The organism is Shewanella oncorhynchi (assembly GCF_030848765.1).
In the GTDB taxonomy this organism is placed as follows: domain Bacteria; phylum Pseudomonadota; class Gammaproteobacteria; order Enterobacterales; family Shewanellaceae; genus Shewanella; species Shewanella oncorhynchi.
This window is the reverse complement of sequence record NZ_CP132914.1, coordinates 2,422,197-2,537,539: the sequence shown is the minus strand read 5'-3', so window position 1 is coordinate 2,537,539 and position 115,343 is coordinate 2,422,197. Positions and strand designations below refer to the sequence as shown.

The 115,343-nt window shown below is 44.7% G+C and carries 92 protein-coding genes and 1 pseudogene (2 of these 93 cut by a window edge); 26 read left to right on the top strand and 67 right to left on the bottom strand.

Features of this window, described 5'->3' with window-relative positions; all coding sequences use genetic code 11:
• A protein-coding gene (locus RA178_RS11430) for a hypothetical protein (protein WP_263172126.1) crosses the window boundary here: on the top strand, nt 1-869 show its 3' portion. The gene continues 67 nt to the left of window position 1, outside the view; only the last 869 of its 936 coding nucleotides appear in the window; its start codon lies beyond the left edge, outside the window; the stop codon is at nt 867-869.
• A gap of 160 nt (nt 870-1,029) precedes the next feature.
• Here the strand turns inward: RA178_RS11430 and RA178_RS11425 are convergent, their stop codons facing one another.
• The 8 genes from RA178_RS11425 to RA178_RS11390 all read right to left on the bottom strand — a co-directional run bounded on the left by RA178_RS11425 (nt 1,030) and on the right by RA178_RS11390 (nt 9,723).
• Nucleotides 1,030-1,827: a CLCA_X family protein gene (locus RA178_RS11425; RefSeq protein WP_263172125.1), complete on the bottom strand. Its 798-nt coding sequence runs from the start codon at nt 1,825-1,827 to the stop codon at nt 1,030-1,032.
• A gap of 174 nt (nt 1,828-2,001) precedes the next feature.
• Nucleotides 2,002-3,036, bottom strand: a complete 1,035-nt coding sequence (locus tag RA178_RS11420) for a GGDEF domain-containing protein (protein WP_263172123.1) — start codon at nt 3,034-3,036, stop codon at nt 2,002-2,004.
• A gap of 187 nt (nt 3,037-3,223) precedes the next feature.
• On the bottom strand, nt 3,224-5,128 hold the full coding sequence (locus tag RA178_RS11415; RefSeq protein ID WP_306681970.1) for a hybrid sensor histidine kinase/response regulator: 1,905 nt from the start codon (nt 5,126-5,128) through the stop codon (nt 3,224-3,226).
• A complete protein-coding gene (locus tag RA178_RS11410; protein ID WP_219250804.1) occupies nt 5,118-5,417 on the bottom strand; it encodes a hypothetical protein in 300 nt (99 codons plus the stop codon). The genes RA178_RS11415 and RA178_RS11410 overlap by 11 nt, the downstream gene beginning before the upstream one ends.
• 3 nt (nt 5,418-5,420) lie before the next feature.
• A complete protein-coding gene (locus tag RA178_RS11405) occupies nt 5,421-6,614 on the bottom strand; it encodes an EAL domain-containing response regulator (RefSeq protein ID WP_173496905.1) in 1,194 nt (397 codons plus the stop codon).
• A complete protein-coding gene (locus RA178_RS11400; protein WP_105253121.1) occupies nt 6,611-7,579 on the bottom strand; it encodes a helix-turn-helix transcriptional regulator in 969 nt (322 codons plus the stop codon). The genes RA178_RS11405 and RA178_RS11400 overlap by 4 nt, the downstream gene beginning before the upstream one ends.
• 706 nt (nt 7,580-8,285) lie before the next feature.
• Nucleotides 8,286-8,483 carry a hypothetical protein gene (locus tag RA178_RS11395; RefSeq protein ID WP_254451406.1) on the bottom strand — a complete coding sequence of 66 codons (198 nt, stop codon included), beginning with the start codon at nt 8,481-8,483 and terminating at the stop codon, nt 8,286-8,288.
• A gap of 631 nt (nt 8,484-9,114) precedes the next feature.
• Nucleotides 9,115-9,723, bottom strand: a complete 609-nt coding sequence (locus RA178_RS11390; protein ID WP_306681969.1) for a VF530 family protein — start codon at nt 9,721-9,723, stop codon at nt 9,115-9,117.
• 675 nt (nt 9,724-10,398) lie between these two features.
• On the opposite strand from RA178_RS11390, the gene RA178_RS11385 reads away from it, so the two are divergent.
• Together RA178_RS11385 and RA178_RS11380 are read left to right on the top strand one after the other, a co-directional pair.
• Complete coding sequence (locus RA178_RS11385) at nt 10,399-12,009, top strand: ABC-F family ATPase (protein ID WP_131524739.1); 1,611 nt, start codon at nt 10,399-10,401, stop codon at nt 12,007-12,009.
• Between the two features lie 206 nt (nt 12,010-12,215).
• Nucleotides 12,216-12,371 carry a hypothetical protein gene (locus tag RA178_RS11380; protein WP_173913200.1) on the top strand — a complete coding sequence of 52 codons (156 nt, stop codon included), beginning with the start codon at nt 12,216-12,218 and terminating at the stop codon, nt 12,369-12,371.
• 3 nt (nt 12,372-12,374) lie between these two features.
• Here the strand turns inward: RA178_RS11380 and RA178_RS11375 are convergent, their stop codons facing one another.
• The 5 genes from RA178_RS11375 to RA178_RS11355 form a co-directional block, all read right to left on the bottom strand.
• Entirely contained in the window at nt 12,375-13,001 is a 627-nt protein-coding gene (locus RA178_RS11375) for a Fic/DOC family protein (protein WP_306681968.1), read from the bottom strand.
• Between the two features lie 119 nt (nt 13,002-13,120).
• The gene (locus RA178_RS11370; protein WP_306681966.1) at nt 13,121-13,705 is read right to left on the bottom strand and encodes a hypothetical protein; all 585 of its coding nucleotides are present in this window, start codon (nt 13,703-13,705) and stop codon (nt 13,121-13,123) included.
• 21 nt (nt 13,706-13,726) lie between these two features.
• Nucleotides 13,727-14,155, bottom strand: a complete 429-nt coding sequence (locus tag RA178_RS11365; protein ID WP_306681965.1) for a hypothetical protein — start codon at nt 14,153-14,155, stop codon at nt 13,727-13,729.
• Nucleotides 14,156-14,483: 328 nt separating this feature from the next.
• The gene (locus tag RA178_RS11360) at nt 14,484-15,545 is read right to left on the bottom strand and encodes an HNH endonuclease (protein WP_306681964.1); all 1,062 of its coding nucleotides are present in this window, start codon (nt 15,543-15,545) and stop codon (nt 14,484-14,486) included.
• Nucleotides 15,535-16,215, bottom strand: coding sequence for a class I SAM-dependent methyltransferase (locus tag RA178_RS11355; protein WP_306681963.1), 681 nt, complete (start codon nt 16,213-16,215; stop codon nt 15,535-15,537). Before RA178_RS11355 ends, RA178_RS11360 begins: the two co-directional genes overlap by 11 nt.
• 391 nt (nt 16,216-16,606) lie before the next feature.
• On the opposite strand from RA178_RS11355, the gene RA178_RS11350 reads away from it, so the two are divergent.
• Complete coding sequence (locus RA178_RS11350) at nt 16,607-18,241, top strand: diguanylate cyclase (RefSeq protein WP_198573199.1); 1,635 nt, start codon at nt 16,607-16,609, stop codon at nt 18,239-18,241.
• Between the two features lie 108 nt (nt 18,242-18,349).
• Here the strand turns inward: RA178_RS11350 and RA178_RS11345 are convergent, their stop codons facing one another.
• Genes RA178_RS11345 through RA178_RS11300 form a run of 10 tightly spaced genes read right to left on the bottom strand, consistent with a single transcriptional unit; the run spans nt 18,350 to nt 29,108 of the window.
• The gene (locus tag RA178_RS11345; protein WP_219252389.1) at nt 18,350-19,399 is read right to left on the bottom strand and encodes a protein-glutamate methylesterase/protein-glutamine glutaminase; all 1,050 of its coding nucleotides are present in this window, start codon (nt 19,397-19,399) and stop codon (nt 18,350-18,352) included.
• Nucleotides 19,400-19,402: 3 nt separating this feature from the next.
• On the bottom strand, nt 19,403-20,023 hold the full coding sequence (gene cheD / locus RA178_RS11340) for a chemoreceptor glutamine deamidase CheD (RefSeq protein WP_105252529.1): 621 nt from the start codon (nt 20,021-20,023) through the stop codon (nt 19,403-19,405).
• On the bottom strand, nt 20,010-20,855 hold the full coding sequence (locus RA178_RS11335) for a CheR family methyltransferase (RefSeq protein WP_263266667.1): 846 nt from the start codon (nt 20,853-20,855) through the stop codon (nt 20,010-20,012). The genes cheD and RA178_RS11335 overlap by 14 nt, the downstream gene beginning before the upstream one ends.
• The gene (locus RA178_RS11330) at nt 20,856-22,853 is read right to left on the bottom strand and encodes a methyl-accepting chemotaxis protein (RefSeq protein ID WP_306685381.1); all 1,998 of its coding nucleotides are present in this window, start codon (nt 22,851-22,853) and stop codon (nt 20,856-20,858) included.
• 5 nt (nt 22,854-22,858) lie between these two features.
• Nucleotides 22,859-23,371, bottom strand: a complete 513-nt coding sequence (locus RA178_RS11325) for a chemotaxis protein CheW (RefSeq protein WP_049821692.1) — start codon at nt 23,369-23,371, stop codon at nt 22,859-22,861.
• A 10-nt stretch (nt 23,372-23,381) separates the two neighbouring features.
• Nucleotides 23,382-25,538, bottom strand: a complete 2,157-nt coding sequence (locus tag RA178_RS11320) for a chemotaxis protein CheA (protein ID WP_306685380.1) — start codon at nt 25,536-25,538, stop codon at nt 23,382-23,384.
• Nucleotides 25,539-25,555: 17 nt separating this feature from the next.
• Complete coding sequence (locus RA178_RS11315) at nt 25,556-25,921, bottom strand: response regulator (RefSeq protein ID WP_028759902.1); 366 nt, start codon at nt 25,919-25,921, stop codon at nt 25,556-25,558.
• A gap of 3 nt (nt 25,922-25,924) precedes the next feature.
• On the bottom strand, nt 25,925-27,658 hold the full coding sequence (locus RA178_RS11310; RefSeq protein ID WP_306685379.1) for a SpoIIE family protein phosphatase: 1,734 nt from the start codon (nt 27,656-27,658) through the stop codon (nt 25,925-25,927).
• An 8-nt stretch (nt 27,659-27,666) separates the two neighbouring features.
• Nucleotides 27,667-27,951 (bottom strand): STAS domain-containing protein, encoded by a 285-nt coding sequence (locus RA178_RS11305; RefSeq protein WP_306685378.1) that lies wholly within the window; start codon nt 27,949-27,951, stop codon nt 27,667-27,669.
• A gap of 14 nt (nt 27,952-27,965) precedes the next feature.
• The gene (locus tag RA178_RS11300) at nt 27,966-29,108 is read right to left on the bottom strand and encodes a methyl-accepting chemotaxis protein (RefSeq protein ID WP_306685377.1); all 1,143 of its coding nucleotides are present in this window, start codon (nt 29,106-29,108) and stop codon (nt 27,966-27,968) included.
• 276 nt (nt 29,109-29,384) lie between these two features.
• Between RA178_RS11300 and RA178_RS11295 the strand changes: the two genes are divergently transcribed.
• Entirely contained in the window at nt 29,385-32,090 is a 2,706-nt protein-coding gene (locus RA178_RS11295; RefSeq protein WP_306685376.1) for an acetate--CoA ligase family protein, read from the top strand.
• 131 nt (nt 32,091-32,221) lie between these two features.
• Here the strand turns inward: RA178_RS11295 and RA178_RS11290 are convergent, their stop codons facing one another.
• The 5 genes from RA178_RS11290 to RA178_RS11270 form a co-directional block, all read right to left on the bottom strand.
• Nucleotides 32,222-33,250 carry a GGDEF domain-containing protein gene (locus tag RA178_RS11290; RefSeq protein WP_028759897.1) on the bottom strand — a complete coding sequence of 343 codons (1,029 nt, stop codon included), beginning with the start codon at nt 33,248-33,250 and terminating at the stop codon, nt 32,222-32,224.
• 188 nt (nt 33,251-33,438) lie between these two features.
• A complete protein-coding gene (locus RA178_RS11285; RefSeq protein ID WP_173244783.1) occupies nt 33,439-35,064 on the bottom strand; it encodes a phosphoethanolamine transferase in 1,626 nt (541 codons plus the stop codon).
• Nucleotides 35,065-35,332: 268 nt separating this feature from the next.
• The gene (locus RA178_RS11280) at nt 35,333-37,426 is read right to left on the bottom strand and encodes a prolyl oligopeptidase family serine peptidase (RefSeq protein WP_306685375.1); all 2,094 of its coding nucleotides are present in this window, start codon (nt 37,424-37,426) and stop codon (nt 35,333-35,335) included.
• A gap of 211 nt (nt 37,427-37,637) precedes the next feature.
• On the bottom strand, nt 37,638-38,117 hold the full coding sequence (locus RA178_RS11275; RefSeq protein ID WP_028759894.1) for a MarR family winged helix-turn-helix transcriptional regulator: 480 nt from the start codon (nt 38,115-38,117) through the stop codon (nt 37,638-37,640).
• A complete protein-coding gene (locus tag RA178_RS11270) occupies nt 38,118-39,338 on the bottom strand; it encodes a cation diffusion facilitator family transporter (protein WP_306685374.1) in 1,221 nt (406 codons plus the stop codon).
• A gap of 641 nt (nt 39,339-39,979) precedes the next feature.
• Between RA178_RS11270 and eco the strand changes: the two genes are divergently transcribed.
• Nucleotides 39,980-40,531, top strand: coding sequence for a serine protease inhibitor ecotin (gene eco / locus RA178_RS11265; protein WP_028759893.1), 552 nt, complete (start codon nt 39,980-39,982; stop codon nt 40,529-40,531).
• Nucleotides 40,532-40,617: 86 nt separating this feature from the next.
• Here the strand turns inward: eco and RA178_RS11260 are convergent, their stop codons facing one another.
• The 4 genes from RA178_RS11260 to RA178_RS11245 all read right to left on the bottom strand — a co-directional run bounded on the left by RA178_RS11260 (nt 40,618) and on the right by RA178_RS11245 (nt 44,257).
• A complete protein-coding gene (locus RA178_RS11260) occupies nt 40,618-40,893 on the bottom strand; it encodes a hypothetical protein (protein WP_028759892.1) in 276 nt (91 codons plus the stop codon).
• Complete coding sequence (locus RA178_RS11255) at nt 40,886-42,874, bottom strand: RecQ family ATP-dependent DNA helicase (RefSeq protein ID WP_306685373.1); 1,989 nt, start codon at nt 42,872-42,874, stop codon at nt 40,886-40,888. Before RA178_RS11255 ends, RA178_RS11260 begins: the two co-directional genes overlap by 8 nt.
• A 348-nt stretch (nt 42,875-43,222) precedes the next feature.
• Nucleotides 43,223-43,561 carry a hypothetical protein gene (locus RA178_RS11250; RefSeq protein ID WP_105252539.1) on the bottom strand — a complete coding sequence of 113 codons (339 nt, stop codon included), beginning with the start codon at nt 43,559-43,561 and terminating at the stop codon, nt 43,223-43,225.
• Between the two features lie 168 nt (nt 43,562-43,729).
• Nucleotides 43,730-44,257 carry a hypothetical protein gene (locus tag RA178_RS11245; RefSeq protein ID WP_219252409.1) on the bottom strand — a complete coding sequence of 176 codons (528 nt, stop codon included), beginning with the start codon at nt 44,255-44,257 and terminating at the stop codon, nt 43,730-43,732.
• Between the two features lie 590 nt (nt 44,258-44,847).
• Between RA178_RS11245 and RA178_RS11240 the strand changes: the two genes are divergently transcribed.
• Nucleotides 44,848-45,963, top strand: a complete 1,116-nt coding sequence (locus tag RA178_RS11240; protein WP_219250821.1) for a tyrosine-type recombinase/integrase — start codon at nt 44,848-44,850, stop codon at nt 45,961-45,963.
• Between the two features lie 420 nt (nt 45,964-46,383).
• On the top strand, nt 46,384-48,441 hold the full coding sequence (locus RA178_RS11235) for a PhoX family protein (protein ID WP_263148237.1): 2,058 nt from the start codon (nt 46,384-46,386) through the stop codon (nt 48,439-48,441).
• 147 nt (nt 48,442-48,588) lie between these two features.
• On the opposite strand, the gene RA178_RS11230 is transcribed toward RA178_RS11235, so the two are convergent.
• Complete coding sequence (locus RA178_RS11230) at nt 48,589-49,353, bottom strand: tRNA-uridine aminocarboxypropyltransferase (RefSeq protein WP_219250823.1); 765 nt, start codon at nt 49,351-49,353, stop codon at nt 48,589-48,591.
• 407 nt (nt 49,354-49,760) lie between these two features.
• Here RA178_RS11230 and ampC point away from each other — a divergent pair, with 407 nt between their 5' ends.
• Together ampC and emrD are read left to right on the top strand one after the other, a co-directional pair.
• Nucleotides 49,761-50,945: a class C beta-lactamase gene (gene ampC, locus RA178_RS11225; RefSeq protein WP_306685372.1), complete on the top strand. Its 1,185-nt coding sequence runs from the start codon at nt 49,761-49,763 to the stop codon at nt 50,943-50,945.
• A 377-nt stretch (nt 50,946-51,322) separates the two neighbouring features.
• Entirely contained in the window at nt 51,323-52,555 is a 1,233-nt protein-coding gene (gene emrD, locus RA178_RS11220) for a multidrug efflux MFS transporter EmrD (protein WP_306685371.1), read from the top strand.
• A gap of 153 nt (nt 52,556-52,708) precedes the next feature.
• Here emrD and pssA read toward each other — a convergent pair whose 3' ends face one another.
• Nucleotides 52,709-54,022 carry a CDP-diacylglycerol--serine O-phosphatidyltransferase gene (pssA, locus tag RA178_RS11215; RefSeq protein ID WP_306685370.1) on the bottom strand — a complete coding sequence of 438 codons (1,314 nt, stop codon included), beginning with the start codon at nt 54,020-54,022 and terminating at the stop codon, nt 52,709-52,711.
• An 11-nt stretch (nt 54,023-54,033) separates the two neighbouring features.
• The gene (locus tag RA178_RS11210) at nt 54,034-54,366 is read right to left on the bottom strand and encodes a DUF1904 domain-containing protein (RefSeq protein ID WP_028759882.1); all 333 of its coding nucleotides are present in this window, start codon (nt 54,364-54,366) and stop codon (nt 54,034-54,036) included.
• Between the two features lie 429 nt (nt 54,367-54,795).
• Between RA178_RS11210 and RA178_RS11205 the strand changes: the two genes are divergently transcribed.
• Nucleotides 54,796-54,972: a hypothetical protein gene (locus tag RA178_RS11205; protein ID WP_006081710.1), complete on the top strand. Its 177-nt coding sequence runs from the start codon at nt 54,796-54,798 to the stop codon at nt 54,970-54,972.
• Nucleotides 54,973-55,031: 59 nt separating this feature from the next.
• The gene (gene dacB / locus RA178_RS11200) at nt 55,032-56,525 is read left to right on the top strand and encodes a D-alanyl-D-alanine carboxypeptidase/D-alanyl-D-alanine endopeptidase (RefSeq protein WP_306685369.1); all 1,494 of its coding nucleotides are present in this window, start codon (nt 55,032-55,034) and stop codon (nt 56,523-56,525) included.
• 101 nt (nt 56,526-56,626) lie between these two features.
• On the opposite strand, the gene RA178_RS11195 is transcribed toward dacB, so the two are convergent.
• The 10 genes and pseudogenes from RA178_RS11195 to aroA form a co-directional block, all read right to left on the bottom strand.
• Entirely contained in the window at nt 56,627-58,384 is a 1,758-nt protein-coding gene (locus tag RA178_RS11195) for an acyl-CoA dehydrogenase family protein (RefSeq protein ID WP_306685368.1), read from the bottom strand.
• 221 nt (nt 58,385-58,605) lie between these two features.
• Complete coding sequence (locus RA178_RS11190; protein ID WP_306685367.1) at nt 58,606-59,148, bottom strand: DUF2058 domain-containing protein; 543 nt, start codon at nt 59,146-59,148, stop codon at nt 58,606-58,608.
• Between the two features lie 70 nt (nt 59,149-59,218).
• Nucleotides 59,219-60,040, bottom strand: coding sequence for an SDR family oxidoreductase (locus RA178_RS11185; protein ID WP_028759878.1), 822 nt, complete (start codon nt 60,038-60,040; stop codon nt 59,219-59,221).
• 179 nt (nt 60,041-60,219) lie between these two features.
• Nucleotides 60,220-60,915 (bottom strand): orotidine-5'-phosphate decarboxylase, encoded by a 696-nt coding sequence (pyrF, locus tag RA178_RS11180; RefSeq protein ID WP_306685365.1) that lies wholly within the window; start codon nt 60,913-60,915, stop codon nt 60,220-60,222.
• Between the two features lie 43 nt (nt 60,916-60,958).
• Entirely contained in the window at nt 60,959-62,119 is a 1,161-nt protein-coding gene (gene lapB / locus RA178_RS11175; RefSeq protein ID WP_113940394.1) for a lipopolysaccharide assembly protein LapB, read from the bottom strand.
• 1 nt (nt 62,120) lies between these two features.
• Nucleotides 62,121-62,396 (bottom strand): LapA family protein, encoded by a 276-nt coding sequence (locus RA178_RS11170; RefSeq protein ID WP_028759876.1) that lies wholly within the window; start codon nt 62,394-62,396, stop codon nt 62,121-62,123.
• Nucleotides 62,397-62,518: 122 nt separating this feature from the next.
• Nucleotides 62,519-62,806, bottom strand: a complete 288-nt coding sequence (ihfB, locus tag RA178_RS11165; protein ID WP_006081718.1) for an integration host factor subunit beta — start codon at nt 62,804-62,806, stop codon at nt 62,519-62,521.
• Nucleotides 62,807-62,879: 73 nt separating this feature from the next.
• A pseudogene (rpsA, locus tag RA178_RS11160) lies at nt 62,880-64,550 on the bottom strand (30S ribosomal protein S1); the annotation flags it as partial.
• 99 nt (nt 64,551-64,649) lie between these two features.
• Nucleotides 64,650-65,342, bottom strand: coding sequence for a (d)CMP kinase (cmk, locus tag RA178_RS11155; RefSeq protein WP_028759874.1), 693 nt, complete (start codon nt 65,340-65,342; stop codon nt 64,650-64,652).
• Between the two features lie 186 nt (nt 65,343-65,528).
• Complete coding sequence (aroA, locus tag RA178_RS11150; protein ID WP_263138859.1) at nt 65,529-66,809, bottom strand: 3-phosphoshikimate 1-carboxyvinyltransferase; 1,281 nt, start codon at nt 66,807-66,809, stop codon at nt 65,529-65,531.
• A gap of 435 nt (nt 66,810-67,244) precedes the next feature.
• On the opposite strand from aroA, the gene RA178_RS11145 reads away from it, so the two are divergent.
• From RA178_RS11145 to RA178_RS11135, 3 genes are all read left to right on the top strand, one after another.
• A complete protein-coding gene (locus RA178_RS11145) occupies nt 67,245-68,435 on the top strand; it encodes an amino acid aminotransferase (protein WP_306685364.1) in 1,191 nt (396 codons plus the stop codon).
• A gap of 373 nt (nt 68,436-68,808) precedes the next feature.
• Nucleotides 68,809-70,368: a YjjI family glycine radical enzyme gene (locus tag RA178_RS11140; protein ID WP_306685363.1), complete on the top strand. Its 1,560-nt coding sequence runs from the start codon at nt 68,809-68,811 to the stop codon at nt 70,366-70,368.
• Nucleotides 70,340-71,236, top strand: coding sequence for a YjjW family glycine radical enzyme activase (locus RA178_RS11135; RefSeq protein ID WP_306685362.1), 897 nt, complete (start codon nt 70,340-70,342; stop codon nt 71,234-71,236). Before RA178_RS11140 ends, RA178_RS11135 begins: the two co-directional genes overlap by 29 nt.
• On the opposite strand, the gene RA178_RS11130 is transcribed toward RA178_RS11135, so the two are convergent.
• From RA178_RS11130 to gyrA, 3 genes are all read right to left on the bottom strand, one after another.
• Nucleotides 71,233-72,153, bottom strand: coding sequence for a LysR family transcriptional regulator (locus RA178_RS11130; RefSeq protein ID WP_168827065.1), 921 nt, complete (start codon nt 72,151-72,153; stop codon nt 71,233-71,235). The two genes, RA178_RS11135 and RA178_RS11130, sit on opposite strands and share 4 nt — an antisense overlap.
• Nucleotides 72,154-72,509: 356 nt before the next feature.
• A complete protein-coding gene (gene serC, locus RA178_RS11125) occupies nt 72,510-73,601 on the bottom strand; it encodes a 3-phosphoserine/phosphohydroxythreonine transaminase (RefSeq protein ID WP_168827064.1) in 1,092 nt (363 codons plus the stop codon).
• A 134-nt stretch (nt 73,602-73,735) separates the two neighbouring features.
• Nucleotides 73,736-76,486 carry a DNA gyrase subunit A gene (gyrA, locus tag RA178_RS11120; RefSeq protein WP_168827061.1) on the bottom strand — a complete coding sequence of 917 codons (2,751 nt, stop codon included), beginning with the start codon at nt 76,484-76,486 and terminating at the stop codon, nt 73,736-73,738.
• A 385-nt stretch (nt 76,487-76,871) separates the two neighbouring features.
• On the opposite strand from gyrA, the gene ubiG reads away from it, so the two are divergent.
• The 5 genes from ubiG to yfaE all read left to right on the top strand — a co-directional run bounded on the left by ubiG (nt 76,872) and on the right by yfaE (nt 82,716).
• Complete coding sequence (ubiG, locus tag RA178_RS11115; RefSeq protein WP_028759866.1) at nt 76,872-77,582, top strand: bifunctional 2-polyprenyl-6-hydroxyphenol methylase/3-demethylubiquinol 3-O-methyltransferase UbiG; 711 nt, start codon at nt 76,872-76,874, stop codon at nt 77,580-77,582.
• Between the two features lies 1 nt (nt 77,583).
• Nucleotides 77,584-78,255, top strand: a complete 672-nt coding sequence (locus RA178_RS11110; protein WP_306685361.1) for an HAD family hydrolase — start codon at nt 77,584-77,586, stop codon at nt 78,253-78,255.
• Between the two features lie 503 nt (nt 78,256-78,758).
• Nucleotides 78,759-81,047, top strand: coding sequence for a class 1a ribonucleoside-diphosphate reductase subunit alpha (nrdA, locus tag RA178_RS11105; RefSeq protein ID WP_263181364.1), 2,289 nt, complete (start codon nt 78,759-78,761; stop codon nt 81,045-81,047).
• Between the two features lie 74 nt (nt 81,048-81,121).
• Nucleotides 81,122-82,252, top strand: a complete 1,131-nt coding sequence (nrdB, locus tag RA178_RS11100) for a class Ia ribonucleoside-diphosphate reductase subunit beta (protein WP_263172069.1) — start codon at nt 81,122-81,124, stop codon at nt 82,250-82,252.
• Between the two features lie 38 nt (nt 82,253-82,290).
• Nucleotides 82,291-82,716 (top strand): class I ribonucleotide reductase maintenance protein YfaE, encoded by a 426-nt coding sequence (gene yfaE, locus RA178_RS11095; protein WP_263172067.1) that lies wholly within the window; start codon nt 82,291-82,293, stop codon nt 82,714-82,716.
• Nucleotides 82,717-83,043: 327 nt separating this feature from the next.
• Here yfaE and RA178_RS11090 read toward each other — a convergent pair whose 3' ends face one another.
• Nucleotides 83,044-85,062, bottom strand: a complete 2,019-nt coding sequence (locus tag RA178_RS11090; protein WP_306685359.1) for an NADPH-dependent 2,4-dienoyl-CoA reductase — start codon at nt 85,060-85,062, stop codon at nt 83,044-83,046.
• 165 nt (nt 85,063-85,227) lie between these two features.
• Here RA178_RS11090 and sppA point away from each other — a divergent pair, with 165 nt between their 5' ends.
• Both sppA and ansA read left to right on the top strand, forming a co-directional pair.
• Complete coding sequence (sppA, locus tag RA178_RS11085) at nt 85,228-87,075, top strand: signal peptide peptidase SppA (protein ID WP_198573169.1); 1,848 nt, start codon at nt 85,228-85,230, stop codon at nt 87,073-87,075.
• 137 nt (nt 87,076-87,212) lie between these two features.
• A complete protein-coding gene (ansA, locus tag RA178_RS11080; RefSeq protein ID WP_006086774.1) occupies nt 87,213-88,226 on the top strand; it encodes an asparaginase in 1,014 nt (337 codons plus the stop codon).
• A gap of 305 nt (nt 88,227-88,531) precedes the next feature.
• On the opposite strand, the gene RA178_RS11075 is transcribed toward ansA, so the two are convergent.
• The 11 genes from RA178_RS11075 to RA178_RS11025 form a co-directional block, all read right to left on the bottom strand.
• A complete protein-coding gene (locus RA178_RS11075; protein WP_028759859.1) occupies nt 88,532-88,813 on the bottom strand; it encodes a YeaC family protein in 282 nt (93 codons plus the stop codon).
• Entirely contained in the window at nt 88,810-89,127 is a 318-nt protein-coding gene (locus RA178_RS11070; RefSeq protein ID WP_105252563.1) for a zinc ribbon domain-containing protein, read from the bottom strand. Before RA178_RS11070 ends, RA178_RS11075 begins: the two co-directional genes overlap by 4 nt.
• 12 nt (nt 89,128-89,139) lie before the next feature.
• Nucleotides 89,140-90,267 (bottom strand): M14 family metallopeptidase, encoded by a 1,128-nt coding sequence (locus RA178_RS11065; RefSeq protein WP_105252564.1) that lies wholly within the window; start codon nt 90,265-90,267, stop codon nt 89,140-89,142.
• A gap of 225 nt (nt 90,268-90,492) precedes the next feature.
• Nucleotides 90,493-91,173 carry a response regulator transcription factor SsoR gene (gene ssoR, locus RA178_RS11060; protein WP_028759856.1) on the bottom strand — a complete coding sequence of 227 codons (681 nt, stop codon included), beginning with the start codon at nt 91,171-91,173 and terminating at the stop codon, nt 90,493-90,495.
• Between the two features lie 223 nt (nt 91,174-91,396).
• Nucleotides 91,397-93,916: a TonB-dependent receptor plug domain-containing protein gene (locus RA178_RS11055; protein ID WP_306685357.1), complete on the bottom strand. Its 2,520-nt coding sequence runs from the start codon at nt 93,914-93,916 to the stop codon at nt 91,397-91,399.
• 745 nt (nt 93,917-94,661) lie between these two features.
• Nucleotides 94,662-95,666 (bottom strand): Holliday junction branch migration DNA helicase RuvB, encoded by a 1,005-nt coding sequence (gene ruvB / locus RA178_RS11050; RefSeq protein WP_113940381.1) that lies wholly within the window; start codon nt 95,664-95,666, stop codon nt 94,662-94,664.
• Between the two features lie 47 nt (nt 95,667-95,713).
• Entirely contained in the window at nt 95,714-96,331 is a 618-nt protein-coding gene (ruvA, locus tag RA178_RS11045) for a Holliday junction branch migration protein RuvA (protein ID WP_028759853.1), read from the bottom strand.
• The gene (ruvC, locus tag RA178_RS11040; RefSeq protein ID WP_006081743.1) at nt 96,328-96,849 is read right to left on the bottom strand and encodes a crossover junction endodeoxyribonuclease RuvC; all 522 of its coding nucleotides are present in this window, start codon (nt 96,847-96,849) and stop codon (nt 96,328-96,330) included. The genes ruvA and ruvC overlap by 4 nt, the downstream gene beginning before the upstream one ends.
• A gap of 103 nt (nt 96,850-96,952) precedes the next feature.
• Nucleotides 96,953-97,699: a YebC/PmpR family DNA-binding transcriptional regulator gene (locus RA178_RS11035; protein WP_306685356.1), complete on the bottom strand. Its 747-nt coding sequence runs from the start codon at nt 97,697-97,699 to the stop codon at nt 96,953-96,955.
• A gap of 313 nt (nt 97,700-98,012) precedes the next feature.
• Nucleotides 98,013-99,791: an aspartate--tRNA ligase gene (gene aspS, locus RA178_RS11030; protein ID WP_306685355.1), complete on the bottom strand. Its 1,779-nt coding sequence runs from the start codon at nt 99,789-99,791 to the stop codon at nt 98,013-98,015.
• 184 nt (nt 99,792-99,975) lie between these two features.
• Nucleotides 99,976-102,786, bottom strand: coding sequence for a diguanylate cyclase domain-containing protein (locus tag RA178_RS11025; RefSeq protein WP_306685354.1), 2,811 nt, complete (start codon nt 102,784-102,786; stop codon nt 99,976-99,978).
• 150 nt (nt 102,787-102,936) lie between these two features.
• Between RA178_RS11025 and cmoA the strand changes: the two genes are divergently transcribed.
• The 4 genes from cmoA (at nt 102,937) to RA178_RS11005 (ending at nt 107,924) form a co-directional block, all read left to right on the top strand.
• Nucleotides 102,937-103,668 carry a carboxy-S-adenosyl-L-methionine synthase CmoA gene (cmoA, locus tag RA178_RS11020; RefSeq protein ID WP_263167323.1) on the top strand — a complete coding sequence of 244 codons (732 nt, stop codon included), beginning with the start codon at nt 102,937-102,939 and terminating at the stop codon, nt 103,666-103,668.
• The gene (cmoB, locus tag RA178_RS11015) at nt 103,665-104,657 is read left to right on the top strand and encodes a tRNA 5-methoxyuridine(34)/uridine 5-oxyacetic acid(34) synthase CmoB (RefSeq protein WP_263178358.1); all 993 of its coding nucleotides are present in this window, start codon (nt 103,665-103,667) and stop codon (nt 104,655-104,657) included. The genes cmoA and cmoB overlap by 4 nt, the downstream gene beginning before the upstream one ends.
• 295 nt (nt 104,658-104,952) lie before the next feature.
• The gene (locus tag RA178_RS11010; RefSeq protein WP_306685353.1) at nt 104,953-106,812 is read left to right on the top strand and encodes a M3 family metallopeptidase; all 1,860 of its coding nucleotides are present in this window, start codon (nt 104,953-104,955) and stop codon (nt 106,810-106,812) included.
• 203 nt (nt 106,813-107,015) lie between these two features.
• Nucleotides 107,016-107,924, top strand: coding sequence for a LysR family transcriptional regulator (locus RA178_RS11005; RefSeq protein WP_113940376.1), 909 nt, complete (start codon nt 107,016-107,018; stop codon nt 107,922-107,924).
• Between the two features lie 154 nt (nt 107,925-108,078).
• On the opposite strand, the gene RA178_RS11000 is transcribed toward RA178_RS11005, so the two are convergent.
• The 7 genes from RA178_RS11000 to thiE form a co-directional block, all read right to left on the bottom strand.
• Entirely contained in the window at nt 108,079-110,307 is a 2,229-nt protein-coding gene (locus tag RA178_RS11000) for a putative metalloprotease CJM1_0395 family protein (RefSeq protein ID WP_306685352.1), read from the bottom strand.
• Between the two features lie 5 nt (nt 110,308-110,312).
• Nucleotides 110,313-110,576, bottom strand: coding sequence for a chemotaxis protein (locus tag RA178_RS10995; protein WP_113940374.1), 264 nt, complete (start codon nt 110,574-110,576; stop codon nt 110,313-110,315).
• A 102-nt stretch (nt 110,577-110,678) separates the two neighbouring features.
• Nucleotides 110,679-111,794 carry a 2-iminoacetate synthase ThiH gene (thiH, locus tag RA178_RS10990; RefSeq protein WP_306685351.1) on the bottom strand — a complete coding sequence of 372 codons (1,116 nt, stop codon included), beginning with the start codon at nt 111,792-111,794 and terminating at the stop codon, nt 110,679-110,681.
• Nucleotides 111,791-112,555 carry a thiazole synthase gene (locus RA178_RS10985; RefSeq protein WP_306685350.1) on the bottom strand — a complete coding sequence of 255 codons (765 nt, stop codon included), beginning with the start codon at nt 112,553-112,555 and terminating at the stop codon, nt 111,791-111,793. The genes thiH and RA178_RS10985 overlap by 4 nt, the downstream gene beginning before the upstream one ends.
• Before the next feature lies 1 nt (nt 112,556).
• Entirely contained in the window at nt 112,557-112,760 is a 204-nt protein-coding gene (gene thiS / locus RA178_RS10980) for a sulfur carrier protein ThiS (protein WP_306685349.1), read from the bottom strand.
• A gap of 1 nt (nt 112,761) precedes the next feature.
• Nucleotides 112,762-113,664 carry a HesA/MoeB/ThiF family protein gene (locus RA178_RS10975; RefSeq protein ID WP_306685348.1) on the bottom strand — a complete coding sequence of 301 codons (903 nt, stop codon included), beginning with the start codon at nt 113,662-113,664 and terminating at the stop codon, nt 112,762-112,764.
• On the bottom strand, nt 113,657-115,343 hold the 3' portion of the coding sequence (thiE, locus tag RA178_RS10970; protein ID WP_306685409.1) for a thiamine phosphate synthase. Its footprint extends 263 nt past the window's final position; the window shows 1,687 of its 1,950 coding nt (coding positions 264-1,950); its start codon lies off the right edge, out of view; its stop codon occupies nt 113,657-113,659. The genes RA178_RS10975 and thiE overlap by 8 nt, the downstream gene beginning before the upstream one ends.

Here is a 115,343-nt window from a genome sequence, read left to right as displayed (position 1 = left end):
CTCTAGTGGGCACTCTTGCCTTTGAGCAAGTGACCATTATTGGTAATGCTTCCGGCGATTGGCAGCCTGCGACCACAGGTACGACATTTATTTTTAACGGTACTCAATGGGCTGAAAACAGCAATGTAAATAATCAGATAGTAAATATCGCCAACGGTGGTTTTGCTGAATCAAAATATGCCTTTGTGGTACAAGGTCATCCACAAAGTGGTCTGCTTACGCAAGCCTTGACACAAGTTGCGATTGAATTAACGCCTCAGCTTGGCTGCTGGCCTTCATCTGGCTTAACCACAATAGTATTGATGCAGCAATTGTCTCAGCATGTGCAAGTGCAGCGGATGTCGCTGTTTCCGAGTTTATCAAGACCCAATGATTTACCGCCTGACGATCACTTACCTTGCATGGTGCATAATTGGTTAGGCGAACGGCGGATTGCCCAGGCTTTGGTACCATCGCTCGACTGGCCTGAATTTAGCTTAGCGTCCGTATTTTTACCTCGCCTATCCGCAATAAACCAAATGCAACCATGCCAAGTCGCACCTAGGATAAACGCAGGTAATCCCTTTGATTTACTTGAGCGTTTACAAGAGTCGAGCTTATTAATCGCAGATGCGCTAAATCCAGCCACGCGGCAGATGCAACTTGAATGGCTAATCACACTGGCGCATACACCCATCAACATTTGGCAGCAATTTGCTCATCCTAGCCAGCTCATCAATACTGAAGCTTTATTTTTCAACCACATGCCAGAATCAAAATCCAGCAATTGGTATTTAATGGATACTCAGGCATCTCAATATCTTGATGCGATTCGCCATAGTTTGGCCTATTGTTGGCAAACGTTGTCGACTAAGCACGCGAGCTTGTGATTGGCAATCAGTCTTCAAACGGCTCGTGACCCTCCCCCCTGTCCACTGCCATTCGCATTCAAAACACATTCAAAATACCTAAGGCGAATGTCGTTTTACCTTTTACCTTGCCCTCTACCGACGCTAAACCAACCTCTGTTTAAATGCATGACTCAAAACGTCAACACGCCCTAGTTAAGGGATTTTTACCCAATGCGATCCCCAACGGTTCAAAGTAATTGATCAGCGCCTGAAAAATCACTTGTCTGTGGGTCTCATCGGGATAAGCCCCCTCCTTTGCCATTGTTGAGAAACGGGTTCCCGACACTAAATACGGATTCGAAATATCAGTATAGGATTCAATACAGGCTTCAAATGCTCGCGCCATCATCTCCGTTGGCCGAGAGAAGTACTGCATCCCATGTTTTTTATCTAATGCAATCGCTCGGCGAACATAATCATGGGGCTCATCACCCTGTCCACTCAACAATGTCACTTTGAAGATCTCAGATAATCGAACATTTAATGGATGCTCTATAATGGGCAGATCGGATAGCCAAAGATCGCTCGCACACTGAAACCGCTTATTAGTAGGTTTGAATGATTTAGCGGCAATATAATGGTCAAACGCATGCCAAAACTCATGGGCTAAAGCACCTGCACCTGCATTTTTAGCTAATGCCAACTCTCGGGTCGCGGGTGCATAATGGGCCTGAACGCCCTTTTGGCCGCCATGACCAAAGGCCAGGCTGACGGTTTCTCGCAGTCCTAAAGTCAAAGGTGGCAATTTTAAGATAAAGGCCAGATCGGCGAGCGAATCAAACACTAAATCTGCAGCAATGCGCGATTCATCTCGCGTCACCCAGCGGCCCACACGCACATGGCTAAAACCAAAGGTTTGTTTAATATCAAGAAAAGTGACTTGCTCACCAAATCGATAATCGGGTCCATGGCGGTTATATTGCTGATTGATTAACACGGCTTCCCTTGAACCCTTTGCAGTGAGAGACACATTAAGCTGGCTATTTTAGGTGAAAATGCACAGGAACAAAACGCTGCATTAAGTGCAATATCAAGTTAAGAATAGGAGCCAAGCAGCGCTTACCCTTGGTTTGGTATCGCGATGCTTAGATTTCGTCAACCACAGGGTTCGTTAAGTTTTAGCCGTTAATATCACATCATCCCAAACCACGACACGATTTCGCCCCGTAGTTTTAGCGTGATACAAGGCTTTATCGGCCTCGGCCACCAGCTTTTCAGCATCTGAACGGCACTGACTCCCTATTTCAATCGGTGAAGGCACAGACTGAAGCGCTAAAATACCGCTGTTTTCTTCGATGGCATGATGAGTAATTACAGGTGTTAACGCACTCACTCCTGCCGAAAATTGATAGTGAAAATCGGCGACTATCGCTGAAATATCTTCATTCGCAAGCGCTGACATCATACGCGTCACAATTTTCTGCGCGACATCGATCGATGTTTCTGGCAGTAATAGCGCAAATTCCTCACCGCCGAAGCGACCAAAGATATCGTATGGGCGCGTGCGAGCACTGATAAATTGGGTAAAATGCTGCAGTATCTTGTCACCCACTTGATGCCCATAGCGATCATTAACGAGTTTAAAATAATCGATATCCATCATGACAAGGCACAAAGGTAACTGTAGACGACTCAAGCGTTTGATTTCATGCTCTAACTGCTGGAAAAAATGCCGTCGATTGGCAATACCGGTTAATTCATCGGTGAGTGCGAGTCGATTCAACTCAGTCTGCGCATTCCTTAGGGCAAATTCGACCTGTTTTAACTGGGTAATATCGGTGCAAACAATGACCATATCGCCATTGTGATAGACCTGCTCAGAAAGTTGCAACCAGCTACCGTCGACCAGATCCACTTCAAAACGTCGAAAAGCTGATTTACGTTGATTCGCATGAATAAGTTCAAGCCATTCCTCTATGGTTTCATGATCAATTTTAGGCCCTTGCTTATGGGTAAAGGCAAAGTGCATCATGTCGTCAAAATGCCGGCCAGCCATGTCTTGATCAACAAAACCAAACATTTTCGCAAAGGTATGGTTATAAAAGATAAAATGATTGTGCTTGTCCAAAACAGCGAGGCCATTCTCGCTTAGCCGTAAGGCTTCAGTTAAAAAGGGGTAAACAGACTCAAGAGATTCTTTTTCCATCGATTATTCCTAGCAATGACGCTTTTAGAGAAGATCTCCGACATGTTTAGATTAGCAGCGTTCTACACTAATCACAGCGTCTTTGTCTTTACCCCCATATTACCGCAACGGGATTGGCTCTACCGCGATGTAAATCCCACACATTCGGCAAATAAGCTTTAAAAACCAGATCCAATGCTTTGATAATTTACGATTTTACGGCCAATTTACTGAGAAATATTTCAGCACTAAAAGGTTTCTGCATGAAATGTACCTCAGGGAATAATGCTAACTCAGGAATATCATCGCTATCATTAGCTGAAAGCAAAAAGAAGCGACAGTGATGCTCAAGCTGGGTATCACTGGCAAGGTTTTGTAATGTTTGTTGCATCTGTTTAATAAGTTGCAAGCCATTCATATCTTGTAAACGGTAATCCACAATAACAATATGTGGCAATGAGTGAATCAACATCTTAAGTGCTTGCGCTGCGTTATCAACACTGAAGGTTTGAAAATGATAGTGCTCTAGCATGGCTTTGCAAATCTCAAGGTTAAACAGATTATCATCTATGATTAACACTTTTTGTTGATCATATTGAATCGTTAATCGTTCTTTCACCTCGGTAAGTTGGCAGGGAAAATGTAACAGCACTGTGGTGCCTTTGCCCTTTTGACTGCGCAACATAAACTTACCGCCAATTTGCTCAAGCAATCGATTACAAGTATAGAGTCCTAATCCCATGCCCGATGTTGTTGTATATGAGTTAGATGCGTGCATAAAGGGATCAACTAAAGCGCGCTGCGCTTCCTTTGACATTCCCTCGCCAAAATCGCGGATCAGTACCCTAAGCATAGGACTATGGTCTTTATGGTTACGTATAAGGCGTAAGTCCATATAACAATGCACTTCGCTACCCGTACTGTATTTAAAGGCATTATTGATAATGTTCGTCATGAGTTGGAATAACTTAGTCCCATCGAGCTCGATAAACTTCGGCAGAGACTCATTCACGACAACCTTTAAACGTTTACCCGATGTCGCACTAAAAGCACGATAGTAATCCTCAATATTGCTCAGATATTCGTGTAAATTGACTAAATGCCGATTCAATTTTAACTGCCCAGCTTCAGCCTTACTGTAATTCAACGTATTTTCGGCAACCGAGTAAAGTAAGTTAGCTGACCAGGTCATTTTATCGATAATTTCGTCCAGTTTTTGTGGCTGTGAGCGCGCTTTTTTTAACATGCGACTGTAGCCAAGAATGGCATTGATAGGAGTGCGGATCTCATGATTTATGCTGGAAAGCACTGCTAATCTAGATCGATTATCGAGCTTAATCTGCTCTACAATATGCTGATTTTTAGACTTAAAGTACAAAAGAAAAGACAGAGTAATACCAAGAGAAGCAATCAGTAAGATAATCACGATTAGCTCGACAACCTCTTTTTGTGGCACTTGATATTCTATGCGTAAATTCACACGGGTTTGGTATCCAGGAATATCCAAAGTTCGGCTATCTGAGTAGCTAAACATTGAAAATATGCCTGTGGAAAACTCATGGTTACAGGATGAACTTTGCAATAACGATTGTTCAAATTGATAGCTAATACATACACCTTGCTCCTGCTCAATCCGCGCTAATATCCGCTGATGAGAAATGGCATAGACTAAATAAAGCGTATTAGGCCCATCGATATTAACAACCGCTAACGTGTAATCGGCAAGGCTAGCCTGAAGTTCCCCTTTACTATTCTTGACTAATTTAAGTGGCTTAAGTTCTGGCGCCATTGTCTGATCAGAGATATAGGCCAGTTCAAGTTCGGAGGTCAGTGTAAAAGCGACAGCAGATTTGATCTTCAGTAAGTCCTTAGCAAAAACCTCAAATTCCTGTGACGTTACCTCACTCGAAGCATAAAAAAACGATTTTAGCGCATCCAACATAATTTCATGTTGTAAGAACATATCCCGTGAAGAAGTAAAAACCGCTTCTGCTTTTTTATTGTAAATGGAGTCAAATTCATAACGTGAGTGGGACAAGGTTAACCACAGCACCAACAGAGTGACCCATAAGCCACTGAACATATTGATACAAGCGCTATATTTAAAGCTCATTAGCGTAATCCATTACGGCCTTTAGCAAGCTGCATAACTGATATTCAAACTGCTCTCGCTCGCAAACATCCATGACAGACAGCATATCTTTAAGCTGCAAGTAGCGCGCAATACCCGTAAATTGATGTTTCAGCCCTTCGATATTGTCAGAAGATTCATATTGTTCTAGCTCAAGTCGCATTCGCTGTAATTCAGCAATCAGTGTCAATCGCAGTCGTGATTGCTGTTCTTGGCTGTATTGCTCAAAGAATACAGATAAGGCCTTGAGTAACTCAGTATTAGCATTCATACATTAGGCACTCCTATTATATTGAGCAATCCAATCAATAAGATAACGACCTTCAATCGGGGGGCTGTACAAATAACCTTGGGCAACATCACACCCCAACTCAGAGAGAATTAACTCTATTGCACTTGTCTCAACGCCTTCTGCAACCACCTTTACGTGCATCTTCTGCGCAAGCGCGATGGTGGATTCTACGATGAGATAATGTTGGTGATTGATATCCATATCGGAGACAAAACTTTTATCAATTTTGATCTCTTTAAAGGGAATGGCATCAAGACGATCATAAGTAGAATAACTTTTACCGAAATCATCGAGGGAAATATCAATATTATTGATGATCAGCCGTGCAATTGAGTTAAGCACTCTATCTTGGTTAATGATTTCCTGTGATTCGGTGAGCTCTAAAATCAAATGGATTTGTTTATACTCACGACCACATTCGATGATGTACTCAATGAGTTCATCACAGGTCAGATCATCTGCGGTAATGTTAATCGACAGGGCAAACGCCATTAATAACGGTTGGCGCGACCAACATTGCAATGCTTGGGAAATAACCATCCGCGAAAACAAGCTATTTAGCCCCTGCTGATTCACCAGTGGCAAAAAAACGTCGGGATAAATATAGCCATTGGATTGATCGCAAAGCCGCGAAAGCACTTCAAAACCGATGATCTCCTTTGTTTTAAGGTTAATCTTAGGTTGATAACACAAAATTAATTGTTCATTTTTGAGCAATTGCCGCACATTGATATTCGCCGCCATGTCTTGCACGATAGACTCATCTTGATGGGCACGGTTTCTATCGTCGGAGGCGTCTAGCAATGGCGTTAAAATGTCATTCACATTGATAGGTTTAGCAAATACGCCAAGCAAGTTGAGCTTCAAACCCGTGATAATGCTATCCACCAGTTCTAAAGTCCGTTTATCCGAGGAGCTTATCACCGCAATCGGAATGGCAGTAAATCGGGGCTCGGAAGCCAACATATTAATCACCGCAATACCGTCACCTTGATCCATTTTTAAATCTAAAATGACTAAATCAAGTTTTGCTTCTACAGCTAAAATCAGTTCAATTCCTTGATTACCATTACTGGCTTCATAGATCTCCACATTGTCCTCTGCTAAGTACTTATGGATATCAGCTTTCATGGTTTCTCTAATAAAGCGTTGATCATCTATGATGAGAATATTCATATATTGGTCTCTAACTGCATAAAGAAAATGGGATCGATCGTCTGGGATTTGGATGTAGGGATGACAGAAAGCTTGAGTAAATTACGATTCGCCATGACTTCTGTGCGACTGGAGAAAAACGAATAGTTTTTGACTGGTTTGAAGCCGCCTTCTATCGTTCTTACTTTAAATATGGGCAACTTAAATTGCGTCAATTTTCGTTTTAGTGACTCATCACAGATATTAAAACTCAAAAACTTAAGTGAGCGACTCGTGGCCAATTCATTGAGATAAACAGACATCATATAATTTTCAATATAAGGCGTTACGCCAAAGGAGGAGAACACCATTAAGGTATCTGGCAAAGCTTGACTGTTATGGTTAATGACCTCAAATAAGTCCACCTCATCATTCATAAATTCAAGGGCAATTTTGCCTTGAGTGCGGCAGAATAGACTGTGTCCAATGATTTGATCCCCAAAGCTAAAAGCCACCACCAATGAGAGTCCACGGAAAAAAGGTTGAGACAACTTACGGCTCACAAAGGATAAACGCGGGTTACTTTCATAAACCAAACTGAGTTGCAGCAGAGTCATAAAGTTTTGATGGTGGCTTTCGATAAACTCGACACGATAAGGAGTATTACGGTAGTACGGATGATCACTGCGTTCTATGGTCGATTCAAAAAGGTTAATTAACGCTAAACCTTCGTTGATGAATTTCTTATCCTCCCGATAAATATCAAACAGTTCAGAGCCAAATATTTCAACGATTTCAGACTGTTTAGCTAGGGATGGAATGTTAACTCCCCGCTCCCAACGGCTAATAGTGATGGAATCTAGCATATCGAACAGGCAGCTTTTTTGCCTGAGTAGACTACATAAATCTTCTTGAGATAAATTATTCTCACTGCGGGTGTGTTTTAAGAAATTGGAGAATGTCTGTGCACTTGTTTTGCTTTGATAGGAGATAGGTGTACAAATCATATCGCGTTCCATCTGAATTTTTTATTTTATCTAGCAGCTCCATATACGTCTTATGGTCGATGTCATCTACTGGCTCTGGATGTCTAAATGTAAAAGTAATCCAAATGCGTTGAAGTTTCTCGATGAAATAAAGTCCAGTGATTTTTTCGTCACTCATCACTCAGTTCCTCCATCTCAGCCTTTTATTCACCACGTTTTTTTGCAATAGGAAAACGAGTATAAATGCCATTGTTTATCTGAGACCATGGCACAGTCAAAAAAGCGATGGAAAAAAGTGTCTAGTTATTCGTTCGGTTAAATCATTGCATCATAGATAAAACCGCAATCAACAGAACCCCCTATAAAACCGCATAAAATATATGATTCACCAGCAAAGGCCATAAAACGCCAAATTGATTATTTATTCATTAAATATTCAACATGCTGGATATAACTTCGGGGTTTTTCTCACTGCTCTGCGCTTTCCCTGCATGGTTATTCACATTTGGAATAGGCAAACCGCGGCAGTATCAGCTTAGAGATATAAGTAGGATAGTTTTTAATGGCTTATGGCTTAAGCAAGCCAACTGCGAAAATAAGTGGGTAATTGGCCAGTCCAGCGTTTAAAGGAACGCCTATAATCACTGGCGTCGCTGAAGGATAAAGAAGTGGCAATACATCTTGCGCAGGTGTAGCCAAGTAATACAGTGCTCTGATTAAACGGGTCTCATCGGCAAGTATCAGCGAGTTGGGCAAAGTTTAAATCCATCTCGGCCAAACAACGTTTTAAGGTGGCTGTTAAGGTGGCTGGGCTCATTGTCAGTTTTTCAGCTATGTCGGGCAAACTTAAGTTATCCCGCATTAGACACAAAAGAATACCAGCCGCTAAGCCTAACCGCAGTTCGAATATAGTAGTGATTGACATATCCCTTGGCGCTGAATGACGGCAGCGCCGAAACCTATGGTTTGACCGTTACGCATCTGCAAGTCGGCAGCGGCGTTTGGCAACAGGGAATGCTGGTGGAGCAAGACGGCTAAAACTACTTACCCAATGATAATCAAACATTTAAATGGTTACCTTGGAGCTGTATCGTCAAACACCTTGACGTTAACTCTGGACATTTAGCAGACTAAGATGAACAAAGGTATAGAATATAAAGCACAGGTGTTAGAGAAGGCGCTGGTATTGGTCGTAAACATGAGCAACCGGCACCATCTGATTGCAAATTGATGAATTAACTGGTTATGCACTTGATATGCAAGTCTAAAACTATAATCCCCGAGATTTTTCTCACCTTAATGCAATAAAGTGAATAGTTAATCATAAAAAAGAGGTTAGCTGTATTCAACAGCTAACCTCTTCTCTTTAAATCAGGCGATAAATCAGATGTTCTATCATACAACTAGAGCCATGACTTCAAAACGACTCTTACAAAAGCTAACTCATACCAAAAGCTAATTTTTACGGATACGAAAATAGCAAGCTGAGGCTAGTCACTGTAAATAACGAATGTAAAACCGAAAAACCATGCCCACACAATTCGACAGATATGAGATTAGCCGCGTTTAGTGCCCCACGGATCGTTGTCATCCGTCGATGGGCTTGGTCCGGAACGCTCAGCCATTCTTGAATCGTTTCTTGGCTCGTTTCGGAGTTCGCTGCGGCGCTGTGAGTTGCTATTCGATGAAGCATATCCAGAGCCGGTGCCACGTCCACCCGTAGGTTTTTTGCCTGAGCTTTTACCTGAACCATTACCAAAGCTCTTACCTGAGCCATAACCAGAGTTGGGACGTTTATTACCCGCTTCGTACTCGGCGCTGGCTTGTGCCTGCATTTTAGCGATAGATTCTATGGTGAGTTCCATCGGTTTACGCGGCGCGATACCTGAGGCAAAACCTCGTTCGCGTGGCTTAAGATCAAACTGCTCACCGACGGCTTTAGGCATACGCTTGAATCGATACAGGTAAAAGTTTTCCACTTTCTCCCGCGCCCACTCAGTCTTCTTGAGGAAAATAATACAAGCCTCAATGGTCGGGTTGGTGTTAAAGCAACCTAGCTTTAATGCCGCGTATAAAATTTTCCAGCCATAAAAATCGACTAACTCAGTGATCATTGTCTCGAGTTTGAGGCCGTGTAATGGGTTGTTCTGTTGCTCTTCAATCATGGGAATTCCAAGTTCAGCCCTATTGGCTGATTTTACTGTATTAGTTTACGGTTTTGAGTTGTTAAACGAGTGACTCAATTCGCTACTAAAATTCGCGATTAGAGAAATCACTCAAGTTATGAATTCATGAGCCACTGACGTTGCTACGGCAATAGCATAGGGCGTTAAGCCTTATTGCTCGCGATGCTTAGATCTTAAATCTTAAGGACCTGAAGCCTCCAAACTGAGCCATTAAATATTAGCCGTAAAATCTGCTGCTCGACAAAACTGCGGGAATAATAACGGTAAATAAGCTAAACGCCTTCTTTTATTTGCGCTAGCGAGGTTTGGCATCGGCTTTAGGGCAAAGAAAATACGCCGCAGCCGACGGTTTTAATCTGCATATCCGCGATATCACGCTAACAGGTATGAACTCAGCATCAAGCTCAAACCCGTTTCTAAATTTTACCTATGATCCGCTGATGCCTTGGGTCAACCTCAAAATAAACGCAACTGAAACGGCTCGATTTATAGCTGCGCATCACATCCTTGCTCGCATCTTTAGCCCTTAGTCTGTATACTCCGCGACCTTATTATCCCAACTTTAATGTTTTGGCTTAGAGTGGGTGAAGCGCATGTTTCATTTTGAGGCTTGTTTGTCACAATCCCCGTTAGCAAATACCTAGGAAAGCTCCTTTGATCTCTACCGCGAACATCACGATGCAGTTTGGCCCTGAGCCATTGTTTGAAAACATTTCAGCGAAATTTGGCAACGGTCACCGCTATGGTTTGATCGGCGCGAATGGCTGTGGCAAATCGACCTTTATGAAGATCCTCAGCGGAGCGTTAGCGCCAACCTCTGGCAATGTGTCCATCACGCCCGGCTTAAAAGTCGGTACCCTAAGCCAAGATCAGTTCGCGTTTGAACAATACAGTGTGATCGATGCGGTGATCATGGGGGATGTTGCCCTGTGGAAAGTCAAACAGGAACGCGATGCAATCTACGCCAATCCGAATATGACCGAAGAAGATGGCATGCGCGTTGGCGATCTTGAAAGTGAATTTGCCGAAATGGATGGCTACAGCGCCGAAAGCCGCGCCGGTGAAATTCTGCTCGAAGCGGGTATTGAAGAATCTTTTCATTACGGCCTAATGCAACAAGTCGCACCGGGTTGGAAACTGCGGGTATTGTTGGCACAAGCACTATTTGCCAACCCAGATATTTTGCTGCTTGACGAACCAACCAACAACTTGGACATACATACCATTAGCTGGTTAGAAGCCGAGTTGAACAAACGCAAATGCACCATGATCATTATTTCCCATGATAGGCATTTCTTGAATGCCGTATGTACCCACATGGCCGATATCGATTACGGCGAACTGCGCATTTACCCTGGTAACTACGAATACTTCCTCGCACAATCGTCTTTGATCCGTGAACAATTATTATCGGGCAACGCCAAGAAGAGTGCTGAAATCGAAGAACTGCAAGACTTCGTTAACCGCTTCGGTGCCAACGCATCTAAGGCAAAACAAGCCAGCTCGCGCGCGAAAAAAATGGACAAGATCAAGCTTGATGAAGTGAAATCCTCAAGCCGTATTCACCCTTCTATTCGTTTCGATGCTGGCAAGAAAATGCATCGCCAAGCACTGATCCTCGAAGATTTGGCCCACGGGTTTGATGGTGAGCTGCTATTCGAAGGCGGCGACTTAATCCTCGAAGCCGGTGCAAAATTAGCGATTATCGGCGAAAACGGCGTGGGGAAAACCACTTTCCTACGCTGCTTAGTCAATGATTTAGAACATAATAAAGGCGTGATCAAGTGGTCAGAAAACGCATCAATCGGCTACTGTCCACAAGACAGCAGTGACGAATTTGATAATGACTATACATTAATGGATTGGATGTCACAGTGGCGCCAACCTAAGCACAACGACCTTATGGTACGCGCCATGTTAGGCCGTCTGCTGTTCACTGAAGATGACGCGAACAAGAAAGCTCGTAACTGTTCAGGCGGAGAGAAAAACCGCTTGTTATTCGGTAAGTTAATGATGCAAGACATCAATGTGCTGATCATGGACGAACCGACTAACCACATGGACATGGAAGCCATCGAAGCACTCAATAATGCGTTGAAAGACTTTGAAGGCACTTTGATATTCGTCAGTCATGACCGTGAGTTTGTATCGTCACTCGCAACACGTATCATTGATATTAAAGATAAAAAAGTGATTAACTTCCAAGGCACTTTCGATGAGTACCTTTCAAGCCAAGCAGAAATGGAAGCGAGAAAAAGCGCGTAATGTTGTGCTTTGATAAACCTTAATCGGCTATGTCAGCTTGATTAAAAGAGTCGTCATTGGAGAACCTACTGACGACTTTTTATCGATATCTAAAGAGCGATATGATTGGTAAAACATGAAGTATTGCTGCTTTGGGCCTTGGATACACAGCTGTCTATTCGTTATCTAGAGTGCTATAATTCATGCACTTAATTGAGGTTGATCCTATGAAAACTAAATCAAAAAACACACAAGTGACTCAAAATCGACTCTATCGCGCTGTGGCCAGTTCAACCGCTATTGAGACGGGTAAAACTACGGCTGAAGTTGAAGCAAAATTGAAGGCCAAAAAAAGCCGTTTCAGTCATTTGACCTTAGCCTAAACTTCATTCGTTTTTAGCGCTGAGCACATCGTTTACCAAACGAGCCATATGTTGATAATCCCCACCCAACCCTGCTTGAATTGACTTAAAATAAAAATCTCTATGTTGTTCCCAAATCCCATAATCAAGTGGGAGATAACCCGCCTTTACTGCCATCACATCGAGTATCAAACGTGACAAACGTCCATTTCCCTCTCTAAATGGGTGAATTAGGATAAATTCCACATGACTTTCAGCCAAGTAACTCACAACTTCGTCTCTAGAAAACGAATTTAAACCATTGAACTTGCTTAAATATTCCTTTTCAAACTGAGTGAGACACTTAAGTATTTGAGCCGCTGCCGTAAATTCGAAACCACCTTTTTCCATATTGACTGTACGCCGCTCACCAGCCCAGTAATAAACATTACCGAGCCATTTTCGATGCCACTCAAAGAGCATACCAACCGATAGATGCTCGCTTTCAATAACACCAGATTGAAACACGTACTCATAAAGCTTTAGTAACAACTGAGTCTCTACCTCTGCCATATCCTCTTCATCGGTTATCGCGAGTTTGTTACGAAGTATATGGCCGCCGGAACCGGGTTCGAATTCATCCTCGGTAGTGCCAATATGATATTTCGACATGATAATAGACCCGCTAACTGTAATAACTAATAGAAAAGCAAATATCCGAGTCACAGACAACTTAACACAACTACTCGATGAGATTGACCACACAAGTCTTTGAAATAGGTATGTAGAAACTATGGGCTATAAATTAGCTTATTAATTTTTTTAACCAATATCTCGCGATTTTTAGCCAGTTTAAAAATTGTCGGCAAATGTCGAATGACTATCGGCTCAGACTCGAATACTGCATTGCGATCTTTGACCTGAATATAATCACGGATCTGAAGCATCATCTGTTTATTAAATGCCCAAAGTGAATGACCTTTAAACTCAAGGGAATAAAATGCGTCATTGGGCCATTCAAGTCGATGTTTCTGTTTTGCCATACACTGATAACAACAAATAAGACCAAGATCTGTACCATCTGTAAAAGCACTGTTCGCCCTATGTTCCCAAGTCGAAGTACCTTGGTATTTTTCTGGCAATTTTTCCCGCCAAGAAGCATCCAATAGCGGAGGGAAAAACAGCACACCAGTCCATTTATGAGCAAATCTTTGATTAAACTGCTTGATCTCAAACTGCCTACTCTCAAATAAATGCGCATCTTTTTTCTCTAAACGAAAAACATGGGCAAAGGTAAAAGTGGCGCAGCCAGCACAATGGGGGCAAGTAACCTCAACTCCGTTTGGCAGGCTAAAAAACTCATAAAATCCTGTCATTGATACGACATTCCAAATGATTTAGAGACTAATTTGGAGCTCATCAATTTTCCAACCACCTTCATTTATCATACTAATTCTTTGTTTTTCATTCGCCTCCGATGCATTACCACAGAGATCTTTTTGTGCATATTCAAGAACGGCCGTATCCCCTTCTATCACCTGCGACACTAAGGTGAGTGCTTTGCACTTGGCAGCCGCTTTTGAAAATGAAAGATAAGATGCGATCACTTCATCGCGGGACAGCTTCATCTGCTGCATATACTGTGGGAACTTAGACTCCACATCCGCTTGCTTACGTTGGGTATAGTAAGCCTTGTCCTCTTGATAACTCATCCCCTGCTGTACCTTAGCATTGTACTCGTCATAGACTTCACTCGGCGATTTAGGCGTTGTACAACCTATCAGCACAAGCACAGATATGAGCAGTAAGAAAATCGATTTCATCATCGAACCTCCAAAACTAGACATGTATTATCAATAAATTCCATGATGCATTCATCTGCTTGTTGTCACTGAACGAGTGCGCCATATATGTCCACCAAATACTCTTTATTTTCTTTGAAATCAATTACCTTAGCAGGAAGTAAACCTTTACTATCAGCAGGTAACAAAATCAATGAAGATAAAATGTAATGCCACCAAGATAACATGTAAATAGCTCATCGATTACTTTAGCTTGGCAGCGTTGCTCACTCAATTGCAGGAACAAATGCTTTAAGATCACTCGACCTTTGGCAAGTGCTAAAAATAAGTGCCATAAAACTGTGAGCATGCTCTAAATTGCTGTATTTGACAGGTCATTGTCTAATGCATTAAAAGGCACAAAGGTCTTTTTATCGAGCCAGAGAGGCGAGCGATTTTGTCCTGCAAGCTGATAAGCCCAAGTCGTAATGGCTTCAGAGCGATCACTCTCACAGACAAAATATCGACTGAGTTCAGAGTGTAACGTTTGGCCATGCTGGATAATATTCTGCTCATACCAGTTATCTTTATGGTGCTGAGCGGCAAGGTGATCGCGTTTTTGATTATTACAACTGCTATGTGCGAGGACAAAATTATGGCCTAAATCATTAGGATATCGTGCCCAAGGGATAAAATGATCCACTTCGCCTGTTTCTTTTAATGATTTTTGGCAATAGAAGCATTGGCCTTTTTGGATATCAAGCAGTAAAGGTCTAGCATAGGTGATCGTCTGTCTGTCGCTACCAAACAGAAACTCACTTAAATTGCCTTTACTGCCTATAATGACCTGATTTGCTGGAAACTCGGCGATTTTTTGTACCCATTGAGTACGAGCCAATGACACCACTAAATCGTGAAATCGCCTGAAGCAAAATGCGATACCCGGATTCAACTCGATGTAATTTTTCGTTTTATCATGGGGATAAAGGAAACATTCTTCATTACGTGACAAGTTTTGTAAGCGCCATAAGGGGCCATCTTTAAACGTACCGCGCGTTTTACGCAATAAAGCTGGATAACTAAGATGCGCTTTTAACTGGGATAGACTGTTAACACCTTGATTGCGTAGTTCAATCAAACTGTTGATCAAGGCTGATTGCTTTCCACTATTTTGGATCAGGACAAAATACCCATCATTGGCACCAAAAGGCAAAGAGTGTTGCCAGTAAAGTTCAATAAACTTCTCTACCAAATCATCAATACTGATGGCGGTTTTCAGCGCAGGATCGGCATTGAGTATTAATGGCCGTTCGATACAGATATCGGCGATCGCATGCAGTAAGGCAAATTTGTAAGTTGCAACGAAATCCCCTTCAACTAACAGACGTTGTAAATAGCTAATAAATTCAACTTGTCTTTTCGCATCAATCGGCATTCAGTCGCTCCTGAATAATAACGCTTGATTCAGGTGCATTTACGTTTGGCATCAGTTTGGGTGTAAAAACTAGCGTCTGCCAATGCACTTGTGAGCGACCGAGTTTATCGGTTTCATCTTGGCTCAAATCTAAAAGTTGTAGCTGACAATCTGCAGCCAGTGTGAGCAGCTCATCGACACTGACTGGGTGCATAACGCGCGCATCGGGGCTTGGGCCATGGCGCAAACTGATGACTAAAAGTCCAGTCGAATTGAGTAAGCGTGAGAGTGTTACTAGTGCAAGTGGGCGTTCTGAGGGAGATAAATGCATCCACACTGCGCTGAGTAAAATCAGATCAAACTGTTGCGCTAGGCCAACCACTTTTTGCAACTGAGGTAAACCATCCTCAATCCAACGCACGGGTAGATCCCGCGTTAACACCTGCCCCATTTTCGCTAAAACAACCGCAGGTTCGACTGCAATAATTTGTGTCTCTTTGCCCTGTGCTTTTTCGGCTAAATAATACACATCCCGGCCAGAACCAGCTCCTACATCCAATATCGACAATGTATTTTTGGTGAGTAGAGGCAAAAGATGATGCAACCAACTCGAATGCACTTCTTCAAAGGTTTTAGACAAATACTGTGCCGCGAGTATTTCGGCGTAGTCATTATAAAACACTGTGCTCACTGACAACGATCCTTTTGCAACAAGTGATTGTTTTTACAGACGCTAACTTATCACAATCGTATTTGATAAAAAATACATGTCATCATTATCATGCTGTTTTGCATAAAATATTTAGCATTATGCAGCTCGCGATCACTGTGCTGATTTCGGCTATTCGCCCCAATATTCTTATCAATGCCTATGCAATCTCAGCATTTTCCCGTCGTTTTTTTCGCAGTGGTTTACACTCTATGAGTGAGTGTAAAGATAAGTGCAATTGATTGAATCTGTTACATGCTTCTCCAGAGCAGTTTCCATTTCAGTGTGGGAGTGAACGGGTTTTAACGTCTTGGCGTAGCGTCTATATAGAGATTAAGACCTAGGGCTCAATTATTTAGGATATCTATTGCCTATGAGTTTTGAAGATTCGTTAGAGCAACTTAAACGACAGTTTTTACATGCACTGCCGGATAAAAAGAAACAAATCATTACCTTGTGGATTTCATTGCGTAAAAATTGGGACGCACACATGCTGTCTGCCGTGTACCGAGAGGTGCATAACTTAAAAGGGTCGAGCGAGACCTTTGGGTTGTCAGATACCAAACACATAGTCGATAAACTGGAGTTGCTGCTTAAGGGGCTGCTCAATGCGCCAGCCCCCGAACTTCCTACTATCAAAGGCTTAGATACCCTCTTCCACCAGTTGTTACAAAACAATATGCGTGGCCAACCGTCGGCGCCAGTAGTAGAGGCGCAAATGCAGCAAAGCCCCTATAAACCGTCAAAGGCGCGCCATGAGCACCATATTGCCATCATAGAAGACGATGGTAATGTCGGCGCTATGATCACAAAGCAGCTGCGAGAGTTCGGTTTTAGTGTGCAGCATTTTTTGAATTTCACGAGCTTTTTGGTGGTGCAAAATGAAACGCCCTTCGATCTGATTCTATTGGATTTAATTCTGCCCGATTGGACTGAAGAGGCCTTGTTCGAAGCCGCCACTGAGTTTGAGAAGAACAATACCCGAGTGTTTGTTTTATCCTCGCGGGGGGATTTTGACATGCGGCTATTGGCCATTCGTGCCAACGTCAGCGAATATTTTGTTAAACCTGCGGAAACCACTTTATTGGTGCGCAAAATCCATCAATCCCTCAAAATGTCAGAGAAACAGCCACTTAAGGTGTTACTGGTGGATGATCAACAATCTATGGTGGATTACTTTTCAAGCCTATTACGCAGCCATGGTTTGATGGTAAAAGGGTTGTCCAGTGCCGAGCAAGTCTTGCCTGCCCTTGAGCAATTTGAGCCTGATTTGTTTATCTTCGATTTGTACATGCCCGAAGTGAACGGGCTTGAGCTGGCAAAGATGATCCGCCAATTGGATAAATACACCTCGAGCCCAATTCTCGTGTTGAGCTCAGACGATACGATGCAGAATAAGGTCAGCATCATACAAGCGGGATCAGATGACTTAATTTCAAAGCAAACCGCACCGAGTTTATTCGTCGCGCAGGTGATTTCCCGTGCGCAACGGGGTCATGATATTCGCAGTTCGGCTAGTCGCGACAGCTTAACTGGGCTGTTAAATCATACCCAAATTCTGGTGGCGGCGAGACGCTGTTTTAACGTAGCGAAACGGATTAACTCTCAAGTTTGTATCGCTATGTTCGATTTAGATCACTTCAAAAAGGTCAACGATACTTATGGTCATTCCGGTGGTGATAAGGTGTTGTTGGCATTTGCCCACCTGTTACAACAATCCTTACGTCAAACTGACTTTACCGGCCGCTACGGTGGTGAAGAATTTATGTTAGTGCTGCCAGATATGCAAAAACCACTGGCGATTGCCAAGTTGAATGCGATCCGTGAAAGCTTTAGCCATATCGTATTTGTTGAAGATGGCGTCGAATTTAAGGTGACGCTCAGCGGCGGTTTAGCCTTTTCGGATCAATGTGAGGAATTTCAAGATTGTCTGTTACTAGCAGATAAAAACCTTTACGAAGCTAAACGTTTAGGCAGAAATCAGCTCGTGGTTTCTCCGACTGACTAGCACTAGATAGAATGAGCCACTGCAGCGCACAAATCAGTTCGGCGTGATGCTCTTCCTGCGAGACTCACGCTCTATTCATCACTTTTGAATCCCACTCAGCGTGGGCGGTCACAGTGAGCTTAAATGGTTAATGAGCTTGCTCGGCATCTGCGATAACTCCACCACATAATCTACCGCACGGCACTTTATTGCTTCTCGTGGCATGCCAAATACCACACAACTTTGTTCATCTTGGGCAAATGTAGTGACGCCTTTTTGGTGTAGCGCCACCATGCCTTCGGCGCCATCTTTGCCCATGCCAGTTAAAATCATCGCGCTGATATTGGGCGCGGCACATTGGGCCAAGGCCGTAAACATCACATCGACCGAAGGTCTGTGGCCACTGACCTTTTCATCTTGGGTTAATTTAACTTTATAACTACCACCCACTTTGATGATCTCAAGGTGATGATCGCCAGGGGCAACATAGGCATAACTGGGTAAGAGTCGTTCCCCATGCTCGGCTTCTTTGACAGTAATCCGTGACTGTCGATTTAAACGTTCCGCAAAAGTGCGGGTAAACCCCGCTGGCATATGTTGGGTGATCACTATCGGCGGCATAGCCGCGGGTAAATGTTGTAATACATAAAGAATGGCTTCAGTACCGCCAGTAGATGCGCCTATCGCGACTAAATGCTGTGTCAGGGTTGTATTGGCCAATATTGGCCGCTTACTTGAAACAGGGCGTACTGGCTCAACAAATTTCTGCGGCTTGATGATTTTGGCTTTCGCGGCAGATTTGATCTTATCTAAAATCAAATCCTGATAATCATGAATACCTTGGGGCGAGTCTAATTTCGGTTTAGGGATAAAATCCACCGCGCCTAAGGCCAAGGCATTAAAGGTCGCATCAGCGCCCTGCTCGGTTAACGATGAAATCATCACTACTGCAGTGGGTCTGGCTTTCATCAAGCGATCCAAAAATGTTAAACCGTCTACTTTGGGCATTTCGATGTCTAAGGTAATCACATCGGGGCGAAATTGGTTCACCAGATCTTTGGCCTCGTAGGCATCGGCAGCAAGCCCAACCAGAGACAGTTCAGAGTCAGCCTCAATCATTTTACCGAGCAAGCTGCGCATTAGCGCAGAATCGTCAACAACTAACACTTTGATCGTCATAACTTAATCACCAAATAGTTCAACGTCGCCGCCCGAAGGTAAATTACGAACCCGTAAACGGTACTCACTTTCCCTGTCAAGAATTGTGCTGTTATGCATGGATTTAATTTTACGGACTTTCACTTTGCCCGAATGGGGGAAAAAATACACTTTGCGCGGATACACATCGAGTAAATCGGCAGCAACGATAGGGATATTTTCAAGATTGAGATATTCAATCACAAACTCAGCATTACGCTCACCAATGTTGTGCACAGTAAAACTGCGTAACATATTGCCGCCCCCAAACACCTTAGCTTCGAGTGAGTTGCGCTGTGCGCCAAGCTTGAGTAAGTCGTTGATTAACAACTCCATGGCATACACGCCGTAACGGGCTGAATCGGCGAGCACCCCAGTACAATTACTATTGTCACTTGGCAATAAAAAGTGATTCATTCCACCAATTTTGAGCTTAGGGTCATACAAGCACACTGAGACGCAGGAGCCTAATACTGTCACTATCATGGTATCTTCACGGGTTGCAAAATACTCGCCGGGTAATATTTTTACCGCATCGCAACCAAAATGATGATCGTGATAGCGATTCGGCTCTGCAATAGCATATTCGATATTAGGTTTTAGCACTCATGAGCCCCTTCACTGGCCGATAGGTTGTTTGACCAACGGCAGTGATGATTTGCGGGAACATATTAAAATTTTCCGAATGTCCCGCAATATAAAGCCCATCCTCACTAAGGGAGTTCATCATGTGTTTTAATATGACTTCCTGTGTTTCTTTATCAAAATAAATCATTACATTACGGCAAAAAATCACATCGATTGGTGTTTTTAGCGGCCAAAAAGAATCGAGTAAATTGATGCGGGTAAACTTGAGCATCTGCTTTAATTCGGGAACCACGCGCACATTGCCCAACTGTGAACCGCGTCCGCGGTGAAAAAACCGTTTCTTACGGATATCGCTGACTGTATCGATACGCTCTAAAGGATAAATGCCCATTTCAGCCTTTTTAAGCACGCCGCTGTCGATATCGGAAGCAATGATCTCAATAGGCGTTTTAAAACTGTTGAAATGTTCAGCGACGACAATCGCAATCGAGTAAGGTTCTTCCCCTGTGCTACTGGCAGCACACCAGATCCTGCGGGTATCTGGGTTATCGATTAAATACTGTTTTAACACCTCAAAGTGATGCGGTTCCCTGAAAAATGCCGTTTGATTAGTGGTTAACGCATTGATAAATTCTTGGTGTTCGTTTTCATGGCTTAGCAGATACTCAAAATAAGCCGAAAATCCGGCTAATTTCAATGTTCTGATCCGCCGCACTAAACGGCTATACACCATAGCATCCTTGCTATCGGCGAGTTTGATCCCCGCTAAGCGGTACAGCGTCGTCCTCGCGGTATTAAAGTGCACCGAGGTATAGGCAAACTCTCGTTCCAATGGTTTGTTTTCACTCAATTAAAATTCTTCCCATTCGTCTTGATCTTGCTTCATGGGCTTCATCGCATTGGTTTTAGGTTTCTCTGTCACTCTGGCTCTTGCCATAGGTTGAAGCTGCTGTTTGATGGGCTTCATCGCCTTCGCTTTGGGCGCCGCTAATCTCGCGTTGCTGCGTCTTGGGGCTTCATCTTCGTCGTCCACGCGAAAACTGGCGACACTGTCTGAGAGTTGCTGCGCTTGGGATTGCATGCTTTCCGCTGCGGCGGCCGCTTCTTCAACCAATGCCGCATTTTGTTGCGTCATTTCATCCATTTGCACTACGGCTTTGCTGATCTCATCGATACCGATGGCCTGCTCATTAGAGGCTGAGGCAATTTCCGCCATGATGTCGTTCACCCGTTTAATGGCGATGACAATTTCCTTCATGGTATCGCCAGACTTACCGACAAGGCTGTTGCCACTCTCGATTTTAGACACCGAATCCGAGATCAGTGCCTTGATATCTTTAGCGGCATTGGCCGAACGTTGGGCTAAGCTACGCACTTCTGACGCGACCACAGCAAAACCGCGGCCTTGTTCGCCCGCCCGCGCCGCTTCAACCGCTGCATTGAGCGCTAAGATATTGGTCTGGAAAGCAATGCCATCGATAACACCAATAATGTCGGCAATCTTACGCGCCGATTCATTAATCGATGCCATGGTCTGGACAACTTGCTGGATAAGCTCACCACCATCCACTGCGACTTCAGCCGCTTTAGAGGCTAAGGCATTGGCTTGACTGGCGTTATCCGCATTGAGTTTCACTGTACCTGTGAGTTCCTCCATGCTGGCCGAGGTTTGCTCTAGGCTAGAAGCTTGCTCTTCGGTGCGGCTGGATAAATCAGCGTTGCCTTGGGCTATTTCTGCCGAAGCGGTATTGATGGTATCCGCGGCTCGTTGAATATCTTGGATCATGAAGGATAACTTTTCAGCAGTTTGATTTGAGTAATTTTTCAAATCATCAAAGGTGCCTTCATAATCGTTATAAATGCGAGTGGTCAAATCGCCATCCGCCAGCGCCATCAGCACCCGCGCCACATCTTGCAATCCACGTTCCGAGGTTTCAATTAACGAATTTAAATTGTTCGCCAGCATTAAAAAGAAACCTTGCTTGCCATCTGTTTCCGCCCTTTGGGAGAAATCACCCGCAGCTGCGGCTGTGACTATGCGGGAAATTTCCTGCTCGGTTTGGACTTCAATGGTGCGGTCGAGCCATTCAACTACAGTGCCTAAGCGTTCACCTTCTTTAGACACAATGGGGCTGGCCGTTAAGCGAAAATGGCAACTCGCGACCTTAATAAGCGATTCATATTTACGGTCTAATTTATCGAGTAAACTTGCTTGGTGAGCAGGATTGCGGTGGAAGATATCCATAGAGCTGCCGAGGATTTTATCCACGGAAAAATGCGGTAAGGCTTGTCTGATCTCACTTTCAGAATGGCGCAACATAGTTTCGACCGAGCGATTCATATAAATGATCGTACGGTTAGCATCGGCTATCATGACGTTGGTACTGGTATTATTGAGCGCTTCGAGGATGCGCTGGGTTGCTCGCTCGGCTTCGATACTTTCGGTGCGGTCTATCCACTCAACACCTGTGCCTAAATGCTTATTTTCAGCGGTGATAATCGGCGTCAGAATCAACCTAAAGATACGTTTGCCTATGGTGATTTGCGCGGTATGGGATTGGGTTAGACGCTCTAATAAATTACGCTGATGTGCAGGATTTTTATGGAAAATGTCGATATTACTGCCGATCAGTTTGGCAACCGAGAACTGAGGTAACTCTTTACGAATATCGTCCTCTGCCTCTTGCAGCAAACGGACAACGGCTTTATTCGCATAAATAATATTGCGCTGACTGTCAGCGATCATAAAGCTGTTGCCACTGTTATCAAGTAGCTGAAAATAGCGCTGACGCTCTTCATCCCTTTGCTCACGCGCCTCATCATTGCCAAAAAATTTGAAGATACTCATTATTGTTACTCCTGATCAGTCAGACTATTTGCATCAATTAGACCCAGCTCATCACTGCTGATCAGAGCCTGAATATTTACTAAAATGATCATCTTATCCTCGACTGTGGCTAAGCCTTTGAGGTAGCGGCTATCGAACGCCACCCCAAATTCTGGGGCAGGTAAGATTTCCTCCGCCGACAGCTTAATCACATCGGAGACGGCATCGACCACTATGCCGACTATACGTTCAAACACATTGAGCATAATAACGATAGTGAACTCGTTATAAGTGGCGGTTCCAACAGCAAATTTCATACGTAAATCCACTATGGGCACTATGTCACCGCGCAAATTAATCACGCCTTTTATAAAGCTAGGGGCGTTGGCGATTTTAGTGACCGACTCATAACCGCGAATTTCTTTGACGGACATAATGTCGAGGGCATAGTGCTCTTCGCCTAACATAAAGCTTAAAAACTCCACCTCATCATGGGCGTTGTATTCCACTTTGGCGGTCATAGTTGATCGACTCTCCATGGCTATTTCCTTAATTTTTAATGTGCAGAGCGAGCGATTCGACATCGAGGATCAACGCGACGCTGCCATCGCCCATGATGGTGGCGCCGGAAACACCGGGGATCCTGCGATAATGTTTTTCAAGACTTTTAATCACCACTTGCTGCTGGCCAACTAAGGCATCAACGCACAGGCCAAAGCGCTTGTGGTTGCTTTCGAGCAATACGACTATGCCCTCTTCTGGGCAGCGGGCATTGGGCTCAATTTCCATCAGCTGATAAAGATTGAGCAGAGGTAAGTACTCTTCACGTACTTTTAAGAGTCTTTCTTTGGCGAGAAATTTAAGTTGTTCCGTTTGCGGCTGAATAGATTCTATGATGTGCACTAAGGGCAGAATGTAGATCTGATTTCCCACAGAAACCGTCATACCATCGACAATGGCGAGCGTGAGTGGCAACTGGATTTCAAAGGTTGAGCCTTGGCCCTCAGTGGACTCAATATCAATGCGTCCGCCTAAGGCTTCAATATTACGGCGCACCACATCCATACCAACACCACGGCCAGACACATCTGTGACTTCCTCCGCAGTTGAAAATCCTGCGGCAAAAATCAATTGCCAGACTTGCTTGTCGCTACTGTTATCAGCCACTTGCAAACCATTTTCCCGCGCCTTTTGAATAATGCGTTCACGATTTAAGCCTGCGCCGTTATCGTGCACAGCGATAACGATATTGCCGCCCCTTTGACTGGCTTTAAGGGATAACACACCCACTTCAGATTTACCCGCTGCGAGCCGTTTTTCAGGTTTTTCGATACCGTGATCTAAACTATTGCGCACTAAGTGGGTCAGCGGATCGACGAGCTTTTCAATCATGCCCTTGTCAATTTCTGTGTTGCCACCTTCAATCACGAGATTGACGTTTTTACCCAGTTGCTCAGAAAGGTCCCTCACTAAACGGTTGAAACGGTTAAACACAAAGGATACCGGCAGCATACGCACCGACATCACTGCCTCTTGCATCTCACGGGTATTACGTTCCAATTCATTGAGTGCGGTCTTGAGTCGCTCACCTAAATCGCCCGTCATCTCGTTACCAATGAGAGTCAACATAGACTGAGTGATCACCAGCTCGCCCGCGAGATTAACCAAAGTATCTATCTTAGAGGTTTCGACCCTTAAGGTGGCATCCTGAGCCGACGCGGCTGATTTTTTAGTCGCTGTTTTCACTTCTGCGGTATTGGGCTTTGGGACAACAGATGAGTTTGATGTTGCGTTTGAACTCAGTATTGCAGGCGAGCTTGCTTTCACAGAAGGACTCGTAGGCACGGTTGAAATGGGTGCGGTGGACTCAGCCGCTTTGGCTTTAAATAAGGTGTTTTTGGATTGGCTACTTCCAGTTTCCTTGGCTTGATGTGCTCGACTGGTCGCTGGCTTATAAACCTTCTGCACTAGCGGTTTTGAACTTAATAACTCGATTTCATTAGCGAAGGATTCTGGCGTTAATGCTTCAAAAAAACCAAAGCCTAACTCATCATCGTCAATTGTCGCATCACACAGCTCAGCATTACGCTCTTTATTATTTATCGCACTGTCAGCGCTGATGTCTTCCGCTTGATAAGGCTCATCAAAAAATCCAAAGTCTTCACCTTCGATGGCAATATCACGTGCCATTTCATCTTCAAAAAATCCAAAACCCAGATCTTCTGCCTCCACTGGTATGGTGGGTGCTGCATTTATGATGGGAGTGCTAGTAGCGGCGTCTGTACCATTACGTATCGCAACTGATGAACTAAAAGGCTCACCATTTAACGCTGCGACCAACTGACTTTTACTGTATTCAACCTCCTGCCAATCAATCTGCTCTTCTTCGCGGTACAAGCTCAAGATATGGGATAACGTGTCCACAGTACTCAGCAGTAAATCGATAATGGATGACGTTAATTGGAAGTTACCCTTACGGGTTTTATCCAGCAGGTTTTCCATCACATGGGTGACACTGGTTAATGCGGTAAAACCAAAAATACCACTGCCGCCTTTTATAGAATGTGCAGCACGGAAAATGGTGTTCAGTTCTTCAGGATCGGGAGAAGCAAGGTCCAATGCCAATAGCAATTGTTCCATATTTTCAAGATGTTCATGACTTTCTTCAAAAAAGACCTGATGGAACTCGGCCATATTGATGGACATAGCGCACCCCGTTGCAGTTAACCCAACACTTTAGCCGTAATAGCCAACAACTTTTGAGGATCAAAGGGTTTTACCATCCATCCCGTCGCACCCGCGGCTTTCCCTTGGGCTTTCATGTCATCGCCCGCTTCCGTGGTGAGCATAATGATCGGCGTACGCATAAATGCCGACATAGCACGTAAGGATTTAATTAAGGTCAGCCCATCCATTCGAGGCATGTTTTGGTCTGTCAGAATGAAGTCAAATCTCTGCCCATTACAGATATCGAGGGCTTCTCGACCATCTTTGGCCAGTACCACTTGATAATTAGCCGATTTAAGGGTCGCTTCGACCATTTGTCGAATCGCTGCGGAATCATCAACAATTAATATTCTTTTACTCATGCGCTATTCCATTATGACTTTAGTTATATTCCCTGGCGGTACTAATTCGTATGTCTTAGATAATGTTTTCACCAGCGATAGACCGCGCCCAGACAACTGAGGAATGTCCGCCATCAAATTTTCATCACCCTCAAAGCCTTTGCCACTGTCAGCCACGCTAATATGTAATTCATCCTGCGATGAACGCCAGATGATGCTCACTTTTACCCAATCATTTTCCGTGAGCCTATCTGCAAAACTGTCCCTAATACTATGGTACAGTTCGAAGCCTTCTGGATCATTTTTTAGTCGAGAATCTAATTTTAGTACACCATGGTCAATAGCGTTGCTAAATAACTCTGCGACAACAGTAAAAACCCGTTGACAGAAATTGGTCGCAAATCCCAATATACTGAGAAACTGATTCAATGAACTTAAATAATCAGCGCTGAGTAACATAGGCCCTGCAATACTGACATCCCAGCAGAACTCTCCATCCATAATGGCTTTAATACGATTGACATCACGATCTTGATGCCAAGTGTTTAATCGTTCAAAATCTAAGGTACAAATAGTGATGTCATCGGCAATATTTTCAGCAGAACAGTACTCATGTATATTGTTCTCTAAATATTTTATTAAACCACCTGAAAAATGAATAAAAAGATCTTTTAATTTATCAATGCCAAATGGATTGCCTTCATGGGTATATTGCTCTATTAAACCATCACTAAAAAGGCAAGCATGCCCATGGGGTGGTAAATCAACCGTAACAATATCCGCTATAAAAGTATGCGGAGGTAAAATGCCAAGGGCCATATTTGTCGATTTAAATTTATCGATAGATTGATTACTGACTGAACGAGAATGGTCAGTTTCTTTAATATTGTGGTTTGTTAAACAGTCAATCCCCCCCGTTTGAATATACACGGGGGGCATGCCACCATTCCAAATGTGTAATTTATTACGATTAAAATCGGCTTCTAAAATAATACAGGCAACAAATCTGTCTTCAGGGTTTTCTCGGTGGAGCTTAGCATTCAGTTCATAAATAAAAGTAACTAAAGAAAATCCCTTTGAAACCATAGCCCTAAATGTACTGGCAACACGCATGATGGGCATGGCTGCACTCAGGCCATGACCCGTTGAATCGGCGAGAATTAAGAAGAAATTGCCATTAGGCGCTATGCCATTGAGGATAATATCACCGCTAAAATTGGCACTGGCTTGGCAGTAAGTATGTACAAAATCAAAGTCAGTATTATCAATATTGACTAAGTGCTCAAATAAATGCCGGGCCATGTGTTCTTCTCGGGCCTTTTCATAAAGCATTTTTTCAAGTTCAATTCTTTGATGCTCTACTTTATGCTGAAGTTGCACCCGGGTAAGTAAACATTCAACCTTGTACCAAAATATTTCAACATTTATCGGTTTAACAACAAAATCCAAAACCCCCATTCTAAAACAGGCTAATACGGATTGATTTTCTTTTGTCTCGCTCATGACGATAACAGGTGTTTCTTTTTTATCCTTATTTAACTTGTCCAGTAACGCCAGTGCGGTACCATCCTTTAACCAATAGTTAATCAGAATTAAATCAACCGTATTTTGCGTTATTTCAAATAAACCTTCTTCTAGATCACTACAGACAATGACGTTGTAACCTTTGCTATGAATAAAGTCACTGATCCTTTGACTCGCAATAGCGTCATCATCGATAACTAAAATAAAATGTTCCGGCTGAGTAAGCGATACCATAATGAGTGTTACTCTATGATGTAGATTTTCTGCATATTGGCAATACTAAGGATTTCATTCGCCTGACCATGTGCACCTTTTACAGACGTAGAAATATGTAACTCCTGCGCCTTACGATGCAGCAGTACCATCATGCCTAAAGCAGAACTATCGAGGTAAAGCACTCGACTAAAATCTAAAATAATATGGTTAACCTCTGGAAGCGTTAAAATATCTTGATAATCACTGGTGAATTTCTTGTGGTAATAAAAGTCAAAGCGCTCTGGCAATGAAATAACTTTAATATTTAACATTGTGTTATCCCTAATTAAAAGAGTTCAATTTCACCACAGGTAATTTGATCCCTTGAAACGGGATTATGAGTCTCCTGACGTCGGCGACTCATTTGTATTGTGATGTCATCCCCCTTAATGCCAAACTCCTGTTGTGACATAGTGGTGACGCGATTGAGCGATTCTTTTAAATGGTTTAGGGACTGATTTGTGTAAATCAGGCTTTGGGAAGTAATATCACTGAACTGCAATCCCCGAATAGTATCCGAGATGGCTTGTTCTAGTTCATGTGCCGATGAATCGATACGTTCAATCACTTGAGAATCCTTCTCTGCTTTAACGATAATCTGCCTTAGTGCAGTATCTATATCCTTTTTTGCATCAATAATATAAGTCATATCTTGAGCGGCGACTTTACTCACATGTACGGTTAATTGTTCAATCTGAATTTGAATTGATTTAAGCTGTTTTTGTATGCTTTCACTAAAACCTGCGCTACGAGTGGATAAAGCGCGCACTTCATCTGCCACAACGGCAAAGCCTCTACCCGCATCACCCGCCCGCGCCGCTTCAATTGCCGCATTTAAAGCGAGCAAATTAGTCTGGGACGAGATTTGATCTATGTCTTGCAAGGCTTTCATCGCTTGAGGCATAGACTCGTAGATGAGATTCACTTTTTCCAACAACTCCATAGTTGATGCCGACATTTCTATGGTGGATTGAATAAAGCGCTCTAACGTCATTGAGGTATTGTTGGCAAATTGCTTCATTTGATCTGAATGGAATAACTCAGCATCATCAGTACTCTTAACGAGATCTGAAATAAATCCTGTCTGCTCCGTCATTAACCGCCCTAAACCATCGAATGACTCACCGAGCAAATTGACTGCGTCACCTTGCACCGCTAGCACACTGTCAATGTTAGCCTCGCAGCCGTTAAGTGTCGTGATTGACTCTTGATACAGATTGATATGGGCTTGCCAATCCGCGGCAAGTTGGTTGTTGAAGGACTTATCATCATGCTGTTGAACTAACTGCATTTGCTGGTGCTGATAAAATTGCCACAGCAACATAATCAATACAGAAATAACCGGACCAATAGCCCACAATGTCATCAAACTCAGCGCATATCCAACGCCTGCCGCGAGCACCGCAACGACCCCATCCTTGTATGTCATATGGACTTCACAATAATTGTACAGTGATTAAAAAGTAGTTTCATATTGGGTGATTTTCAAACACGAAAGTGAAATTATTCACATTGTTACGTGTCGCAATGCGGAAAATGCAGTTATCGCGATAGAAATCCTCAGCATTGAGCATTAATTCTCAGTAAATTGGCGTAAATTCATGATTTGCTAATAAACTTGTCTTAATGGAACCTGAAACTTAACTGTGCAGTCCTCATACCCTAGGTTACACTGGAAGCGTCATGGATTGGGATGGAATCGCTTATGAGTCAACGTACATTAAACTCCTTATTTAAACCGACTTCCGTTGCCATTATCGGCGCTTCGAATACCGAAAAACGCGCGGGTAATGTGCTGATGAAAAACCTACTATCGAGTGGTTTTTCGGGACCTATCATGCCAGTCACCCCTAAGTATCGGGCAGTGATGGGCGTGCTCGCCTATCCCAATATTGAAGCCTTACCCATCAAACCCGATTTAGCGGTTATTTGTACCCGCGCTTGCCGTGTGCCCGCCATCGTTGAAACCCTTGCGCAATTTGGCTGTAAGGTGGCCATTATTATGGCAGCGGGAATGGCACAGGAATTTAACGAAGATGGCGTGAGCCTGCTCGACCTTGCCATGCAAAATGCTAAGCGTTACGGGATGCGCATTCTGGGGCCAAATAGCTTAGGAATGCTATTACCTCCATTGGGATTAAACGCCAGCTTAGCCCACGCCAGCGCACTACCGGGCAAAATAGCCTTTGTGTCTCAATCTGCCGCCATTTGTACAACGGTACTCGATTGGGCTAATAACAAAGGTATTGGCTTTTCCTCCTTTATCTCCCTCGGTGATGCCACCGACATTAACTTTGACGAACTGCTCGATTACCTTGGCCGCGATAGCCGCACCAGCGCCATCATGCTTTATATCGACTCGGTGAATGAGAAGCGCCATTTCCTCTCGGCTGCTCGAGCCGCTTCACGCAATAAGCCAATTCTAGTGATTAAATCGGGCCGCAGCGCCGAAGGTGCCCGCGCCGCAAAATTGCATACGGGCGGTGTTGGCGGTAATGATGCAGTATATGAAGCGGCGTTTCGCCGTGCAGGTATGTTGCGGGTTAACGATTTAATTGAACTGTTTGCCGCGGTTGAAAGTTTAGCGCATTCCAATCCGCTGCAAGGTGAGCGCTTAGGAATTATCAGTAATGGCGGCGGCCCCGCGGTGTTAGCTGTGGATGAACTCATTATGCGCGGCGGTAAACTGGCGGAGTTATCAGAAGACACCATAGCCAAATTAGAAGCGGTGTTACCGAATACTTGGTCAAGGCAAAATCCCATCGATATTATTGGTGATGCGAACGCATCACGATATGCTAAAGCTTTGACTATCTTGATGGATTCCAATGAACTTGATGCTATTTTGGTCTTGCACTCCCCTTCAGCACTCGGTGAAAGTGTTGAGATTGCTGATACTTTGGTGAGTGTGATCCACGCGCATCCCAAAAAGAATCGCCTCAATATTTTGACGAACTGGAGCGGTGAAGACTCGGCTTATCAGGCACGAAAACGCTTCACTAAGGGCGGCATATCCACCTACCGTACACCCGAAGGTGCTGTGGGTGCCTTTATGCACATGGTTGAATACCGTCGTAACCAAAAACTGCTGCAAGAAGTGCCGCAATCGATCCCCGACAATATTCCGACAGATAGCCTCACGGCGCGCAAATTACTGCAAGCGGCTCAAGCTAAAGGAAAATCAGTACTGGAAACCCATGAGGCCAGCCCTATTTTGCGGGCTTATGGGCTTAACACCATAGACACTTGGTTTGTGAAAGATGCCGATGAAGCGGTGGCCATTGCGAATGAAGCGGGCTATCCCTTAGCGTTAAAAGTGCAATCCCCTAACATCTTGCATAAGTCCGATGTGCACGGAGTGATGCTCAATTTAACCTCGGCTGAAGATATCCGCCACGCCGCGAATGCGATTACCCAGAGGGTGCATCAAGCCAATCCCGAAGCCATTATTGAAGGCATGATAGTGCAGAAAATGGCGTTGACCGCTGGCGCGCAAGAAATCCGCGTGGCCGTGATAAGCGACCCCGTCTTTGGTCCGGCGATTTGCCTTGGCGAAGGTGGCTCAGAATGGGACCCCACCAATGATGCTGCCGTTGCCCTGCCACCCCTGAATATGGCACTGGCGCGTTATATGGTGATCCAAGCGTTAAAGACCCATAAGTTAAAGGACAGACATTTACCACTGGGTCTAGACATGAATGCCCTGTGCGTGATGTTAACGCAAATATCCCATATTATTATCGATTGCCCTGAAATCGCCTCGTTAGATTTAAACCCAGTACTGGCCGCGGGTGAAAACATCACTCTGCTCGATGTGAATATCCGTTTGCATGATGGCAATGCCGACAGTTCATCGCGGATGGCCATCATGCCCTATCCGAAGGAATTAGAAGAATTCGCCGAGCTTAAAAATGGCCTTAAGGTAATGCTAAGGCCGATTTTGCCCGAAGATGAACCTAAACATTTGGCTTTTGATAATTCGTTATCCGATGAAGACAGATACAAACGCTATTTTGGGGTGCGCTCGAAAATGACCCATGAAGAAATGGCGGTATTAACTCAAATCGATTACGCCCGTGAGATGGCCTTTATCGCCACGGCTAAGGGACCCGATGGCGATGACATCACCTTAGGTGCCGTGCGTGCATCTATTGACCCTGATAATACCGAGGCCGAGTTTGCCATGGCGGTGCGTGGCGATCATCAAGGTATAGGGTTAGGCAAATTGTTACTCGAAAAATTGATCAAGTATTATCAGGCCAACGACACGCCCGTGCTCACTGGCTTTACCATGTTTGAGAATCGCAATATGGCCAGTCTTGCCAAGAGTCTCGGTTTTAAAGTGACCTTCGATATGGAGGAGCATTTGATCAAAATGCACATGGATTTAAAACCGCCCAGTGATCAATAGCACCTATCCAGACGAACAAAAACGCCGCAAATCATTGCGGCATTTTGTTATCCTAAGTAAATGATTATTTAACGAAATAGCGACCGAGCTAATACTTAACGCCTTGAAACATCGACACTTGCATCACATTCTCAGCCTCTAACACAGTTACGGCCTTCGGACTTAGCTTGGTACAGTGCTTTATCGGCGCGACTAAACAGCGTTTCAGCATCATCCCCCTGTTGCAATGAGGCCATCCCAATCGAGACAGTAATCGCGCCAAGGGAAAGCTTTTTGTCTTTCCCTACCGTTAAGCGCCGCTCAGAAATACGTTCACGCAGATTTTCAGCCACTTGCAATGCGTCGTGAAAATGGGTGTTAGGTAGCACCACCACAAATTCTTCGCCGCCATAACGCGCAACAAAGTCATCCCCACGCACACATTGCTTTAAGGCTAATGCGACATAGGCCAATACTTTATCGCCGGTCAAATGGCCATAGGTGTCGTTAAAGGCTTTAAAGTTATCGATATCAATCAGTAAGAGACTACAGCGGGTCTGGTGATCTTGTGAACGGTAGATTTGATCCTGAATACTCAATTCATAGGCGCGGCGATTATGCAGAGACGTTAATTGGTCTGTCATCGCTGCGAGGCTAAGATTTTCCATTTCCGACTTAAGATTTTGTACTTCTTGACCCATGGTACACAGACTTTGCTCCATCTCACGGTTGTTGATAAGTAGCATCTGCATCTCATCGACCACACCATCAACCAGCTCGTTCAAGGTATTGATATCGGGATTAGTCTGTAATCGCAAACCAAACTCGGCTAATGAGCCAGAAAATGCCGCGGTTCCTTGACTCAACTGGCTGATTTTATTCAACAGGCTATTGATCAAGATTTGTGTTTCAATCTGAACATTTTCAATTACTTCTGGTGACTGTTCTTGGATAAAGGTTTTATAAAGACTGGTATTAACTTCCTTGGTAAAAGAGACAGAATTCGCCAAAAAACCATCAATCGCGCGATTTAAATCGAGATTTGTACCTGCAAAATATTCATACCAAACAGTGTAATTTTCAGGAGTAACAGGAATATCGAGGGCAGACATTTGCGGCACGGCCAAACGCAAAATTTGCGCGGCAGAATCAAGTTCTTTATTTTCTGCAGTAGAAGACATAAATCGCGAACCATAGATTTGTTATGTTTTTGTATACATTAAGTTAACTCAACTGATTCGATTTGGATATGGGAGAAATCAATTATTATGACAGGGAGCAAAAGAAAAGAGGATGTTGCCATCCTCTTCCTCATCATGGTGTCGAACCAACTAGAACGAGCTAAACCTCGCGACAATTAAGTCCACAATTAACCGCGGCAGCGAGCAAAGATATCTAATTCAGGCTGATATACCTCAGTTTTGATATTCATTAGTCCCAATAGACTATCGAATAAATTGTCATGGGAGAAACCACCTTTCGCCGCATGCTCAGCCAAACAATCCATATCCAATTGATTATCTTTGCTAAAATCTTTTGACACCCAAGCAAGCATAGGAATGCTCGTCTGCTCAATCGGTGCGATACTGTAAGGCGCGCCATGTAAATACATGCCTTTTTCGCCTAAAGACTCGCCATGATCGCTCAGATACAACATGGCTGAATCAAATTTATCTTGTTGATTTTCTAATTTTTTAACCACTTCGCTAATAATATAGTCAGTGTACAAAATACTATTGTCATAGGTGTTCATCAGCTCATCTTCACTGCAGTTTTGTATATCACTGCGCTGACAATCCGGTGTGAACTTACGGTGTTCTGCTGGATAACGTAAAAAATAAGTTGGGCCATGACTACCAATGACATGCAATACAATCACGGTATCTTTGCGTTCTGCGTTGGCTAAGGCTTCATCTAATTTGTTCAGTAACACTTGGTCGAAACAATATTGGCCAGTGCACAACTTAGGATCACTGTTCAAATCAATGGTTATGTTTTCAACTTGGTCACACACCCCTTTACAGCCAGAATCATTGTCAAACCACTGCACTTTAATACCGCCATGATCCAACACATCAACGGCGGTGTCTTGAGCATAGGCACGGCGTGAATCGTAATCTTCCCGTCCCATGCGAGAAAACATGCAAGGCAAAGATACCGCCGTTGCCGTGCCACATGAATGGGTATCTTTAAAGACTATTAATCCTTGGTCTTGGGTATGAGCGTTGGTTGGCTTGTCGTAGCCATAATACTGATAACTCATTGAACGCGCGGTTTCCCCCACGACTAGAACTAATAAATTCGGTTTTCCATTTGAGTTGGCACTGACATTTTTTGCATCGAGGCCAAGTTGCTGATATTCCATTGGCGTTTGCAAGTACTGCACATTGATGTACTTAGAGACAGCGCCGATAAAATATGTCGGCACGATATAACGTTTTAGCTCGTCGTTGTTACGGCCAAAAGCCGCGTAATCTTGAAAATAGAAGAAAGCAATAATGCCCAGTCCTGCCAACATCGCTAGCATAAAAAGCACTTTATGCAGTAGTTCTTTTAGGAAAGGTTTGTACTGAATATCCGCTTTATAGATAAGGTATGCGGGTAAAATCCCAGTCAGTAACATATTCATTATCGAAGCGAAATTCACATACATGAACGCTTCGGCATGATTGGTTTGAAAAGTGTTTTCTATCATGCCGTAATCGAAGACGACATTGTATTGGTAGGCAGCGAAGAACACACTCGATGATAACAAGGTGAGTAAGATGAAAAACGGTTTAACGAGATACTTCACCGTAAATAAGGAAAATACAAAACTGAGTGCAAAGGTTAAAAACAACGGCACAGTAGCAATGAAGATAGGATCGACATCAGGTTGTTTTTCAATGCCTTTCTTAATGATGCCAAACAATGGGATATTGAAAATACAGACGTAAAATAACGCTGTGATAAAAGTGAATCGATTCACCGATAGAGTCTTAAATCTTGCTAACACTGATAGCTCTCACTCAAATTAGTTGTTTGTCGAGAATAACTTAGTATTCTTAAGGTAGTCTTAGCCTTTGACAGTGAAATTTTTTCGCAATAGTAGCAAGCTCTCGGCAATGGCTCAAATTATCTGTGGGTATTGTTAACATTAAATAATAAACTTAAAAAAACGGCCGAACCTCAATAAGTTCGACCGTTTTCTGCTCCCCAACCTATTAGGGTCTTGCTCGGTTTTACCAGTGAAGAGTTAACAATTCATGCTAACCCAGCGGTAATTATCTTAATTGCTGTAATAAGTAGGCAAACGCCATTGAATTAAGTTCCGCAGCTTGATTATTATCTGCAGCGCCGGCGTGGCCACCTTCAATATTTTCGTAGTACAAGACATCAATTCCCATGTCTTTCATCTTAGCAACCATCTTACGGGCGTGACCTGGGTGAACCCTATCATCACGGGTCGATGTGGTGAAAAAGACCTTTGGATAATGCACGTCTTTATGCAGATTATGGTACGGAGAGTACGTTTTAATGTAAGCCCATTCCTCAGGAATATCCGGATTACCATATTCGCCCATCCAGCTGGCACCGGCGAGTAACTTATTGAATCTAAACATGTCAAGCAGAGGTACTTGGCACACGACAGCGTTGTACAGATCAGGCCTGCGGGTAAATGCCGCCCCCATTAACAGGCCACCGTTGCTGCCACCTTGGATGCCTAAATGTTTGCTTGACGTGATTTTACGGGCAACCAAATCCTCCGCTATTGCCTCGAAATCCTCATAGGCTTTATGTCGATTTTGCTTTAACGCCGCTTGATGCCAAGCTGGGCCATATTCGCCACCGCCACGAATGTTAGATAACACATATACGCCGCCCTGCTCTAACCAATTCTTACCAATGGTGGCCGAATAGGATGGACGCAGTGAGACTTCAAACCCACCATAGCCATAAAGTAGCGTAGGATTAGTGCCATCTAACTTAAGATCCTTAGCCATCACCACAAAGTACGGTACTTTAGTGCCATCTTTAGACGTCGCAAAGTATTGCTCAGTTTTAAACTTATCCGCAGCAAACTGTTGCGGCATACCTTTAATTTTCTTCGGATTTAAGGTTTTTGCATTAACCGTATAGAGGCTTGAAGGCTCAAGAAAACTGGTGTAATTCACGAAAAAATCATCACTGTCTTGCTCAACGTCCATTACCGTCAGGGCGCCATTCGCTTCGAATGGGACTTGGGTGCTTTGCCAAGCGCCCTTTTCGTCTTGCTCATACCGCACTAATTTGCTTTTCACATTATCGAGCCAATTCACGAAAATCGCACTCTTACTAAAACTAAGCTGCGCTATCGATGCGGTCTGAGTCGGGCTCACAAATAAACTGAATTTGGCTTTTTGGGCGATAAGATCCGCCACATCGGCATACACGACCGCGCCTTGCTTAAAGTTACCGTCTTTGTTGGTTAAATCGCTCTTTAACTCAATAAATAACTTACCTTTAAAATAACCTTTAATCTCAGCATCTTGAGGTAATGGCAACCCTATGAGTTTGCCATCTTGATAGACATATTGGCTGGCGGTATAAAAAGTATGTGCCTCGGTGACTAAACTCAGCGGCGTTTTATCATCGAATAAAACCCAGCCTGATACTGCGACTGAGGTTTTGTCACCAGTGAAAATCGGTTTCGCTTGCTCGAGTGCTGTACCACGTTGCCAGAGTTTCACCTCCCGTGGATAACCTGAGTCAGTCATGCTTTGACCATCACCAAAATCAGTACCGACAAAGGCGTGGTCTTTATCTATCCAGCTCAGACTTGATTTGGCTTCTTTTAAAAAGAATGGCTTATCTTTGGTGGCAACAAAGGATTTAGTATTTAAATTAAATTCTCGCACTTCCACCGCATCGGCACCGCCGCGGGAAAGTGAGACAAAACAGCGCTCATTTTCGGGATACTGACAGCTAATATCCTTAAATACCCAATTGACGGATTCAGCTTTACCTAAGGCATCGATATCAAGCACAGTCTCCCATTTGGGATCGGGTTTAGCATATTCTTCCATGGTAGTACGGCGGTAAATACCGCGCACATGGGTGTCATCCTTCCAAAAGTTGTATAACTTGTCGCCAATGTGGGTCGCGTAGGGAATGCGTTCTTTATCGTTCAGGATGGCGAGACTGTTCGCCACTAAGGTATCAAAACCTTTAAACGCTTTAATTTCGGCGGCAGATGCGGCATTTTGGGTTTTCACCCATTCCATAGGCTTAGCGCCTTCAACATCTTCTAACCAAATGTATTTATCTTCTTCTGCGTGAAGTTGACCGCTCATACCGAGCACTCCTGCAATGCACCAAGGCAGTAATTTATTATTCATTCTATTCCTTTTAAACAAAGTCCATCTTGAGATCTGCCCTTACATTACCTTAATTAATATCCAGTTCAACTATTAATCCAACAAGAATGTAACAAAAGGTAAGGTACTGTAATAGCAGATGATTAATCTAGAATGAATCGCGTTTTTAAAAATGTCATGCTATAAAAAAGCGTCCACGAGGGACGCTTTTTAGTGGATGAAATAGGGTAAATTAAAACTCGTTATTCATACGAGACAACAAATTGAGCAGTACGATTCGTTCCTCACTGCTCATTTTAGCGGTGAGATCTGTAGTGAGTTGTAGATGTAATGCATCATGTTCGAGGAACAAAGTTTGGCCCTTTTCGGTTAACTCCACCAGAATCGAACGACGATCGGTTTCATGGGGACGACGTACAACCCACTCAGCTTCTACCATTTTGTCGATTTGGACCGTTAGTGTACCTGTTGTGACACCAATTTTATCCGCCAGTTCTTTCATCCTCATAGCGCCGTGCACGCCGAGTAACTCAATGGTGTGCACCTGCGATAGGCTAAAACCTTTGTCACGTACAATGGCGTGTTCCCAAGACGACAGCTTTTCGTAAAATTCAATAATCACATGATTTAATGCATGATCTGTTGAATGTGCGGCCGTTGAATGAGCAGTCGTTGAATTCAGGTTTGATGAATGATGATGTTCAACAGTCATTTAGGCTTCCTTAGCCATACACTCGCGCTGACGGCAAGTATGGAGTTCAATAGTGATATGGGCCAATTCAGGAAATTGTGACAGTAACTGATTAAAATAACTGACATCTTTCGGTGAATGGGACACGATAGACACCATAATAGCATGGTGATCGGCACTCACTCGCCAAAGATGTAAATCGGCCACTTGATGATCCGGTACGGCCTCAAGGGTTTCCACAACTTTACGCTGTAATGACGCTTTAACACCACCGTCAAGTAAGATAGGACTCGTTTGCTGAATGAGGCCCCATGACCAACGGCTAATAATCACAGCACCCACGATACCCATAACCGGATCGAGCCAAGTCAGTCCCATGTATTTACCAAACAACAAGGCCGCAATGGCGAGCACTGACGTTAACGCATCGGCTAATACGTGAAAATAGGCGGCGCGTAGGTTGTGATCATGACCACCGTGTGCCTTCTGACTCTCATGCTCAGCAGCATGGTGCTCCTGTTTATGATGGCAATGGCTATGATCTTGATGACTTTCAACGTGTGCATGTGAGTCATCGTGCGTATGTGGACCCGCACCATGTGAATGAGCCGTATGGACGTGATCGTCATGGGAGGAGTGTGCTTCGCAGCTGTGATGAGCATGCTCGTCTTCATGATCATCTTGATGTCCATGATCGTGACTATGACCATGAGTGTGCCCATGGTCGTGGGTATGGTGATCTTTGAGTAAAAATACACTCAGCACATTAACGCTCAAACCTATGACAGCCACAAATATGGCTTCGTTAAAATGGATTTGCTCAGGATTAATCAGTCGCATTCCCGATTCAATCAACATCACCAGTGCCACAAGTCCTAGCGCTATTGCGCTGGTATAACCGCCAAGCACACTCACTTTGCCAGTACCGAAAGCAAATGCAGGATCGTTAGCGTGTTTACGGGCATACGAATAGGCGAATAAAGTGATCATAAAGGCCGCGGCATGGGTTCCCATGTGCCAACCGTCGGCGAGCAGTGCCATAGAACCGTAGATGGTTCCGGCAGCAATTTCAGCCACCATAGTGATCACGGTTAAATACAGTACATAGCGAGTGTTCTTCTCGCCATCGCGGTTCTGACTGGAAAACTCATGGGCGTGCTGCCACTGGGCGAGTGAATGCCCTTGGCGGCTTCCCGTAGTAGCTTGATGCCCTGTCGCTTGCTCGGCTGTCATTGATTTCATTGTATGGCCCCTGTTCCATTTCTATCGCTATTAATGGTGAAAAACTCGTCGCTTGAATTATAGTTTGAAAATCAAAATATATGAAGATCGAATTAACTATTTATCAAGATATACTGTTTTCAAACTTTTAAACGTGTATTTGAATCCCCATAATGCATCTGCGCACCTGCCATCAGCCGAGACACTGATATGTGAATTAAGATAGGCAGCTAGACTAGGCAAAGGATATCAGGCAAGGTTTAATGGATTAGCGCTTGATTTATGAGTAAAAACAGCTCACATAGCTGAGTTAGATTGGCTTTATTACAGCCTTACGCAGTTATAGACAGACACTGCGGTGGCTTTTCAGTGCAAGTTGAAATCCAAGTTTTAAGGTTTTTATCTAGGATATTTCGTATATTTTTCGCATGATATGAGTCATAAAACAGCCACAGCAAAGAATTGAAATAGCTGAGAACTTAACAAAATAAGTCATTGAAAAGTGTAATTAACCCTTATTATTCAGATTGATAAAAATTATTTGGGTAAAAAATCGATTTTTTATTGAATAATTTAACCCTTTTTTACCTCTGCTGCGTTTATAGGGAGCAGAACACAGACAAATTTATCGACATCAATTCAGTTCGATTAGGAGAAACAAAATGAAATTGAAGACCTTATTTAGCGTTAGCACTGTTCCCCTTGCATTTGCACTATTGTCATTCAATGCCGCGGCGGTGAGCCCACCACATCCAACAGGGTTAAATGCGCCTATGATCAGTATTCAACGTTTCGATCCAAAAGATTACAGCGCACAGGAAGCCACTAAGATGTTCCCTGCTCCGGCAGCAGGTATGGTGCAGCACATTTTAAGTTTACCTAAATTAGAAAACGAAGATGACTACATGGTCGAAATCCAAATTGGTCAGACTCAAATGGTTGATTGCAATAAGCATGGATTAAACGGGGAATTGAAGGAACTGACAGTGCAAGGTTGGGGTTATAACTACTATCAAGTGGATGAAATCGCTGAAGGCCCAAGCACTATGATGGCCTGTTTCGAATTGGCGAAGAAAGAAGCTTTTGTACGTATTCCGGGTGAACTAAAAATGCGCTATGACAGTCGCTTGCCTAAGGTGTTTTATCTACCAGAAGGCGCTGAACTGCGTTTCAGAACTTGGAAAGTAGATTCAACCTATCAATATTCCAAGTAAATAGCCAAATTTAACTCTTGCGTCATCAATCAAATGCGCTTCGAGTCTTTGCTGATTGATAAAAGCAAAGACTCGAAGCGCATTAACTAGAATCGTTTAATTCTAACGACTTGCATAATTTCTATTTCAAAACCTGCCACAGTTTCTGTCTCTGGGTAATAGATGACATTGATCTTTTGCCCTTGCAGATTACGATACTTTTTGACCCGTCTAAATTTAAACGGCACGTCACAATCTTCAATCATAACAGTATGTTGTATCCACTCCGCCTTTTCCCTTTGCATATGCGAAACCACAGTCACACCTTCAGAGTGAACCAAATGTTCATGGGTGGCTAACATCTTTTTTACGGCCTTATTCATGTTCAACTCTTTTATCATCTAGTTGCGACAACAGTGACTCAACTTTCTGTTTAATTTCAGCATATCTCAATTTTTCACAGCGGCCGAAACCACTCAACTTACGCACTTGAAAACGACTCACCAAAGGAACTGACATACCAGCGAGGCAACGACAATAGGTATCGATTGACAAAGCACCAATGCCTTTAGCCGTTAAATGATGTTTCAACTCACGCAAATCAGCCAATATCTGCTGTTCTGTCGGCCAAGTAGGTTCCGTCGAATAACTCAACTTAGCGAAATGACCGCGGCAGACACTGCAATGACCGCAGACCGCCGGTGCCTCATTATCATCAAAATAACGCGATAAATTGTGGCTTAAGCACGTCTCAAGTTCAAAAAAGCGGACTAACTGCGCTATTCGCGCAATTTCTTTCTGCTCTTTATCAATAAAATAATGGTACAGCTCATCGATGAGTTCCGGACGCGCTAATGCGGCAACATCCACCCGATACACATCGGTAATTCGTTTGGTTTCTAATTCAATCAACTGATGTTCAGCTAAATATTCCAGCGCGGCCAATACACGACTGCGTTCATGGCCCGTCGCACTGTACAAGGCATCAAAATCTAACGCGCCCCATATTTTCTTCATCTGCGTATGATTAAAAATTTGCGTCAAAAAGGCCTGCCGCTCTGGATTAAAGCGGCTCAGAATGACATGTTTATCCATTAAAAATTTGTAATTAACATCGGCGTAGTAAGCAAATAACGGCTTAACCACACCTAGAATTTCTAGCTGCACAAGTAACGTTTTTAACGGCAACTGGCGAATATTGCTCGCCGTCGACACGCCATTAAGCTGACATTCCCACTGACCAGAATCTTGTTCAAGTCGAATAGCTTCAATGACTTGCGCTATACCTTCTCGCTCAGGCGTATCGCCATACACAAAATTTTCAACGGTATTGAGTCCGTCAAAATTGGCTAAAGTCACACAATGGGATAACGCACCATCACGCCCTGCTCTGCCGATTTCTTGACTGTAGTTTTCAATGGATTTAGGCAAATCATAGTGGATCACAAAACGGATATTGCTCTTATCTATTCCCATACCAAAGGCGATGGTAGCAACAACCACTTGCAGCTTATCCTGCATAAAATCATTTTGAATTTGTTGACGTTTTTCATCTTCAAATCCAGCATGATAGGCACTGGCGACTATGCCTTGTTGGCTCAAGAGTCGTGCGACTGTTTCGGCAGTTTGCTGTAACGTCACATACACAATACCAGCACCTGAGAATGATGTTATCTGGTTAACCAGTAAGGCATTTTTCTCTTGCGTCGACACGGGCAGAACAGTCAAATCTAAATTGGGTCGATAAAATCCCGTTTGTACTATGTGTTCGGGCGCGATATCGAAGCGCTTGGCCATATCCAGTTTCACTTTACGTGTCGCGGTGGCCGTCAGTAACAGTACCAGCGGGATCTCAAGCTCGCGCCGATAATCGGGTAATTTAAGATAATCAGGCCGAAAATTGTGGCCCCATTCTGAAATACAATGCGCCTCATCGACGACCAACATAGACAGCGGAACCGATTGAATAAACTGCCTAAAGCGTTCATTTTTGAAACGCTCCACCGACACCATTAAAACTTTCAGTTTGCCAAAGCGCGCATCTGTCATCACTTGCTGACTCTGCTCAGCGCTTAAGGTTGAATCTATGCTGGCCGCATGAATTCCCTTAGATTGCAAAAATTCCAGCTGATCTTTCATCAAGGCGAGTAAAGGCGAAATCACTAAACTCAAATGGGGTAACTGCAATGCTGTAAATTGATAACAAAGGGATTTACCAGAACCTGTCGGGAAAATCGCTAAACTCGACTTCCCTGCTAACAGTTGTGTTATCGTTTGCGCTTGACCAGGACGAAATTCAGAAAAACCGAAATCCTGCTGCAACAAACTAACGTATGGATTGGTTTCCGGAATGGGATTGAACATCAACCGTCCTTTACACTTATCCTTACCACCCACAAAATTCGGGCATACCGCAAGAAAAAGATTCAGCATTAAGTGAGTCGACTAGTCTAGCAAATTTTGACGTACTTTACGGAGTTAATTAGCAACAACTGAGTTTTCAAGCCAACTTAACTGCTCATCAGGAGCGTAATTATAGGTTCGAATTTTGTTACAAAACAATGATTAATATAGGATTAATTTTATTTTTTAGTCAGAAATTAAATATGAAAATAAAACCGATTTGTAAAAATACAAATCCGATATCTCCTATGAAAAAACAAGAAGTCAGATGAATCTCAGCAAAAAATACATCTCCGATAAATAGAGCATTTAAGGTTTTCTAGCAAGATATAGGTTGATCAGCGACGTCAGTTTGTCCTGAAATCTTTCTTCAAAACCATCAATGTCACGCCCTATAGAAACTAAATATTTAGTTGCCTGCTCACGCGAAAGCAGCTTATTTGCAAGACTATATTGCATCTCTTCTAAGGTTTTATCATATCTTGGGATCAACACCCAAGTGCCGACATCGACGTCAAAATGTTGCATCGCTTTCTGGGCTAAAGCACAAAAAGCCTCAATATGATCTACGCCATCAGGTCCGAGACAGCCAGGTTCAATTCGGCATAAAACCGCAATTTTCCTATCGTTTGCAATACTTAAACTCATCTCTAATGCCCCGCGTTATCTAGTCGTAAACATAAGATCTTAACAGTAATTTTACGTGTCTGCACAGATAAGTCACGGCTAACTTACCCTTATTAGATAATCCATTTTAGGCAATAGAACAACTTTAAAATCATATTCTTCAAAACATAGATCCGCGGTTATTTTGTTCTATTCATCAACAATGTCGTCTACAACATCCTCATCAGTATGTTGTAAAACATTAAGCGAAATATTTTCATTATGCTCTGACAATAGGGTATCAATGGCTTGGTCAAAACTGTCTAACTTTTGAGTTTCCATATAACGTTTTAACCTCAAAATAATATCCCTGCTTAGCTCAATATGAGACTTTTTTTGCCGTTTTTTTATTTGAGATAATTCTTTGCGAACCATACGCCAGCCAAAATCAGTAAAATACTGATTGAGCATTTTGTTTACATTAGTAAGCTCGTTGTCGATCCGCTGTGCCTTTTTGCGTAATCGGACTAATTCATTTAGTTGTGTTACCAACTTAGTATAGAAAACCGTTTGTAACTCAGCGTCACAAAACCAATCTGGTTTAGATGCCACAGCTTCAGGATTGATAAGGCGATAAATTAAGGGTAAGGCAAAAATTAATTCTGCTTCCTCAAGCAATAATAATTTTCTTCCTGCTGTCGGTTTGTCTTGTTGATATATCCAAGCTTGCGGTTCCATAAATACGTTTCTTTAGTTAAGCATGCGTTTAATGCGGATGAAATAAATGGGACCTCATGCTAGTACAAATCGACAAGTATTAATATATGGTTCAACCATTTTATTGGCTGGGAATCGATCCCTTATGCTTCATTTTGCCTTTGGCAGAAATAGCTCAACTCATAACAGGCTAAGAACCCGATAAGCGGTTGTCGTTATTAGCTTAAATTTCACCCAACACTCAAGCCTAGTTTAGCGGCATTCCATTCAAGAAAACCAATAAAATGGTTAAACCATTCTTTAAAATTATGCATCTGTGACTAACTAAGTTCGAAACCACTGCATAGAGAAAGTACGAATTTCATACTATCATTGCCTTTAATTTTATATCCGCTTAATTAATCGCCATTGTTAGAATAGGTTTATCTTGGCTGTTTTTTAAACTAAATAATCCAGCTAAATGTTATTTAATGCCCCCTCCTCTGATAAAAGAGGATTATTTAAACAAATAAGCACTCTACCAGTGATAATGACGATTATCACTGGTAGATGTAGGCGTGATTTGCGTATAATTAAGCCTTCTTAATTCGATATCAGGTGACTTCAACGGCATGTCTAAAATGATCCGGACAAATAGTAATGCTCAAAATAACACCAATGTATCGAATGAAAGAGTGACTAGATCAGATCATCACAATAATAACCGTGCTGAACAGCCACGTTTTTTTGAAGAGACTTTCCTGCCACAATCTGTTCGAAGTGATTATTTAAGTGCTGCCGAAGAAACTGAATATGAAATTTCAGCCAACACCCGCCGTGTTTATAATACGAGCTTTAGTCTATTTAGCCGTTATTGTGCCGAACACCAACTGCAGGCTCTGCCCGCAGATCCCCGTAGCGTGATTTCATTTATTGGTTATCAGAAAGAATTGATCCAAGAGAGTACTGGAGTACAACTTTCTAAACAGACATTAACGACTCGACTCGCGGCGATTCGCTACCACCATATTCAAGCGGGATTCCACTCACCTACCGAGCACCCTCTGGTGATCAGAGTGATGCGCGGTTTAAGTAGAAATCAATCTCGCCATGTGAGTGATTATGATCAACAACCGATTATGTATGATGAAGTGGAAATGCTCATTCAAGCTATCGATGAACAAGTGCAGCCATTAACCCGAGCAAGAGACAAAGCCATTATTCAGTTAGGATTACAAGGTGGGTTTCGCCGTTCTGAACTTGCAGATATAAAAGTTCAATATGTCAGTTTTTTACGCAATAAGCTAAAAGTTCGCCTACCTTATTCGAAGAGTAATCAGCAAGGCCAACGGGAATGGAAAGACCTGCCGGATCATGAACCTTTTGCAGCACTCAACGCGGTAAAAAATTGGTTATCACTAGCCAATATAGAGGATGGACATTTATTTAGATCGCTTTCCCGTGATGGGAAATATTTACGCCCTTATCAAATAGTAGAACATCACTCTGAAGCTAATTCAAGTTTACATAAAAATAGTGGTTTTCTCACGGGAGATGATATTTATCGCATCATTAAAAAATATTGCACAAAAGCGGGCCTACCTGCAAAATTTTATGGTGCCCACAGTCTGCGTAGTGGTTGTGTCACTCAACTCCATGAAAATGATAAAGATCATTTATACATTATGGCCAGAACTGGCCATACCGATCCGCGCTCACTTCGCCATTATTTAAAACCAAGAGACTAAAACACAAAAGACTAAACTAGATCATGACTCGATAAGAATCAGTTAGTCTTTTACCTAAAATAAAATAGCAATTTTAACGTTAAATATAAATCTATCATGTTTATGAAAAAAAATGATATTCAGTAATTATATTAAAATTATTTCCAATTTTTAATTTGAAAAATAATTAAAGCAATAACTTCACATTATATATTTTTATCTGTGACACAAGATTTGACATCATAGCAGAATAAAAATCCTAATCGAGGTACTTTGACCTCAGCAGCTTAGACCATAGCAAACTGCTGGTTAACATTTTTATAGCATATCGGGTTTATTGCTCACTGCAGTATTATTGTAATATAAAATCATCTTTATTGTCATATTGATACTTTAGCCTTAGTCACGAAATTTAATCCATCGTACTAGCCGGAGTAATATATGAGTAAGGCCACCTTTGATCCTACACTTTATAATAAAAGTAATAACGAGCCATTTAACCAAGTGTTGGATAAACATTTATCTCGCCGTAACTTCGTAAAAAGTGGTTTAGGCCTCAGTGCTATGACAGCTTTTGCCAGTGTAGGCTTAACTGCTTGCGGATCAGATGACACACCCGTTACAAAACCTGTTGATCCAGTGACACCTTTGCCACCGACAAAAAGTACCGCCAAGCTAAACTTTACGTCAGTTGCGGGTTCTCGTTTAGATGCCGTCGTTGTGCCAGAAGGCTATACAGCGCAGGTACTTGCACCATGGGGCACGCCATTAAATGCAAAAGCAGCACCATGGAAAAGCGATGGTAGTAACACTGCCGATGACCAAGCGAACTCAGTCGGTATGCACCACGATGGCATGCATTTCTTTCCATTAAATGATACGGGTAATGACGGTTTACTTTGCATTAACCATGAATATATTGATGAAGTTGCATTACATCCTGCAGGACAAACTTTTGATCCTACTTCAGGTTTGCGCACGATTATCGATGAGGTACGTAAAGAAATCAACGCCCATGGCGTATCGGTTGTACGTATAAAACTGGTTAATAATCAATGGGAAGTGGTTAGCAATGATAACCATAACCGCCGATTCACCGGTGCGACTGTAATGGATATTAGTGGTCCTCTCGCCTACTCTTCTCTACTCGAAACCCGCTACTCTCCCGACGGTAGTCAGGCTCGCGGTACATTAAATAACTGCGGCAATGGTTACACGCCTTGGGGCACTTATTTAACCTGTGAAGAAAACTGGCCAGGCTACTTCGCAAACCGTGGTACGTTAACTGCCGAGCAAAATCGCATTGGGATCAGCAAAACCAGCACACGTTATGGCTGGGATGATCTTGCAGGTCATGATGAAGAACGTCTCGATGAGTTCGCGCGTTTTGATGTCACGCCAAAAGGCGCAAGTGCTCAAGATGACTATCGTAATGAAGCGAATGGTCACGGTTATATTGTTGAAATTGACCCTTTCAATCCAACATCGCGCGCAGTAAAACGTACCGCGCTTGGTCGTTTCCGCCATGAGGGATGTACCTTTGGCAAGCTAACCGAAGGTAAGCCAGTAGTATTCTATTCTGGTCACGATTCACAATTCGAATACTTATATAAATTTGTCTCGGCCGCGGCGTGGGATGCAAAAGATGCTGACAGCAGCAATCGCATACAAACTGGCGATAAGTATATGAATGAAGGTACTTTATATGCAGCTAAGTTTAATGCAAATGGTGGTGGTGTTTGGTTGCCTTTAACCTTAGATAGCCAGACTACGGACGGAAAAACCCTAGGCAATACTTTCGCTAGCTTAGCCGAGATTATTTTGAACACCGCTGGCGCAGCGGATCTTGTTGGTGCAACACCTATGGATCGCCCTGAATGGTGTGCTGTCGATCCTTTCACTGGTTCAATTTATTTGACCCTGACCAACAACTCAAAACGAACTGAAACCAATCCAGCGAACCCAAGATTGAAAAACCACTTTGGCCATATTATTCGTTGGGATGAAAGTGACAAAGATACTGAATTTACATGGGATATCTTCGTATTCGGATCACCAAGTGATGGTAACGCAGAGACAAACTTATCAGGCTTAACGGATCTTAACCAATTTGCCAGCCCAGACGGTTTGGCCTTCGATCAACGCGGTATTTTGTGGGTTCAAACCGACAATGGAGCCAAGGAGGTCGCAGAAGAAACCAACGATCAGATGCTAGCAATAGTGCCTTCAACGCTTGTTGATGGCCAAGAGAAACAGCTCGGCGTAACGGCTGATAACCAAATGGAATTAAAGCGTTTCTTCGTTGGACCAAACGACTGTGAGGTTACGGGTTTTGCTATTAGCCCTGATTACACATCTGTTTTTGCTAACATTCAGCATCCCGGTAATTGGCCTTATTCGTCCAATGCCGCTGAAAAAACGCCTGCGGGCACGACATTACGCCCTCGCGCCGCTACGGTCGTTATCCGTAAGTTAGATGGTAAAGAAGTCGCGGTATAAACAATTATGCTTGTGCGAGGTATCTTCTTAATATGAAGTTCCTATAAGTTAATTGCTACACATAAAAAATCCCCTCACTGTAGGGGATTTATTATTTAAGAAGATAGTTAACTAGCCTTTTTCAAAATAGATTAAATCCAACATCGATTAACTCTTACTACGACTTGCTTGTTCAAAGGCAAGTTCAAAAGCATCGGTAAAATCTGTAATTGGCAGAAGGTCCTCACGGCAACGGCGATTGCGGCCAAGTAAGGAAGATTCAACAAACAAATCAAACCAAGTACTTAAGGCTTTGCCATTAGCCGCTTCGCCAATCGCTCCTAAAGCCAATGATGCCACCTCGGCGGTGCCAAGTTGAAAATCATGACTACCTTTACGCAATGCATAGGTCGCGAGCGTGTCGGGATCGAAGGAAAGCAACGGCAGTGATTGTAAGTAAGGACTCTTACGGAACATTTTAATCGCTTCACGCCAACTGCCATCGAGCATGATTAGCAGCGGCCGTTTACCTTCGGCCAATGTCGACATCGGCACTTGGTTTAGTACGGTTTGCCCTTGCTCTGCATACTGGGCAGGAAACACTAAATAGGGTTGATATTGCGGCGAATTAAGCAAAGCAAGCAGCTCAGCTTCAGGTTCTGTACGTGACCAAATGTAGGCGTGGGTATCAGGGATAAGATCCGCTATGAGTCGTCCACTATTAGTCGGCTTTAACACCTCATCGTTATACATAATCAGCAGAAAACTGGCGTGAGTATCTAACTGACGGCGTAGCGCACAGGTACAGAACTGCTCACCTAAGAGACATAATGGACAGCGGATCAGTTTTTTACCGCGGGCACCAAAGGGTTTAGTCGAAATAGACTTACGGTACTGATATAAATGGTGCACAGCATGGGGGGCTAAAGCCATAAAAACCAATTCTCTATCAAACTTATTAAGGATCGCGACCACATCAGTCAGCACTTTTAATCGCGGTGGCGCAGTTTATCCCTTGGCCATCAATGGTGCAATCACGCAATACATTATCGTGATAAAAGGCCGGTGTCAGTGGTTGATGGTTTCATCTGCAGCCTAACGCCAGTGAGATAATTTAAGAGCACAGAGCAATTATCTCTTAAAACAACTGTAATGTATTAATCTGTGTTACCACTTAGTATGCAATAGCGTGCAACACTAAACCGACTAAATTAACGTTTAAATTACTTATTGGGGGAGTATTTAAGCTAAATATCAGTAATGACTTAACTTCGTGTGGAATTGCCCTAATATCATGCGAAAATCTACTCTACAAATACAGTCTCGATGAAAGGTCAATTATGCACCCAAAAGCCCCGATCGCTTTAATACCGCTATTAAACGGCATCCTCATATCTGCGGCCCTATTCTCTCATGCCACTGCAGCCAAAACACTTAATACCAAAGACATCCAGTCAATTGTAGATTCCGCAGTTAAACCACTGATGGCCGAGTATGCTATTCCCGGTGCAGTAATTGGCATCACCATAGAAGGTAAACAGTATTTTTACCAATATGGCGTCAGTTCTAAAACCTCTGGGCAAAGTGTGACTGAACATACCCTGTTCGAGATTGGCTCTATCAGTAAAACCTTTACCGCAACACTGGCTAACTATGTACAGGGCGAAGGAAAATTAACACTCACGGATATGGCCAGTGATTATGTTCCAGCATTAAAAGGCAGCCATTTTGATAAGATTAGTCTCATCAATTTAGCCACCCACACAGCGGGAGATTTGCCGATGCAAGTTCCTGATAAGGTCACTAATAACGCAGAGTTAATGGATTACCTTAAGCATTGGCAACCATCATTTGCCGCGGGGACCCATAGGAATTACGCCAATCCGAGTATTGGGCTGCTTGGCATGATTGCCGCGCAGAGTTTAGGGCAAACGTTTCCACAAGTACTTGAGCAAACACTATTTCCACAATTGGGTATGACAAACAGCTATCTCAAGGTTCCTAGCAACAAAATGGCCGATTATGCCCAAGGCTATGATAAGCAAGACATGCCAGTGCGAGTCAATCCCGGTGTATTAGCCGATGAAGCCTATGGCGTTAAAACCTCTGCCAAGGATTTACTGCAATTTGTTGAGGCTAATATGCAAATGCACCCGCTTACCAAACCACTGCAAACGGCACTCGATGAGACCCACACGGGATACTTTGATGTGGGCATGATGACCCAAGATATGATTTGGGAGCATTACTCATATCCTATTGATCTCAATAACTTGCTTGCAGGTCACACTCAGGAAGTCGTATTTGGCAGTACGCCAGTTAAACCTATAGTGCCGCCCCTCGCACCGCAGCAAAATGTGTGGATTAATAAAACAGGCTCTACTGGCGGTTTTGCCGCTTATGCAGCCTTTATTCCGGCCAAAAAACTTGGCATTGTACTGCTGAGTAATAAAAACACCCCCGTTCCGCCACGGGTCACTGTGGGCTACCAGATTTTAACTGGGATCGAAAAGTTGCAAAAATAACCATGCACTAGGATAGAGGAGATAAGTATATTGGTGCTATCTCCTTTTTCTTAACAATATTCTTGTCGCTACTGATTTATGGCTGACACCTTGCTGCTAACTCACAGTTTCCTTGCAATCTCTCTTTTCTCATGGCGGCTTGTAAGAAAAGATGCACCGCAGGGTTAATCCTTGCGTTAATTCATTTGCAACTCATCGACCTAGTTAACAGACAAATAACCTATCGTAAGTTTAGCTTTACAGCTTAAAATCAGGATAAAAACTTATGCATCGCATTAAAAATTATTTCGTTAAATCAATATGATTGACACTTGAAGTTACGCTTTTAGGGAGTAAGATGCGCGCAAATACCTTAAGTGACCTTTTTCGGAAATATCATGTCAGGCACGCCACATTCTCCTATTCATCACGATGTCGCTCCAGCGGCGAGTCAGTCTAGCCTACTGTTAATGATTGTCTTTATGGTCGCCTGTGGCCAAATGGCGCAGACGATTTTTGTACCTGCCCTTCCACAAATCGCACTCGGGCTCCATGTGGACGCCAGCCAACTACAAGCCGTGATGGCCTGTTACTTACTCTCCTACGGGATGTTTCAATTTGTGTATGGCCCAGTGTCAGATCGCGTTGGCCGCAAAATGCCACTCGTCGTGGGTATCGCTATTTTCGTTCTAGGCGCTGTATTCGCGGCGAAGGCCACAAGCTTTAACCAACTGATTATGGCAAGCCTTATCCAAGGATTAGGCACAGCCAGCGCAGGCGCATTATGCCGTAGCATTCCCCGCGATCATTACTTTGGCGACCGACTGGTAAAATTTAATAGCTATGTCTCTATGGCTGTGGTGTTTTTACCTTTGCTTGCACCATTTATCGGCAGCGCCAGTGCAGCCTATTTCGGCTGGCAAGCCGTATACTGGGTATTAGCGGGATTCGGTGTCGCGGTCTGGCTGTTGTTAATATTCCTCTTTAAAGAGTCTTTACCCAAGACGCTACGGGAACATCAAGCCGTTTTCAAATCCTATAAGCATGTCCTACACCATAGAGCGTTTCGCGCTTATTTATTTTCATTGATCGCCACCTTTGCCGGTATTGCGGCGTTTGAAGCCATTGCTGGTGTACTCTATGGCCAATATCTCGGACTGACGCCTTTTATGGTCAGTTGCTATTTTGTTGCGCCAATTCCTGGCTACTTACTGGGGGCACTCATCGCGGGCCGACAAAATAAGCCACAAAGGGTTGTTTACCAAGGTGTTGCGTTACTCGGTGCTGGCGCATTATTTATGTTGATCCCAGGTCTTTTTAATTTAGTGGTTGGCTGGAGTTTACTTATTGGATCGATTTTATTCTTCAGTGGCGCAGGCATGCTATTCCCTACCCTAACATCTGCTGCGTTAGAGCCATTTCCACGTCAGGCGGGGATTGCGGGCGCATTACTAGGGGGATTACAAAATTTTGGTGCCGGACTTGCCGCATTAACTATGTCTTTAGTGCCTATGGGCGGCCAGTTGAGCATAGGTTTATTAAGTGCTGTAATGGTGGTTTTAGTGATTCTGTCTCTGTATTACGCCAAAGATCAAAATGATACTCACCAGAATTTAATGCCACAGATTTAATGGATATGATTTGAAGCGACAATTCTTGGTTTAAGCTAAATCTATTACCATCAGTCAAAAAAAAGCCCACATTGTTGTGGGCTTTTTAAATCGATAAGACACTGTAATAAATCAAAAATCTCGATTAATTTATTGCTTCTATAGCTTTAATCGTTACAGAATGCGACGCAGTAAAAAGTCAGCTTTAAGGCGACGAATTCGGGTCATGATCTTCTTCACTGGCGCGGGATAGCTCTGTAAGGTATCCACTTGGCTGTAGTGATATAACCGCTGTGTGTGTTCCAGAATATGTGCCTGCTCGGCTTCAAACTGGGCTTTCCAGCAGCCAATTTCATCTTGGATCAACAAACCATTCTCAAGATCCAGCGCCCAAGCTCTTGGATTCAAGTTCGAGCCTGTGATCAAATGCTTATTACCGTCGGCACTGATGCCCTTGAGGTGATAACTGTTGATACCATGTTTCCACAAATGGATATTCAGCTGACCATTATCAATCGCCCACTGTTGGCGTTTAGCGAACTTACGCAATGATTGCTCATACATATAGGGCAATGCACCTATGGTTGAGAAATCCTGCTCTGGCGGAATATAAAAATCGTTAGCCGTCTTGTCGCCCACAACGATATCGATGCGTTTGCCATTGCGTAAATGCTTCGCTAAAGCGCGCACTAAAATGTACGGCGGATTAAAATAGGGCGTGCAAATAAACAGCGAGTCTTTTGACTCTTCCACCAAGGCGACAACCACTTTATTGAGCAAGTTTTTCTTACGTCCTAGCCCAAGTAACGGCGTGATGCGATTGCCATCACGGGTCTCCTTAAACTGATACTCAGCGTCAGACAGTCTCAGCTTAAAGCTACGCATATCCGTCTTTGGTGGTAGCACTTCTTGCTCAGCATCTTGCGTTAATGAACACACAGCTGGATCAGAAATGATATTTTTCTGGATCATCACGCGCATACTGCGGGCTAATTCGGCAGACTCAATCAAGTGATAACGATCGAAACGGTACTTATCGTGTTGTTGCAAATAGATATTATTGAGACTGGCACCGCTATAAATCACGGCATCATCGATAATAAATCCCTTAAGATGCAACACACCCATAAATTCACGGGATTTGACGGGTACACCTAAGATATCTATGGGATGTTCGGCTTCAGCCATAACTCTACGGTACATCAAATAGTTGCCGCTATCACCTTTATGGCCAATCAAGCCACGTCTCGCACGGTGAAAATCGACTAACACTTTGATATCAAGCGTTGGATTTGCCGCTTTGGCATCCATGAGGGCTTGTAATATCTCACGACCCGCTTCGTCATCTTCTAAATACAGCGCCGCAATATAAATACTGTGCTTGGCGCTCGCAATACGAGCGAGTAATTCTGCCTTGAAACGGCATGGCGTGAGCAACCACGTTAAAGCCTCGGGTTGAACGGCTATTCCACCAAGCTTATCTAGCAAGGCATCCTCCTTTAAACATGCTGACCACCCCGATAGGAAGCACTAGGGTTCAGTGATAAAAACATCACAGCAATATGTGTTAACTCTGGATAGGCCTCTGTCACTGCCAACCTGATCGTTTGTTCTACTTTAAGATGTATATCAGGGTCCTTAGGGAACCAGAGTAACTCAACTTGGACAAAGCGTTGATCAATTTTTCCATTTCGAAAACTGATGCTTGGGATCCAATCTAATGTGAAACTCTCTGCATTACCTTTACATATATCCGCCAATGACTGCAGTAATGTTTGGCTGAACGCTGCAACGACCGCTTGTGGTAAGCCGCGCATACTAATATGTGGCATGGTTTAGTTGTTACCTAAGAACCTAAAATCGTAAGGGGTAGAAATTACCGACTTCACCTCGTCTCGGCAAGACTTTTCTCCCAAAAGTCTTGTTAAACCTAACGGTTTTGCTGGTAATTTGACCTCACGCGATTTTATTCCACTTCAGTGCACCGATTTACCTAAAAATCTTCTTCATTTATCCTTGCTTGAAATCGCATTTTACGGCGAGTATTCTCGGCATTATTTGCACGTCCACACAATATGTTGCCCCTAAATAGGGGGATTTTTAACGCTACAAATCAGTCCAAATTTCACTGAACTGCGCCCAAAATGTCTGCCAAATCACAAAATAATCTTCAAACCCATTTCATTCACCCCGAATCCAGTGATTTAGCGTAAACTAAACCGCCTATTTGCGATTAGACCACACGATACAAGATTAAGACTATGAACAAAAAAATTCTGCTGACGTTAGCACTGACATTGCTGTTTGCTTGGGGTATTTTCCATTTTAAAACCCAGTTAGGGTTACTCATCCTGCCGTTGTTTATTGGGCTAGTATTGTTTGTTACCCTACGTTTATATCGCTTGATGGAAAAGGATGACGGCAGCAGTGAGGATTAACCGCACACAATACCAACCTAATCTTAATGATGTTTTGATAAAAATGGCCAATAGCTAACATGGAAACGTTACTGAAAACGACTCTATATGCCGGCCTGCTCCTAGCCGCAAGTCATAATATGGCCTATGCAGAGCAACATGATTCTAGGCCGATAAGTGCTCAAACCACTTCGCTTAGCCAAGCAATCAGCAAGATCAGCCCTCGACATTCACAAATCGCCTTACTGGCAATGGATATGTCGAACAATCAAGTGATCTATAGCCAACAAGCTGAGACCTTGTTTATTCCAGCCAGTACCCAAAAGCTGCTCACGGCAGTCAGTGCTATGGCTCAGCTTGGACCTGATTTTCGTTATGTCACACAATTATGGACAGATGCACCAATAAGCAAAGGCCATATCGCAGGCAGTGCTTATCTGCGTTTTAGTGGCGATCCCACACTCACTCAAGCCGATCTCAAGGCCATTTTTGCCAATCTCGTAAAACAAGGCATTAATCGCATTGATGGACATCTGTATTTGCTCGGCGATAAACAGGAACAATTGCAAGCTCCCGGTTGGGTATGGGATGACTTAGGTATTTGTTTTGCTGCGCCTGTATCTAGCTATATTATCAATCAAAACTGTGTCTATGGTCAGTTTAGCCCCAGCTCTACCAGCAAACCTTCACAGGTGAGTCTGCGTGCAGGAAGTTATGGGGTCAAAATCAGCAGCAATGCGGTGTTTGATCAAAAGGCGAGCCGCGAATTTTGCCAACTTGATATGGTCAGATTGGGTCAAAATCACTACCATTTACGCGGCTGTTACCCTGGCGGTGAGGCGATACCACTGGCGATTGCGGTCAGCGATCCGTTCAAATTTGCCCAAGATAACCTCACCTCCCTACTTAAAGGCGAGATGTCTCTTGCGGGTAAAGTACAACTCGGCACTAGCTTACCCCAAAAGGCAAAACTAATTGCCAGCCATAGCTCGGCGCCCTTACCTGAGCTGCTCGAGACTATGCTGCTCAAGTCAGATAATTTGATTGCCGATAGCCTTTTTAAGCAACTTGGTAAAAGTTATTTTAAGACCCAAGGCAGCTTTACCAATGGTGCCGCTGCCATGCAGCGAATTTTAACGAATTTAGGCATAGATTTGAGTAACGCCAATATTGTGGATGGTTCAGGATTGTCACGCTATAACTTGCTCAATGCCAAGCAGTTAGCCGCGGTGTTGGCGCTAATCCACCAAGATAGCCGCTTTAGTCCGTTAATCACGAGTCTGCCACAGGCAGGGATCAGCGGCACCTTAAGATATCGTATGGGCTACAACAAGCCGCCGCTTAAACAGCAAATTTTTGCTAAAACAGGCTCGATGCAAGGCGTGTCTAACTTAGCGGGCTTTATCCGTTTGCCCCAGCATAACGATACCTTGTTTGTAATCCTTGAGAATGGCATGAGTCCTGAATTGAAAAATCAACATAAACCCTCATTCAATGCCGAGTTTCTTAAACAATTGATTTCAGTGCTGCAACCGTCATCAACGACTGCGACTGTGAATACTGCGGCTCACTAGAGTCATTAATTAACTGCTACAGAGTAAAAAACTTGCACAAAAAAGCACTGAGTCATCAGTGCTTTTTCAGTTTTTATCTAAACGAATATACCGAAGCCTTGTTAAAACAACTCCGCAGGCATCGCCATAGTCGTCGCATCACCAGCTCTGACTTGAGCGATATGGTAATCCGCTTTTGGCAATAACTTATCAAAATAGAACTTAGCCAAATAGACTTTCTGCTCGGCGAAAGCGTTATCTTCATGATCCGCGACCTTATCGACCATAGCCAACCAGTAGAAACCATACAGGGTGTAACCAAAGGCATCTAAAAAGTCGACCGCACACGCATTAATAAGTGCAGGCTGAGCCACTTTGCGATCATTAACTGACTCGGCAACGATGACCAAGGCATCTAAACGTGCGCATACTGCCGCCACTTTCACCGCATCAACATGGGTGAATGCCCGCATTTGTGCCTTCAAGTCTGCCACAAATTCGTTTAATGCGGCTAAGTTATCGCCGGTGACTTTACGACCGAGGAAATCGATGGCTTGAATGCCATTGGTGCCTTCATAAATCTGAGCGATACGGGTATCACGAACTAATTGCTCAATACCTGTTTCACGAATATAACCATGTCCACCAAAGACTTGTTGCGCCATGATAGTCGCATCTAGACCCCGATCGGTTAAAAATGCTTTCGCCACTGGCGTTAATAAACCCACATAACGCGCCGCTTTAGCCTTAACCTCATCTTGGGCATATTTTGCTAAATCCAGCTGTTGTCCTGTAAACACAGACAAAGCACGGCCCGCTTCTGTCATCGCACGAATGGTCAACAACATACGGCGCACATCGCCATGGACAATAATGGGATCAGAATCACTGCCCGTCGGTGAGCCGCCAGCGGCAATGCCTTGATTACGCTCTTTAGCGTAATCGGCCGCCATCTGGTACGCCGCCTGCGCACTGCCAAGCCCTTGAATACCAATCGCTAAACGCTCATAGTTCATCATAGTGAACATGCATACGAGGCCGCGATTAGGCTCACCAATCAAGAAGCCTTGAGCTGCATCAAAATTCATCACACAAGTCGCAGAACCTTTAAGGCCCATCTTATGCTCGATAGACCCCACTGATACACCATTGGCATTGGCTAAGCTGCCATCGGTATTTACCGATATTTTAGGTACAAGGAAGAGTGAAATCCCTTTACTATCCGGTAGCTTAGCAAGCACTAAGTGGATGACGTTTTCAGTTAAATCATGATCGCCACCTGTGATAAAAATCTTGCTGCCCGTGATGGCATAACTACCATCATCCTGCGGTAAAGCTCGAGTGCGAATATTACGCAGATCAGAACCCGCTTGCGGCTCCGTCATATCCATAGCACCCGCCCATTCGCCGGAATATAACTTAGGCAAATAAGCTTGTTTCAATTCTTCGCTGCCGTGGGCATTGATACATAAAGCTGCCCCCGCGGTTAACGAGCCATAAAGCGTAAACGCATTACAAGCACTGTAAGCCATTTCGTCGACTAAGATCCCCAGCATCTTCGGCATCCCCATGCCACCAAATTCAGGATCGCCACACAAACCAATCCAACCGCCCTGGGAATACTGCTCATAAACGGCTTTGTAACCATCAGGGGTAATCACTTGATTGTCTTGATGTAACACGCCCTGCTCATCGCCCGTCCGGTTCAGTGGATGGATCAACTCACTGCTGATCTTGGCTGCTTCTTCCAAAATGGCATTAGCTGTGTCGATATCGACCATTTCTGCAATCTCAGGCAATTGTGCCCAAGTGTTTGGAGCATCAAATACCTGTTCCAGTAGGAAACGCATATCCGTCAACGGGGCTTGGTAAGGATTCATTGGTAGACTCTTAAACGTAGGATTAAAACAGTTGTTTTAATTTATACCAGTTCACTGTAGAAAACAATCTCATTACAAATACAGCTGTGAACAATATAAAAGTATGCGAGCTAAATATAAATTTAACCCATAAAAAAACCCTTAAGCTTGAACTTAAGGGTCTCTATTTTATAAGCTTTACCACAGTGTTGTCGCAGCGTTAGCTCACAAGCTTGTGGCAATTACCACATTAAATCATCAGGAATTGCATAATCCGCATAGGGATCATCTTCAACGACCACAGCTTTAGATTCATCCTGTTGCCACAGATAACCACACCACTGCGGCACCAGCAGTTTCACTCGCTCGGCTAACTTATGTGGTACTAAGTAACTCTTATCTTCGTAACGTACTATGCCTAACTGCCCTTTAAGCAATTCTGCCTGCAGTTTTTCATCTATGTATAAAGAATAGATTTTATTATCAAGAGTATAGTTAAATTTCACTTCAGCATAAGCTGGGATCTTTATCGCAGACTTAGTGAACTCAGTGATTAAACCGCGCACCTGTCCACGCTCAGATGCCTCTGCAAAACGTTGCTCGTTCAGCGCTTTATCTTTTTGCGCCTGCAACCGTTTTTGCTCAGCCACTTCTTGCTTAAAAGCACTGGAGCCATCATCTATTCGTGATTTTTTATCACGGCGTTTTTGAGTCTTAACGTCACGAACTTTTTGTTTACTGGCAAGCCCTGCTTTGAGTAGCTGCTCTTGTAATGCATTAGCCATGGATCATTACCTACTTAATTTCTATAAAATCAAAGTTCTCGATTTTGAATATCAATAATCTAAAACCAAACTACATTTTTGCGGCCAGTTCGCCAAGCTCTGTCATCGCTATACTGGCGCCACCAAGTGACCAACCGCCATCAACCGGCAACACAACTCCCGTAATATAGGAAGCTAATTCAGAGCCTAAGAATAGCGCGGCATTGGCGATATCCTGACCTGCGCCGTTGCGTTTTAGCGGAACGGATTGGGCAACCTTTTGCTGTAATGCGGCGCTGGGGGCAAGGCGATTAAAACCTTCAGTATTGGCGATGGGGCCAGGCATAATCGAATTAATTCTCAGCCCTTCACAGCCCCACTCTAACGCTAAGGTTCGCGTCAGCATATCCACACCCGCTTTAGCCGCACACACATGAACTTGCATTGGCATAGCGATCGAAGCCTGCGGCGCCGAAATCTGGATAATATTGCCATTGGGGCGACGCAGCAAAGGATAAGCCTGCTTTAGCACTTGAAAACTGCCGAGCAAATCAATGTCCATCACCGACTTAAAACCATTGGCCGAAAGCTTTGCGGCGCTGGCAGGGAAATTCCCCGCCGCGCCGCTTACCAGCACATCGATAAAACCAAACTCAGAAGCGATTTTATCAAAACCGACTTCAAGGGCGCTAAGATCGCGCACATCAAAACTCACACCCAAATGAATACCGTCAGGATTGGCCTGTTGCAACTGCAATACCGCGGCATCGATTTTATCTTGACTGCGGCTCGCAACGGCCACATTTGCGCCAGCCTGTGCGAACGCAATGGCAATCGCGAGATTTATCCCACTGGTTCCTCCGACAACGACAACATTCTTACCTTGATAGTTAAACATCGTAGCATTAAACATGGGCGTTCTCCGTGAACAGTGAGATATGCACTCAGGGTGTGATTAATTATTTTATGTTGTCATTCAAGATACTATTTCAACTTTTATCAATCATATCAAGGATACCAACCAGCAATTCCAAGCCTTTTTTATTTAAACGACGGTCAAACAAACCGAGATTTAAACGGCTAGTGTGGCGTCTATGCCAATGATTGGTGAATCGCTTGCAATGCCGCTAACGGATCGGCGGCTTTGGTGATTGGACGGCCAATCACTAGGTAATCTGAACCCGCTGCTATCGCTTGAGGTGGCGTCATCACCCGGTGTTGATCGCCAGCATCACTGCCAACTGGGCGGATCCCCGGCGTCACGAGCTTGAAATCCTGACCTAACAGTGATTTCAAGGCTGTTGCTTCTTGGGCTGAACACACCACGCCGTCGAGTCCTGCTTGCTGCGTGAGCTTAGCTAAACGTTGCACATGCTCAAATGCAGGCACATTGATACCGAGTAATTTAAGATCGTCATCACTCATCGAGGTTAATACCGTTACCGCGATCAGCATAGGCGCTTTATCGCCGTAGGGCAGTAAGGCCTTTTTTGCCGCCTCCATCATGGCTAAACCACCACTGGCATGCACGTTTGTCATCCAAACGCCAAGCTCTGCGGCTGCGGCCACAGCTTTAGCGACTGTGTTGGGAATATCGTGAAATTTTAAATCGAGGAATAAATCAAAACCACGATCATGGATATCTTTCACCAATTGCGGGCCAAACAGGGTAAACATTTCTTTGCCGACTTTAAGGCGGCACATGTTGGGATCGAGTTTGTCTATCAGTTGTAAAGCGTGGTTTTTATTATCGTAATCAAGCGCTACGAGGATAGGTTTAGTCGTCATCATCTCTCCAACAGAGTTACACTAACTATAGATATTATCTTATTTACTCGCCGTCTAAGCCTCTGATCCGCTTGATACTGCCCCAATTTTTGCAAGAAGGACAATGCCAGTAAAGCGCATGTGAAGGAAAACCACACTCCTTACAACGGTAACTCGGACGGAATTTAATTTGTTGCTCAACGAGCTGCTCTAGCATAGTTAAACTCTGCTTAGCTTGCCCTTCTTCGGCTTGGCGCAAATGCATCTGCATCAAGTGCTGAAAACCTTTCATGGTCGGATGGCGATATAACGCATCGAGCACCATGGTCTCTGCCGCTTTAATCTCATCAAGACTTATCATGTGCTGCGCTAAGGCGACAACCACTGATGCACCCGCACCATCGGCCATGGCCCCTGCGAGTAACTCTTGAAAGCCTTCTTTATCTTGCGTGTCGCGATAAACTTGTTTAGCCGTTGGAATCGCATCGGCAAAAAGCTCGATATCGGCTTTTTTCAGTTGCAGCAGCATTTGCTTACACTGGGCATAATCTTGAATATCGAGGAATTTTTTCGCTAGGGTCAATAATGCACGACCGCATTGGGGATCTTGCTTCAGCGCTTGCTGTAGCAGTTTAATTTTCTGCGCGTCATCACTGGCTTCATCGGCTAACTGGCAATAGAAATGCGCCGTTAACGGCTTTAAAACTTGCTGACGTTTACGACTCAAACGCTTAGTGATATCAATGGCTTTTTGCCACTCTTTAATCACTTGATAGATAGCAATCAGCTGTGTTTCAGACTCTTCACTGTGATCGTCTTGGCTGACCAAGTTGATAAAGATTTCTTCAGCTCTGTCATAAAAACCTGCTGCTAGATAATCTTTACCCAACTCCATCATAGCGATGTCACGCTGCTCATTGGTTAATGTAGGCCGCGCGATTAAATTTTGATGGATACGAATAGAGCGGTCGACCTCACCTCGCTTACGGAACAGCGAACCGAGTGACAGATGGGTATCGATGGTTTCATCGTCAACATCTAGCATACTGATAAACAAATCGACGGCTTTATCCGATTCGTTCGACAGTAAGAAATTGAGACCAGTAAAATAATCCCGGCTCAATTGTTTACGTTGATTACTTTGATTCTGCCTTATGCTCCGTCGTCCCATATACCAACCATAGGCGGCAGCAATGGGAAGCAACAGAAAGAGGATCTCAAGCATATTAGGCGTCTACATCCTGAGGGATTTTAGCGATCACTTGATTTAGTTTCTTTTTAGTTGCCGCTAAACTTAATTTCAAGCGAACAATATAGTAGCTAGCAAATAACCAACTCAAAATAAAACCAGCAAAAAAGACAATCGCTAAGACAACAGGTAAACGATATTCACCCTGTGCGACAAAATAGCTGATGGTCACCACTTGTTCGTTACGCGCGCCAAAAATCAACGCCAAAATAAATAACAGTGCCACAAGCACAGTTGCTACAAATGATTTCACGCTGCACTCCCTAAACGCGTTTCAATTTAATGATTATCCAAGAAATTTACTAAGCTGACCAGCATTGCCTTGCAATAGATACAAAAAAGCCTCCTAACGGAGGCTTTTTACTATGCGGTCAATCACACATTAACGGCGTCAACACGCTCGCGCAGTTCTTTGCCTGGCTTAAAGTGCGGGACGTATTTACCTTCCAAATCGACTGATGAACCAGTCTTTGGATTACGGCCAGTCCGCGGTGCACGATAGTGAAGCGAGAAACTACCAAAGCCACGGATCTCAATACGATCACCGCTTTCTAATGTTGTTGCCATTTGCTCCAACATTTCTTTGATTGCGCCTTCAACCTCTTTCGCCGACAGCTGCGACTGCCTGGTGGCGAGTTTTTCGATAAGTTCAGATTTCGTCATCCTAGCTATCCCCTATTATCAAGCCAAACACAGTCGCCTAATGGGGAGAGATGTCTCCCCAAACAACAGGCGATTATTTACGAGCTGCTTTAAACGCTTCAGCCATTGCATTGCTAATAACAGCGTCATCTTGTTTGTTCAGAGTCGCCATTACTTCTTTCTCTTCAGCTTCGTCTTTCGCTTTGATTGACAGGCTGATAGAGCGGTTCTTACGGTCAACACCCATGAACTTAGCTTCGATTGCATCACCTACATTATAGACAGTAGATGCATCTTCGATACGTTCACGTGAAATGTCAGCTACACGGATGTAACCTTCAACAGTGTCAGCCAGTTCAACAGTCACACCTTTAGCATCAACAGCAGAAACAGTACCGTTTACGATAGTACCTTTCTTCTTGTCAGCCAAGTATGCGTTGAATGGATCATCTTCAGTTTGCTTAACACCTAAGCTGATGCGCTCACGCTCTGGATCTACAGACAGAACCACTGCATGGATTTCATCGCCTTTCTTGTATTCAGAAACTGCGTCTTCGCCAGTACCGTTCCAAGAAATGTCAGACAGGTGAACTAGACCATCGATACCGCCGTCAAGACCGATAAAGATACCGAAGTCAGTGATTGACTTGATCTTACCAGAAACCTTGTCGCCTTTGTTGTAACGAGTTGCGAAGTCATCCCATGGATTGGTCTTACATTGTTTCAGACCTAGAGAAATACGACGACGCTCTTCATCGATGTCTAGAACCAGAACTTCAACTTCATCACCTAAGTTAACCACTTTAGATGGGTGAATGTTCTTGTTAGTCCAATCCATTTCAGAAACGTGAACCAGACCTTCAACGCCTTCTTCGATTTCTACGAAGCAACCGTAGTCAGTTAGGTTAGTAACGCGACCAGTTAAACGTGTGTTTTCTGGGTAGCGTTTGCTGATTTCTAACCATGGATCTTCGCCAAGTTGTTTCAGACCTAGAGACACACGAGTGCGCTCACGATCGTACTTCAGTACTTTAACGTTGATTTCATCGCCAACATTGACGATTTCTGATGGATGTTTAACACGTTTCCACGCCATATCTGTGATATGTAGCAGACCGTCAACACCACCTAAATCTACGAATGCACCGTAGTCAGTCAGGTTCTTAACGATACCCTTAACTGCTTGACCTTCTTGCAGGTTTTCTAACAGTGCATCACGCTCAGCGCTGCTTTCTGATTCGATAACTGCACGACGAGAAACAACAACGTTGTTACGCTTCTGGTCTAGCTTGATAACTTTGAATTCTAATTCTTTGTACTCTAAGTGAGCGGTGTCGCGAACTGGGCGCACGTCAACTAGAGAACCTGGTAAGAAGGCACGGATACCGTTTAATTCAACAGTGAAACCGCCTTTAACTTTACCATTGATGATACCGATTACAGTTTCAGCATCTTCATAAGCTTTTTCCAGAACGATCCAAGCTTCATGACGTTTCGCTTTTTCGCGAGACAGTTGAGTCTCACCGAAGCCGTCTTCAACAGAGTCAAGAGCTACGTCAACTTCATCGCCAACTTGAATTTCTAAAACGCCTTGAGCGTTTTTGAATTGTTCAGCTGGGATTGGGCTTTCAGACTTCAGACCCGCGTCAACCAGTACCATACCGTTTTTGATTGATACAACAGTACCACGAACGATAGAGCCTGGACGGAATTCCAGAGTTTGAAGGGATTGTTCAAATAGATCAGCAAAAGATTCAGTCATGTTTAGGTTACTTTCTTTATTAAACCACTGTCCGTCCTAGACGTGGAGTCAGTCAAATTATCCGTATCATCCTTAATACGAATACCTATCCGGTGGGCTAACTTAGTTAGTGCCGGATAATTTTTGGTTGATAAAGTTAAGCGCAAGCGCCAGTACTTCATCAATACCCTTACCGCTAGTATCGATAATGAGCGCGTCATCGGCGGGGACTAAAGGAGCCACCGGACGATTCATATCGCGGTCATCACGTTCGATAATTTCACTTAAAAGGCGCTCGATATTAACATCGAAGCCCTTGTCCTGCAACTGATTATAGCGTCTTTGGGCACGCTCTTCAGCTGAGGCGGTTAAATATAATTTTGCCGGTGCACTTGGGAAAACGACTGTTCCCATGTCACGACCATCGGCAATTAATCCTGGCGCCGTTTTAAAGGCCCGTTGGCGACGTAATAAGGCTTCTCTCACCCGTGGAAAGGCAGCGACTTTTGAAGCGGCATTCGAGCACTCTTGGGTGCGAATGTCGTTGGTGACGTCTTCACCTTCCAATATCACTTGAACCGGATCTTTATCATTGCCTGTTAGAAACTTCACATCCAGATGTGCCGCTAACAACGTGATAGACTCTTCATTTTCCAGTTCAACGTTATGATGAATTGCTGCAAGCGCAAGAACTCGGTAAATGGCACCACTATCAAGTAGTTGCCAACCTAGATGCTGAGCCAATAATTGACTAATTGTACCTTTGCCAGCACCACTTGGGCCGTCGATTGTGACTACAGGAGCCCGTTCAGACATACATTCCTCCGCAAAAAATAACCATCATCCGTGAGTTCATCAAGTGAGCCCCCGAAAATGAGCGCGCAGCATTGTACAACAAAAGACAAACAAAATCCGTGGATTTTTTATGAAGATTAGCAGCCGCACAAATACGGCTTGCTATTCTTGACATCGATGGTTGTAACAATGACGAAACAAACAGACTTAGCCTTGCAGGCTCGCAAACTGCTTAAAGTAGTCAGGGAATGTTTTAGAAGTACAATCTGGATCATTGATGGTGATACCGCAATCGGCAAATGCCAGCATAGAAAAGCACATGGCCATGCGGTGATCGTTGTAGGTATCAATTTCAGCGGTGTTAATCACGGCTGGCGGGGTGATTTTAATGTAGTCATTCCCCTCTTCAACCTCGGCGCCCACTTTACGTAATTCCGTCGCCATAGCCGCTAACCGGTCGGTTTCTTTAATACGCCAGTTATAGATATTACGAATAACCGTCGTGCCTTTAGCAAATAACGCGGCCGTTGCAATGGTCATGGCCGCATCGGGAATATGGTTCATGTCTAAGTCGACGGCAGTTAATTGGGAGCCGCGGGCAATAATATAGTCATCGCCCCACTCGATATCTGCGCCCATTTTTTCGAGCACATCGGCAAATTTTACATCGCCTTGAATACTCAAACGACCCACACCCGTGACTTTGACTTCGCCGCCCTTAATCGCCCCTGCCGCGAGGAAATACGATGCCGATGACGCATCGCCTTCTACCAGTACTTTACCCGGTGATATATAACGCTGGCCTGCAACAATCTCAAAACGCGCGTAGTCATGGTTAATGACGTTAACACCGAACTGCGCCATCAAGGCGATAGTAATATCGATATAAGGCTTAGAGACTAACTCGCCTTTGACATGGATATTGACGCTGCCCTTAGCAAGCGGCGCAACCATCAACAAAGCCGTTAAAAACTGGCTCGATAAATCGCCTGCAATTTCAACATCACCGCCATTAAGGCCAGTGGCATTAATCGTCAGTGGCGGGAAACCGTCATTTTTAAGATAAACAATATTGGCACCGAGTTGCCTTAAGGCATCGACTAAATCGCCAATCGGACGCTCTTCCATACGTGGTTCGCCCGTGAGAGTAAATTCACCTTGGCCTAAGGTTAAGGCGGCGCATAAGGGGCGCATTGCGGTACCCGCATTGCCTAAAAACAATTCCTGCGCGGATACTGAGGAAATCACACCGCCTAAGCCATCGAGTTCACACACAGTATTGTTTTGCGATAAACGGTAGTTCATCCCTAACTGCTTGAGGGAGGCCAACATGTGGCGGATATCATCTGAGTCGAGCAGATTGGTGAGCGTGGTCGTACCTTGGGCTAAGGTGGCCAATAATAAGGCTCGATTTGAAATACTTTTTGAGCCCGGAATATTGATTTCACCGCGGACTTGCACAACAGGTTCAAGACGTAATTGCTTCATGAATAAATCTTCTTTCTCTATAGGGCGTCATCATCACGATCACGCGGACTGAATACGCAAAATGGCAACTTCACGCTACAGCGCGTCAAGTTAAGATTACAAATAAAAGGAGATTGGGGCCTTGTTGGTGCTTCGTCGTTATAAAATTACCGATTGTCGCTAAGGATTCAACCGTTTTTTCGAGAAAAATGGCATTTTGGTCAGATTATTTGCTGAGAACAGTGTAAAAATAACAAAAACGCAAAATTTAAGCGGTTAATTTATGATTTAACCGTATTTTTGGCAGGCTTTTTTGCCAAGATAACTGGCGTGTAATCACAGTTTTCACTTTAATTACTTTACCTTTCCGCGCTATTCTAGCCTCCAAACGATAAATAACGCATATCTGATACGAACAATCACGTTTGCACTATAACCAGAAAGGTAGATGGAGCTATGTTTAACTCACTCATCGCAATGCCAGCAGATCCCATCCTTGGCTTGTTGACTCAGTACCGCGAAGACACCCACCCGCAAAAAGTGGATTTAGGTGTGGGCGTTTATAAAGACCCTACAGGCGTGACCCCGATCCTGAGCTGCGTGAAAAAAGCCGAGAAATTCCGTCTCGATACCGAAACCACTAAAGTGTATATCGGTCCAACCGGCTCGCCACAATTCAACACCTTGATGACGGAATTAGCCTTTGGTGCTGGTCACAGTGCCATCATAGCTAACCGTATCCGCACTGTATCGACACCCGGTGGTACTGGCGCACTGCGCGTGGCCGGTGACTTTATCAAGCGCTGCAACCCGAATGCGGTATTATGGGTAAGCGACCCAACTTGGGCAAACCACATCGGTTTGTTCGAAGCGGCTGGCATTACTGTTAAAACCTATCCTTACTATGACTACGATAGCAAATCATTGAAATTTGATGAGATGCTTGCCGCATTATCGCAAGTAAGTCCTGATGATGTGGTGTTATTCCATGCCTGTTGCCATAACCCAAGCGGAATGGATTTAACCACAGAGCAATGGGATAAAGTGGTTGCCCTGACAAAAGATCAAGGCTTTACGCCGCTGATTGACATGGCCTACCAAGGCTTTGGTGATGGCGTTGATATTGATGCCTACGGTGTGCGTCATATGGCGGCAGCGGTCGATAATATGATCCTGTGCAGCTCATGCTCGAAAAACTTCGGTTTGTACCGTGAGCGTATCGGTTCGTGTTCTGTGATTGCCAAAGATGCCAATACCGCCAATGTCGCGCAATCTGTACTACTTTATGTGGTTCGCTGCCTTTACTCTATGCCACCTGCCCATGGCGCGGCGATTGTTGAGACGATTTTAGGATCAAAAGAATTAACCCAAGAATGGCTTGATGAGCTGAAAGTGATGCGCGATCGCATCAACGGCAACCGCGCCATCTTAGTGGATAAACTTAAAGCCAATGGCGTAAACCGTGACTTTAGCTTTATCGCCCGCCAAAAAGGTATGTTCTCTTTCCTTGGGGTGGCTCCAGAGCAAGTGGCGCGCCTACAAAAAGAATTCAGCATCTATATGGTAGGTTCAAGCCGCATCAGTATTGCTGGGATCAGTGAAGATAACGTTGATTACTTAGCCCAATCGATTGCTAAAGTGCTTTAAGCCGCTGAGTTTATCTGAACCGCTCACTCTGCTGTATTCCCGCAATAAAGGAATACAGCAGAGTTCATTTACCGCCTCAAGTGTTAAATTTTTTAATCATCCCACCCGATCAGTTTTGGCAGTTTATTATCCTCTATTTCATATCCCCAATATGACAAGCAAGGCCACGTCTCACTGTTCAAGCATTTATTTTTAATCGTAAAACCACATTCTAGCGATTTTGACATCGCGGCTTTATCGCAATAAGCCACAAATTGTGACCTCAGTCGGCGGATTTCCATTTCATTAATCAGGACTGCGGCTATTTTCACTTTTTAAAGCCAACGCCACTGAGTAGATTAGTGGTCATCATAGAACTTGTGGATGTTCAGCCATGTTATTACAAGATAAATTAGTGCAAATCGTCACCAACCCGCAGCTTTCACCCAAGCAAAAATCCAACTATTTAGCATTAGAAGCGGAAGCCAGTTTGCCCTATATGTCGATATCGCCCGAGGTAAAAGCGGCGATGAATGACGGTATTATTTGCGACATGTTTGAAGGCCATGCGCCGTTTAAACCACGCTATGTGTTGCCAGATTATGCCCGCTACCTTCAACAAGGCTCTGAATACTTAGAGTTATCTGCGGCAAAAAACTTGGACGAAGCCATCAATGCCTTAACGATTCTGTATCATCACGTGCCATCGGTGACCAATATCCCCGTGTATTTAGGTCAGCTGGATGACATTTTGATGCCTTTCGTTGAAGGAATGGATGCGGAAGTTCTTTATCGTAAATTAAAACTGTTCTGGATCATGCTCGACCGAACCCTGCCCGATGCCTTTATGCATGTGAATATTGGCCCTACAGATAACATCGTTTGCCGCACCCTACTGCGCATTGATGCCGAGTTAAAACAAGTTGCCCCCAATTTGACCTTTATGTACGACCCCGCCGTCACACCGGATGAATTGTTGTTGCTTGCGACCACCAATATTTGTCAGTGCAGTAAGCCGCATATCGCGAATTACCCTCTGCATTCCGGTGCGTTTGATGAGCGCGGTTTTGGTATTGTCAGTTGTTACAACGCGTTGCCGTTAGCGGGCGGCGCCAATACTTTAGTTCGACTTAATCTTAAAGAAGTTGCGTTAAAGGTCAATTCTATAAACGATTTTTTTGATACTGTATTGCCAAACTACTGCTCACTCACCTTCGAGCTCATTGAAGCGCGCTCGGCATTTTTGCATCAAGAATCACACTTCTTTGACAGCTTTTTAGTTAAAGAGCAATTGATTGATGAATCGCGCTTTGCACCCATGTTTGGTATTTACGGCATGGCAGAAGCCGTGAATATTCTGCGGACATTCACGGCTACTGATGCAACGAAGTTATCTCAACGAGATCAACACACAGGCTATGGCCATAGCACGGACGCAAATCAACTTGGCTACCGTATTTCAGCCACGCTCGATGCCATAGTGAAATCCACACCCGTCGCCCATGGTTACCATGGGCGGGCACTACTGCATTCACAGGGCGGTATTAGTATCGACAACGATGTGACTCCTGGTGTTCGCATTCCCTATGGCACTGAACCGAATCCCATCGCCCATATTCAAGCCCTAGCGCAACATCATCAGTATTATACGGCGGGGATTAGCGATATTTTGACCATAGATGAAACCGTGAAATCTAATCCTCAAGCCATGTTCCAACTGTGTAAAGCCGCGCTTGAGTTAGGTTTTAGGGAGTTTACCGCCAATGTCGCCTCTAACGATTTAATGCGCGTGACTGGCTATATGGTAAAACGCTCAGATATTGAAGCGTTTAAACAGTGCGGCTCGCGTCTCAATACCACAGGCTTAGCCGCAGAAGCTGCGGTTAATACGGGAATATTGCAACGACAAGCACGAGTTATCGCCCATGAACACTCCCCTTGTGTCTTTAAATAGACACGCTATTGTCAGTCAGCTATTGCCCTTTTCATGCGTCGACGGGCCTGGCAGCAGGCTCGTATTATTCCTGCAGGGCTGCAACTATCAATGCAAAAACTGCCATAACCCACATACCATAGGCTTATGTGATGCTTGTGGCGATTGTGTCACCACTTGCCCTGAAAATGTGCTAACATTGATAAATCTCAATAATAAGCATCATATTCAATGGGATAGTGAGCGTTGTAGCCAATGCGATACTTGTATTGCCGTATGCCCGAAACAAGCGAGCCCTAAGGTCAGTCGTTACACCGTTGAGGAGATGCTGACGATTCTCCATAGTCAGCGTCACTTTATTAATGGCATTACGGTTAGCGGCGGCGAAGCGAGCCTGCAACTGCCGTTTATTATTGCCTTGTTTCAAGCGATTAAGGCCTCAAAACCGTTATCACACCTGACTTGTATGCTCGACACCAATGGCAGTTTGAGTTTAACGGGATGGCATAAACTGCTGCCGTTTTTAGATGGCGCTATGGTGGATCTTAAAGCGTGGCAACAGGATACCCATAGGTATATTACCGGTCGTGATAACCATGCCGTGTTCAAATCAATCCAATTATTAGCTAAACAGCAAAAACTGTATGAGGTGAGATTGCTGCACATTCCGAGCATCACGGATTACGAGGAAGAAATAGACGCACTAGCGACCTATTTACTTCTGCTAGGCCCAGATACGCGAGTTAAGTTAAATGCATTTCACCATCATGGTGTTGTCGATGAAGCACTCAATTGGCCAAGCTGTAAACAAGCCGATATTGAACGCTTAGCCGCAACCCTTACAAAGCGAGGCGTAACCAATCTCGTGTTACCTTCCATATACCTTTAACGACTGCAAAGCAAAATTTGCTCATAAAGCCAGCGCAGTGCGGGATCTTTCATGCTTTGACTATGCCAAACTAGGCTGTAAGCCACTTTGCCATATTCTATGGGTAAAGATTTAATCGTTAAGCCTTGAGCTTGGCTGGCGATGGATGCCCAGCGGCGCGAGCAGGTAAAGAGCAACTCACTGTGATGGCACATTAACGCCGCACTGCCAAAGTCTGGGACCGAAATGGGGACTGCCCGTTTTTTAGATTGTTGGGCGAGCAAAATATCAAAAAAAGGCGTGCTCAGATCTGTGTCTGTAATGCCAATATGGCTAAAACTCAGGTAATCATCGAAGCTGATATGCGGCTGTTTAGCCAAGGGATGGGATGAATTCATCAGGCAGATCATTTCATCGCTAAACAAGGTTTCCCACACCAGATCGTCTTGAAGAGGATTAGGTTGACTCAGATCATGGGGTAACAGCACAAAGTCTAATGTACCTTTAAGCAATCCATCAAAACCAATATTGTCTTTGCTGTAAATATCGAGGCGGATATTAGGAGCCAAGCTCAGAATATGGGCGCTGAGCTTGGCGGCCAGCAGCTCAAAGGTACTTTCGCGCATCGCAAGCGAAAAACGCCCCTCAAAATGTGCAGGGTTAAACGCATCCTGACTCATGATCTGATTCATATCATTGATCATCTGCTGCACGCTAGGCCCTAATCGTCTTGCCAATGGGGTTGCTACCAGTGAGTTGCCGTTACGATAGAACAGTTCATCGTTCAAACTGTCCCTGAGCTGGCTTAAGGTTTTACTGACGGATGAGGGGCTTAAACATAAACGTTCGGCGCTGGCGGTTACGCTCAGGGTATCGAGCATCACATGTAAAGTGATCAAATGCTTCATACTAATCCGCGAAAGCTTGGCCAAATCCATCTGTGACATCCTATTGATTTATCGTGTATACGCATCCAAAGATACGTCATTTTAATCATGATAAACAATAACATACAACTAGCACAGCATCTTATTCAGTAATGCGCGTCAGCTCACAGGCTTTCTCAAAACGAGTGTTCTTGAAGGCATCTGGTCTCAACGTCATCTTGCTTAACGCCATTGTCGATAAATTAAAGTTAACAAAAAGCGAATGCATTTGAGCATTCGCTTTTGGGATGTCTCACTTGAGATGGCTAACTGATGATCAACATTCAATAAGCATAACGTTGATATTCAGGCAGCAAAGCCTAGACGCTAAGCGTCGCAAGCTAATGAGTGACTCAATACAGCTAAGCCTAGCTATGTTTGTTTGCAAACTCATTCATAAACTTGACCAAAGCAACTACGCCATCGAGTGGCATTGCATTATAGAGGCTAGCACGCATACCCCCTACGATACGATGGCCCTTTAAGGCAACGAGTCCAGCTATTTGGGCTTGCTTTAGGAACTCACTATCGAGCGCTTCGTTGACTAATTGGAAAGTCACGTTCATTTGTGAGCGGTTCGCTGCAACAACCCCATTACGGTAGAAAGCATTACCATCAATGCATTGATATAACATCTGCGCTTTTTGTTGATTAATTTTTGCAATACTCGCAATGCCGCCAATGGACTTAAGCCAAGCAAAGACTTCAGCGGCGAGATACCAAGCAAAGGTTGGCGGTGTGTTGAACATAGAGTCATGCTCAACGGCTAAACGATAGTCCATGATGGACGACTGCGGTAAACTCGGCAGTTTTAACATGTCATCGCGTACTATCACTATCGATAGACCCGATGGACCTATGTTCTTTTGCGCACCGGCGTAAATCAAACCGTAGCGGCTGACGTCGATTTCACGTGACATAATGGTTGACGATAAATCGGCAACAATTGGCCAAGGTGAGTCTAATTCGTCAAAAATTTCGATACCATCTACTGTCTCATTTGGACAGTAGTGAACATAGCGATAATCGGCATCAATTTTATGTAAATCAGGTAAGACAACCGCATTGAGTCCATTGTGTTTTTCAACAATATTCAGACTATCAATCTGTGCTTCACCCGCCAGTTTCTGCGCTTCTGCTAACGCGGCTGATGACCATTGGCCACTGACTAAATACAGGGCTCTACCATGATTACCTAAAAAATTATTCACAACAGCGGAGAACTGTCCACGACCACCGCCGTGCATAAATAGCACATGGTAATTTGTGGGGATCTGCATCAGTTCACGTAAATCGGACTCGGCTTGTTGTGTAAGCGCGATGAACTCTTTACTTCGGTGGCTGATTTCCATCACGGAAACGCCTTGGCCATTCCAATCAAGTAATTCCTGTTGTGCTTTTTTCATTACCGCTGCGGGTAACATTGCAGGTCCAGCACAGAAATTATAAATCGCGCTCACTGACACTCTCCTTAATCCCAACCATGATGTAGGTATTGATAAAACGAAACCATTCTAAAACGAACAATGCTATCAACATCAATGCCATTAAAAAAACGAGCGTCCAATTGGACGCTCGTTAATATGACACTTAATTACTCTTCGTCTTGCTCATCATCAGCAAGCTCGTCTTCATCTTCGTCCAACTCTTCTTCGTCATCCAGCGCTTCTTCAAGCGCCTCGTCGGCTAATTCACCTTCGATAATGACAGGAACAATCGGTAAACCGTTTTCATCCAGCTCGACTTCATCTTCTTCAGTTTGGATTTCGTCGATACGTTGTAGGCCGACCACTTTCTCGTCGCCCGCAGTGCGGATAATCGTTACACCTTGAGTGTTACGGCCAATGATAGACACGCCGCTCGCAGGTGTACGCACTAAGGTACCTTTATCACTGATGAGCATCAGTTCGTCGTTAAGACCGACTTGAACAGCCCCAACAACAGCGCCGTTACGTTCGCTCACCTTGATTGAAACCACACCTTTAGTCGCACGGCTCTTCGCAGGATATTCAGACAGTTGCGTCCGTTTACCGTAACCGTTTTCAGTCACAGTCAGAATCGCGCCATCGCCTTTGGGTACGATAAGCGACACGACTTTTTGACCTTCTTCTAAACGGATACCACGAACGCCTGTTGCAGTACGGCCCATAGGACGTAAGGACAAGACTTCTTCACCGGTTTCAGGATCGGTTTTTACTTCGCCGGTTTCAGAATCACGAACTTTCTCACCAAAGCGAACCACTTTACCTTCGTTCGAGAACAACATGATTTCGTCATCACCGTTAGTGATATCGACACCGATCAGTTGGTCACCGTCTTTGAGGTTAACGGCGATAATACCGTTTGCACGTGGATTGCTATAAGCAGTTAGTGCGGTTTTCTTCACAGTACCGTGTGAGGTCGCCATGATGATGTACTTGTCCGCCGCGTATTCACGTACTGGCAGAATCGCAGTAATGCGCTCGCCATCGGATAACGGCAACAAGTTAACAATTGGACGACCACGGGCCGTACGGCTCGCTAATGGCAGTTGATACACTTTGAGCCAGTACATCTTACCAAAATCAGAGAAGCACAAAATGGTATCATGGGTATTGGCAACTAACAGCTTCTCGACGAAATCTTCGTCTTTCACTTTCGTCGCGGCTTTACCTTTACCACCACGGCGCTGGGCTTGGTAATCGGTCAATGGTTGATACTTGGCATAACCTAAGTGCGACAGTGTTACCACAACGTCTTCTTCGTTGATCAAGTCTTCAAGACTCATATCGACTTCGTTGGCATTGATCACTGTACGGCGCGCATCACCATATTCTTCAAGGATTTGAACTAATTCTTCCTTGATCACTTCCATCAAACGCTCAGGACTGCGCAAAATAAACAGCAGACCCGCGATAAATTCGAGCAGTTCTTCGTATTCGGCGATGATCTTATCGTGTTCAAGACCGGTTAAACGGTGCAAACGCAGTTCCAGAATGGCCTGAGCTTGTTGCTCAGTCAGGAAGTATTGACCGTCACGAATACCGTATTGTGGCTCTAACCACTCTGGACGCGCGGCGTCATCGCCCGCTTTTTCCAACATACCTTGAACGTGGCCTAATTCCCAACCTTGCTCAACCAATTTCACTTTGGCATCCGCAGGCGTGGGTGAGGCTTTGATCAGTGCAATAATCGGGTCAATGTTAGCCAGTGCAACCGCCAGTGCTTCCAAAATATGGGCACGCTCACGGGCTTTACGCAGTTCGAATACGGTACGACGCGTCACCACTTCACGGCGATGCAAAATAAAGCATTCGAGCATTTCTTTAAGGTTAAACAGTTTAGGCTGACCATTGGTCAGGGCCACCATGTTAATCCCGAAAGAGCACTGCATTTGCGTTTGAGCATAAAGGTTATTTAGTACAACCTCGCCCACTTCACCGCGCTTAATTTCGATAACGATACGCATACCGTCTTTATCAGACTCGTCGCGTAGACCACTGATCCCTTCAAGCTTTTTATCTTTAACCAGCTCGGCAATCTTCTCGATTAAACGGGCTTTGTTCACTTGATACGGGATTTCAGTGACGATAATGCGCTCACGGCCATTATCTTCGGTTTCCACTTCAGCCAGAGCACGCATGATCGCGCGGCCACGGCCAGTTTTATAGGCATCAATAATGCCTTTACGGCCATTGATAATCGCTGCAGTGGGGAAATCCGGACCAGGAATGTATTCCATCAACTGTTCAATCGACAGTGAGGGTTCTTCAATCAGTGCCAAACAGCCTTTCACCACTTCTGTTAAGTTGTGGGGTGGGATGTTGGTTGCCATACCCACTGCAATACCCGATGAACCGTTAATTAACAGGTTAGGTACGCGTGTAGGTAATACAGCTGGGATCTGTTCTGTGCCGTCGTAGTTAGGGACGAAATCAACTGTCTCTTTTTCAAGATCGGCCAGTAATTGGTGCGCTAACTTATCCATACGGATTTCGGTATAACGCATTGCCGCCGCTGAGTCACCGTCGACCGAACCGAAGTTACCTTGGCCGTCTACTAAGGTGTAACGCAGTGAGAATGGCTGGGCCATACGGACGATAGTGTCATAAACAGCAGAATCACCATGGGGGTGATATTTACCGATGACGTCACCGACCACACGGGCAGATTTTTTGTAAGGCTTGTTCCAATCGTTCTTCAATTCACTCATGGCAAACAGAACGCGGCGATGAACCGGCTTTAAGCCGTCGCGCACGTCTGGTAATGCACGTCCCACGATAACGCTCATGGCGTAATCAAGGTACGAATTCTTTAGTTCGTCTTCGATATTAATTGGCGAAATAGATGATGCCAGATCAGTCATAAACTGCTCGTTCCCCTGAAAAATAGCTGACAACGTATAATCCGTATCATTGCCTAGCCCAAAAACGTGATTTGGCATTCTAACACAGTTATTTAATGTCGCCAGACCTATCATTATCGAATTGAGAGTCTGGTGGCTTAATAGATGAAAACACTGTCAATTTGGTCGTTTGTGCGATAAACAAGCGTTGAAATTCATGGCTTACGATGAGGAAAAATCGTCAAAGGGATAAAGTAAAAGGTCGATACGGAGCACAACAATTAACATAAAAGCAGATAACTGCTGAAAATTCACTCAACCACAAGGGCTTAGCTCAGTCGAGCACTTTGTTTATCAAACATAGTCGTTATAATAGCCGCACAATACAGCTTCTTCAGGTAATAGCATGCATCAGAATACCAATGTAGACCCACAGGAAATCGCAAAGTTTGAACGTATGGCCGAAACTTGGTGGGATCTCAACGGCGAATTTAAGCCGCTGCATCTATTAAACCCGCTGCGCTTAAACTATATTGATCAAACCGCTGGCGGTATTTTCGGCAAGAAAGTGCTCGATGTCGGCTGTGGTGGCGGCATTTTGTCTGAAAGCATGGCCCGCATCGGCGCCGAGGTTGATGGCTTAGATATGGGTGATGAGCCCTTAGAAGTCGCCCGCCTACATGCCCTCGAAACGGGCGTGAGCATTAATTATGTAAAAAATACTGCCGAGGCCCACAGCCAAGATCATCAAGCCTATTACGATGTGGTGACCTGCATGGAAATGCTCGAACATGTACCCGATCCACAATCTGTGATTAAAGCATGCTGTGACATGGTCAAACCCGGTGGTCATGTGTTTTTCTCCACCATCAACCGCAACATTAAATCCTACGTGCACACCATTTTAGGCGCGGAATATTTGCTAAAAATGCTGCCAGTTGGCACCCACGAGCATAAAAAATTCATTAAGCCTTCGGAGCTGATTGAGCTAGTAGATAATACCGATCTTATCTGTACCGATGCCTTAGGGGTAAGCTACAACCCATTGACGGGCATTTTTAAGTACACGCCTAAGGTTGATGTGAATTACATGATAGCAACGCGTAAGGTTGATTAATATGAGTCTGGCACAGATCAAAGGCGTACTGTTCGATCTCGACGGCACCTTAGCCGATACCGCGCCGGATCTGGTGCATGCCCTCAATTTAAGTCTTCAAGACGTCGGCATCGCCGCACAGCCGTTAGCAGCCATGCGCTACGCCGCATCCCACGGCAGTTTTGCCTTAGTCGATGCCGCGATCCCTGATGCAGCGGATGATCTTCGTACTCAAGTACAGCAAGGGCTGCTCGCCCACTATCAGCGCATTAATGGCGATCATTGTGCGCTATTTACAGGCATAGCGGTATTACTCGATTGGCTCGAGTTAACTCAGCTGCCGTTTGGGGTCATCACCAACAAGCCTGCGCGCTTTACCCGTCCCTTATTGCGAAAACTGAATTTACACTTGCGTATGCCCGTTATCATCAGTGGCGATTCTACAAAACACGCTAAACCCCACACTGCACCAATGCTGTTAGGCGCACAACAACTGAACTGTGCTCCAGAGCACATTTTGTATCTTGGGGATGCCGAGCGAGATTTGCTCGCGGCCAAGGCTGCTGGCATGTTAGGCGGCGTGGCCCTATGGGGTTATCTGGGCGTGAACGACAAGCCGTTGCAATGGCCTGCGCACGCGCATTTTGCAAGCCCAACTGAGCTACATCAAGCACTAATCGAAGCATTGGCTTAACAACATCAACCAAAAACAGCGCCTACAATGCTCACGAATAAGGCATCCAATACATAATTTCACTGACGGAAATCAGTGTGTCAGCATACTATTTATGACCCACGGAAAAAGTCAGGCGCATAAAAGATCGGCACTCGTGAGCAATCGCGATCTAAAGAAAAAGATCGCCTAAAAATCCCCCATGAGTGTGACACGCTAACCTGAAATTGAGCTTCAAGGTTAGTCGTTACTAACGCAAAAGTTTATCCTCATGTTATCCACAAGATGTCCCCTGAATTCAGACTTGCAAATAGGGGCAAACCTCACTATCTTGTATCCCATATAATTTAAAACACCATATCTTGTGTATAGGTAACAATCAGACACACTAGAAGCTCGCCGCTTAATTGACTCGTTTGTAACCAGTCAGCTGTATTTAAGGGACGATTGTTGATTGTTTTACAAGGATACGTACGGTGATTTTGCTCACCTAAATACATATAAGAACCAAGGCCTATCTCCAAATGAATAGCACTATGACAGTCACAAAACGCTGTGGCGATCGTGAGAATATCGATCTCGAAAAAATACACCGCGTAATTACTTGGGCAGCCAAGGGATTAAAAAACGTTTCTGTTTCGGAAGTTGAACTTCGCTCGCACCTACAGTTTTTCGATGGCATCCCAACCGAAGCTATCCATGAAACCATTATCAAGGCTGCGGCGGATTTAATTTCTCCAGAATCACCGGACTATCAGTTCCTCGCTGCACGTTTAGCGGTGTTTCATTTGCGTAAGAAGGCCTTCGGTCAGTTCGAGCCGCCCGCATTGTATGCTCACGTGACTAAGTTGGTTGAGCTAGGTAAATACGATCAACACATTTTAAGAGATTACACCCGCGAAGAGCTGGATGTGATGGATACCTATATCGACCATTGGCGCGATATGGATTTTTCCTACGCTGCGGTAAAACAGCTTGAAGGCAAGTATTTAGTTCAAAACCGTGTTACCCACGAAATCTATGAGAGCGCGCAGTTCCTTTACATTTTGGTTGCTGCTTGCTTGTTTGCCCGTTATCCAAAAGAGACGCGCCTGAAATACGTTAAAGATTTCTATGACGCGGTATCAACTTTTAAACTGTCGCTGCCAACGCCAATTATGGCCGGTGTGCGCACCCCAACGCGTCAGTTTAGCTCTTGCGTACTGATCGAATGTGGTGACAGCTTAGATTCCATCAACGCGACCGCTTCGTCTATCGTGAAATACGTCAGCCAACGTGCGGGTATCGGTATTAACGCCGGTCGTATTCGCGCCTTAGGTAGCCCAATCCGTGGTGGTGAAGCCTTCCACACAGGTTGTTTACCTTTCTATAAGTATTTCCAAACCGCAGTGAAGTCGTGTTCTCAAGGCGGCGTGCGTGGCGGTGCTGCGACCCTGTTCTACCCTATTTGGCACTTAGAAGTCGAATCTCTGCTGGTATTGAAAAATAACCGCGGCGTCGAAGACAACCGTATCCGTCATCTAGACTACGGTGTGCAGTTGAACAAAGTCATGTATCAACGTCTGATCAAAGGCGAAAACATCAGTTTATTTAGCCCATCTGACGTGCCTGGCTTGTACGATGCTTTCTTTGAAGATCAAAACGAGTTTGAGCGTTTATATCTGCAATATGAGCAAGACAGCAGCATTCGTAAGAAAACCATAAAAGCCGTTGAGCTGTTTTCACTGATGATGCAAGAGCGTGCCTCAACGGGCCGTATCTACATTCAGAACGTGGATCACTGCAACACTCACAGCCCGTTCGATTCAAAAGTCGCGCCGATCAGACAGTCTAACCTGTGTCTTGAAATCGCCCTGCCGACTAAACCATTGAACAACATCGATGATCCAGAAGGTGAAATCGCGCTTTGTACGCTGTCAGCACTTAACTTAGGTTCTATCAAAGAGTTATCTGATATTGAGCCATTAGCCGACCTCGCCGTACGCGCACTGGATAATCTATTGGACTATCAAGATTACCCTATCAAAGCCGCGCAAATCGCCTCGATGAATCGCCGTACCTTAGGCATAGGCGTGATCAACTTCGCTAACTATTTAGCGAAAAATGGCATGAAGTATTCCGATGGTAGTGCGAACGCTTTAACCCACAGAACCTTCGAAGCGATTCAGTACTATTTACTGAAAGCCTCAATGAACTTAGCCAAAGAGCAAGGTGCGTGTCCGTTATTCCACGAGACCACTTACTCTCAAGGTATTTTGCCAATCGATACCTACAAACGTGACCTAGATAAAATTTGTACCGAACCATTGCACTTAGACTGGGAATCACTGCGTAGCGATATCAAGCAATATGGCCTGCGTAACTCGACGCTATCGGCATTAATGCCTTCAGAAACCTCGTCGCAAATCTCCAATGCGACCAATGGTATTGAGCCACCACGTGGCCTTATCAGCGTGAAATCGAGCAAAGACGGTCAGCTAAAACAAGTGGTACCAGATTTCGATACACTGAAAGATAGCTATGAATTGCTGTGGAAAATGCCAAGCAACGACGGTTACTTACAGCTAGTGGGTATTATGCAGAAATTCGTTGACCAAGCGATTTCGGCTAACACTAACTACGATCCTTCACGTTTTGAAGGCCGTAAAGTACCCATGCAAACCCTGCTGAAAGATTTGCTCAATGCTTACAAGTTAGGTGTTAAAACGCTTTACTACCATAACACTCGCGATGGTGCGTCGGATTCACACGATGACATCACCAATTTAGAGAAAGAAGATGACGGTTGCGCCGGCGGCGCATGTAAAATCTAGTCTTTAACTTTAACGTTAACGGTTTTATAGGGATCCCTATTTAGTGGATCCCTATCCATTGGAAAAATAGCACCATGGCCTACTCTACCTTCTGTCAAACACCCAACGATGCCACCCGTGAACCTATGTTTTTTGGTCAATCGGTCAACGTGGCGCGCTACGATCAACAAAAATATGAAGTGTTCGAAAAACTGATAGAAAAGCAGTTATCTTTCTTTTGGCGCCCAGAAGAAGTAGACGTCAGTCGCGATAAGATTGACTACGGTGCATTGCCTGATCATGAAAAACACATCTTTATTTCGAACCTGAAATACCAAACCCTACTCGACTCGATTCAAGGCCGCTCGCCCAATGTGGCCTTTTTGCCGCTGGTGTCACTGCCTGAATTAGAAACCTGGATTGAGACTTGGTCTTTCTCTGAGACGATTCACTCGCGCTCATACACCCACATCATTCGTAATATCGTTAACGATCCTTCAGTGATCTTCGACGATATCGTCGTGAACAAAGAAATCTTAAGCCGTGCGACCGATATCGCCGCTTATTACGATCACTTGATCCAACTGACTCAGATATTCCATTTACTCGGTGCAGGAACCCATGTTATCGATGGCAAAGAAGTCATAGTCAATACCCGCACCCTGAAAAAAGCCTTGTACCTATGCATGATGTCAGTCAACGCCCTAGAAGCTATTCGTTTCTATGTTAGCTTTGCCTGCTCATTTGCCTTTGCTGAACGTAAGCTCATGGAAGGTAACGCGAAAATTATTCGCTTAATCGCCCGTGATGAAGCCTTACACTTAAATAGCACTCAGCATATTTTAAGCATCATGCAAGGCGGTAAAGACGATCCAGAAATGGGTGAAATTGCTGCAGAATGCCAACAGGAAGCTTTCGATTTATTCTTCAAAGCCGCAGAGCAAGAAAAAGAATGGGCAAAATACCTATTCAAAGACGGCTCTATGATAGGTTTGAATGAACAGATCCTGTGCCAATACGTTGAGTTTATTACTAATCAACGCATGAAGTCGGTGAATCTACCGCAACCATACCCAGAAATAACCAATCCATTACCTTGGATGAAAAACTGGTTAGAAAGCGATGCAGTGCAAGTTGCACCACAGGAAGTTGAAGTCTCTTCATACCTTGTCGGCCAAATCGACTCCGCGGTTGATGGTGATGAGTTCCTCGACTTCGATCTATAAGACACTTAAAAGTGACGTTACAAAATGGCATTAAAACAGTGACATCAAAAAAACGGCCACAAAACCTGTTTGCGAAGGCGCCGATCGTGCGCCTTCAAGGTCAACCTGTGTTGCTCTTTACCGAGCAACAAGGCACCTTGCTGCAAGCGCTCGAAGCTAAAAAAGTTAAAATCTTCTCAGAATGTCGCAACGGTTTCTGCGGCGCCTGCAAAACACGCGTCATCAGCGGAAAAGTCAGCTACTTAAACGAACCCTTAGCCGAACTCAAACATGATGAATGTTTGCCCTGCTGCTGTGTTCCAACCGAAGATTTAGAGCTGGATCTATCACCTGAAGGTGCAGCTGTGGTCACCTATGCGTGTCAATCGAATCAGAATAAAACCAGTTTGGCTAAGCCAAAGCAAACACAAAATGTAGCAAGTGACACACGCACGCAGAAACAGGCAGTGTTTGAAGACTCATAACGGCAAGACTCGATTGTTCAATAAGCTGCTTTAAACAAGATGTGGCGTTAAAACCCAAAATCGCTTTAAAACAAAAATGAGCTTTTAAACAAAAAGTAGCTTTAAGACAAACAGCCCCTTTCAATACAGCCTAAATCAATCCGCGCCATTAGATACCAAACGTTTTAAACTCCACTATTTTCCCTTCTCTCTATTTTCAATGCATTCACACTAAAAAACCTAAAACAAACTAAAACAAACTAAAACAAAAAAGCCTGAACACAGGTTCAGGCTTTCAGGATCTAAAATTGAATACTTAAGGTTTAAAACGTAAGGCTTATCGACTTTCTATAAACGCATTGCCAGTTCAGCGCCTTGGCGGATTGCACGCTTAGCATCAAGCTCTGCCGCGACATCCACGCCGCCAATCAGATGCACAGGCAAGCCCGTCGCTTTCATCTCATCCACTAAGGTGCGATTCGATTCTTGTCCAGCGCAAAGCACAACATTATCAACGGCCAGCACTTCAGCTGTTTCGCCCACGCGAATATGCAGTCCCGCATCATCGAACTTATCGTAACTCACGCCCGTTTTCATCTTCACATCATGTTGCTTAAGCACAAGACGGTGGATCCAGCCGGTAGTTTTACCTAAGCCCTTGCCCATCTTCGACGTTTTACGTTGCAGTAAAAACACCTTACGATGATCAGTATTGTCGGAATGAGGTTCAGTCAGGCCGCCCGCATGCTGGTAAGTTTTATCTATGCCCCACTGTTGTAGCCATTTATCGGGGTTCAAGGTGCTCGACTGGCGCTCACACAAAAAGTGCGCCATATCGAATCCTATACCGCCGGCGCCAATCAAGGCCACCGTATTACCGACAGTCACTTCACCCAAGAGCACTTTTTGATAATCGACCACCCGTGGGTCATCAAAACCGGGTAAGACTAAATCACGCGGCACAACGCCTGAGGCGATTACCACTTCATCAAACTTTTCGGTCGCCAACACACTGGCATCGAGGCGAGTGTTTAATCTCAGCTCCACCTTATGCAACTTAATTTGGTTTATGAAGTAACGAATAGTCTCGTTAAACTCTTCTTTCCCTGGGATTTTACGGGCGAGATTAAACTGACCACCCACCTCAGATTTCGCTTCAAACAAGACAACGTCATGACCACGCATAGCGGCATAGACAGAAAACGCCATGCCCGCAGGGCCTGCCCCCATCACCGCAATACGCTTTTTATTGGCTGTGGGTAAGAAGTTGATTTCAGTCTCATAACAGGCGCGAGGATTCACTAAGCAAGTTGCGCGCTTGAGGGAAAAAGTATGATCAAGACAAGCTTGGTTACAGCCAATGCAGGTGTTGATAAGCTCCGGCGTGTTCGCCGCAGCCTTATTCACAAACTCAGGATCAGCAAGGAAAGGCCGCGCCATCGACACCATGTCAGCTTGACCTGAGGCGATAATCTGCTCACCAATCTCAGGGGTGTTAATGCGGTTAGTCGCAATTAAGGGAACGGAAACAGATTGCTTGAGCTTTTCCGTCACCCACGCAAAGGCGCCACGGGGCACGCTTGTCGCAATGGTCGGTACACGCGCTTCATGCCAGCCAATGCCCGTATTTAGAATGGACACGCCAGCTTGCTCTAACCACTGAGCGAGCTGCACCACTTCATCCCAAGTTGAACCGTTATCCACCAGATCGAGCATAGATAAACGGAAGATAATGATGAAATCTTTACCGACTTTTGCCCGTATCGCGTTAACAATCTCAATTGGGAATTGCGCCCGTTTTTCAAACGCACCGCCCCATTCATCGGTGCGAGTGTTGGTGCGCGCACTGACAAACTGATTAATCAAATATCCTTCAGAGCCCATCACCTCAACACCATCGTAACCCGCTTTCTTGGCAAGGGCGGCTGAACTGGCGTAATCCTTAATGGTCGAGCGCACTTGACGGCTGGACATAGCAGACGGCGTAAAGGGCGTAATGGGAGACTTAATCTTACTTGGTGCTTGGGAAAAAGGATGATAGCCATAACGTCCCGCATGCAAAATTTGCATACAGATCTTACCGCCAGCCTCATGCACCGCCTGCGTTACTACGCGATGCTTACCCACTTGCCAAGGAAAACTCAGCTGACAGGCATGGGGCGTAAGGCGACCACGAAGATTGGGGGAAATACCACCCGTCACAATCAAACCTACACCGCCCAGAGCGCGTTCTTTATAAAACGCTGCCAGTTTCTCAAATCCGCCCTTTTCTTCTTCCAAACCTGTATGCATTGAGCCCATAAGCACACGGTTTTTGAGCTGGGTAAATCCCAGATCTAAGGGTTCTAATAAATGGGGAAACGACATTCAAACATCCTTTTAAAACAAGTGATTTAAATCAGCATACCTTGTGTCAAATCTAAGCTCAACCGTTGGATCGAGGCCATCAGTCAAAATCCTTTACAATTGTGTTTAGCCTGTAGCGCCATTTTCAGTTAGCATTGGCAGATTGGACTTATAAAGGAGTGGCAGATGTCCGCTAACCCATCGTTTTTCAAGAGAATATGTTTGTTTATTTGGCACACCCTGAACGGGACACGTAAACTCATCCTCAATCTAATCTTTTTTGGACTCTTAGCCGCGATCATTATCTCCATTGGCAGTAGCGAAGATATCCAAGTTGAAGATAATTCGGCACTGGTGCTTAATTTAGCCGGCTCTATTGTCGATCAGAAACAACAAGTCGATCCCTTAGAAGCCGCATTCAAACAAGGCCAAAATGCCAACGCCGATGGTGAAATCCTACTCGCCGATGTGCTTTATGTCATTGACAATGCAGCGCAAGATCAACGTATTAGCGTACTAGTGCTCGATCTGGTCGATCTTAAACGTGCTGGGATCAGCAAACTACAATCTATCGGTAATGCACTCAATCGCTTTAAAGAGAGCGGTAAAAAAGTCATCGCCATCGGTAACTACTACGAGCAAAATCAATATTTCCTCGCCAGTTTTGCCGACACCATTTACCTCAATCCCCAAGGCGGTGTCTCGCTTGATGGCCTGAGTATGTACAACCAATATTTCAAATCGGCCTTAGAAAAACTCAAAGTCAAAGCGCATATTTTCCGCGTGGGGACCTTTAAATCAGCAGTTGAACCCTACATACGTGACGATATGTCAGATGCTGCGCGGGAAGCCAGTAGTGCACTGTTAGCCGATGTATGGCAAAGCTACACACAAACGGTTGCTGGCAATCGCAATATCGAACCGAATTCTCTGGTGCCCGACGCAACCACTTATTTGGCAGAACTCGATAAAGCCAATGGCGATTCAGCCACAATGGCAATCAACATGAAATGGGTTGATAACCTAGCGACCACAGAAGATTTTCGTAAAACCATGCTAGAAACAGTAGGAAAAGCCAGCAGTGGTGACAGTTTCAAGCAAGTCAGTTTTTATGATTACTTAACCTTAGTGACACCATTACCCAGCTTTGTAGAGCAAGACAGTGTTGGTATTATTGTGGCAAGTGGCACAATTTTGAACGGCACTCAACCTGCGGGCCAAATTGGCGGCGAAAGCACCGCCGAACTGCTACGTAAGGCACGTTTTGATAAACACATTAAAGCCTTAGTATTACGCGTTGATAGCCCTGGCGGTAGCGCCTTTGCCTCTGAGCAAATTCGTCAAGAATTACTTGCACTTAAAGCAGCAGGTAAACCCGTGGTTGTGAGCATGGGCAGTTTAGCCGCATCCGGTGGTTACTGGATTTCAGCCAGTGCCGACTATATCTTCGCAACGCCAACAACACTCACGGGTTCGATTGGGATCTTTGGTATGATCACTACCTTTGAAGATTCATTGGCCAGTATAGGCGTGCATACCGATGGCGTATCGACCTCAGAATGGGCAGGATTATCTGTTACCCGCACACTTTCCCCCCAGATTGAAGCGATTATCCAACGTCATATTGAACGCGGCTATTCGGACTTTATCTCCCTGGTCGCTAAAGAACGTAAGATGACCATAGAACAAGTCGATAAGATTGCTCAAGGCCGTGTATGGAGCGGTAAAAAGGCTCTTGAGCTTGGCTTAGTCGATGAACTAGGTGATGTAGATGAAGCCATAGCTAAAGCCGCTAAACTCGCGGATATGACGCTATTTGACACCCGCGTCATCGAACAAGAGCTGACACCCGAACAAAAATTCATGCAGCAGATGTTTGCCTCAGTATCGAGCTACCTGCCCGCCTCACTAAGTCAGTCATCGATGTTAGAACAAATGCTACAACAGTGGACTAGCAGTTTGAAAACACTCACCTCTTTCGATGATCCAAATAACGTCTACATCTACTGTGATACTTGCAATATGATGAACTAAATCTGCCAGCGTCTAGGTTGCAGCTCGCAACTTCAAGATGATGACAAAGACAAAGCCCGGATCTCCGGGCTTTTTTATTGGGTTTATGTCAGTAAAATCGTATAATTCGGCCACTTGAAGCTAAGAAAACGACAAGAATGACTAAACGCTCCATTTATGTTGCCTATACTGGTGGCACCATCGGTATGCAAAAGACCGATAACGGCTTTGTTCCCGTCGCGGGATTCCTGACTCAGTGCGTGCAATCTATGCCTGAGTTTTACCATGAAGAAATGCCGACATTCGTCATCCACGAATACTGCCCGCTTATCGACTCTTCCAATATGGCACCAACCGATTGGCAGATGATCGCCGACGATATACAAGCCAATTACGATAAGTACGATGGCTTTGTGATCCTTCACGGCACAGATACCATGGCGTACACAGCTTCGGCACTGTCGTTTATGCTGCAAGGCTTATCAAAACCTGTAATAGTGACGGGCTCGCAAATTCCCCTCGCCCAGCTGCGCTCAGACGGCCAAACCAATTTATTGAACTCACTCTATATTGCGGCGAATTATCCAGTCGCTGAAGTGTGTTTATTCTTCAATAACAAACTCTTTAGGGGTAATCGCTCGACTAAGGCCCACGCCGACGGCTTCGATGCTTTCGCCTCACCCAACTTCCCGCTACTGCTTGAGGCGGGGATCAAAATCAATCTGCGCGCAGGCAAAATCACGGTCGCCAACGATACCCCATTAGAAGTCGCTCATATCAGCCCACAACCTGTCGGTGTGGTGACCTTGTATCCTGGAATATCGACACAGATTTTTGAGAACATTCTGCAACAGCCAGTTAAAGCCCTCATACTGCTGACATTTGGTGTGGGTAACGCACCGCAGGATGCCGCCTTACTCAAAACCTTAAGGCAAGCAGATGAACGTGGCATAGTGCTGGTGAATCTAACCCAATGTTTCCAAGGTAAGGTGAATATGGGCGGCTACGCCACAGGCAATGCATTAGCCAAAGCAGGCGTGATCAGTGGCGCCGATATGACCATAGAAGCGGCCTTAGCAAAACTGCATTATTTGCTATCTAAAAATTTGCAGCCAGCTGAGATAAAAGCGGCCATGTTACAAAATCTAGTCGGTGAACTGAGCATAGATTAAAGATATAGTCTTCTAATCTGTTTGTTGCCCTCAAACGCTAGCAACAAAAAAAGCCCATATTTGATGGGCTTTTTTGATTTAAACTCAGACTAGATTTTAGTTCAGACTTAACAGCACTAAATGAGTGTTTATTTTAAGACTTTTGCGGACCAAGAGTTGCATTGAAGTTATTTGATATCAAATCAATGTTAGCATTGATATCACTAACAAAAGATAAAATGCTAGCTCCCCTTGCCAACCTCAGACTTACACCTAATTCCTAATAAAGCACACCTTGCAAGCCGATCTGCGCGGCCAGTCAGAAATTATAAATCCTGTGCTTTAAAGCCGGCAATTGGCTCACCACGGAATTGCTTTTTCAGCTCGGCCTTAGACAGCTCATTTATTTTACCGTCAGATGCAATAGTGAAATGCTCTGTTTGCTCAAGCTTACGCGCTTGATACAACATCACCACCTGCAGAGTCGATTCACGCTGAGTCTCACTCAACACAGTACCATCCTCCCACTTACCCAGCTCAGCAGCACTGCGAAGTCTTTCATAAACTTCAATGGGCATTTGATCGATCACTTGATTGATATCCGTCATACACTTTTCCGCTTATGTAACACGATTCTGACTCGTGTAATGAGATAACCTACAAAACCAAACACAAAGCATATTCCGGCGATATTCGCACGCATACCTTCGGCGGGTTCCCCACCCCAAAACCAAATCACCACACCAGCAATGAACAAGGTCATAGCAACGAAACTCTGATTCATTAAGCTGCTGGACTTTTGAATATGACTAATGCGCGATAAGGACTCATTGTCGCCATCGGTTTTTGCTTGGCAATGGGGGCATGAAGACGCTTTGCTCGACATACGTTTACGACACACCGGACATTCAATTAATGCCATATCAGCCTCGCCCTAACGTAACTTATCAACAACGGCGAGCATGGCAATTAGCGATGCTTCACCTAAATAAATACTGCGTTCTGGTGACCAACCCACAAAAGGATCGGCCAGATTATTATTGTCTTTAAACGGCATCTCAAGGGTATTTGATAAACACTTGAAGGTCTGGGCAACCCAATTAGACGCTACGGTCAGATTCGCTTGACCGGGCTCATCTTTATCATACCCATACTGAGTTTGAAAATCGGCACTGGCTAAGGTCAATGCTTGACTAAAGTCCGCTTGCAGCTGCGCGAGTTTATCATTATAAGCGGGGACGCCTTCACAACCCGCTAGAAACACATAAGGTAAGCCTTCATCACCATGCACATCATAAAACAGGTCAACACCCGTTTGCTGCATCTTGTTGACGACGTGATATACCTCAGGGCTTTTTTCTAAACTCGGTGTTTGCCACTCGCGGTTTAGATTAATCCCAATCGCGTTAGTGCGCAGATGACCTCTGACACTGCCATCGGGATTCATGTTGGGCACTATATAGAAATTGGCCTTATCAAGCAGCGCCTTTGCCGTGGGACAGTCATTATCGAGTAAACGATTCACTAGGCCTTCAACTAACCATTCAGCCATCGTTTCACCCGGATGTTGTCTGGCGGTGATCCAAATATTGCGTTTAGAAGGATCGCCATTCCCTACTTTCATCAGAGTAATATCGCGGCCATCTAAGGTCAGGCCTAAATGCTCTAAATTGACATCTGGGTGTAACTGGGCGCCGCTGAGTAAATCTAAATGACGCTCATAGCTGTAGGGTGCAAAGTAAGCGATTTGAATGGCATCGCAATCTAACTCTATGCTAATGCTCAGTTTACCGTCTTGATATTGAGTCGGAATACGGAACCAATGCTGGCGATCATAACTGGCCACCGCCTGATAATCTTCCCATCCCTTGGTATAAGAAGCGGTTCCCGCATTGATAATATTCAAGGTGTAATGGTTACCCACTTCACCTTCAAATCGAAAATTGAACCATTGATAAAACTCACCACCCGCATCAGGGCGGATAGCAAGTTGAATATCGTCTTTATTATCAAGATTGACGACTTGGATATTTCCGCCATCAAAGTTGGCACTGATCCGCATAATGATTCCTAATAGGTTGTTAAAACTAAGGGCAATTTAATGGCGTGCGACAGATAGCACACGACACATTTTATTATATGGCCGATAGAATAAACCAAAACATCCCAAGGGGAAAACGAAAGCCATTAAATTCAGTCAAGACACTTGCAATCGACCTTTAATTAACCAGTTAACACGCCTAAAATCCACAAGAAATGAGCCTTTCGCTATAAATTCATGAAGATATTAGACCATAAAACTATAACCTTGGCCTCGTACTGTATTAATCAAGTTACGCGGCAAACTGATGTTAGCTAGCTTGCGGCGAGTGTTACTAATGTGCATGTCCAGATTACGGTCAAATCGGCCCAAATCTTTCTGTAGCACTGAGCGCTGCAACTCTTGCTTAGTGATGACTTGGCCTTTTCTTTCAAAAAGATATTTAAATAATTTAAACTCGGTTTGGGTCAAATCGACATAGCGGGTGCCAATAGTGATCCTATAACTCATTTCATCGAAGTTAATCACTTTAGCCGCCACAGTCGCCATTTGCGGCGAGTGAGAGTGACCAGCACAGAGACGCCGCTCTAAGGCTCGTAAGCGGACAAAAATCTCTTTTATGCTAAACGGCTTACTCAGAAAATCATCTGCTCCCAATTCATAACCAGTGATGCGATCATCTTCATTATCACGTGCTGAAATCATCAATACTGGCGTTGAACATTCACGCGCTTTTAGCAACTCAAATCCATTCATCTGTGGCATCACTAAATCAAGCACTATGATGTCTGGAGCAAAACTTTCAATGCATGCCAGACCCTCAATGCCATTAACCGCACACTTAACCTCATGCCCTTGCGTACATAAGGCATCAGCTAACCACACGCTAAACAATGGATCATCATCGACCAAGAGTATTTTACTCATCCTTAAAGCCCAAACGAGAATCTATATCATTTATATTACCATGCGAATCGAGACGACTCTAGCGCTATTACATTAGTTAAGAAGTGTGATGTTGAAAACTGTGAACAAAATACGATATTAACAACCAATCAACGGATGATTAGCGACTCTAAATTCATCTCGTAAACTCCCAATAAAAAAGCGCCCTAAGGCGCTTTTTAGAAACTAAGAGTCTGAACTTAGCTTAGAATTTAACCGTTACACCACCGTAAATCACGCGGCCGATTGTGTCATATACTTGTGGAACTGTACCACCATCGCTACCGTTAGAAACACGTGATGGTTTTTCATCAGTGAAGTTTTTCACACCTAAACTAACAGTTGTCATATCAGTGATGTGATATGTTCCAGAAATATTGTGGTATAGCACTGAGTCAACATCATAGCCTTTCGCCAAGTCTGTCATCTCACCAATATAACGGTTGAAGTACATAACACTCCAATCATCTTGACCAGCTGAGAGACTGAAGTTATTACGAACCTTAGCATAAGCACCGAAGTTACCGTCGATAGTATCAGTGTAATCTTTATTATCCTGCTCAAAGTTCAATAAATATGTCGTGTCATTGCTGATTTTCCAATCCAAACCTAAGCCTTCAAAGTTATAGGCTAAGTTAAAATCAATACCGCTAGTATCTTGATAACCTACGTTGGTTAACGCATTCGTTAGATTACGCAAGTCACCTTCTGGGGTAATATTAAACGTTTCACAAGCTGACGTAATGCCATCTTTACAATCATCTAAGCCAGCCTGAGTATCTAAACGGGCGATCGCGTTATCCACTTTGAAGCGCCAGTAGTCTAATGTCAGAGACATACCATCAAGATAGCTTGGCGAATACACTAAACCAGCAGTATAAGACTCTGACTCTTCAGGCTTCAAATCTGGATCAGAAGTACGGTTTACCAAAATTTGTCCTGGCTGTTCATCATCTGACAACCAAGGATTTGTAAGGTAATCAAACGATCCCGAATTACCACCATATAATTCAGCAACACTTGGAGCACGGAAGCCTGTAGCCGCAACACCCCGAACCATTAAGTCATCTGTTGCAGTGTATGTTAAACCAATTTTCCAAGTGGTCGCTTTACCGAATGTTGAGTAATCGTCTAAACGCAGCGCGAATTCACCCGTTAATTTCTCGGTGAAAGGCACACTTACTTCTTGAAAAATCGAAATAACGTTGTAGTTACCATCGGTTGGGTCTTGCTGTGCTGCAGTACTTTCACCTGCGACAACAATTGGATCGGGATTATAGAAACCACTCTCACGGCGGTATTCAGCACCAATCGCAAAACCAACGGCACCCGCTTTTAAATCAAACAACTCACCATTCAAGCCCGCAGATAATGTCTGTTGTTCATTACCGCCATTTGCAGCCTCTGTATAACCAACAGCATCTTTCATCGCTTGTGTAAGTGGTGCACCACTCAACCAAGCATCAGGATTAGCATAAATAGCGTTACGCATATCGCTAGCATTGATAGAGTTCTCTACTGCGGTTTCTGCTTTGTTCTTACCAAATGTATAAGTAACATCCCAGTTCATACCTGTATGAACGTCTAAAGTACCCGCTAGACCACCTGATAAACGCCAAGTATCAGTATCCTGAGTATAAATACGAGGACCTACATCATTCATACGTCTAGCATAGAAAACTTGCCCATGATCATCAGGCTTAATACCTGCAGCAATCATATCACTATCAAGTGTTAAACACTTTAATGGATCTGCATCTGGTTGACCACAGACATCAAGATATAGCTGTGCAGGTTGAGCTGCCATTTGCTGATGAGAACGACGGTTGGTATAAATAGCATCTGCAGTTAACACAACATCATTACCCAGCTCTTGAGTCATGTTAGCAAATAAACTGCGACGTTCACTTGGTGTTTGATAGTAGCTATCTTGGGTGAAATCATAAGTCTCTGTTTGTGCTACCCAATTACCATTAGCATCTTGAACCATACCATCTAGTGAACCCGTTGGTATAATTCCACTCGCACCAGGTTTAGTCCAATCACGATCAGATTGGATCACACCACGTCGGTCAGAAAAAGCGGCACCAAAGGTGTAATTACCACCATCGGTGTTAAAACCGTATAGTGCACTGACATCACCACTTTCGCCATCGCCTTTGTCTGTACCACTGCCGTTAAAATCGAACTGGAAACCTTCAAAATCTTTCTTCGTGATAATGTTCACTACACCAGCAATGGCATCAGAACCGTAAACCGCTGATGCGCCGTCTTTCAGAATTTCAACACGCGCAATCATAGCGACTGGAATCGAGTTAAGATCCACTGCACTATCGGCGCCTGAACCTGAGTTAACCATGCGGCGACCATTCAATAACACAAGCGTACGTTGTGAACCCATACCACGTAAGTCAACTTGGGCAACACCGTCAGCACCGTTGTTTGTGGTTGAACCCACTGCCGCACCCGCCATCGAAGTCTGTACTTGCAGCATTTGGTCAACAGAAGTAAAACCTTCCGCTTTAATCGCAGCAGCATCAATAACGGTCACAGGAGATGCTGTTTCCATATCTTGGCGTTGAATGCGTGAACCTGTCACTTCAATACGTTCAACTTTTGCTTTTTCTTCAGCAGCAAATGCGCTTGACGTAACAAATGCACCAGTAGTGATAGATGCAACGATAGCTAAGTTAATAGCTGACGCAACTTTCGTTTTTTTGATCATGTATGAATGCTCCCTAGATCTTACTATTATTTTTATGCTTACAGCTTGTACAGTTATTGCTGTACTAGTGTTGCACCTGATACTGAGGATTCACTTTAACTCCGTCAATGCTCAAAATTTTAACCAATAAAAACATATTGTTAATTATTGCGATTTATTTGGTTAATTAATTTGACGGTTATTTTTTAATACCCTTATTAACCACACTTACGCAGAGTTAATCACCACAATATGTGGATTAGGCAAGCTTTAAGCCTGTTAATAAAAAACATAAATGAAACATTTCGCACATTAAAAAATGTGATGCAGATCACAAATTTTAATCCTTATCAAAGCTATCTAGAAGAACAGTGTATTGATTAACTATTGTTAAATCTGCATATCTAGCAATATCCACAGATAGCCAAAGCGCTAAAATACCGATAAACATAGATAAATTGCATTAAAACAGAGATACACTATGTATCAATTGTGCTAATTATGCATTTTAACAACGTCTAAAACTATGGTTTAACAATTAAGGTACAAATAATTCTACACGTCTTTGAAATGACTATTTGTTACTGATCTTGCATATTAATTTTAAATATAAGTATTAGCTTCCAATCCCTCTAAACACTCCCTATTTCTTATTCTTAAATAAATGACTTACATCTCATACGGACCACATTCAAGGACAAATTTTCTTTATAAAAAAAGCGACCACTTAGGTCGCCTCTTATAGTCTGTATCATCAAAATGATGATTACTCGGGTTTGATCAACTCAAAATGTTGATATGCCCGTGCGGTTGCAATACGGCCGCGGGGCGTGCGTTGGATAAAGCCTTGCTGGATCAAAAATGGCTCTAGCACATCTTCAATGGTTTCGCGTTCTTCACCTATGGCTGCTGCTAAGTTATCGAGTCCAACTGGGCCACCCATAAACTTATCGATAATGGCGAGTAGTAACTTGCGGTCCATGTAATCGAAACCTTCATTATCGACATCCAGCAAGTCTAGTGCATGATCGGCAACAAACTTAGTGACAGCGCCATCATGCTTCACCTGCGCGTAATCCCGCACGCGGCGAAGCAGTCGGTTAGCTATCCGCGGTGTACCACGTGAACGGCGTGCGATTTCAAATGCACCTTCAGCATCAATATCCAGTTCCATCACCTTCGCCGAACGCGTGACTATGGTGCTTAAATCTTTGATGTTATAGAATTCAAGCCGTAGCGGGATCCCAAAACGCGCCCGAAGTGGTGAAGTCAAAGCCCCTGCCCGTGTTGTCGCGCCCACTAGAGTAAACGGTGGTAAATCAAGCTTGATAGAACGTGCCGCTGGCCCTTCACCTATCATGATATCCAGCTGATAATCTTCCATCGCTGGATACAAAATCTCCTCCACCACAGGGCTTAATCGGTGGATTTCATCGATGAATAACACATCACCGGATTCGAGATTGGTCAAAAGTGCGGCGAGATCGCCCGCTTTTTCCAGCACAGGCCCAGAGGTGGATTTAATGTTCACCCCCATCTCGTTCGCAACAATCATGGCTAAGGTGGTTTTACCCAATCCCGGCGGACCGTAAATCAACATATGATCTAAGGCTTCATTACGATTCTTTGCCGCTTGAATAAACACCTTAAGCTGTGCCCGAGTGTCATCTTGACCCGTGTATTCATCGAGCATTTTAGGGCGCATCGCCCTGTCGATGGATTCATCTTGAGCTTGGATCTGCGGCTGGATGAGTCTGTCTGCCTCAATCATTATTATTCCTTATCGCAGCTTTCATCTTAATTATCATCATTGTTCAATTAAAGCATCGATTTAAGGGCGGCTTTGATCAGAGTTTCTGAATCCATGCCCTCTTTGTAGGCTGCAGAAACCGATTTGCTCGCCTGCGGTGGTTTATAACCCAGTGAAATTAAAGCTGAAATAGCATCTTCTTCGGCGCTATTGACTGTCGGCGCGGGTGAGTAATTGGATTGCAGCACGAACTCACGCTCTGAGCCTGCTGAGGCTTCCATCAAGCTCTTGAGCTTATCGCGCATTTCTACCAGTAACCGCTCGGCGGTCTTCTTACCAACACCAGGTAATTTCACTAAGGTCACTATGTCATCGCGCTCAACGCAGCCCACAAATTCTGCGGCTGTCATGCCTGATAAAATGGTCAGTGCAAGCTTAGGACCGACGCCATTGGTCTTGATCAGTAAGCGAAATAACGCCCTTTCCTGCTTAGTGATAAAACCATAGAGTAGCTGTGCATCTTCACGTACCACAAAGTGGGTGTAGACCATAGTTTCATGATTAACTTCAGGCAGCTCATAAAAGCTAGTAAGCGGCATCTGCAACTCGTAACCAACACCGTTAACATCGATCAAAATTTCTGGTGCTTGTTTCTCAACGAGCACGCCCCGTAAACGACCTATCATCTGTACCGTCCGTATGTTCTTGCCGTTGCCCGGCCACTCAATGCAATTAAACTCTGGCTGGTGTGATAATGACACACAGCAACACCGAGTGCATCTGCGGCGTCAGCTTGTGGGGCTGCGGGTAATTTAAGTAGTTGTTGGATCATGTGTTGTACTTGGGCTTTCTGCGCTCGCCCCGTACCCACGACAGCGCTCTTAATTTGAGTCGCACTGTATTCAGCCACAGGTAAATTGGCGACTGTGGCAGCAACAATGGCCGCGCCGCGTGCTTGGCCTAACTTGAGCGCAGAATCGGCATTTTTTGCCATAAATACGCGCTCAATCGCAAATTCGTCCGGTTGATACTGACGAATAATCTCAGTGATCCCATCAAATATTTGCTTGAGCCTGCCAGGCAGCTCTTCAGACGAAGTGCGAATACAACCACTGCCGAGGTAAATCTGATGCCGTCCCTGACATTGGATCACGCCGTAGCCTGTGATCCGTGAACCTGGGTCAACACCTAAAATAATTGCCATTCAATACCTTATATGGGATCTACATTTGCGTCCCTGTTCCTACGTTAGCGTTTGCGAGCTGAAATGGGCATCAATTGACGCCCCAATTCAGCTCACAGTCAATCTAGCCTAGGCTTGCCATCACATCATCGGAGATTTCCGCATTATGATACACCTCTTGCACATCATCGTGATCTTCAAGGGTGTCGATAAGGCGCATAAATTTTTCGGCGGTTTCTAGATCAAGCTCAGCTTTCGTCGAGGCTATCATCGCGATTTCGGCATTATCCGCCACAAAATGGGCGTTATCGAGCGCCTCTTTCACCATATAGAAATCAACGGGATCAGTAAAAACATCCACAGCACCATCATCATAGCTGACAATATCTTCCGCGCCCGCTTCAAGCGCCGCTTCCATCAATGCATCTTCATCAGTTCCCGGCGCATAGGATAACACCCCACGCTTAGTGAACAGATAAGAAACCGACCCATCCGTGCCTAAGTTACCGCCCGATTTACTAAACGCATTACGTACACCACTCACAGTACGATTACGATTGTCCGTCATGGTTTCAACCATCACAGCGGTGCCGCCTGGGCCATAACCTTCATAGAGAATGGTTTCGAGTTGCTGGCCTTCTAATTCACCGGCGCCGCGTTTAATCGCACGCTCAACCGTGTCTCGGGTCATATTGCCACCAAGGGCTTTATCGATGGCGACACGTAATCGTGGATTGGAGTCGGGATCTGAGCCACCTTCACGGGCTGCAACGGTTAACTCGCGAATGAATTTAGTAAAGAGTTTACCGCGTTTAGCATCTTGAGCCGCTTTACGGTGCTTAATGTTGGCCCATTTACTGTGACCTGCCATGGGAAGTCTCCTCTACTTAGGTATCATCTAGGTGCCATCGCAAAGCTTATCAAGAGCCGAAGGTGGAATGAGACTAAATAACGGCTATTTACTTAAAGGATTGAACTAACAGATATTGATAAGCGGTGGAATGACGGTTCACTAAAACAAACCGAGGCTCATGCCTCGGTTTTCGGTACGACTAAAAATAACTGATAAGGGTTAACCCAAATCGACTTACACAAAAACGAGTTACACTAAAACGATTTACATAATGTCGATTTGAATAAGGTCGATTTACAAAAGTCGCCTTACAAAGCCCTCTTACAAAAGATCAGTCTTCCGCTTTAATGGCTTTCTCAACCACGGCAATACCCAGTTCAGCTAACTGCTGCGGATTGGCAAAACCAGGCGCGTTAGTTAACGGACAAGCTGCAGTGGTGGTTTTCGGGAACGCCATCACATCGCGGATTGAGCTTGCGCCCGTCATCAGCATGATGATGCGGTCTAAACCAAACGCTAAACCTGCATGTGGCGGTGTGCCGTAACGCAGCGCTTCTAACAGGAAGCCGAATTTCTCTTTAGCTTCATCGTCAGTAATACCCAGAATACGGAATACCGCAGACTGCATTTCTTGGTTGTGGATACGCACTGAACCACCGCCTAATTCGCAGCCGTTTAATACCATATCGTAAGCATCAGAAACGCGATTTGCTGGGTTAGCTTCAAGTTCAGCTGCCGTTACGCCGCGCGGTGCGGTGAACGGATGGTGAACCGCGTGGAAGTTGCCGTTGATTTTCTCAAACATTGGGAAGTCAACTACCCACAGTGGACGCCATTCTCCTTGTAATAAGCTGAAATCTTCGCCCGCTTTAAGACGCAGTGCGCCCATAGATTCGGCAACCACAGTCGCCTGATCTGCACCAAACAGGATAATGTCACCAGTTTGCGCGCCAGTGCGGCTCACGATTTCATTGACTATGCTTTCATTTAAGAATTTTAGCACAGGTGATTGAATGCCTTCTAAGCCAAGGCTTAGGTCATTAATCTTCATCCACGCTAAGCCTTTAGCGCCATAGATGCCAACAAATTTAGTGTAATCATCTATTTGCTTACGAGACAGCGCAGCGCCGCCCGGAATACGCAGTGCAGCAACACGGCCTTCTTCATCGTTCGCAGGACCAGAGAATACCGCAAATTCGACTTCTTTGAGTAAATCGGCAATGTCCACCAGCTCTAATGGGTTACGTAAATCTGGCTTATCTGAACCAAAACGACGCATCGCTTCGTTGTAAGTCATGCGCGGGAACTCGCCAAGATCGACGTTCAGCATTTCAAGGAACAGACCACGCATCATCTCTTCGGTTTTCGCCATCACTTGCTCAGAGCTCATGAAAGACGTTTCGATATCGATTTGGGTGAATTCTGGCTGACGGTCGGCACGTAAGTCTTCATCACGAAAGCATTTTACGATTTGATAGTAACGATCAAAACCTGACATCATCAGCAACTGTTTAAACAGCTGTGGTGATTGTGGCAAGGCAAAGAACTGACCTTTATAAGTACGGCTTGGTACTAAATAATCGCGGGCACCTTCTGGGGTTGCCTTGGTCAGGATCGGTGTTTCTATGTCTAAGAAACCGTTTGAGTCGAGGAAACGACGCACAGAACTGGTCACTTTAGCGCGGAAAATTAATCGCTGCGCCATTTCTGGGCGACGTAAATCTAAGTAACGATACTTAAGACGTTGCTCTTCGCTGTTGTTCTGGTAGTTATCCATGCTCAATGGCAGTGGATCGGCAGCATTGATAATCGTCAAGGCTTGACCTAAGACTTCAATCTCACCCGTCTTCATTTGACCATTGACTTGGCTATCAGGACGGGCACGAACTAAGCCTTTGACCTGAACGCAAAATTCGGCGCGCAGCGTGCTAGCGACATTGAACACCTCAGGTAAGTCTGGATCATAGACCACTTGGATGAGACCTTCTCTGTCTCTTAAATCTAAAAAGACAACGCCACCCAAATCACGGCTACGATTAACCCAACCTACCAAGGTAACTTCTTGTCCAACGTGAGACTTATTGACGTCTCCACAATAATGACTGCGCATCTAACTCTATCCTTTATCCGGAAACCGGTGCTTTGGAAATAATCAAAACGAGATAAAAGCGGCATTATAGTAAAATAATACCGATTACCAAAGTACTTCACACTTAGGCGGTGAAGTATCAAACAGTTTTACGCCCTTGACTAGAGGCGAACGCACTATCTGAGCATGAGCGTTCAAAAAAACATCAAGCTGAGCGATAACAGCGCCCGCCGCTACTTTTTGCTTGGTACATCAGCTGATCGGCTTTTTTCAATAAACCTATCGCTGTGTCACCATCACGGGGGTAAATCACCACGCCAATACTAACCGCTATGCTGACACTGACGCCTTGAATAAGCAAAGGGCTCGTCAGTGCCTGTAGAATATTATCAGCAACTTGGGTAGCGGCATCGAGATCTTGCACACGATTTAGCAGGATAACAAACTCATCGCCGCCAAATCGCGCAACGGTATCTGATCCACGGATAACCTTGGTTAACTTTTGGGCGACCAGTACCAATAATTCATCGCCAATGGGATGACCGTGTTGGTCATTGATTTGTTTAAAACCATCGAGATCGATGAATAACAAAGCGAAATGTGCCTGTTCTCTGCGATGAGATAGCAAAGCTTGGGTTAGTCTGTCATCAAGTAAGGCACGATTGGGCAACTGAGTTAAAGCATCATGATTAGCCACATGCAGCAAACGTTTTTCTGCCACCAATCGCTGGGTGATCTCACGATTTAAGCGACGATTCACTAATAACACCGCCACCATCACTAAGCACAAGATTATCACGCCAAACACGATATAACGCAGCCATTGCAGATATTTAGCACTCTCTGTCGCCACAGAAAATGACACCCAGCGCGTATATATTTTTTGCTGATGTTGAGCATCAACCAAAGCCAAAGCTTTGTTAATCAACGGCACCAGCGGCGCAAATTGAGGATAAACACCAATATGACTGTGTTGATCGGCGAGATCACTGAGCAGCGACATTTTCAGTGTCGGATAGTGGCTGGTTTTAAGCTCAGAAGCTAAAGTCACCACTTTATCGATAAACACATCCGCATTGCCATTCGTCACGGCCGCTAATCCGGCCTGCGTATTTGGCACTATGACTAACTTGAGCGAAGGCTCCAGACTCATCAATTGCGCCACCAAATGATATCCCTCAACCACAGCCACCCTTTGACCTGCGAGCTGAGCAATATTAAAAACCGAGACTTGTTCCAGTTGCGACACTAAGGCCCACGGCGATGGCCAATAGGCTTCACTAAACGCTAAACGCTGCTGGCGCTCCGCCGTTTGCGCGACGCTGCCGGCTAAACTCACCTCGCCCTTTTGCAACGCCTCGATTAACGAATGCCAATCATCAAAGGCAACGGGCGTGAGCTTAAGTTTGAGTTGTTCCTTGAGCAATTTGACGATATCACTATTGATCCCCGCAAACTCACCCTGCTCATCCATAAACTCCATCGGTGGCCATTGCTTTAAATAACCGACTTTGAGTTCGCCTACACTTTCCACATAGGCCTGTTCTGCTGGGCTTAGGCTGACATGGCGCTCAGCTTGGATAAAAACATGATCTTTAGGATTGAGCATCCATTTATGTTCAACCTCAGCAAATTCTTGATTGCTAATACTGTTAAACCCATTGGCTATCCTCTGTGTAAGGCCAGCATCATCGCTACGGGTCAGCACATAAATATTGGTGCTAAATTCGAGATCAGGATACTGGCTAAAGTCAGACCAGCCTTTATTGAGCAGTAAATAATGGGATGTCCATGCACCCGCGGCGATAAAACCGACAACTTCTCCAGACCTCGCCCCCTCCACCATGGCATCCATACTGTCGTAATAACGCAGTGACACTTGGGGTAATGCTTTACGCAAATCCACCAAATAAGGCGCTGTAGGCACCACACCAATACGTTTACCTTTTAAGCTGTCTAAATCGGTTAACTGTTGCTGATAGAGAAAGAGTCGACTCTTCACCGTATATAAATGCCAAGCCTGAGTAAGGCCCGTTTTAACATCATCACTTTCAGGATAACCTATATGGGCATCGGCGAGACCACGACGAACATCGTCCACGCTGGAGTTCATATCACCAGAAATAAAATCAACGGCAATACCCGTTTTCTCAGACCAAAGCTGCCACATGTCCACATACAAACCATGGGGTAAACCATCGACCCCTAAGTCCACAAAAGGCTCGGCGCCCAGTTGCATCGAAATAACAATCCCAGCTTGTTGACGTTGATAGCCAAGCCAACGTCGCTCCGTTTGCTGAATAAAGTGCGCATCGAGCGCAGTGAAACCTTTATTGATTTTATCGACTAATGCAAGATTGCCCTTTTGAACTGCGGGTACAAACTGCATCGCCTTAATTTGAAGGCGGGCAGTATTGGGAAAGTTTGCGGCAATCTCTTGGGATGAGTCGGGATCTTTCAAATAGCCTTCTAACCCCGCAAAGACTACGATCTCGCCCGCGGCGACCCCTACCAATAATTTCTCACGACTTTCGTAGCGTTTAAACACAAGCTGCGGTTCGATACGGTGTAATTCCGCTTCATGGGATGAAGCCGCTACCACACCAATTTGAAAGGGGATCAGTTCTTTGATGGATTTTTTGCCCTGCAAGGATTTATGCAAATACAAAAAAGTGCCCACATCCGCAATGGGCACCGCAAAATCAAATTCTTGCTCTCGCTCTGGGATTTTCCCCATGCCGATATGCACTTGCGCTTTACCTTGCCGCAGTTGATCAAGGGACTCATGCCAGTGGCGCGCCACAAAAACCACTTGGGTATGGCTTTGTTTAGCCCACTCTTTCCATAAATCAACCAGTAATCCAGTCGGCTCGCCATCGTTGTCGACATATTGATAGGGAAAGCTATCCTCACCCATAACGATGATTAATGGCTCAGAGGACAACGGACTTGCCTGCCCCGTTATACTCAAAAAACAGCTGCACAAGATCACAATTAAGTGGATCACAAACTTCAAGTTGAGCCCTTAGTACTTGATGTACATGTAACGATTTTGTTATCTATTAAGTATTAGACAAAAATTTATCGCAAATTACTAGCATGAGACTTGCTGCTAATCGCTCTGATTCGTTAAAATGCGCAGTTGAATTCCCATGAAAAATCTCAGATGAACGTTTCTCAAGACACTATCTACGCTCAAGCGAGCGAGCATATTAGCGATTTCCAGTTTGATAACCGTGTAGCAGGCGTATTCAGTGACATGATCCGCCGCTCAGTGCCTGGATATACGCAAATTATCAATACCATAGGCGATTTTGCAGATCGTTTCGTCATGCCAAATACTCAAATTTACGATTTGGGTTGCTCACTCGGTGCCGCGACCTTAAGTATTCGTCGCCAAATCCAAGGCCGCCAATGTCGCATTATTGCTGTAGATAACAGTGAATCTATGGTCGCACGCTGCCAAGAGAACCTGAATGCCTATGTCAGCGATACAGATGTCGATCTGGTTTGCGGTGATATTCGCGATATCGATATTAAAAATGCCTCACTAGTGGTACTCAATTTTACCTTGCAATTTTTACCACCAGAAGACAGAGAAACCCTGATAGCCAAGATTTATCAGGGTCTTAATCCCGGCGGGATTTTAGTGCTGTCAGAAAAAATTCGCTTCGAAGATGCTCCTATCCAAACCTTATTGGAAGAGCAACATTTGGACTTTAAACGCGCTAATGGTTACAGCGAACTTGAGATCAGCCAAAAACGCAGTGCGCTGGAAAATGTCATGAAGCCCGACACCTTAACCACGCATCAACAACGACTCACCAGCCAAGGCTTTAGTCATTTTAGTCTCTGGTTCCAATGCTTTAACTTTGCTTCTATGGTGGCCATCAAGTGATCAGCTTTAGCTCATTTTACCAACAAATCGCCGATTCGAATCTACAGCACTGGCTCGAAACCCTGCCGAGTATTTTAGGCAAGTGGCAACGAGATCATAAACACGGCAACCTGCCAAAGTGGGAAAAAGTGCTCAACAAGCTGCACTATCCTGCACCAGATCAAATAGATTTTATCGATAGCGTGACCGTCGGTAGCGGCGAGCAACTCAGCCCTGGTGAAAAAGAGAAGCTTGAAAACCTACTGCGTCTGTTTATGCCATGGCGTAAAGGCCCCTTCCACATTCATGGTATCCATATCGATACCGAATGGCGCAGTGACTGGAAGTGGGACCGCGTTAAGCAACATATTTCGCCGCTGAAAAACCGCACTGTGCTCGATGTCGGTTGTGGCAGTGGTTATCACATGTGGCGCATGTTGGGCTCAGGTGCTAAACGTGTCGTCGGTATCGACCCTTCGCCGTTGTTTTTATGTCAGTTTGAAGCCGTCAAACGTTTAGCGGGCACACATCATCCTGTGCACTTGTTGCCTCTTGGCATTGAAGAGCTGCCACCGCTCGATGCATTTGACACGGTTTTCTCCATGGGCGTTTTATATCACAGACGTTCGCCTATCGATCACTTGTTACAGCTGCGTGATCAATTGCGCACCGGTGGTGAGCTCGTGCTAGAAACCTTGGTGATAGATGGCGACGAAAATGCCGTACTCGTGCCTCAAGATAGATATGGCAAAATGAATAATGTATGGTTCATTCCATCTGTTGCCGCGCTCATGCTCTGGTTAAAGAAGTGTGATTTCACTGATATCCGTTGTGTCGATACCGATGTCACAGCCCTTGCCGAGCAACGCCGTACCGACTGGATGCCCAACGAATCACTGGTTGAATACCTAGATCCTAACGACATCACCAAAACGGTTGAAGGTTATCCTGCGCCCAAACGCGCCACGATTATCGCAGTAAAAAATCAACCTAATCAGGATTTAAACTAACCTTTTCAGTCTGAAGTAAGCGAATATCAGTCATTGCGTCCTCAAGGTTTGAGTTAGTAATGGCTGATATCAAAAGCCGAAAGATCACCATTCCTCTAGTTCATCAGGAATATGTAAGTGTTCAGCAGCTCAGTGTAACTCCTTCCTTGAATAGCAATACATTGGCGACTCCCACCCTTATCGTTGACATCCAGAACAGAACAGGGTTTCATGCATAACAATGACTTGAAGCTAACTCAATTGGATACTAAGTCAAAGTTAACTCATTCCATCACAGATGCAGAACACATAACCCATGTTAAAACCCACTTTACTGGTTAGCCTGTTTGGCTTGAGCCTTTATGTTACGAATGCCGCCTATGCGGCGCCAAGCCCTGTTCCCCTCTTAGTTGAACAATGCCTGCGTTTGCCAAGTATTGATCTCGCGACTGTGTTCGCCAATGCTCGTTTAACTGCGTCTGAATTAACCTTGGCCCAGCGCGCGCTTATTTTTGAGCAACAGATGTTAGGGCTTAATAATATCAACGACAGGCTCAACTATTACCGTGGGTTTAACTTACCAAGTGAGGAACGCGAGGGTCTACTGCAATGCCAGCTACACCTCGCCGACACCCTGTCGCAACTTCTCAGCCAAACTGAATTGAGCCAACTCGCCTACGCCTTAGCCCAAGGCAATGCAGAACAAATACTGCTGAGCCAACAGCTTAAACAATTGCTACAACAACATTGGAGCGCCGAGGAGAAAGCGAAATTACATACAGCGCAAGCCAGTATAGGCCAAGGGTTAGGCAGTCAACAATTTAGTCTTGCCTTCAATGACATCCAATGCCAACCTGAAGTGACTCAGCAACATCATCTGCATACAAAAGAGGATAAAAGTGACGAGCCGAAGCCCGACAGTTCAAAGCAGAGCGACTTTTCTGGCACTATAGTCAGTTACTTACTGACGCAAGAAAACGCCGTATGTCGCCAAAATGTATGGCAGGCCTACCAAGCCAGAGCCAGTGAAACCAACCAAACGGCATTAGAGCGTATTGCTGAGCAGCGCCAACAAGCCGCCACTACTGCAGGCTTTACCGATTACAGCGCATTAGCGCTTAGTTCGCAGCAGTTATCGTCCCCTGAATTAGTCAAAGCCTTTCTCGATAGCCAAACCCAAAATCTGCAAGTGGCTCCCTGGGATATTGGGCGAACCCTGTCACAACAAGCATCAGCTAAGGGGCCGACATGGCAAACTTCTGACGTCTTGAGTCGCAGCTTTACTTATCTGCAAGTGTTTGGTTTGCAGTTTGAGACCATAGCAACCGCCAACGCCGAGAAAACACCAACCGTTCCTAATCGGCCGCATATCGTCAGGGTCTACCACCAGCAAAGATTGTTGGGTGAAATCTATGTGGCTTACAACCATAATTCACAGCAAGGTAGTCAACAGCAGACATTGCGTCAAAGTGTACTTGGCCAGCAATTTGGACAACAAGCTTTAGATCTCAAGCCACAGCTGAGTAACTACAAAGACATTGAGCAATTAACCGAGTCTATCGCAGAGGCTGTCACTTCTCTTGCTAAAGCGAGCCATTTCTACCTCAACAATGCCATGGGACAGAGTCAAGATAGCTATTTTGTGGCGAGTCTTTGGTTAGCAGAAGTACTGCGCCATCAACTCTTTCCGCAGTTTGAGCACACCTATTTACAGGAGCGTGAAACACTGGCTAAAGCTTATTCGAAGCAGCTTAAAGTCTTTCGCGCTAAGGTTGCAGTCAACTTTTACCAAAACTCAAGTGCACAAGTCTACCCCGATCTCGGTGCGGAGTTTAATGCGAGCTTTGGTCAAGACTGGCCACAAACACAGGATTATCCTTATAGCTTCAATGCTATCGCCAACGAAGGACCGCTCTACTACCAATCACTCTGGCAAGCATCGCTAGCCCAGCTGGTAGCTCAATCCACATTCAACTGCCAAGACAAACTAAAATTATTCAATGTATTAGTCATCAATGAAGACGCTTTGAGCTTAAGTGACCAATTAAAAGCGGTCATTGGCGCCCCCGTTGATAGTGCTGCGCTGATCCAAAGAATTTCAAATAGCACCGCTTCAGAACATGCTGACAATTCCAACACCCAAGCTTTCGACGCAACAGGTTCTTGTGCGTTTTAAGTGTTAATGCTTAGGATGTGTTTGTGACTCGCTCGGGCGCAAACACAGCTAATCGTCATGATTCGCCTCTCTATCACCTTAATAACTTAGCGCGACATAGTTAGCTGTATGTCGTGAAAACGACTGACTCTATGATATTTAATTGAAAAAGTCGTAAGAAGTGGCCACTATAAGCCTCAATCTATCGGTTTTTTGAGATTATAATGACTCGAGCTAAATCTACCTTAGAACAATGGCGTATTTTGCAAGCGGTGGTCGATTTTGGCGGCTATGCCCAAGCGGCCGAAAAACTCAACAAGAGTCAATCGTCACTTAACCATGCCGTTGCCAAATTACAGCATCAATTAGGTATCGAGCTACTCGAAGTCAAAGGCCGTAAAGCCTATCTCACCCCGCAGGGCGAAGTGCTGCTGCGCCGCTCACGGCATGTCACCCAAGCCGTCAACGAGTTAGAACAACTTGCGAGTAATCTTGAACAAGGGTGGGAGCCGACACTCACGATTGCCCGTGAAATTATCTATCCGATGGAAAGCTTAGTGTGTGCCCTCAATGCGTTTCTGCCCCACAGTCGTGGCACTCGAATCATCATGCTGGACTCAGTGATCACCGGTACTCAAGAGCTCATTCTGCAGAGTAAAGTCGATATTGCTATCTGTGCAGGGGTGCCGCCTAAAGGGTATTTATCCGAACCCTTATGTGAACAAGAACTCTACCTCGTCTGTCATCCAAATCACCCACTCGCTGACTTAGGCACAATTGAAGACGATAAACTATTGGCACAATATCTACAGTTAGTGATCAAAGATACCGGCGTGCAATCCAATATCGACATAGGCTGGCTCAAAGCTGAGCAGCGCTGGACAGTTTCTAACTTTCACGAAGCTAAAGTCATTTTAAATCAAGGTATTGGTTTCTGTTGGATCCCCTCTTTCTTAGTCCAAGAAGAATTGGCTTCGGGTAATCTAGTACGTTTACATCTTGAAGGTAGCCAAAAACGTCGCATCATGTTGAGTTTAGTTATCCCTAATAGGGATCAACAAGGGCCTGCATCAAAACTGCTTGCTTCCTTGATTTTAAAACAGCATGGAATTGAAACGACGAATAGTCATTAACAGCAAGATACCAAACGAGTTATCAATTCGAGTGAGCAAAACGATAAATGCCAACTGCTGATTAAATGCTTAGTTCTTAGTGGCGCTGAGAAGTTGTTTCGAAAAAGATAATGAAAAGCGAATAATGGAAATAGTTAAAGCTTAAAACCTAATCTTACACACTAAAGTCGATATAGCGTGCTTGTTGATAACCCAAATATTGCGGCTGAATAAATCCCGTCTCCTGCAAGAGGTCATCTTCCACATATAACTCGCTCTGCAAAGACACATTCGTATTCGCGCTAGCACTGATATTTGAAGACGGCTCATTTACATCATTTGCGGACAAAACATCCGTAGATTGCAAATTGCTAGGCAGCTCATTTGAAGATGCCAGATAAGAAGGCAGAATATTGGCTTGCGACGTCATATCGACACGAGCTGAAGGTCCTGCACTGGCTTGTGCAACTGCGGCATAATAACGGCTTACAGCACTATCGGATCTTGAGATAAAACCCGTCGCTAAATCCGCTGAAGTTGAAGCTTCTCCAAATGCTAAAGTTGCGGTCGGTGGCTCAATCGTTTCCACTGTGATCGATGTAGTGATTGAGTCACTGATATCAGAAGAGGTTTTCGAACCCGTATCAATAACTCTCGTATTGGCCGTTTGCGCCTCGATCGCTTGTTTTAGCTTATCAAGCGCAGTAGAGGCGGGGGTGAATACAGCCTCTTGGGGCTGAGCAATATTACCTGACTCATCAACGTCTCCCGTCACTACAGGTGTATGTTTTTCTAACGGTGGCAACTCTTTGATTTGAGCATCCGCGTCTATTAATGTTTGAGCCGTTTGCAAGTCAACAATTTGTTTTTGTCGCTCCTCTGCCAGCATCACCTTAGCTTCATTCATTTTTTGCAAGGCTTCCGCGGCAACACGGATATCCGCTGATGACGGGTCAACAGGAGCCATTGCTGCGGCATAAACTTGCTTCATTTTGTTTATCGTTGCAAGCGGGTCGCCTCCCACTGGAGAGACATCAATCTGCACTTCGCCATCGGTGGCGTAACGTTGGCCATCAGCACCCTTTTCATACTTAAAACTCGGGCTCTGAGCGTATTGTCCTCCGACGGTTGCGTGGGCATGCTCATGGGCTTTAACCTCTGAATCTCGAGTTTTAAGTTCATCGACTTGCTGTTGCTGTTGAGCCTGTACTTTTTCTTGGGCTTGTATCTCTTGTTCCTGAGCCTGCTGAACCAGTGATTGCTGCTTTGCCTCTTCCGCTGCTGCTATTTGCTGTTTCCGCGATTCTTCTTCCTGTACTTGCTTTTCAAGCTGATTATCATTTGGGGCAAAGACAGCAGCTAAGACTTGTTGACTATCATCTGGGTTAGACGCTGTCGCAGGAGCATCTACAGGACCAGCTTGAGCCTGAGCTTCACCGAAAACTTGAGTAAATTGCTCTAACACAGTCGGTTGAGCAACATCATTGCTAGCGGATTGATCTACGGCTTGCGCAGAGTTTGACTGACCAACAGGCCCTGCACTCGTTGCTACACTCTTATTTACAGCACTCTTATTTACAGAACTGTTGATTGAAGAATCGGACGTAGTGGGATCAACTAACGCAGTTCCAGTAAAGACAGTTTGTGGTCCAAACACTGCAGCTAAATCAGGCATTATTGGAGAAACATCACCCGTGCTAGATGGATTGAAAGCAGGAATATCAGTACCACTCGTGCCAATTGATGGACTCAGAGGCGTAAAAATATCAACGGGAATATTGCTCGTTACGCTGTGATTTGGACTTATTGTAGCCAAGGAATTTACCCCAAGTCCGCTGTTACTCGTACTCGCGACTGGCGAAAATACCTGAGTAGAAATAGGTGTCGCAATCTGTCCCCCGCGTACACCAGAAATGGATCTTGGTCCTGTTAACAAACTAAAACTCGCATCGGCATGTAAGCTAGCTCGATCATTTAACGTATTTACCTGAGGATTGCTCCTTGGCGTTGGTACGGAAAAAGGATCGATCTTGGGTGCTTGGCTTGCACCATTCAGTACAGGAAGTACAGATGCAGTAGTTGATGAAACAGCACTAGAAGCAGCAAAAGACACATTCGGTGATGAGTGGAGAGATTGGGAAACGTTAGCAGCTAATGAAGTAATAGGCGTGGCTTGAACTGGAGCAAATGAAGTTCCAGTAACCTGTAGTTCATGGACACCACTCGCTTCAATTTTTGCGGAGCCTGCAGTGTGAGCGCGGGCTCCTTGATAAGTGCTATTAGCTTGACTCTGGATTAGGCTCTGGCTTTGAGTCTGGTTTAGATTCGAGCTGAGCATCTTATCATGTGCCGAAAATGAAGAGGATGGCGCTCCAACCTTAGGTGATAGCGCCACAACCGACATGATATTTACACCTTAATATTAATGATCGAACCTATCGTTTCAGAATCAGTTTCAATCACCTCTGTAGAGGCTTCACCTTGTCTTAATGACTCATTTGCCGCCAATAATGCCGAGGTTTTATCGGGCTGAGCAACATCTCTGGCAGGCTCTGCCGGAGATGCACTTTGTGTCGGTGTAGGTTTAGCCACATCTATTGTTGCTTGAGTGAGCCCAGATTGCGCACTTTGCAAGCCTTGCAGACCGGATGAATAAGCAGATTGGATTTGCATAACGGTATTCCTGCACGCTGTGATTAATGGGTCAATTATTGACCAATCACCTGCAAAAGTACAGGTTTTATCCGCATTCTCACCATTTATTTACGGTCTTATTTATCCTGTGATCCAATTGGCTTCCCAATCCTTAAATACGGGATTAAAACCCTGCCGTTGCATCTGTTCGATGACTTGCTCGACGCTGCGATCATCGCTTATCTCAAATTGATCGAGTTGACTGTCGGGTGCTTGATAGCCGCCCGGTTGTGTCGAACTACCCGCACTGATGTGAGTAATTCCAAGTGGTAAAAGATTATCCCTCAGCTCAGGGCTTTCCCTTGTCGACATGCTGATATCAAGCTGATGATTAAAAAGTCTAAATGCACAAATCATTTGTACTAAACCTAAATCCGATAGCATAACTTTTGGGGTGATCCCGCCAGTACAAGGCCTTAACCTTGGCAGCGAAATACTAAAGCGAGTGCGCCAATAGCGACGCTCTAAATAGTCAAGATGATATCCCATCATTAACGCATCTAAACGCCAATCATCCAGCCCCAGTAACACCCCAAGACCAATTTTATCGACCCCCGCCACCGCAACTCTATCCGGTGTTGCTAAGCGATAGGCAAAATCCATTTTTTTACCTCGGGAATGGTGACGAGCATAAGTCTCGGGCTGATAGGTCTCCTGATAAATCATCACAGCATCTAAACCTAGCACGACTAACTGGCGATAATGATCCTCACTCATGGGCTGGACCTCCATCGCCACATGGCTAAATTGCTGCTTTACCAATGGTAAAATTTGTTTGAAGTAATCGATACCGACCTTAGTTTCATGCTCACCCGACACCAGTAAAATAGAATCGAACCCCCTATTTTTGATAATGACCATCTCGGCCATCAACTCCTGCTCATTCAAGGTCTTGCGTTTGAGTTTGTTACTCATGCTAAAACCACAGTAATCACATTCATTAGCGCACAGATTCGAGACGTATAGCGGTAAATACATGCCCAGATTCGCGCCAAATCTCTGCCGCGTAAGCGCCGCTGAATGTTGTGCCATGGTTTCGATATAAGGTTCAGCCGCAGGTGATAACAAGGCCAGTAAGCTGCGTAAATCCCCTGCCGGGCTCACTAACGCCCGTTCGATATCTTGGGCTGTGCAAGAATACAAATCGAGTAACAGTTTATCCCGTGGAATGTTGGCAAATTCAGCTACAAAACTCATTGGTTTAAAAATCCCGTCAGAGGACTGGTCTGTACTGCGCCCGTTTGTACTCGGCCAAGCCCAGCTTCAAAGGCTCGCCGACCGCATTGCACCGCCTCCTTAAAGCACTCGGCCATCACTATCGGCGACGCGCTGCTGGCGATTGCAGTGTTGACGAGCACAGCATCTGCGCCCAGCTCCATTGCCCGCGCAGCCTGTGAAGGCGCGCCAATGCCGGCATCGATCACCACTGGCACCCGCGCCTGCTCTATGATGATTTTTAAAAAGCTTTCAGTGACTAAACCTTGATTACTGCCAATCGGACTCGCCAGTGGCATAACCGCAGCGCAGCCCACTTCTTCTAAACGACGGCACAGCACAGGATCGGCATGCACATAGGGCATCACGATAAAACCTTTATCACAGAGAATCTTAGCCGCTGCTAAGGTTTCAATTGCATCGGGCATCAGGTACTTAGGATCGGGGTGGATTTCGAGCTTAATCCAATGAGTTCCCAGCATTTCACGGGCAAGCTCAGCCGCAAACACCGCTTCCTTGGCGTTTCTCGCCCCCGAAGTGTTAGGCAATAGCCGGACACCCGCTTGACGTAACGGCGTGAGTAAATCATCAAGCCCCATTTTGAAATCAATTCTTTTCATCGCAACTGTCACTAACTGCGATTTTGAAGCCATTATCGCCTCGATCATCACTTGGCTATTACTGAACTTTCCCGTTCCTGTAAATAACCGCGACTCAAACTCCACATCGGCAATCTTTAACATACTAGCCTCCCGCTACAGCTGAGAAAAGTTCTAATTTATCTTCATGTTGGCAGAGAATAGATTGCCAGCGATTACGCGGAATCACCTCAGCATTCAACACGATAGCAACCGAATCGAGTGCAATATTTTGTGCGAGGATCACAGCCGCGAGTGACGTCGGTTCAGATAACGACTGCGGGATATTGTTTATGTGAATTAAAATCATATCAAATCTCAAGACTATCTTTATTTGATGATAGATAAGCCCCTTTGGGACAACACACGTCACAATGGGGATCCCGCGTTAATACCGCAGCGGTCCACACAAGTGATTTAGCGTCAAAGCGCCAAAAACGCCCCAACAAGGCATTTTTCGGTGCATCACCACCGCTATTCACACTCAGCAAGAGTTGCATGGCCACCAAAGATTGCATTGACGCCATCACGCCCACGCTGGGGCCGAGTACACCTTGGGTACTGCAGCTCTGCGACACTCTTGTCTGTGCGGGGAAAATACAGTGATAGCAACCGCCAGAGGGGAGCTGCATTTGATTGACTGCAAATAATTGACCGCTAAATGCTGCGATTGACGCACTAACTAAAGGCAAAGCAGCTTCGATACAGCAGCGATTAATGGATTGGCGAGTCGCAAAGTTATCTGTGCAGTCAAGCACGAGCACTCTTTTACCCTGTTGTTTTAATTGTAAAACCTCAGCGAAGTGATGAGCTGATGTCTCATCACTAAATGCTGTTTCATGGGCAGTAACAGTGCACTGCGGCGCTAAGCCTTTAAGCTTTTGCTTGGCAACTCGCGCCTTATTGAGTCCAATGTCGGCATCGGTGAATAGCAATTGTCTTGGTAGATTCGAAACTTCAACCTTATCCATGTCGATTAAGGTCAAGCGACTAATACCTGCACAGGCCAGATATTGCGCCGCCAATTGCCCTAAACCGCCAAGCCCTACAATAACAACGCTGGCGTCGGCCAGTTGTAATTGCCCTGCCTCACCGACTTCTGGCAATAAGACTTGCCGAGAATAGCGGATGAAATCAGCATCACTGAGTGTATGAGCGCTTTGTGTACCGTCGCAAAGAACGTCTGCGTGAGAAAGCGGTTGGTTTTTACTCATGCTTAGCAACCTCATGCTTTACAGCCAGTTCTTCAGACAAGCTACATTGCTCCCAAGCTTGGCTCAGCTCTGCGAACGCTGCTAACGGATCCTTAGCTTTCGTTATTGCGCGCACCACAGCAATATTGCCTACCCCAGTAGCTTTCACCTTTGCCAGATTATCTAAGTCGATGCCGCCAATGGCGACCAAGGGATAATGGTCTTGGAGTAACGCCACATAGTGCTTAAGTTTTGCGAGCCCTTGGGGCGCAGAAGGCATTTGCTTCGTCGTGGTTGGGAATATATGCCCAAGCGCTATGTAGGATGGCGAGTATTGATGCGCCAATAGCAACTCGAAATAACTGTGGCTGGATAGACCTAACGCGAGTCCCGCGGCTTGAATGGCCGCTAAGTCGGTAACGGCGAGATCTTCTTGGCCTAAATGTACCCCAAAGGCATGGTATTTTATCGCTAACTGCCAGTGATCATTGATAAAAAGCTGCGCATTAAAATGCTTGCCTAAGGCAATAGCCGTTTGAATTTTTGCCTCTAATTCAGAGCCAATTAACTCAGGTTCGCCTGACTTAGATTTGCCTGACTCACATCTACCTAGCGCAGACTTACCTGAATCAGATTCGGCTAACACTGCAGCGGTTGACTCGCTTGAATCGGTTTTTATCCGTAACTGTACGGTTTTAACGCCCGCAGCTAACAAACTCTCCAGCATGGTTAAGTCACTCACCACGGGATAAACACCAAGATCGGCATCGAGCACTTTAAAACCGTGGGATGAGATGTATTGAGCTGGCGTCGAAGTTATTCTTACCTGAGCGGTTGCCTGATCTGTTGCGGAAAAAACTGTTGCAACTAAATCATTACCAACATCAAAATGTTGGTTGAGGTGATAACTAATAAAATTGCCATCACACAGATTTATCTTGGCATAGCGGGACAAGTCATTGGGCCACCCCGTACGGGCCAACGGCCCTGGACCTTGCCCTAAACCAATCGCCGCGCTTAAGCCTTGACTCACATAGGCTTTTGCAACAACCACCGCATCTTGCAATACAAAACCCTGCGCTAACACGGCGGCAATGGCCGATGACAAAGTACAGCCGCTGCCATGGTTATGACGTGTATTAACCCGCGGGCTTGCCAACCAGAAACGCCCATTTTGATGCAGCTCAGAGCTAGCGCGTACTTGATGGCAAACCAGATAATCCTCGGCAAGCTCAAAATCCCAGCCGTTGCTATCGAGAGTGCTAACATGAACATTAGCCTGAGTTTGAGCATGAGTGTTATCGTGAGTTTTAGCATGAGTATCAGCAAGAATGTCAGTGCTGCCAAAGCTCACATCGCCCCCTTTGGCGAGCACACTGCAATCTAAACTCTGGGATAAAGCCTGTGCTGCAGCAACGAACTGCGATTTGGTCGAAACATCACTGTTAGTTAACCGCCCAAGTTCAAGCACATTGGGCGTGATAAGTTCGATTAAACCTTTGAAAGGCCTAAAATCTAAGGCTGATTTAGCCGTACTTTTTATATCCTGACTGTTATCTACTGCTAATGCATCACCACAACTGGCGACCATCACAGGATCGACAATTACAGGCACTGATGGATAGTGGATTTTAAAACTCGCGATCCAATCTGCCAGCAATGCGACTTGAGATTGATCTGCCAGTAAGCCGATTTTGATC

Excerpts from the sequence above, each read along its gene's own strand:
- RA178_RS11420 (WP_263172123.1), bottom strand. The coding sequence starts at position 3,036 with ATGGAAAAAGAATCTCTTGAGTCTGTTTACCCCTTTTTAACTGAAGCC.
- RA178_RS11415 (WP_306681970.1), bottom strand. The coding sequence starts at position 5,128 with ATGAGCTTTAAATATAGCGCTTGTATCAATATGTTCAGTGGCTTATGG.
- RA178_RS11410 (WP_219250804.1), bottom strand. The coding sequence starts at position 5,417 with ATGAATGCTAATACTGAGTTACTCAAGGCCTTATCTGTATTCTTTGAG.
- RA178_RS11405 (WP_173496905.1), bottom strand. The coding sequence starts at position 6,614 with ATGAATATTCTCATCATAGATGATCAACGCTTTATTAGAGAAACCATG.
- RA178_RS11400 (WP_105253121.1), bottom strand. The coding sequence starts at position 7,579 with ATGATTTGTACACCTATCTCCTATCAAAGCAAAACAAGTGCACAGACA.
- RA178_RS11395 (WP_254451406.1), bottom strand. The coding sequence starts at position 8,483 with ATGTCAATCACTACTATATTCGAACTGCGGTTAGGCTTAGCGGCTGGT.
- RA178_RS11390 (WP_306681969.1), bottom strand. The coding sequence starts at position 9,723 with ATGATTGAAGAGCAACAGAACAACCCATTACACGGCCTCAAACTCGAG.
- RA178_RS11380 (WP_173913200.1), top strand. The coding sequence starts at position 12,216 with ATGAAAACTAAATCAAAAAACACACAAGTGACTCAAAATCGACTCTAT.
- RA178_RS11375 (WP_306681968.1), bottom strand. The coding sequence starts at position 13,001 with ATGTCGAAATATCATATTGGCACTACCGAGGATGAATTCGAACCCGGT.
- RA178_RS11370 (WP_306681966.1), bottom strand. The coding sequence starts at position 13,705 with ATGACAGGATTTTATGAGTTTTTTAGCCTGCCAAACGGAGTTGAGGTT.
- RA178_RS11365 (WP_306681965.1), bottom strand. The coding sequence starts at position 14,155 with ATGATGAAATCGATTTTCTTACTGCTCATATCTGTGCTTGTGCTGATA.
- RA178_RS11360 (WP_306681964.1), bottom strand. The coding sequence starts at position 15,545 with ATGCCGATTGATGCGAAAAGACAAGTTGAATTTATTAGCTATTTACAA.
- RA178_RS11350 (WP_198573199.1), top strand. The coding sequence starts at position 16,607 with ATGAGTTTTGAAGATTCGTTAGAGCAACTTAAACGACAGTTTTTACAT.
- RA178_RS11345 (WP_219252389.1), bottom strand. The coding sequence starts at position 19,399 with ATGACGATCAAAGTGTTAGTTGTTGACGATTCTGCGCTAATGCGCAGC.
- RA178_RS11330 (WP_306685381.1), bottom strand. The coding sequence starts at position 22,853 with ATGAGTATCTTCAAATTTTTTGGCAATGATGAGGCGCGTGAGCAAAGG.
- RA178_RS11325 (WP_049821692.1), bottom strand. The coding sequence starts at position 23,371 with ATGGAGAGTCGATCAACTATGACCGCCAAAGTGGAATACAACGCCCAT.
- RA178_RS11320 (WP_306685380.1), bottom strand. The coding sequence starts at position 25,538 with ATGTCCATCAATATGGCCGAGTTCCATCAGGTCTTTTTTGAAGAAAGT.
- RA178_RS11315 (WP_028759902.1), bottom strand. The coding sequence starts at position 25,921 with ATGAGTAAAAGAATATTAATTGTTGATGATTCCGCAGCGATTCGACAA.
- RA178_RS11310 (WP_306685379.1), bottom strand. The coding sequence starts at position 27,658 with ATGGTATCGCTTACTCAGCCGGAACATTTTATTTTAGTTATCGATGAT.
- RA178_RS11305 (WP_306685378.1), bottom strand. The coding sequence starts at position 27,951 with ATGTTAAATATTAAAGTTATTTCATTGCCAGAGCGCTTTGACTTTTAT.
- RA178_RS11300 (WP_306685377.1), bottom strand. The coding sequence starts at position 29,108 with ATGACATACAAGGATGGGGTCGTTGCGGTGCTCGCGGCAGGCGTTGGA.
- RA178_RS11295 (WP_306685376.1), top strand. The coding sequence starts at position 29,385 with ATGAGTCAACGTACATTAAACTCCTTATTTAAACCGACTTCCGTTGCC.
- RA178_RS11290 (WP_028759897.1), bottom strand. The coding sequence starts at position 33,250 with ATGTCTTCTACTGCAGAAAATAAAGAACTTGATTCTGCCGCGCAAATT.
- RA178_RS11280 (WP_306685375.1), bottom strand. The coding sequence starts at position 37,426 with ATGAATAATAAATTACTGCCTTGGTGCATTGCAGGAGTGCTCGGTATG.
- RA178_RS11275 (WP_028759894.1), bottom strand. The coding sequence starts at position 38,117 with ATGACTGTTGAACATCATCATTCATCAAACCTGAATTCAACGACTGCT.
- RA178_RS11270 (WP_306685374.1), bottom strand. The coding sequence starts at position 39,338 with ATGAAATCAATGACAGCCGAGCAAGCGACAGGGCATCAAGCTACTACG.
- eco (WP_028759893.1), top strand. The coding sequence starts at position 39,980 with ATGAAATTGAAGACCTTATTTAGCGTTAGCACTGTTCCCCTTGCATTT.
- RA178_RS11260 (WP_028759892.1), bottom strand. The coding sequence starts at position 40,893 with ATGAATAAGGCCGTAAAAAAGATGTTAGCCACCCATGAACATTTGGTT.
- RA178_RS11255 (WP_306685373.1), bottom strand. The coding sequence starts at position 42,874 with ATGTTCAATCCCATTCCGGAAACCAATCCATACGTTAGTTTGTTGCAG.
- RA178_RS11250 (WP_105252539.1), bottom strand. The coding sequence starts at position 43,561 with ATGAGTTTAAGTATTGCAAACGATAGGAAAATTGCGGTTTTATGCCGA.
- RA178_RS11245 (WP_219252409.1), bottom strand. The coding sequence starts at position 44,257 with ATGGAACCGCAAGCTTGGATATATCAACAAGACAAACCGACAGCAGGA.
- RA178_RS11240 (WP_219250821.1), top strand. The coding sequence starts at position 44,848 with ATGTCTAAAATGATCCGGACAAATAGTAATGCTCAAAATAACACCAAT.
- RA178_RS11235 (WP_263148237.1), top strand. The coding sequence starts at position 46,384 with ATGAGTAAGGCCACCTTTGATCCTACACTTTATAATAAAAGTAATAAC.
- RA178_RS11230 (WP_219250823.1), bottom strand. The coding sequence starts at position 49,353 with ATGGCTTTAGCCCCCCATGCTGTGCACCATTTATATCAGTACCGTAAG.
- ampC (WP_306685372.1), top strand. The coding sequence starts at position 49,761 with ATGCACCCAAAAGCCCCGATCGCTTTAATACCGCTATTAAACGGCATC.
- emrD (WP_306685371.1), top strand. The coding sequence starts at position 51,323 with ATGTCAGGCACGCCACATTCTCCTATTCATCACGATGTCGCTCCAGCG.
- RA178_RS11210 (WP_028759882.1), bottom strand. The coding sequence starts at position 54,366 with ATGCCACATATTAGTATGCGCGGCTTACCACAAGCGGTCGTTGCAGCG.
- RA178_RS11205 (WP_006081710.1), top strand. The coding sequence starts at position 54,796 with ATGAACAAAAAAATTCTGCTGACGTTAGCACTGACATTGCTGTTTGCT.
- dacB (WP_306685369.1), top strand. The coding sequence starts at position 55,032 with ATGGAAACGTTACTGAAAACGACTCTATATGCCGGCCTGCTCCTAGCC.
- RA178_RS11195 (WP_306685368.1), bottom strand. The coding sequence starts at position 58,384 with ATGAATCCTTACCAAGCCCCGTTGACGGATATGCGTTTCCTACTGGAA.
- RA178_RS11190 (WP_306685367.1), bottom strand. The coding sequence starts at position 59,148 with ATGGCTAATGCATTACAAGAGCAGCTACTCAAAGCAGGGCTTGCCAGT.
- RA178_RS11185 (WP_028759878.1), bottom strand. The coding sequence starts at position 60,040 with ATGTTTAATGCTACGATGTTTAACTATCAAGGTAAGAATGTTGTCGTT.
- pyrF (WP_306685365.1), bottom strand. The coding sequence starts at position 60,915 with ATGACGACTAAACCTATCCTCGTAGCGCTTGATTACGATAATAAAAAC.
- lapB (WP_113940394.1), bottom strand. The coding sequence starts at position 62,119 with ATGCTTGAGATCCTCTTTCTGTTGCTTCCCATTGCTGCCGCCTATGGT.
- ihfB (WP_006081718.1), bottom strand. The coding sequence starts at position 62,806 with ATGACGAAATCTGAACTTATCGAAAAACTCGCCACCAGGCAGTCGCAG.
- cmk (WP_028759874.1), bottom strand. The coding sequence starts at position 65,342 with ATGTCTGAACGGGCTCCTGTAGTCACAATCGACGGCCCAAGTGGTGCT.
- aroA (WP_263138859.1), bottom strand. The coding sequence starts at position 66,809 with ATGAAGCAATTACGTCTTGAACCTGTTGTGCAAGTCCGCGGTGAAATC.
- RA178_RS11145 (WP_306685364.1), top strand. The coding sequence starts at position 67,245 with ATGTTTAACTCACTCATCGCAATGCCAGCAGATCCCATCCTTGGCTTG.
- RA178_RS11140 (WP_306685363.1), top strand. The coding sequence starts at position 68,809 with ATGTTATTACAAGATAAATTAGTGCAAATCGTCACCAACCCGCAGCTT.
- RA178_RS11135 (WP_306685362.1), top strand. The coding sequence starts at position 70,340 with ATGAACACTCCCCTTGTGTCTTTAAATAGACACGCTATTGTCAGTCAG.
- RA178_RS11130 (WP_168827065.1), bottom strand. The coding sequence starts at position 72,153 with ATGGATTTGGCCAAGCTTTCGCGGATTAGTATGAAGCATTTGATCACT.
- gyrA (WP_168827061.1), bottom strand. The coding sequence starts at position 76,486 with ATGACTGATCTGGCATCATCTATTTCGCCAATTAATATCGAAGACGAA.
- ubiG (WP_028759866.1), top strand. The coding sequence starts at position 76,872 with ATGCATCAGAATACCAATGTAGACCCACAGGAAATCGCAAAGTTTGAA.
- RA178_RS11110 (WP_306685361.1), top strand. The coding sequence starts at position 77,584 with ATGAGTCTGGCACAGATCAAAGGCGTACTGTTCGATCTCGACGGCACC.
- nrdA (WP_263181364.1), top strand. The coding sequence starts at position 78,759 with ATGAATAGCACTATGACAGTCACAAAACGCTGTGGCGATCGTGAGAAT.
- nrdB (WP_263172069.1), top strand. The coding sequence starts at position 81,122 with ATGGCCTACTCTACCTTCTGTCAAACACCCAACGATGCCACCCGTGAA.
- RA178_RS11090 (WP_306685359.1), bottom strand. The coding sequence starts at position 85,062 with ATGTCGTTTCCCCATTTATTAGAACCCTTAGATCTGGGATTTACCCAG.
- sppA (WP_198573169.1), top strand. The coding sequence starts at position 85,228 with ATGTCCGCTAACCCATCGTTTTTCAAGAGAATATGTTTGTTTATTTGG.
- ansA (WP_006086774.1), top strand. The coding sequence starts at position 87,213 with ATGACTAAACGCTCCATTTATGTTGCCTATACTGGTGGCACCATCGGT.
- RA178_RS11075 (WP_028759859.1), bottom strand. The coding sequence starts at position 88,813 with ATGACGGATATCAATCAAGTGATCGATCAAATGCCCATTGAAGTTTAT.
- RA178_RS11070 (WP_105252563.1), bottom strand. The coding sequence starts at position 89,127 with ATGGCATTAATTGAATGTCCGGTGTGTCGTAAACGTATGTCGAGCAAA.
- RA178_RS11065 (WP_105252564.1), bottom strand. The coding sequence starts at position 90,267 with ATGCGGATCAGTGCCAACTTTGATGGCGGAAATATCCAAGTCGTCAAT.
- ssoR (WP_028759856.1), bottom strand. The coding sequence starts at position 91,173 with ATGAGTAAAATACTCTTGGTCGATGATGATCCATTGTTTAGCGTGTGG.
- RA178_RS11055 (WP_306685357.1), bottom strand. The coding sequence starts at position 93,916 with ATGATCAAAAAAACGAAAGTTGCGTCAGCTATTAACTTAGCTATCGTT.
- ruvB (WP_113940381.1), bottom strand. The coding sequence starts at position 95,666 with ATGATTGAGGCAGACAGACTCATCCAGCCGCAGATCCAAGCTCAAGAT.
- ruvA (WP_028759853.1), bottom strand. The coding sequence starts at position 96,331 with ATGATAGGTCGTTTACGGGGCGTGCTCGTTGAGAAACAAGCACCAGAA.
- ruvC (WP_006081743.1), bottom strand. The coding sequence starts at position 96,849 with ATGGCAATTATTTTAGGTGTTGACCCAGGTTCACGGATCACAGGCTAC.
- RA178_RS11035 (WP_306685356.1), bottom strand. The coding sequence starts at position 97,699 with ATGGCAGGTCACAGTAAATGGGCCAACATTAAGCACCGTAAAGCGGCT.
- aspS (WP_306685355.1), bottom strand. The coding sequence starts at position 99,791 with ATGCGCAGTCATTATTGTGGAGACGTCAATAAGTCTCACGTTGGACAA.
- cmoA (WP_263167323.1), top strand. The coding sequence starts at position 102,937 with ATGAACGTTTCTCAAGACACTATCTACGCTCAAGCGAGCGAGCATATT.
- RA178_RS11010 (WP_306685353.1), top strand. The coding sequence starts at position 104,953 with ATGTTAAAACCCACTTTACTGGTTAGCCTGTTTGGCTTGAGCCTTTAT.
- RA178_RS11005 (WP_113940376.1), top strand. The coding sequence starts at position 107,016 with ATGACTCGAGCTAAATCTACCTTAGAACAATGGCGTATTTTGCAAGCG.
- RA178_RS11000 (WP_306685352.1), bottom strand. The coding sequence starts at position 110,307 with ATGTCGGTTGTGGCGCTATCACCTAAGGTTGGAGCGCCATCCTCTTCA.
- RA178_RS10995 (WP_113940374.1), bottom strand. The coding sequence starts at position 110,576 with ATGCAAATCCAATCTGCTTATTCATCCGGTCTGCAAGGCTTGCAAAGT.
- thiH (WP_306685351.1), bottom strand. The coding sequence starts at position 111,794 with ATGAGTTTTGTAGCTGAATTTGCCAACATTCCACGGGATAAACTGTTA.
- RA178_RS10985 (WP_306685350.1), bottom strand. The coding sequence starts at position 112,555 with ATGTTAAAGATTGCCGATGTGGAGTTTGAGTCGCGGTTATTTACAGGA.
- thiS (WP_306685349.1), bottom strand. The coding sequence starts at position 112,760 with ATGATTTTAATTCACATAAACAATATCCCGCAGTCGTTATCTGAACCG.
- RA178_RS10975 (WP_306685348.1), bottom strand. The coding sequence starts at position 113,664 with ATGAGTAAAAACCAACCGCTTTCTCACGCAGACGTTCTTTGCGACGGT.